Below are 110,978 nucleotides of genomic sequence, written 5' to 3'. Positions count from 1 at the left end.
ACTCGCCGATGGCTGAGAAGTAATCGTCGGTGCGACATTGATGGTTAGAACAGCCGTATTAGATGTAGCAGGCGATCCGGTTCCGCTAGCTATACACTGGTAAGTATAGCCAGTCATTCCTGCCGTAGCACCGGTAATAGAAAGTGTTTCAGTAGTAACCCCGCTGTAAACACCCCCATTACTAATATTTGTGAAGCCACTGCCAGTGTTTACCTGCCACTGGTAACCCGTAGCATTCGTTGCCGTTATAGAGAAAGTTGTAGTAGCTCCTGCACAGATCGCACTTGCTGATGGCTCTGCGGTAATGGATGGAGGAGCACTCGCTGTAAAGGCAGCAGTAGTAAATGTAACTGTTCCTGTAGTACCTACAGTAGTCCAGTTCGCAGGGTTTGCAATCAATGCTTTATACGCAGCCAAAGAAGATTGTCCACTTGTAGGGCCTGTATATTGTCCGGCAACAATATTCGGGCCCAAGAAAATCTTACTGTTTCCGGAAACATCTCCGGGAAGATAGGACGTTGATCCGTTAATAGCTCCGGTAGTAACCCAGGTGGTTGCGGTTCCTGTAGAACCTGAAAAACCCAGGCCAAAGATAATGGTACCGCTGAAAGTTGTAGAATTAGAACTGGGACCACCTGCACCTTGAAAAGCAAAAACCTGATCACCGGATGTGTTGGTTAATGACATGTTCGTTGCGACACTTCCATTAGAGGAATTGGTAACGGATGTGATTGTACCGATATTTGTTACTGATCCGGTTGGAGCTGTAGCAGAATTCGCCTGAATCGTAATAATAGTACCTGCAGCTATCGTGCTTCCCGTATTATTCGTCCATACAGTGTATTGTTCCTGCTCTCTGTATATACCAGCAGTATTACTGTTTGTGTTATTGCTGAACCCATTATCAGTAAACTTAATTACTGTATTCGGAGCCAGGTTTACCCAGTTAACAAATGCAAAACCATCCGGCGAATTGGCATTAACACCAATAATGGAAATGTCACCCTGTGCCAGGGTAGTTGGTGTTTGTGTTTTTGCGATTGAGAATGTTAAAGTCAGGAGAAAAAAGAGTAAGATTTTTTTCATTTAGGGGATGGTTAGCTTTAATTTAGATATGATTTTGAGATGATTTAGAAAAAGGCAGATGTTTTATCATAAAAGAATTTAAGAGGAATTTAGATGATCAGGCTTATACACGCTTTATGCGCAGCTAAACTATTCAATGGCTACATTAATGGTGCGAGTTTTCCCCGGATTTTTATACAGCGATTGAATAGTTAGAAAAAAATTAATAAGTAATCAGCTATTTTTATTGAAATACGAGGCAGTTTTCAATATCCTAAATAGAAGCGAAATGCGCTGGGGATTGTTTGTATTCGATCGAGTGCTTTGGAGAGATTTTACCATAATTTAGGATGATTAAAAACGTTTAAATAGAGATGAGTAAATGTAAAAAAAATTATTTAATAATAAATAGAAATCAACTATTTATAAAGTAGCATAAAGCACTGGCTTCGAATTCAATCAGCAAAAATCCATTACCATTTTACCGGTTTCGCAATCGATTTTATCCCCCATTCCGAACTAAATTCTGCAAATCCCAAAAAATTTAGTGTTTCGAGCTGATCTTTCCTAAATCGTTGGCAACGCATATTCCGTACTGTAGCTTTGCTGAATATAAACAGCAATAAATGTCAGAAGAAACCATTACTTTACAACAGAACCAACATCCAAAGGCCAGCCAAACCCCCAAACCAACTACTTACATTGATGCGTTTGTAGACTTCGCCTGGAAAAGGTTATTTGCCACTGAAGAAAGTAAACCAATTCTGATCGGGCTTTTGAACCATCTTTTCAAAGGCAGAAAATACATAACAGACATCGAGTATGGTCAGAATGAACATCACGGCGAAAATGCCGAAGAAGGAGGCGCTATATTTGATGTGTATTGCACAGATGCTGACGGAACTCATTTCATCATAGAAATACAGCGGGGCTACCAAAAATACTTTAAAGAAAGATCAATTTTTTACGCATCCAAAGCAATCAGTGAACAAGCCCCAAAAGGGGGGCGGAAAGAATGGGCTTACGATCTCAATGAGGTCTATGTAATCGCCTTTCTGGAAGATTTCAGGTTACCGGATGGCATGAAAGGCGAATATGTTCAAGACATCTGCCTGGCCAACAGGCACACTGGTAAAATATTCTATGATAAGCTGGGCTTTATATTCATTGAGATGCTTAACTTTGTTAAAGGCCCGGACGAACTGTATACCGAACTGGATAAATGGTTATATGCCTTGAAGCATTTAACAGAATTTACAAAACGTCCCGAATACTTATTCGGCCCGGAATTTGATCAGTTATTTAACCTGGCTAAATATGCCAATCTAACAAAAGAAGAGCGAGCTATGTACAATGCAAGTTTAAAGCGAAAGTGGGATAATAAGAATGTGTTGGATTACGCAGTTGAAACCGCTACGCAAAAGGCAGATCAGAGAGCTACAGAGCGGGAACGCGCCAAAGCGTTGGCAGAAAAGAAAGAATTAGCTCTTGATTTGGCTCGTGAAATGTTAGCCGATAACGAACCTATTGAAAAGATTGTCAAATACACAAAACTTTCAATAGAAGAAATCCAATCCCTTTGATATTCTTAGTCAAGCTTATACAGAATCCTGAAAATCCGATCAGCAGATCGAGAAACTAACTAAAGATAAAAATACTATGGGAATTACAGAAACTTTAAAAATGTCTTCTACCTTCGGAGGTTTTTCCCGGAAGATCTTCCGGCTGATCATTTGTTTACTTTCCAATACTCTCAGTTGAGTATGCAGTATCTTATCTGTGATGTGCGGAATCCTGCTCCTCAGGCCTCCATATCTTACCGGCCCATCTTCCAGACATAACAGAATGGGTATTTTCCAAGTACCTCCGATATGGGAAAAAGCAAATTCAACGGCGCTGTAATAAAGTTTTTTATTGTGTATAAAATCCTGCATGAATCAAATTTATCCAATTATAATTTAAAAGAAAGGCGGCTTATCCCGATTATGAAAGTGCAGATCAAAAGGCCTTAACTGAATTCGGGAAGTCAATTGCACTTGCGGTAAGATTAAGGGATTTTAAAGAAGATTACCCTGCTGCTTGCAGAACACTTGACAATGCCCTTAAAAAACCTGGAATTGAGGTTGAGAAAGACCGTATGGCTGAAGCCCTGATCATAGGGGCTGAACTTGCCAGACTATTAAAAGACCACAATAAAGAAATGCAATGTTATGAATTGCTGGCTGATCTCGATGTATCTGCCGACAAAATCCTCGAATTAAAATCGAAGCATAAATTTACCAGGTAAAGGCGACCACAACTTGCAGATTTCGCCAGTATTTGCAACCTTAGAAGAAAATTAAACCATTAAACCTAAACATCATGAGATCAATTAATCCCTGGATCAATTTTAACGGCAATGCCGAGGAAGCATTCATTTTTTACAGATCAGTTTTTGGCGGAGAGTTTACAAAGATCATTCGTTTCAAAGACCTTGCCAGCGAGGAGTTTCCGGTACCTGATCACGAGGCTGATAAGATCATGTACATCGCTTTGCCTATTGGCAAAAACAATACGTTGATCGCCAATGATGTCCCTGAGTTTATGGGCCGGGTAAGCGAAAATGAGAACAGATCCAAAATAGCCCTGAGTGCTGAAAGCCGCAAAGAGGCAGACAAAGTATTTAACGGACTATCCGCTGGCGCTGAGGTGGAGGGGCCTATTGGCGAAAGTCCATGGGGTACCTATGCCGGGATGTTCAGAGACAAATATGGTATTGAATGGATTGTGGAGTTTGATCCATCGTTAATTTAGGTACATAAACGTAAGCAAAACCGCAGCATTTAACAAGCAGCAATCTGGCGAAGGCAACATTAAGATGGTGATAAGATTTCCATTCATTTAGGTGTAACTTTGAAACCTCCTCTTCCCATCAAGGCCTTAAAAGTATTCACTTCCAGTCCCTGGGCTATGATCTCAAATTCTCCCATAATGTCTGAGGTAAAAAAACTAAATGTTGCCGTTCCGTTTGCATCGGTAACCAAATTAGGGTTCCAGTAAATGGTAGACCGGGGATCGAATTTTCCAAATGGTGCACTATCATAATCGGGCAAATAGAACTCCTCCGGAATGGTGATATTTTTGATATAACTGACATCCCTGTAGTTGTCGCAACCTATATTGGTGACTAGGTTCACTATGCCTTTAGACCTTTTAAAATAAGTTTTGCCCTTTACTGGTTTGGTACCTGTGGGATGTCTTGAACAATTAATGTTATTGTATCCACACACCCAATCTGCACATTTATCTTTTAGCCTCTTTCTGATTATCTCATCTTTACCCCCTACAGTAACTTCTGCTAATTGGTTTATCCCGTTCATTTTGAAATCAGATACCACAGGATTCTTGAGCCTCGAAAAAAAGTTTACAATTTCCGGCACGAATAGTGATCTTCCTTTTACTACAGTGTTATCATAATGGATATCATGATCCTTCCATTGCACCTCAAAATTGATATCGGGAGCAGGTTTTACCACTTTGTATATATCCAACATCCATTCTTTCCCTTTAAAAGACAACAGTTCAGAAGCCGGTATCATAAACATCTTATTTTTATCGAGTTTAATGGTAAATCGCCTGGTTTGGAGAATATTTTTCTTGTTTAACTCCGCTAGAGAGAAATTAACATCGGTGGATTTGATGTCAATCTCCTCTATCTCCTTCTTACCGGTCGGTATCACCATTCCAATTGCAGCATCTGTATTATCCAGGCGCAATGGAAGACCTGTGGGCTGGTAATCACTGATGGTCTTCCACTGGTTGTTGCCCCAGGTGTTTACCATCAGTAAACCGTCCGTCTCGTTTGCTGATTTGGCCGACAGCAACCTGTTCCTGCTGGCATGCTCAAAGTGATGGTAATACCAGGACTGTAAAATGGTCCGGTAACCCACGCTGTCGATCCGGTTCTTTTCCGTAGCTCCTACCGCAAGATTGGCCACCACAGGGTTTCCTGCTGTATCAGATATCTTTACAGTAACCGTCACTTTCTTTTGAAGGCCGTAATCTTTCCGGTCGGTGCTGATCCTTACCTTATAATCTTCCTGGGCTTTATTCAGAAACAGACGCTCTGCCTGCGGTTTATTCTGCCCGTCAAGTACCGCCAGGCTCAGGATATTCTTGGGGAAACCTGCTGCCGGTACAGGGACTTTTACCGAGTCGTCCGGTGGAATCTTTAAGGATTGACTCCACAGCACTTCTTTTGCTGAGCGTAGTACCAGTAAGGCATTGTCTGCTTTGTTTTTATTGTAGACCGTTACCTCTATCTCTTCTTTATTCATGTGCAGCTTTAGGCTGTAGCCTGCGGGTTTTATAATTTCTGGAAAGACAATTGTTTGCTTCATTTTGCCTGCTGTTTCTACAGTATAAGTGGCACCAAGCTCAGGCTTCAGGCTCAGGGTAGCGATTCCCTGCTTATTGGTTCTTAATTTGGCTATAAGCCGACCCGCATTTTTTACCAGCAGTTCGGTAGGTATCGGATTCTGATGGATATCCAGTACTTCGATGGCTACCTTGCCGCTGACACCAGCCAGTAGCTGTCCGCCTTCGGGATAAATACTTACTTTCAGCGGATTGCCTTCATGGGGCAGATTCAGCGACAGCTCGGCGTAATCATTATCCCGGCGAAAGAGCATATTGATTTTCAGCGACTGGTTGTCTTTTAGTTCCGGGTAAGTGAAATTTATAAAGGCTTCGCCAAACAAATTGGTACTCAGCCTGCCGTATTTAATGGCTTTTTCTCCTGCAAGCAGCTCGTATTCGCCTTTAACGTTTTTTGCCAGTTTGCCGCTTTCACGGATAATAGTGATCACTTGCACCTTACCGCCCCGGATGAGCCGGGTGGTATCTGCTACCGAGGCTTCGGCTTCCAGTTTCTTGCCGGTCATCTTTCTAATCTGAATGGGCTGAACAAACACGTTGGTATCTCCATAGCTGATCATTCGGTCGGTATAGGCATAAAGGGTGTATTTGCCCTCTTCCAGATTGCTGCGCAGCTGAATATTGCCATGCGAGCGGATATCGTACATGGGAAACTGGGCGTTATGTACTATCTCTTTAGCTTCATCGGTGATGCGCACATATAATACTTTGTTGGCTGTGGAGGTATCGGATAACAGGTAGGCTTTGAACCAGATATTTTCTTCGGGTGAATAGATGTTCTTATCCAGTTGCAGGTAGAGATTGCTGGATGGGTGATGGGTTAAATAAACCGACAGCTGCTTTTTTAATTGCTCAACGCCATGATCATTCTCTTGAGCTTTCGCAGATAGTGCTGTGACTACAAATAACAGAACGACGATAAGCTTTTTCATCATGTATTTTTTTAATTGAGCGTTCTCCATAAATTTTTAAGAGGGGTTAAAAGCGTTGCTATGGGCTCGATCGCTAGAATACAAATATGGATTTGTTGCGGAGCTACTCACAGAATGGGGTGCTAATTAACGACACGGGGATATATTTCAATTGATAAGATATTCGGTTATCTAAATATATAAAAAACAGATGATTGAAAGAACATGGGAGATAGACATCATAGAAATCGATAATTTTTATCTAAGCCGGCCCGGACGGATTTTCCCCGTACAAGTTGTCGGTTACAAATGTTTTCTCTTCGGCTCTCACGCCTGCTTTAGCATCCTGATGAGTGGTCAGCCAATTCTGACGGACGTTACATTTTTCCTGTGGCACACCACGTATAACAACTGCTGTTTGCGGGGCGTAGAAGGTATTGTTATAGATTTCAATCAGCGTGCCGGCAATGTTTGTATTGTCTTTGCGATCTCGGCCGCCGTGCATATCAAAACAGTGGCTTAATGAGATATCCCCATGGACATTATGACGCGCGGTGTAACTGCATCCGGTCCTTCCTGTTCCGGCTATAGAATGACGGTTTTCATTGAAGAGGTTATATTCGATCATGGCGTCAGCGTTATCGAGAGCTACACCATAGCCCAGGCCGCTGTACTGGCACTTGTGAATATAGTTATGGTGAACCTGATGTCCGTTCCCGTCAGACAGATTTACACCTGCGTGTGAAAATGCGGATATCTCACAATTGTCTATTTCCGCTTTTGGGAATTTAACGTTGATCCCGGTGGAAATTGGGAATTGGTAGTAGTAAGTATGACCAGGTCCCCCTTTCCCAAAGGCGCGTTTATGATGATCTAAATATCGTTTCGGGTTAGGTCCTTGCAAGCGTATGCCGGTTACCCTTACATTTGGTCCCATTATTTGTATGATCAAGGGAGTCTCGAGACTGTCACTCGTTATCTGAGCACCCGGAGAGCCATTGTAACCACGGTCGCTCGCCAGGGTAACACCCTCGGAAACATTTAAGGTGGTCTTATGAATATAGATGAACGTGGTCATATCAATAACGGCATTGCCCGGAATAAACACTACTTGCCCAGGTTTGGCCTTGCCCAAAGCCTCGATAAGTGTTTCTACATCTTCAGCAACAAAATCACCTTTTGTAACTATTCGTTTGTATCCCTGGCCACCTCCGATAGGGCCACTATCATCGGCTTTAGCTCCGTAAATAGTACTCCCTACCTTTTTCCAGGTTTGTTTACGTTCGGCAGATACAACAAGCTCTCCAGCAGATGGGTTTGCTGATGCAGGGCTTATAGTACCAAATGCAGCCAGCGAACCAGCAGCTGCCGCTGCGGTAACGAATTGCCTTCTGCTAAAATTCTTATCCATGTCTTATTTTAAAGGCCTTTAATGATGTATTTACCTCAACAGGCATAAAGTACGAAAAATCAATAAATGTTCAGTGAAAAATGAGCCATTCACAAAAGGCGGTAGTATGAAAACCTTATTTAAAACATTCGTTTAGCTCATCGGTTCAAGACTAATCGTAAATAGCCTGAAAAATAAAGAACGCGTTTAATAGGATATAGGCAGTCAGCAATGATAGAGAAGTCACCTTATCAAATCTATTGGAAGCAACCAATTTGTCTCGCTTGATGAGCCGTAAAGAATATGCCGTTGAGATGATTACAGTCAATATGAAAATCAATGTTATGCCGTGAAGGGTGTCCACTAAAGTAAAAGTGGTAGTTTCAGGAAGCGATGCATCCACAATATATTTGTTACCGATAACGGCGAATAGTGACCCTACACTCAATCCGAAACGTGAATCAATACTGTCTGAATGTATGTAAAAACACATAAATGCAATTAGGAAGGCTACATACATGCCTAGAAACATTTTCCAGAATATGCCCATGGCATCACGGCTGATGCCGACTCTTACCTTAAAATTACTGTACTCTGTATGGGGTTTAGCGATTGAAGTGTCTCCAAAAGCTGTCTCGTATAATTTTATGCCATTGGAAACTTTTAAACTGTCGATTTCCCAACCTCTTAAGGTAAACCTGGGGTCGAATTGCTTTCCCAGTGTATCTGGTTGAAATATTAAGGATTGGGAATCAAACTGGGAGTTTTCAATCGACAATCTCAGCGTTTGATGGTCAAATGGAAAATTATCAATTGCCCAGGAGTCCTTCATTACACATTGAATCTTCATTAAAAGATATACTTCAGTGCCAGATGAATCTAACGTCGAAAAGGATTTATTTACACTTTTTGCCTGGGGAATCTCCAGATTTTCTACAAAATTAAATTCCTTGTTTTTATATTTAAGCCAGAGCCAGAAGTCAATGGTATATTCCTTTTCCCTAAAATCTATGTCATGAATACTCGTGATGTAAATACCGGTTTTTACGGTATCAAGTCCCGGTTCCTGGGCAAATAAAGTAGCAGACAGACCAAATAGCTGGCCTAGTAGTAAAAGTATAAGCAGAGTTAGGTTCTTCAATGGATATGGTAGTTTATAGGGTAGGTTATAAAGATACACATACTTCAGAAAGATCTCAAAATCTCCATACTGTCATTTTGCTTTAATGATCTGGATATTTTGATAAAAGTTGGGGCATAGAGCCACTATTTAAGAGGGTTAAAAGAGTTGCTCCAGCTACTCACAGAATGGAGGGCTAAAGGAGGATTGAAACAACCACAAGGAGAAACAAAAAAAGCCGAATCAACGATGCGGCTCCTATGATCAAATGAAATTGTCTTAGTTGATGATTCTGGCGGCATCTCGCAACGCCTTAATCGCATCATGGGCAGCTTTGATGTCTTCTGCCTGACGGCTCACGGTAGACAAAGCCTCACCACTTAATTCACCTCTTTCCAGCGCAAGTTTATAAGCCGCTTTGGCCGCATCTTCACCACGTTCTGCTTCATTCAGGATGCTCTCACGGTCATCGCCGCCAAACAGGGATTTCACATCAATCCAGGCACGGTGCAAAGTACCTGCTACGCTGTTACCAGTTTCCGCTTCGCCCCCAAGACCAGCTACCAAAGCAACCAGCTCCTGGCTGAATTTGCGGCTCTGGGTACTGTACTCCTGGAAGATTCCTTTCAAATCGATATTTTCATCTTTAATATCGGCCAGTGCTTTTTGGAATCCATCCGCACGGTCATTGTTAATTTCAGTCAGTTCATTTAAAATTGTTGTCGTTTTCATAAGTCGGTATTTTTGAACAAGAATAACATTCCCGGCCTCAATTTGTTTTACAGAAAGCATTCCGAACCCTAACGAACTGCTCAGCAGCCTGCTGCACAAAGCCATCGCGGCCATTTTCTAAGGAATACCTAACTTAATTTACTGCAAGAGAAGTTCTTCATTGTAAAGGGATGTATTCATCAGTATTACCTAAGGCAAGATGGGATACGATTATTCCTACTTTTTATGAGGGGATTAAGCATAAGCCTGATACTACCTTTGGTAATATGAATGCAGATATATGCGCATGTATGGCGCCTGATTTTCACAGAAAGAATTTTTGCGATGCTATCCTGCATTCTCCATGGGCGGATTAAATCGAATCAATAGCGACCGGGTCGTCCGCAGCTCGCCATAGCGGCGATCGTTCGAAACCAACAACCTAGTCAGCATTTTATGGTTTAGTTTTTGTTACTTAGGAACAAAAACCACTATGAAAACAAACACTGCCCTTGCAAATTTATTTTTCGCACTCACCCTTACTGCTTCAATATCCAGCTGTGGATCTGGTGATCAAAAACAGGAAACTACCACCGACACGACTGCCACCACAACTGCAGTTACTCCAGATCAACCAGCTACCAGCACCGAAACATTTAAAGATTTTGACTGGAATACTGTTCCCCAATCGACTGCGACAATCGGGGCATTTCCATACCTCACCGCTCCTGACGGCTTTTACGTACAGGAAAAAGATGGATCCAGCGAATCAAAAACAGGATACTCACATTTCAAAGATTTTAATAAGCTGATCATATTCAATGGCCAGTCCTTTTACAACGCAGAAGGTAAAGTTGCAGAACTGAAATTCCAGATGAAGGGTGAGGAAACGGACTGGAACCAGTACAAGTTTGATAGCAGTGTGGACAAATACCTGAGCAGCATCGGCGCAAAGTTAATAGGAACGTTAAAACTTACTGATGAGCAGGAAAAATTTTTAAATAAGGATGATGACATGACGATCCATCACCACATTGTTGGTGATCCCTATAATGAGCCTGTCCGGATGTATGCCCTTAACCATCCGAAAGGCAAAATCATGTTCCAGGTCTATTCAAACTCCGCCACTGGCGAGATAGGTGTAGTAGAACTTGCTGCTTTTGAGCAGACTATCAAAGCGCCGACTGCTGTCCAGATGAAAAAAGACATAGACGCCAACGGCAAAACCATCCTGAACATCAACTTCGACACAGACAAGTCTACCCTCCAACCGGAAGGACAAAAAGTTGTCGATGAAATCCTGACTCTAATGAAAAACAACACGGTGCTAAAAATCTCGATTGAAGGACATACAGACAATACCGGATCGGCCGATCACAACAAAAAGCTTTCCGCAGACAGGGCGAATACCATCCTAAAATTCTTAACCAGTAATGGCATTCCCGCAAGCAGACTTACCGCCGCAGGATTTGGCGCAGAGCGTCCGTTAGTTGCAAACGACAGTGAAGCAAACATGGCAAAGAACCGAAGAGTAGAACTGGTAAAAAAATAACAAACGAATTGTTATGAAATTTAAAGAAACCCTGCTGGCAGCATCCATTCTGCTGCTCAGCCAGACAGCCTGTAACCAAAATCACTCCGGACGCAATAACCCGTTGGCAGAAAAAGAAAATGTCGCGCGCAAGGCGCAGGCAGATGAAACTGAAGCGGCAAAAGTTCCTTTTACCGAAGGTAAAATCGACTTGAAAATCACTACACCCGGCTCAGCTTTGGGAGAACTGCTCCAACAGGTAGACCCGACTAAGGGTAACGTATCCGCGCAGATCAAAAAACTCTCGGAGAAACTTTCGGTAAAAGATCGCGCTGAACTGGAAGCCCAAAATAAGAAAGCAGGAATGATGAACCTGGCGATATTGATGCTCCCGCTGAAATCGGTGATCTATATCAAAGGGGATCAGGCCACTGCCAAGTTTGACGCCCTAACTTTCCATGGCGAAAATACGGTAAACGACGCAAAGAAAGAAGGTATGATGTACGTCAAATCCCAAAACAGCAGCAAAGCCATGACCATCGCCTATACAGGCGACAGCTTTAAGGAAATGGCGCAGAACGAACTTAAGACAGCAGACTACAATATCAAAGAGACTGGGGAAACCAGTACCGTAGCAGGATATAACTGTAGCAAATGCATATACACTTTAAAAAAGCCTGCTCCGGCAAATAATACCCCGGGCGTCATTCCGGCCGCATCCGTTTACAAGCTTGAAGTCTGGACCTCGACTGAGATGCCCAAGTCGGTAAACTTTCTTCACCCGCTGTACATCAAAGAAGACGCCGGTATCATGAAAATTATGATCCAGTATCAAAAAGATAGCCCACTTAAATTCCTGTATGAATTTACAAAAGTTGAAAACAGGGTAGTAACAACTGAAGAAATGCAGATTCAGAAAACGGCAAAAATCCACGACTTTGGAAAAGACAAGATGACTGTAGGCATGCAGATGATGGGAATCGTGTTTGGGATGTAACATAATATATGCTTATCAACCTGGATGTTCAACACCTCGCTGGCAAACCAAGCAGAGTAATGCCGTAAGAATACTGAAACGCTTTTTCGCCCATTACTCCACTTGCGATAAACTGCAAAACCCGAGTAGGTGAAATACCGGAACCGAACCACGCATTGGCAAATGCAAGGAGAATGTCGAGGCTACCAAGGCATCGATTTTATAGTAAAAAAAATGGGGTTGATTAAATTAAGCCCTGCAGAATACAGGTTTTAACCAATTGTGCAGTGTTTTTGCATTCTGCCTTGGTTAAAATATTTTTCCGGTGCTGTTTCACTGTTGATTCAGCGATAAATAGTTTATTAGCTATCTCTCCACTGTTCAGACCTTCTGCAATATTTTTAATGATATCGATCTCCCTTTTCGAAAATGAAATGGGCACTTCCGTATTTTCGTCAATACTTAAATTCATAAATGAGGGTTCGCCATGTAAACCGATAAGCGAAACCTTATAGTTGGGTGTATGACCAAGATGGTCAATCCGGGTGTTAATAATTAACGACTTCCCATACCCCCCAGTTTCATCTAAAGTAAGCATCAGCGCCTGATGGTTAAATAAAACATAACTCCCGTTTTTTAACCTGACTCTATAATTGTAACTAATCTTATAGCTCATTAACTTATCTCTGCCAACCTTGTTTACAAAGAACGTGGTTAAAAATTCTTCTGCTTTTATAACAAAGTTAATATCGTCCGGATGGAGCAAACCCAATATGTCATTAATTGTGATGCTACCAGGATTCAGGTCATGAATTTCATAAACTGAGTCACTGACATGGGAAATAGACATATCATAGAAATCGATAATGAAAAAAGAAAACGGGCCGGTACTTACAATGGAATTAGTTAATTCATTAAAAGAGATCTGGTGACCGTCTGTTACATTTATTGATCTGTTAGCAGACCAGACATTGTGGAGTGTTTGTATTTCAGCGTTCATTTAGATGGAATTTGAACAAATAATTTCTGTTTTTCAAATGTAGCTAAATATGATTACTTATGTTATCCTTACCAACAAAGCTCATAGATAATCAGGTGATCATTTTAAAATGCTTCTCCAAGATTGAACAGCACTGCACTGTATCCTTTACTCAGGCCATAATCAATACCGATATTGGTATTGGAGGCCTTGTTAAACTTAATGCGCAGACCAGTTCCCGCTGCAGGTTTCCAGGAGGTAAACAATGAGCCAGAACCGCTGACTGTATTCATGTTTGCAAACACAACAAAGCCCAGCAATCCATTGGCAGTAAGGTCTCTGCGGTATTCACTCTCCAGGTAAAACAGTGTCCTTCCACGGTATCTGTTCTGATCTATACCCCTGGCTGATCTGTTATAAGGGTCCCATCCGGTGCTTGGCAGATCCAGGTAAGGCGTTTTATCATTCAGCACCGTCCAGAAGTATGACCATAGCGCCAGTGTATTCTGCTGGTGGGGTTTTCCAGGATTCATCGAAATGTATTTACGCACATCCAGGTAAATGGAGCTCCAGTTGTTGTCACTGCCTAAGAACGTTGGATTCACCCGGTAAACTAAATTTCCATACATTCCCGGCATAGGGTTTATGGAATTGCTCCTGCTATCATAAACCAGATTCAAGCTAATTCCCGAGGAGAAGGAGTTTTTGCCGGTGCCGTAGTGATAGCCGGAATACTGCTCCAGCTCTGGGGAGGGATCCTCGGTATTGATGTTAAAGCGGTAATCCAGGTTGTAACCAAGACCGGCGTACAAATAAGGTTTGATCCTTTTCAGGGCACTCTGATAGAACCTGATATATTTATAATTTACAAGTGCCTGCTCCTTGTCCCCTTTGGATTCGCCAAGCCCCCAGGTGAACTGGGGATAGACCAGAAACCGGGTGTCCCCCTGGATCAGCCAGGTGTTGTCAGGAAGCCAGATGTTGGTCCTGACTGGCAATCCAAAACGGCTTCCGAGATTCCAGTAAGGTGTAAAGGTGGCTGTTGAAAGGTTTGTTGTCCTTTTCGGACCAAGGTACATCGCAGCTGAAGTGCTGGTGATGAGCGCATTTCCGGTACCGCCGGGTACTGTACCCCCAATTGGAAGAATGGAAAAATAAAGCTTCTTGTCTTTTTCCTCCCTGATCTTCCCAGGGCGGATGCGAAATAGTGCTTTTCCGATATCGATCAGGTCTGTTTGCCTGGTCGTATCCTGACCCTTTTTGGTCTGAATGATCGCATCACCAGCATTTTGTCCAAAAGAAAAAGCCCAGCAACACATCAGCAGGTTGAACAGGCACAATCTCACTATCATCTTAAGTTGCATACGAGCATTTTAAGACATGTAATGTCAATAAGCCTGCCAGTTCAATGAAAATATCCGGAACTCGTTGTACTTTAAAAATAAAGCCCCTAAAAGGGCTTTATTATAGCATACTGTAAGCTGTTTAGTTGGATAAATAGTTTCTTAGTTCGCCACTGTTCTGCAGATAATTCCAGCGTATCTGGTCTGCTTTGCCCCCGGCATCACCATTGATATCGAAGAAGTAGAATCTGGTATCTGTGCTTTCGGAAATTCCTCTAAGCGTATAGACTGGCGTACCTTCAAAAGTATTTGCTGTTGTTGCGTAATAAACTTTCAACTTGCCAAGAAAGTTGGCAGGGTTCCAATATATTTTCTCAGCGCGACCGTCGCCATTTAGATCGGCAAAATAGAATTGAGTAGTGGATGCCAGTCCAACTGCCCCGGAATTGCTAAAAGAGCTTGAAGCGGTAAATGTTCCATCTCCATTAGAAAGATAAACCATTACTTTTCCGGAATTCAATGAAGGATGCCAAACCATTTTGTCGGCTTTATTGTCATTATTTACATCTGCATAGTAAAAACTGGTTCCAGCCGTTGTACTTGGCCCAACCGGATCAATAACGGTAGATCCATTAAAATTTCCAGCGGATGTAGCCAGGTTAATCCTGGTTTTGCCGGATTCGAAACTGGAGGTCCACCTGATTTTATCTACTTTGCCGTCGCCATTTACGTCTGCGAACCTGTAAATGGTAGTGGCTGTTGCACTTGAATTTTCTGGATTTTCTACCGCTGTGGTGCTAAAATTGCCAGCAGATGTGGCCAGGAAAACACGGGTGCGTCCGGAAAACTGAGTAGCATTCCACACAATCGCATCAGCTTTGCCATCACCATCCACATCGGCATAATTATAGCTGGTACCCGCCAGTGTTGAGGCGGCCCCTGTTATCTTTGCAGCATAGGTAAATGTGCCATTACCATTAGAAAGATAAACTGCAGGCTTGCCGCTATCAGCAGTATAATTCCAGTATATTTTATCGCACTTGCCATCCCCGTTAACATCTGCAAAATTAAAAACAGTCTTGTCACTTTGGCTGGTTCCATTAGGATCTGTGTTTGGCTCGCCAAATATCGCCGGGATAAACGTGGCCATTACTGGCCAGTGGTCTGATGGCCACTTGTCGTTGTAGCTTGTAGTAATTACCTGGGGAGAGTGATAGGCCATTTTAACATCACTCATCAGCCAGTCAATTTTTGATGTACCAGTAAGGCCCCATTTATGATAAGTAGGATCACCCTGATAATCTCCCAAAGCATCTTTTAAACCGAGATTAGTTTTTAAACTTTCAATTTCTGAGGCACCCGGGGCCGCATTGAAATCCCCAAAAACAATTTCGGGCAGATTTCCTGTATTGCTACTCTGGATAATAGTCTCCATGTGTTGTGAATTCTGGGCACGGAACGCCTGGCTGATAGATGACCAATGCGTGTTACATACAAAATATTGCGCTGTAGTAGCAATGTCTTGTAATATCGCCCATGACACATTCTGCGCCCTGTCTTGCACCCCCGGATCTAGTTCTTCCATATCATCATTGATGAGCGTAAACCTGCTGTTCTTAAAGAAGATGACTTTAGGACTGCCAAAATCTTCAAGAGATGTGCGGCCATATCCCAATGCCGTCATTTCTGCCAGAAACCAGGTTTTGAAAGGGCTATTGGAAAACTCTTGTAAACCAACAATATCAGGCGAGTTGTCTACAATAATCTGTTTAATCATTCCTTGTCGTTGTGCAAGAGTCTGAGGATCGCTAGGATCATCATGCCTGACATTAAATGACATCACTTTAAATTGATGGTCAGGCAGGGCCAGCATCATTAAATCATTAGTATTATTAACGTTATCAGATGGCGGTACTGCGAGATTATTGTCATCAAGCAATGCTTTCTGGCAGGACGCAAACATTAACGAGATGGAGAATACCAGCAATAAAGACCAATAGCTCCGGGCAATTTTAGTAATTGTGTTCATAATTTGGTTAGTAAAAGGTTTAAATTTATATGGTTTAATCGTTTAAACAAAAGTTTTGTAGCTATTAGCTATCTACAGTTTACGCAAGGGTTGTAGTTCTTATATTATGAGGTTATTTCGTTAAATGGTCAGGATGGATTGATGATATATATGATTGGTAACAATAATTAAAGTTATGTTTAATCGTTTAAACTTACAAACTTTATTTTTTCCGTAGCTATGATCACTGCCTGTTTAACGCCCAAATTAGCTGTTTCTTTAAAGTTTCCCGATCAATGGGCTTATTAACCAAGCCTGAAAAACCCTTCAAAATTAGTTGTGCACTACTATCCGGCTCCGATGTTCCGCTAACGGCGATCACTGGCAGTTTATCAAAAGGTTTACCTAAAGTTTTGATCGCTGACAGCAATTCATAGCCATTCATTTCGGGCATTTGGATGTCTGTTAACACAATATTGATTTCATTTTTTGAAAGGATATCCAGGGCCTGTTTGCCATTAGATGCTTCATGGAACTTCACATTCCATTCCCTTGTCATCATCTTTAAAAAACTAAGGTTAAGCTCACTATCGTCTACTGCAAGGATACGGAGACCCGACAGCAATATCGACTGGCTGTCAGCTAACTGTTTAACAGCAGGTTTATGTTCAGCTTTCCGGTAAGGAATATAGAAGTTAAAAATACTCCCCTGGCCTGGCAAGCTTTTTACACCAATCTTCCCACCCTGCAGTTCAACCAGCTGCTTACAAATAAATAGTCCTAAACCGGTACCTGTTTGCCCTTTAGCAGAACTGGTTTGATAATACTTAGAGAACAACGCCGCCTGCTGGTCCTCGCTGATCCCGGTGCCGGTATCCTCAACGGCTACATATAATCTATTGTCTTCGCTGTTCAGCCTGGCTGTAACCACAATTTCTCCTTCGCTGGTATATTTTATGGCATTGCTGAGCAGGTTAACCAATATCTGGTTAAGTCTGAAACTGTCACCTTCAACCATAGTTTCAGTATCCCCCTCGAAATAGTATTCCATTCCCAATCTCTTTTTAGCAGCACTATACTCCATACTTTCCATCACTTTTCGCAGGGTTAAATCAGGATTAAAGGGTTCATTGTTGAGCTGGAACTGACTATTTTCCATTTTAGCAGCGTCAAGGGTATCATCCAGCGTCTGAAGCAACATGTCTGACGACAATTTTATAGAATCAAGCATCCCTGACTGTCGCTTTGTAAGGCCGGTTTTGCCAAATACATAAAGAAAACTCCTGATGGCATTTAAAGGGTTACGAATTTCATGGCTCATTTGGTGGAGTAAGTCCATTTTTTGTTGGGCCATGGTAACAGACCGCTCGTTTTCCTTTCTTAAATGCTGCTCTGATTTATTAAGTTGAGTGATGAAGATGATCAGCAAAGTGGCAAATACCAACACAAGGACTAAAGCTGCCAGGTGAACCTTATTTAGCAATTCTGTTGTTTCACGATAATTCTTAAAAGCCATGGTCTTAAGCGCATCAGACATACTGAAATTAATTTCCTGAACACTGCTGTTGATGCGTTTAAGTTCGCTGCTGATATACGAATTAAGTGAAATCAGTTTCCCCTGCATGTTTAATACCTTTTCATTCTGTTCCTTAAGCTGTTGAAATCTTTTTCTGTAGGCATCTTTGTATACGTTTTCCGTTTTTTTTGAAGACAAAATGTTGGTTGGAAGATCCTTCGGACGAATTTCAATAACTTTAGTAGTGGTGGAGCTGCTTTTGTTTAAGACCGCTTCTTTTAATCTTTTAAAAAAATTTCTTTTTTCTGCAGGGATAATCTTTTGAACGGTATCAATTTGACCTATTTTGACAAGCGGTAAAGACAGGTCAGGCTCAGTCAGCGTAACACCGGATACATGACTATAATCAGCATAAACGGACAACAGGGAATCGAATTCATGCTTCAGCAAGAAAAATTCTTCCGAAAGTCCCTTCCTTTTTTGACGCCATTGTTTTATTTTATTAGTCTGCTCAACATCTACATACGTGTTGTTACTATCATTTATCAAAGCATCTACTTCGTCAAAAGCCTTTGACAGCTTAACACTATAAGCTGAATTATTTTTCTTGCCTGTATCTAAAAGAGATTGCTGAAAATCGTTTTCTGCTTGCTGTAACAACAATACAACCCGTTCGGGCTTTTTTTGCTCAAGTTCAATATTACTGGCTAAAGCTGAAATACCGATAAGTTTTTTACTGATATTATTGTACAGAAAAAGGGCGGCAACAGCAAAAACCAGCGTAAAGGCCAAAAAAGTAATCAATACGTTTCGTGCTAATACTCTGGTATAATTGACTGCCATGAATTACCAAATACAAGATTGAGTTAAGACCATATTTTAGTTACGTAATGTTTATCACTATAGTTTTCGTTTTAAAAACTATAGCGATTCCTTCAAAAACATTTGTTTGTTGTAAATGTTTTAGACGTAACCTTCAACACCGTAGCGTAGCAACAGCCCGGTCCTGGCTCCCTATTTTATTCGCCTGATCTTAATGTTTCTAAAATATGCTTTATCTCCATGGTCCTGCAGCAGGATATAACCGATGCCCGTTTCGCCATAATCTTGATATTCCTTAAATTTTGTACCGGCAACAAGTTTGCGCAATTCTTCTGAGCCACGTTCATAGCTTAATATCTTCTGCCCGTTAAGCCAATGTTCCACATGTTTCCCGGTTGCCACTATCCTGACCTGGTTCCATTTCCCGGGCTTATTTAAGGCCTTGTGCTGTGGGGCATATAAAAGATACAGTGATCCGGTGCTGGTTTCTGGGCTCTTATTGTCTTTTATAGTCTCATGTTTAAAATCATCAATCAACTGAAATTCAGGCCCATTAAGCTCAGTCCCTCCTTTCAGCTTTTTTAATGCTGAAACAAAATATTTTATTCCTGTATTGGCAGAATCAGCCAGTTTATAATCCATTACCAATTCAAAATCGCAAAACTGCTCCCGGGTAATGATATCCCGGCCTTTACGGCCTGGAAGCAAAACAAGCATTCCGTCCCGGACCTCCCAGCCTTCTTTAGGGAAGGTATCCTCATTTATGCTTCGCCATTTGATATCCGGATCTTTTCCATCAAACAACAATTCCCATCCCTTTTTCTTTTCCTGATCTGTAAGCTGATTAACCTTTCCTGCTGATTTAGGCTTAACCATTTTTGCGCCCTTGTGCTGCAGCAACAGCATTCCTTCAGCAAAACGCCTTCCATATGCGGACGCTGAAGGGCTGTCAAAGTGTGTTCCGTCTCCTTTATGCCATAAGCCTTCCGAAGAAACCACAGCGGTATAGGGTATTTTTGAGGAAAGCCTTGTAAACTCCTTATTTAGTTTCAGGTAGCTTTCTCTGTACCGCGCCAATTCTCCAACCACAAACGGCAATTGGGAATCAGTCACTTCCTTACGGATTTCTGCAATTAAGGTATCCAGCTTATCGAGATAAATTGCAGCCATCGATCCGCTGTCTCCTTCGCCCTGAAGCCACAATACACCCTTTATCACGCCCTTTTTCATCGCCTCCTTAATTCTTAAAACTGCATCATCATAAGGATGGCTTAAAGTAACTTTGTCATATCCGCCGGGAACCCATTTTCGGATCGAGGTTCCGCCTACGGCACAGGGAACAAGTCCAATGGTAACACCTGGATAGGCCTCTGCCATTTTTATGCCGAAAGACAAACCCGGGCCAACACCAGCTGCTTTAGGCTTATCAAAATGCAAAGGGTGTTTAGCCAGTACCCATTCCTTCTCTTTATTCAGCATCACTACCCGGGGATGTTCCTGTTTTTTATAAGGTTCGGTAATTTCACCCCTGCCTGCCATATTCGATTGGCCCATCAAAATATAGATGTGCATATTTTGATCGGGCTGCTGTGTAAAAGCGAGTGCTGACGAGAGAAAAAACAGGGTAAAGCAGGTAATCAGTATCGTATTTTTCATCAGGTGAATTTTGTCGCCGAATACTCCGGCTTCCACAACTGCATATTACCGGTATCGGCAGCAGCATTTCCCATATGCACAGCAATGGCAGCATCCCGGCCGGTAAACACATTAGATCCGGGCTTCTTGCCGTTTCTAATGCAATCGGCAAAAGACATAAATGCAGAAGCTGTAGGATCAGGATTATTTTTGTCTGCATTCTGATAAACCAAAGGGATGCCCTGTCCGGGTTTTACAGATTCAATTGTTGCCCCTGTAACCCCATCAACAGTACCCAGAACTTTAGTAACAGGCTCCCGATAGAGCAATGCACTGTCCCGCTTTACTTCCAGGGTAGCTTTCGACCCTAAAATCCGCATAGAATAGCTGTTGTATTGATTGCTCAGAATAGAAGTGACACTGGATTTTACCCCGTTTTTATACTCATAAATAGCGCGTACATTATCGTTTGTCTCCCTGCCGTCCTTCCAGAAATCAATTCCTCCCAGGCCCACAACTTTTAAAGGGTGGCCGCCCAGCATCCAGTTTACGATATCGATCTGGTGTGCAGCCAGCTCAGCCATTACCCCTCCCGAATATTTACGATACATTCTCCAGTTGATCTGCTCCTCCATCTTCGGATCAGCTACCGGCCTGCGCCAGTCTGAATTTCGGTTGTACTGACTTTCAATATGGGTAACCTTACCCAACCAATTGTCGTCAATAATTTCCTTAATTTTATGGTACATCGCATAGTAGCGGTACTGATGCCCTACCTGCAAAACCAGTTTGCTGTCTTTCATACGCTTTACCAGATCCAGTGCCTGCTCAATGTTGTAAGTCATGGTCTTCTCTATGTACACATGTTTCCCTGCATTCAGGGCATCAACTACCATCTGATAGTGTAAGTGTAAGGGTGTAGCGATGTACACTGCGTCAATTGCTTTATCATTTAACAGTTCATGGTAGTTTTTGTAAAACTTCGGATCAGCCGTTTTGGAATACTGTTTCATCGGCTTCAAATTGGCATCGACAAGATCGCAATAAGCAATAAGATCCATTCCGGGAAGCTTTTTAATGATGCTCGCCACACCCGATCCCCTCTGGCCGCAGCCAATAAGACCAAGTCTGACTTCCTGATCGTACCTGCCAAAAGCGAATGCCGGCATACCAGCTGTAGCTAGCCCTGACAATGCGATAGAACCTGTTGTGAGGAATCTTCTCCTGGAAATGTTAAAATGTGTCATGGTAATGATTATATAGTGTACGTAAACGAATATATAAATAAAAAAATAATTTAAACGTATACTAATCACCGTTTTATTCAGCCTTCAAGCTTTACAATGATCCCTTCGTCACCTGCCATACAAATGTTCTCCGTTACTTTTGTACCCTCCAGTTCCGGCGAAGTTGCGATTTCAATTATACCTCTTAAACGATTCGGCGATTTAAAATAGCAGGGCTGATGGCTTAAATTGAGTACGACCAAAAAAGCCTTTTCCCCTTCGGCATACCTCATGTAAGCCAGTATTTGCCGGTCTGCGGCTACCAGCTGATAATTTCCGGTTTGCAGGGAAGGCTCTTTTTGCCGGTATGCGATCAGTCTTTTGTAAAAAGAGAGCATAGCATACGGATCTGCTCTTTGCACTTTTACATTGTTCCTCCGGTACGCATGATCAAGTCTTAGCCAGGGCTCAATATCGCTAAAACCCGCATTTTCTTTATCATTCCATTGCATTGGGCTGCGGCAAGGATCCCGGCTTAAGTTTTTATCCGGCATGTTTAGTCCCTGGGGGTCCTGTATTTCTTCAAAAGGAATGGGTACATCCCGCATACCAATCTCCTCTCCGTAATAAATTGTCGGTGTTCCGCGCAGCGTCAGGAGCAGCATAGCCGCTACACCCGTCTGCTCGCGGCCTATCCGGCTGGCAAGCCTCGGCCGGTCGTGGTTACCCAATACCCAGTTGGGCCAGCTTCCTTCCGGAAGTGCGGATTCGTAGGCATCAATGGCTGCCGCAATCTGTTCCGCATCCCAGGGCAGGGAAAGCAGCATAAAATTAAATGGCAGATGTGCTTCGTCAAGATCAGCGCCATAATAGCTCATTAATTTTTCCACTGGTAAATAGATTTCCCCGATCATCACCCTTTCATGAAATTCATCCATCACCTTCCTCATCATTCTGGCCAGCTCATGTACCTCAGGCTGATCAGTGGAATAAACATCCAGTAACTGTTCGCTGGTAGGCCTGTGCTGCTGATAATCGGGATTTATAGGATTATCCCGCAGCTGCTGATCCTTGATCATGTACCACATGACATCTACCCGGAACCCGTCAACTCCCCGCATTAACCAAAAGCGCATTACATTTAGCATGGCTTCCTGCACTTCGGGGTTCCGCCAGTTTAAGTCGGGCTGTTCTTTTAAAAAGGCATGGTAATAATACTGCCCCCTCTTTTCGTCCCATTCCCAGGCGTTCCCGCCAAAAACGCTCAGCCAGTTGTTGGGCAGGGAACCGTCCGGTCGGGCGTCTTCCCAGATGTACCAGTCGCGTTTGGGATTAGTCCTTGACGAACGGGATTCCAGGAACCAGGGATGCTGGTCTGAAGTATGATTGGGAACGAGATCCAATATCAGCTTTAATCCGCGTCTATGGATTTCTGAAACGAGCTGGTCAAATTCCGATAAAGTGCCAAATAAAGGATGAATGTCTTCGTAATTGGAGATGTCATAACCAAAATCGGCCATTGGTGAGGGATATATCGGCGAGAGCCATATCACCTGTATGCCCAGCCACTTTAAATAATCAAGCCGGTTGATGATACCCTGGAGATCGCCAACCCCGTCTCCGTTACTATCCTGAAAAGATCTGGGATAGATCTGGTAAATGATTCCTTTATGCCACCAAAGCTGCTTTTCCATTAAGCTAACAACAGCCCCCTCCTGTTAATTGTTTGATGGGAGTATCAGGAAATCCATAAGCTTTACCAGCCAAAAATAATAGCAATAAAAAAAGTATACTAATTTGGTAGTTTTTATTTTGCAGAATAAATAAAATACCCTAATATTGTCGACAAATTTAGTAGACTTTATTTCAGCCATGATTTTTCACCAGTTAATGACAAGGGGGTTCCGATGATGCGATGTTACACGCAGTAATATAATAAAAGGGGAATACAATGTATCCCCCTAATAAACAATTCTAAAAACAGGATATCAATTGGAGTTGGCCCTGTTTTATCTGTCAAATCATTAATGTAAAAATATGCAAAATTTTGAAAAGGCCAGGCGCTTTTTTATTCCCCTGTCTTTGTTAAAAAAAATAAGATCAATCGCTCCCTCGCTCTTCTTTATATTCCCGATGTTTGCCATTGCGCAAACCCCAACCAAACCGCTGGTAAATGCCACACTTAGCGGACAGGTGATAGATTCCCGCACCAACGACCCCTTGCCCGGCGCTTTGGTACAACTGCAGGGCGTAACACATAGCGTTCAAACAGACCGGGAGGGTAAATTCAGTTTTGTAACCGGGCAAAAACTCCCTGTGACTTTAATTATCAGTTATCTGGGTTACGAGAAGGCCAGCCTTGTAGTTTCCAATACACCTGTAACCATTAAACTGAACCAGAACCAGAAACAATTGAATGAAATTGTTGTGGTGGGCTATGGTACCCAGAACAAAAGAGACGTTACCGGCTCAGTAGCCAAAATCAAAGCTTCGGAAGTGGTGCAGCAACCTGTGGCCAGCTTTGATGCACAGTTACAGGGAAAAGCCTCTGGGGTGCAGGTCATCACCAATTCAGGTGTTCCCGGTGAAGGTATATTCTTAAGGGTAAGGGGAACTACCTCCATCAATTCCAGCAGCGATCCGCTTTACATTGTAGATGGGGTATTTCTGAACAATTCGAGTTTACAGGCCACCAATCTCGGCGGAAGGGTTACCTCCCCGCTTGCGGATATCAATCCGGCCGATATCGAATCCATAGAAGTTTTAAAGGATGCATCGGCAACGGCGATTTATGGTTCAAGAGGAGCCAATGGAGTGGTACTGATCACCACAAAAAAAGGAAACTACAACAACAAATCTACTGTTAATTTCAGCGCATCAAATGGCTGGGTGGAGGCAGATAAAAGCACGGTACCCAGTCTTACTTCCGGGCCTGATGCAGCGTTGCTGGCCAATGAATGGTGGATCAACTCAGGAATTGACAACCCCGCTTTAAACCAGATCTTTCAGAACAGGCCTTTTCGTCCTGTATCGCAAGGTGGCCGTGGGCTTCCTGAGGAACAGCCGACCTTTGACAGGCTGGGTGACTTACTGAGAAAAGGCTATGTGCAAGACTATAGCCTGGCCATACAGGGTGGCACAAATGCATCCAGGTATTACATTGGCGGTGGATATACAGACCAGGAAGCACTGATCCATGTGATCAAATTTTCAAGGGCCAGTTTAAAATTCAATTTTGACCAGAAGCTTTCAGAAAAAGTAAGCATCGGATTAACCAACAGCTTTTCAAAAAGTGACCGGAACCAGGCACGTACCGGAGATGGACCCCAGGTAAGTTTATGGAACTCTGCTGTCTCTACAGCTACTTTTACCCCAAAATATGGGGAAGACGGACTGCCCAGCGGAGTAGACAATACCTATACCCTGATGGAAAATTACGACGTCAGGACACGCAGTTTACGATATGTGGGCAGTATTTTTGGGGAAGCGGAGCTGGCCAAGGGCCTGAAATTTAAAACCAGCTTTAGCCTGGACTATAACAATTACAACGAAGCGGCCTACTGGAATACCAATACCAGTATCGGCAAAGCGGTTGGTGGTCAGGCCAATTCAGACATTACCCAAAACAATACCTGGATAAACGAGCAAACCTTAACCTATCAGAAGCAATTTAACGACCACAGCTTAACACTCCTTGCCGGAAATTCATTCCAAAGCAATACCCTGGCTGTAAATTCGGGAGTTGGAACCGGCTTTGCCAACGACAATTACAAACTGATCTCTTCGGCATCAGTCCGCAGCGCATCTGAAGGCTGGACGGGATATAACCTGGCTTCCTTTTTCGGGCGTGCGGGATACAATTACCAGAGTAAGTATTTTGCCGAAGCAACCTTACGGGCCGATGGCTCTTCAAAATTTGGAAAAAATAACAAATGGGGATATTTCCCGGCATTTTCACTGGGATGGAGAATAAAAGACAATTTAAAATTAAGGGCTTCCTATGGGATAACCGGTAATCAATCTGGGATAGACAACTTCGCGGCCAGGGGGCTATGGTCTGGTGGCAGTGGCTACGCAGATGTGATCGGTTCTCCATTGCCTGGTATCGGGCCGGAACAACTGGGAAATGCTGATTTACGCTGGGAAAAGACCAAACAAACAGATATAGGGCTGGACGCTTCCTTTTTCAACAACAGGCTGAGCGTAACTTTAGATTTATACAACAAGTATACATCTGATTTGTTGCTGCAGCAGCCCATCCCTTCAGCCACAGGTTTTTCCGTATACTGGGCCAATGTAGGCGAGATCAGCAATAAGGGATATGAACTGACCATAAACTCCAGCAATATCAGGACAAAACATTTTACCTGGAACACCGATTTTAACATCTCTGGTAATAAAAATAAGATCGAAAAACTGCCCAGCCAGATTACACAATATACCAGGGATTGGGTGATTTTAAAAGAGGGCTATTCCATGAACTCCTTCTGGCTTTACAATCAGTTGTATGTAAATCCGGATACCGGGGCGCCTGTATTTGAAGGCCAGGATGCGAATGGAAACGTAACGGCTGAAGACCGGAAAATCATCCATAGTGCCTATCCAAAGTTTTATGGAGGCCTCACCAACAATTTCAAATACAAGAACTTTGACCTGGGTGTTGCCTTCAGCTTTCAGTACGGCAATTATACGTTAAACCTACAAAGGTACTTCAAGGAAAGGAATGCATCTGCCGGTAGTGTCGTTACCAATGTTTTAAACAGGTGGCAGAAAAAAGGGGACATCACAGCTATCCCGCGCCTTACCTCTGTAGGCAGCAATTACACGATTGATCAGAGCAGCCGGTACCTGGAAGATGCCTCCTTCTTAAGATTGAAACAAGTCACTTTAGGTTACAACCTGCCAGAATCGACGTTTTCGAAACTGGGCCTTTCTGGCGTAAGGGTATACTTTGTGGGCTCAAACCTGTTCCTATGGACCAAATACACCGGAGATCCGGAATCAGGCATCACTTCAAACCCAAATGCACAGGGACTTGGTGGTTTTGGGACCCCTCCTCAGCCCAGGGGATTTCAGTTTGGGCTTAATGTAAAACTATAAACAGATCAGCAAGCATATGAAAAAGAACATATTTTTAGTCACCTCATTCGCCGCCCTATCCTTATTTTTGGTATCCTGCGGTAAATTTTTAGATGTTGAACCCAAAAAATCTACTTCTGATGAAATCACGATAGTAGATGAAAACTCTGCAAAAACAGCAGTCAGGGGGATATACAACCAGTTGCAATCCGATGGGTATTACGGGTATTCCTTTCAGACCCTGGGTTTCTTCTCGGGCGATAATATCCGTTACACAGGTTCGCAAACTGTAAATAACCAGTTAACCAACCATGATGTAAAATCGGACCTGGCTGTGCTGGCTACTTCCTGGACAGCAATTTACAATACCATAAACAGGGCAAACAATGTGATTGCCAAAGTTCCCCAGCTCAGTACTACTGCGACATTTACGGAGGCTGTCAAAAACCAACTGATAGGCGAAGCCTATTTCATAAGAGCTTTGGCTTATTTCGACCTGACAAGAACCTGGGGTGGTGTACAGCTGATCCTCAACCCAACCACTTCACCCAATGACCGGCCGGCCACACCAAGGAATACCGTTGCAGAAAGTTATGCACAGGTATTAAAAGACCTGAACGCTGCCGAAGACCTGCTGCCGGAAACCACTAACAGGATAAGGGCTACCAAAAAAACGGTCTGGGCACTAAAGGCCAGGTTTTACCTATATCAGAACAACTGGCCGCAGGCAGAAAGCTATGCCGGTAAAATTATTGCAGATAAGGCCGGTTATACCCTGGTAAAACCCTACAATTCTTTTTATGCCAATAATGCTGCTGGTACTACAGAATCGGTATTGGAACTTTACTACAATATCAATGTAACCAATACACAGGCCTACCAATGGCAGCCTTCGTCCAAAGGTGGCGTGGGTTGGATCAGGCCAACGGATAAACTGGCAGAATTGCTGAACAACCCGGCTCTTGGCGGAGACCGGAAGGCCCTGGTAGAGAAACAGGTTATCAATGGCACAGACAACTGGTTTGGAAACCTGTATTACCGTACCAACGGCACGGATCCTGCATTTTTAATCAGGTTGGCGGAGTTGTACCTGATCCGTGCCGAAGCAAGGGCGCAGCAGGAAAACCTGGGCGATGCCCGCGATGACCTGAATGAGATCAGGAAAAGATCAAATGTGGGTATACTGACAGGCGGCACAAAAGCCGAGGTATTGCTGGCCATTGAAGATGAAAACAGACTGGAATTTGCGCTGGAGAACCACCGCTGGTATGACCTGATCAGAACAAACAGGGCAAAAGATGCACTGGCGATAACGGATGTCAACAAACTGCTGTTACCTATACCTTATTCACAGATCTTAATAGATCCAAATCTGATTCAAAACCCGGGTTATTCATCCAACTAAAATACCTGATCATGAGTTCTCCAGAAGAAAACAGCACATGGACAAAACCCGAAATATTTTTATTCCGGCTGTCATTTATCTTTTTTATTGTCCTTTCCATCCCTTTTAATACGCTCAGCTTTCAGCATATTGGTGCCAGGATATGGAGTTTTCAAAGTTTCTACCAGCTGGCAACTTTTCAAACTTCCTTTATTACAGAAAACCCTGTTACCGGCATCAATTTATCAGGCTATTACAATTGGCTCATTGCCTTTGTAATAGCCCTGATCGCGGCATTGATCTGGCAAAAGTTATCGCCTGCTAAAAAGGCTTATCTGCAGCTGTATTATTGGCTGCGGGTATTGTTGCGCTACCGTTTGGCACTTGCCATTATTGCTACTGGCATTGTTAAACTATTCCCTATTCAGCTACCCCTGCCTACCTTGAGCGACCTGCACACACCCTATGGCGATTTCCTGCCCTGGAAAATATATTTTCTGAGCACGGCTGTGTCTTCTGCCTATTATGTGGTTTCTTTAGGCCTGCTGGAAATTGCGGCGGGGCTGCTGCTGATCTACCACCGGACAACAGCCATAGGTGCCGGCCTGGCCATTGCACTATTGCTGAATATTGTGCTGGTAAATTTTGCCTACGGTATAGGAAACCAGGTATACAGTTCCTTTTTATTGCTGATCGCGATATTTATCCTTTCCTATGACCTACCCAGGATCTTCAACCTGTTTTTTCTGGAGGTCAGTAGTTTGGCGGATAATTTTGTGCCCCGCTATACCCCGCTCCTGAAAAAATCCAGGAAGTACCTGCAGCTGGCTTTTCTGCTGATCTTGTTTGGCTTTGGCCTGGCTACTTATGGAGCCTGGAAAAACACCAGATATCCTTATCCGGCAAACAGGGGCTTAGCCAATACAGAAGGGATCTATGATGTATCGAAATTCATTTTAAATAACGATACCATCCCCTATTCTTTAACCGATCCGGACCGCTGGCAAAATGTGGTATTTGAAAAATGGAACACGATCAGCATCCAGGACAATAAACCAGTTAAGATAGACCGCTTAAGGCCCGAAATAACTTATCAGGACAGCAAGGAGCGAAATTTTGAAGACCTGGGTAATGGTAGCCGTCACTTTTACAGGTACCAGGCCGATGCAGACAGTAACAAGATCATACTGGAAAACAAAACGGATGTGAATGACGGCTACACTTTCGCGCTATCCAGACGGGGTGACCAGGAAATTACCTTAAAAGGATTCAGCAAAAACGGGGATTCTTTATCAGTGGTATTAACGCGTTTCGCAAAAACTTATTTGCTGAGGGAAGGCCGTCGCAAACCAATTAAAATTTACTAAAAACAAAAAGACATGGGTACTATTAAAAAATCAGACGAAAATATCGTGCAGGACAAGGTTTCCTACTGGAGTCGTTTTGAAAAAATAAGCTTTAGGTTTGCATTTATTTTTATCGCTTTATTGATCATTCCTGTTAAACCAAGCTGGTATGCAGCATTGTTTCCAATAAAGTCCCTGTATGACCTGCTTTCAAAACTGGCTGGCTACCGGCCAAGTTTTATCGAAGTGGCCTCTGAGAGCGGAAGATGGGGCCTGGCTTCATTTTCTACCTGGGGCATTGCGGCTTTAACCGGTTTACTGGGTGCAGCCGTATGGACAATCCTGGTACGGAACAGGAAAATTGCGAATTATAACCTGCTGTATTATTGGCTAAGGGTAATTACCCGCTACCGGATTGCAATAGGCATTATTGCTTTCGGATTTTTAAAGCTTTATCCGATGCAGATGCCCTTTCCTTCGATTACGAATCTGAGTACCGATCTGGGGGACTATGCACAGTTCAAATTGTACTGGCAAGCTGTAGGCGTATCTTTATGGTACCAGATATTTCTCGGCTTACTGGAAATAGGTACCGGTGTACTGATGTTCTTCAGGGCAACCACCGCTTTAGGAGCCATTCTGAATGCGGGGGTGTTGTATAACATTGCACATGCCAACATCGCCTATGATGGAGGGGTGCATGTATACAGCGGATATTTCGTATTGTTGTCGGCTTTTTTACTGGTTTATTATGTTCCGGCGATCTGGAAGCTATTGATCAAAAAAGAAAATGTAAAACCCGCCTATTATTATCCCAAATTGAAAAGTGCCGGCCAGCGACTGGCCTTTTACGGTTCAAAATACCTCTTCGTCTTTCTTTTTGTTTTTGTATACGGGTATTACAGGTACGATCTGCATTACAACGGGGCCCGCTTAAAGGAGCCTGTTATCCCTGGCCTGCCGAATGCAGAGGGAAATTATGAGGTGAGTTCTTTTGCCTTGAATGGTGATACTATCCCTTATTCGCCTCAGGATTCCGTAAGATGGCATACGGCAATTTTTGAACGCTATTCTACCTTAGCCTACAAGGTGCATAAAGCTTTTAAAATTGACATCTCAAATGGGGTTCCTCAACCTCAGGATATCCTGAGAAAATATGAGCTGACCGGCAGGGCTGGCGGATGGCGGTACTTGTACTACGAAATCGATTCGGCAAATCACCAGATTTACCTGGTAGATAAAAACCAGGAATTCAGCAAAAAACTGTTCAAACGACAAAAAGAAGTTGCCGTAGGGTTAAAAAAACTATATAAAACGGCCATACGCGGCAGCATCGGCATCCTGAAGTGGGATTATAAAAGGCCGCTGAATGGCGAGATCGTCATCACCGGTCTGATCAACAAAAAGGATACTGTCCATATCGTACTCAACAAAATCAAAAAAGACTATCCTATAGGTCAGGGATGGTACACCAAAAATAACCTATATACTTATGCGAATAATTAACAGGATAAAAAAGATCGCAATGACAGCCCTTGCGGTGCTGCTTGCAAACGGTTTAATGGCTACACCTACCAGGGTTACCGTAAGGGTAAAAGCTAAAGATGCCAAATTTATCGGCACCGGGATAGGAGGCGCAGCCGTCCTGATCAAAAACCACCTTACTGCACAGCTTCTGGCAAATGGCGTCACTTCCGGGAGTTCAGGCGATACCAAACTCATCCTTCAAAGCCCGCTGATCCGCGGGCAAAGAATAACAGATGAAAAAACGGCCAGTTACGAGGCCATTGTAGACATCAATGAGCCTACCTTGGTAGATATTGAAGTAACTGCGCCTTTGAGCCGAAAGGCTGCAGCCATTAAAGGTAGCCTGCAGGTATGGCTGATTCCGGGTAAAGATATACTGGGTGAAGGGATCGTAATCGATTTACCGGGCTTGATACTGGATGTTTTGAGCCCTACCAGTCATCAGGCCATCACCTTATCGTCCTTAAATCAGGGCCTGCTCGAATTTAAGATCAGCCTGACCATGTTATGCGGATGTGCAATTTCCAAGGGCGGCGTCTGGAATTCGGACGAATTTGAGGTAAAAGCAACATTAAAAAAAGATGGAATTGAAAAAGGGGCATATAATTTGAAAAAGCTACCAGAAAACAATCTATTTGCAGGAGCATTAAACATTACAGCAAAAGGTAGCTACGAATTGCTTGTCTATGCTTTCAATCCGAAGGATGGAAATGCAGGGGTGGATAAGATCAATTTTGTAATCCAGTAGCACATAAAAGAAGACATGAAAAGGCGAAACTTCATTTTTAATAGTACCAAAGCCCTGGCGATAGGCCTTGTTGTACCCCGGCAATTATTAGGAAGCCATTCTTCCGGAGCGGCAGTATGGCACGTGGAACAATTTTCAGACAAAGGCCTGGCCCAGTTTTCATACGCCTTGCTGTACAATAACAAAATATTGCTGATCGATCCGGCAAGAGATGCTGCGCCCTTCTACGAATATGCCAGAAAGAACAATGCAGAAATTGTTGGTGTAATAGAAACACATCCCCATGCAGATTTTATCAGCGCACACGCGGAAATTCAGCGGAACAAAAATGTGCCGGTATACCTGGGCCGAAAGGTAGGGGCAAGTTTTAAACATCATGCCCTGGATGCCAATGACCGCATCCCTTTATACCAGGACCTGCATTTAAGGGTATTGGATACCCCCGGGCACTCTCCCGACAGCATTTCACTGGTTTTAGCCGATAAGGATAAAGATCTGGTGGTTTTTTCTGGTGATGCTTTATTATTCGGGGATGTAGGACGTCCGGATCTGCGGGAATATAAGGCCGGAAAGGAAACAGAGCGCATTGCCCTGGCAAAAGCGATGTACCATACCGTACATCAAAAATTTGCCAGACTGGCTGATGAAGTGATTCTTTACCCGGCACATGGGGCCGGTTCTTTATGTGGGGGTAACATCAGGGATGTAAGTTCCAGCACGATCGGCTATGAAAGACAACACAATTATGCATTTAAGAAATACCCGGAAGCTGAATTTGTGGCCTTGTTACTGAAAGACCTGCCTTTCATACCGAAGTATTTTCCTTATGATGTAGAGTTGAATAAAAAAGGTGCTGCTGACCTGAAGCAGGGTTTATCTGAGATTAAGCTACTGCCAGATAATTTTATAACGGAGGACGATGCAGTGATGGTAGACGGCCGTTCTAATGTGATATTTAATGCTTCATTTCTCGATAAAGCCATTCATATTCCTGATGGACTAAAATTTGAGACCTGGCTGGGCACCGTTATTGCCCCATCGCAAAAATTCTATATTGTTGGAGAAAATCCGGCACAATTAAATGCCCTGAGCTATAAAGCAGCCAAAATTGGCTACGAAAGTGCCATAAAAGGTGCTTTTGTTTTCAATAAAAAAAAGCCGTCACCTGCCATAGTTGATAAAGAAAAATTTGACAGGAACACCAATGATTACTATATACTGGACGTAAGGGAAGCTAAAGAGGTTAAAGACAAAAAGGTATTTGAAAAATCGGTAAACATCCCTTTGTCAGAACTATCGGGCCGACTGAAAGAAATCCCCTTGGATAAGCCGGTAGTAGTACATTGCGCTTCAGGTTATCGCTCAGCGATAGCCAGCAGCCTGTTGCGGTATAACCTAAACGGTTTATTGATCTTAGATTTAGGAGAAGCGGTACAGACCTATAAATAAATTTATGGCTAAAAATGAGTATGATGCGATTGTAGTAGGTTCTGGTCCCAATGGCCTCGCCGCTGCCATTACCTTGCAGCGGGCTGGGCAGGCTGTATTATTGATAGAGGCTAAGGAAACCATTGGTGGTGGAATGCGTACCCGGGAGCTTACGCTTCCGGGATTTAAACACGATGTGTGCAGCGCCATTCATCCTATGGCCATGGCATCCCCTTTTTTTGCAGATTTACCGCTGGCAAAATATGGATTGGACTTTATTCAGGCTCCCCTGCCGGCCGCCCATCCTTTTGACGATGGCAGCGCTGCTTTTTTATCCGGATCAATAGCAGAAACGGCAGCTGCTTTAGGCGAGGACGAAGAGGCCTATTTAAAATTGATCAGCCCCCTGGTAAACAACTGGGAAAAAATTGCCGGGGACATTATGGCCCCCCTACACTTTCCTGCACATCCCTTCTTGCTGGCTCAATTTGGGTGGAACGCGGTAAGGCCCGCCAACGCAATTGCAGCAAAATTTGCCACAAAAGCTGCTAAAGGATTATGGGGGGGGATGTCTGCCCATGCCATACAACCTTTTAGCAACCTGACATCTGCGGCTATTGGCCTGGTTCTGTCTGCTGTGGGGCATAAATATGGCTGGCCCATTCCAAAAGGCGGATCTCAGTCTATTGCCAATGCCCTGCTGGCCTATTTTTTGGATTTAGGTGGAAAAGTGGAAACCGGACGGATGGTAAGATCGGTAAAGGAACTTCCCACTCATCAGGTTGTATTGTTTGATGTAACCCCTAAACAGCTATTGCAAATTGCAGGGGAGGAATTGTCTGCATGTTACAAACGGCAGCTGGGAAGGTATAAACAGGGAATGGGTGTTTTTAAGGTAGACTGGGCTTTGGACGGGCCTGTGCCCTTTACGGCCTCCGAATGCAGCAAAGCAGCGACTGTACATCTGGGAAATACCTATGAGGAAATCGCATTATCGGAACAGCAAACTGCTGCGGGCATACAGCCGGAAAAGCCATTTGTATTATTTGCCCAGCAAAGTGTTTTTGACAACACCAGGGCCCCGGCTGGAAAACACACCGCATGGGCTTACTGTCATGTGTCAAATGGATCAGAGCAGGACATGACTGCTGCTATAGAAAACCAGGTAGAACGTTTTGCCCCTGGCTTTAAGGCGCTGATACTGGCCAAACATACCATGAATGCCCGGCAAATGGAAGCGTACAATCCAAATTACATTGGCGGAGACATCAATGGTGGGATTGTAGACTTCTCCCAATTGTACACCCGTCCAGTATTAAGGGCGTCTCCCTATAGAACCTCTGCTAAACGCATTTATATTTGCTCTTCTTCTACCCCTCCCGGACCTGGTGTACATGGCATGTGTGGGTTTCATGCCGCCAAAACCGTACTTAAAGATCTGTTTTCTTAGTTTATTTTTTAGCGATCCCCAGCGATTTAAGAATAAATCACCTAAGCCAAAAATGAATAAAAAAAACAAAAAATAATTTTTCCATTATTTTCTTGGTTTTTATACGCTAAAGGCACATTTTTACTATAAAACACTGATAATCAAAGGTGCAATAAAATATTATAGTACTATAGCGTTGTGATTTGTAAGGAAAAAATATATACTTTTGGCATGGATTGTGAAAGAGATTACCTATATTAACTTATCATATTACAAGAAATTGAACCCTATAAAATTACACTCTCACCAGGTTGTTAGCGAAGCGCTAAACCTAATGGGCAACGATAAGCCCCACTCTCTGCCAGTTTATGAAAACGGTCGTATTATTGGCAAGCTTCATTACGATGATCTTATTGCTTTTCTGGAGGATGAGGAAAAGGACAACAGCATTCGTGCGCATAAAATGCATTTCGACATCAAAAGTGCAATGCATGCCATCCATTCCATGAAACTTAAATATTACCACGCGGCCTTACCAGATGACAGCAAGAAAGCTCCTGCCTGGCAGTTTATCACTGCAGCGGCAGTTTTATGTATAATTGCGGGCCTGGCATGGTTATTTTTTAACCCCTCTGCATCAGCTCCTGTTGTTCAGGGCAGTCAGACCATCGCCGGTTTAAACAGGGTTGTCCTTACTTTAGAAAACGGAAAAAAAATTGCCCTTAACGAAGATAAAGGCGGGATCAGCATTACAGGGAACAAGTTAACTTATCACGATGGTACAACCTTGTCGATATCAGGCATTAGCGGAATGGCAAGTGTATCCACCTCCCGCGGAGGGATATACCAGGTACAACTGCCGGATGGGACAAAGGTTTGGTTAAATGCCGGCTCCAGGCTTAAGTTTCCTGCTACCTTTACCAATGGAGAAAAGCGCCGGGTTGAGCTGATCGGGGAAGCATATTTCGAAGTTGCCAGGCATAACTACGCCTCCGCACAAAGACTGAAACGATTGCCCTTTACCGTACTGAGCAGGGGCCAGGAGATTGCAGTGCTGGGTACGCATTTTAATGTGAAGGCTTATCCTGATGAAACGACCATTAAAACAACTTTGCTGGAAGGATTGGTCCGTGTTACCCCATTGCGCATACGTAAAGGCTTTAAAGGTGCCGATCCATCAGTAGCTGATCCACTGGCAATGATGAATGTGGCGCAGGGAGCGTTGCTTAAACCCAATGAAGAAGCGGTTTTAACAGGAAATGAAATTACCGTTAATAAGGTAAATGCCGCTGAGGCTATTGCCTGGAGAAAAGGTGATTATATATTCAGGAATGCACCTTTAGAGAACATTATGCTGGTTATTGCACGTTGGTACGATGTGGAGGTGATCTACCAGACAGAAGACCATAAAAAAAACGAATTATTGGGAGGCGTGCTGTCCAAATCACCTGACATGAAAGATATCCTGAAATCACTGGAGCTCACTGCCAATGTACGTTTTAAAGTAGAAGGCAAACGGGTAACTGTAATGCAGTAACAGATTTAGGACATTTTCCATAATACTTCTTAAAAGCTTTGCTAAAATAGTGCGGTTCCTTATAGCCCGCCAGCAATGCAATTTCCTTAACTGGTTTACCGGAAGTTGAAAGTAAACGCCGTGCATAATCCATCCTCAGCTTGATCACCTGTTCATGCAGGGGGATGCCAAATACATTTTTGGCCAAACGCGCCAGGTTTCGCTCCGATACCATAAACCTGTAAGCCAGCTTAGGCGCATCATCAGCCATTTCTGTAGTAAAATTTTCGTTTATAAAACTGGCAATAGCCTGTCCCTTGAGGTGATGTTCACGTGAGGTCGCATTTCTGCTTTTTATGCTGTTGAAGTACTTATTGATACAGCCATTGATAAAATTATAGCCCTCATCATCCGTATTTAAATTACCTGCCGCAACATCCATCTTTTGTACCGCCTTAAACAAGCTATATGCAATGCCAACCGACGAAAGGCTCATTGACGTATTTTCGGGGTTGCAAAAAGAAGTAGCAAAGAGTTTTAATTCCGGCAATTTCTGGCATTTATAAATGAACCAATCCGGATTGAAGGTAATGAGCATGATCTGCCCTTTTCCTGCCGGCACCGTTTTTCGGTACTTCCCCATTGGGCGGTAGCATAGGTAGCAGGAATTCTGCGCTAAGTCAACATGCATAAAATAGGATGGCTCAATTACCGAAAAATCGATAAATGCAGTTTGTTTAAAAGCATACTCGAACATTTCAATATGCCCAAAGTAATTGCTGCTGGATTGCAGGAGAATGTAGCCTTCCTTTAATGCCAGTTTTTTTGCAACCGCCGTTCTTAACGGGGTTGAACAATGCGCATTAATTTTGTCAGCAGCCACATCTTCTGGTTGCACAGCGTCCAAATGAAGTTTAATCTTTGATTGCATTGCCTTATATTTTTAAAAGATAAAGCTGTACAACAAATGGGACATTTTTCAGGAAAAAATATTTTCTGGAATGATTACTCCCGATACATTTCGTCCTTATTCAAATACTACCGTTTTATTGCGGTAAACAAATACCCTATCGTTCAGTACCAGCCTTAAAGCCTTTGCCAAAACTGCGGTTTCAATTTCCTGACCAGATTTTACCATATCGGCTACAGTAAATGAATGGTTCACCGGGATGATCTGCTGCGCAATAATGGGCCCCTCATCAAGGTCATCGGTTACAAAGTGTGCCGTTGCCCCAATTAACTTAACTCCTCTTTCATAAGCCTTTCTGTAAGGATTTGCTCCTGCAAAAGCTGGCAAAAAGGAATGATGAATATTGATTACCTTATTGGGAAAATTGGCCACAAATTCGGGCGAAAGAATGCGCATAAATTTGGCCAGCACAATATAGTCCGGATCATATGATTTGATCTTCCTGATCATTTCTCCCTCAGAAATGCCTTTATCTTCATGGTAAGCAATTAAAAAAAATGGAATGTCAAAGCGGTCACAGATCTTTTGCAGCACATCATGGTTTCCAATTACACAAAGCACCTGAGCACCAAGTGTACCAAAATTGTTGCGGATCAAAATATCAGCAAGGCAATGATATTCTTTAGTCACCATTACTACTATCTTTTTATCTGGTACCGGATTTACCTGAATAATGGCCCCTCCAGGCAAAACAGCTTTCATTTTTTTTTCCAGTAATATTTCGTCCGAGGTACCATCTACATCCAAACGCATAAAAAAACGATTGTCTGCTTTGTCAACATGCTCACGCATAGAAATAATGTTCAATTGCGCAGTTGATAATATTGCAGAAATATCCGCCACCAGCCCTACCTGGTCTTTGCATTGTATAATGATGATCATCCCTATTCAAAAATAAAAAAGCAAGATAGCAATATCTGGGCGGCATTCCCGGCCAAATTTGATTATTTGCGCAAACACATGCAAGCGGGCGTACAAAAGAATATAAATCAAAATAACAAAGTATAACAGAATAATATTCATAAAATTACTACATTTACCGAATGAGCACTGAAAATAACCTCAGTTTAGATAAAACAGACTTATCCATATTAAGGCTGATGCAGGAAAATTCAAGAATTTCCAATGTGCAGATGGCAAAGGAACTGGACATGGCACCTTCAGCAATACTGGAACGGGTAAAAAAACTGGAGCAAAAAAACGTCATCCTTCAGTATACTACAAGGATCAATCCTGCCAGGTTGAATTTAAAACTCCTGGCCTTTATCTCGATGAAGGCTTCAGATAGCATTGGCTGCAGTACTACAGCCCTGGAACTGGCCAAGATCCCTGAGGTACAGGAAGTACACCATATAGCCGGTGAGGATTGTTATCTGGTCAAAGTAAGGACCACCGATTCGGCTTCGTTAATGGCCCTGATGCGCGATCATTTCAGTAAGATCCCCAACATTTTATCCATCCGCAGCACCATTGTACTGGAAACCGTAAAAGAACAACAACAATTAGTCATTCCCGAAAAATAACGCATCATGCCTGAACAGTTAAACAAAAAAGCCTCGCCAATAATGGTTATCATTGCCTTTGCTATAGTTTATATCGTATGGGGCTCCACTTATTTTTTTATACAAAAAGCCCTGGCAGGCTTTCCTCCCTTTATACTCGGTGCCTTTAGGTTCCTTGCAGCAGGACTGCTGTTAATGACCTGGTGCAGCATAAAAGGAGAAAAGATCTTTGATAAAAAAAGCATCAGACACGCAGCTGTAGCAGGCATACTGATGCTTGGCGTAGGCAACGGACTGGTGATCTGGGTAGAACAATTTATCCCTAGCGGCCTGGTGGCCATCCTGGTGTCATCGGCTGCAATGTGGTTTGTAATTTTAGATAAACCGAAATGGAAAGAGAACCTGCGCAATACATCGACAGTACTGGGGCTCATTATCGGATTTATAGGGGTCATCCTGTTGTTCGCTGAACAGGTAATGCAGACCTTAAATAACAGCCAGGGCAGCACGCAGATCGTGGGCATTGTATTGTTGCTCCTTGCCCCTATTGGCTGGGCAGCAGGGTCTTTGTATTCAAAATACAATGGGACCACTACCGTATCCGTATCTGTAAGTACCTCATGGCAAATGCTGGCCGCAGGGGCTATCTTTATGCCAGGCATCCTCATCAATTCAGAATTGACAAGGTTCAACTGGCAGGAAGTATCTGCAGATGCTTGGTTTTCAGTAGGTTACTTGGTTATATTTGGTTCTATTGCCGCCTTTAGTGCCTATGTATGGCTGCTAAGCGTACGCCCGGCCACCCAGGTAAGCACCTATGCCTATGTCAATCCTGTGGTAGCAGTTTTATTGAGTGTACTTTTTACCAGTGAAAGGGTTACCCTCATCCAGATTGCAGGCTTAATCGTTATCCTTGGTAGTGTCTTACTGATCAACCTGGCCAAATACAGAAAAGAAAACAACCTTAAAAAGGAGATGGCCTACTCGAAATAGTTCAGGGTTTTAAATCCACCCTGTCTCAGGTATTCATCTTTTTTCATCAGGTGCAGATCTGACTGGATCATGTCTTCTACCAGCAGTGCCAAATTGTATTTGGGTTTCCAACCCAGTTTGGTGTTGGCCTTGGTTGGATCACCCAATAGCAAATCAACTTCTGTAGGGCGGAAATACTTTTCATCCACCTGTACCACAACGGCGCCAGGCTTCAGGTTTACATCGTTTAAACCCATTTTAAGCACCATTTCCTGATCTACGTCAATGATCACTCCCCGTTCATGCTGATCTTTACCGCTAAACTCGATCTCTATACCCAGTTCGGCAAAACTCATTTTTACAAAATCCCTTACAGTTGTGGTAATACCTGTGGCAATTACATAGTCTTCTGGTTTTTCCTGCTGAAGGATCAGCCACATGGCCTCAATATAATCTTTGGCATGTCCCCAGTCCCGCTGGGCGGAGAGGTTACCCAGAAACAGGCAAGACTGTAGCCCTAAAGCTATTTTGCAGGCTGCGCGGGTAATTTTACGCGTAACAAAGGTCTCGCCCCTTAAAGGACTCTCATGATTAAATAGTATACCGTTGCAAGCATACATATCATAAGCCTCTCTATAGTTAACAGTTATCCAATAGGCATACATTTTTGCAGCAGCATAAGGCGAACGTGGATAGAATGGCGTAGTTTCACTTTGGGGAACGGCCTGCACCAAACCATACAGTTCTGAAGTAGAAGCCTGGTAAATTTTAGTTTTCTTTTCCAAACCCAAAATACGTACGGCCTCCAGCAGCCTTAACGTACCGATCCCATCAGCATTGGCAGTATATTCAGGCATTTCAAAACTCACTTTTACGTGACTCATCGCGGCCAGGTTATAGATTTCATCCGGCTGGGTTTCCTGGATGATGCGGATCAGATTGGTAGAATCTGTTAAATCACCATAGTGCAATTTAAAATTTACCCCATTTTCATGCTGATCCTGGTATAAATGATCAATCCTGTCTGTATTAAATGAGGAAGCCCGTCTTTTTAAACCATGAACAAAATATCCTTTTTTAAGCAAAAACTCAGCTAAATATGCTCCATCTTGTCCGGTAACACCAGTTATTAACGCAACTTTCATCAATTTTCTATTTTAAATTACAGCCGTAAACATACGGAATAATTTGTTTTTTTACAGCTGCAGATTTACAAATCCTCCAGTCATTTGCGGTACCGATAATCAACGGCTATTCCATGAATGAGCATCCGCCTATTTTTTACCTGCAACTTAGCGCCTGCTGGTACACAGACCAGCACTACGGATTGCAGGGCAGGGATAAGCACCCTGGTAACGGTTGATACACTTCGCGCAACAAAGCGCTGGCTAACCAGGTCGTAGATATCTTTTTTACCTTTATGACCTGTTGGCAATTTAAACCCTATCGTCTTAGCCGTTTGATAAGGATTGTAAAACAAATAACTTGGGTATGCCTTTGCGGCATAAAAATCAGTAGCCAGCAAGTCCAGCCCAAGTATCCCTTTTACTTCCGTTTCTTTTACAATTCCTCCAAAAATGCCGGCATGCGCACTGCCGTACACGCTAAACTGGGATACCTCCGGATTTTTACCAGGCACCCATTTCGGCCCGTCACCCTGGGCAACGGGGCCTTTCAATGACTGGTATAAAGTATCAAATGTGGACGCCTTTGCAAAGCCCTCATAAGCAATTACACCATTGGTAACTGCAGCAAGCCCTGGTATGGTCTGGTGTTCAGCCGGCATGTACTGCGGATAAAACAACCGGGAAGCATTTACGGCATTCAGCATCCATTTACCTATCGCAGTAGCATATTCTGGCCGATACCTCACCAGGGGTACCAATGGCCATGCCGCATCAAAAGTATTCATTAAAAAGGCGTAGCCCCCGTGGTCAACCGTACTTCCAACAGTGCCCGAAATGTCGAAGCCATTCCAGTTACCCACTAAAAAACCCCAGCCCTCCCTGCATACAGCAGTTCCATCAAAGGTCCAGTCCAGCATTTTAGCCAGGTTAAAGGATGTGCCCTCTTCTGCATTCATCCTGGCCGCCAGGTAAGCGCCAAAGGGCATCAGCAATTCGTAGGTAGGATTAATTTCCTGGCTTTCCAGCGCCTTCATTGCGCTGATAGCACCTTTCAGGTAACGCGGGTCGCCAAATTTCTTATAGGCCGTATACAATACGTAAGCATGTCCTGCAGCCGCATCTGGCTGTGCACAGATCTGGGTAGACATGGGCTTCATCTTTCCATAATCAAAATAAGAATAATGGTAATTGCCATTCAATACAGAGTCCGCTTTATAAAACTGATCGGCAATGCGCCTCGCTAACCTTTCAAAATCCGGTTCCGCAGGATATTTATCATAAATGGCATAAAATAAAACGTTCGGGTATACATCGTACCACCAGTCGCGGCCATACCCGCCACCCAGTAAAGCCACTTCTGGTGCTGTATTGTTCATCATAATGTCCCAGCCGGTATCCTTATTAAAATAATTCTTCAGCATAGCCACATAATTCAAACCCTGCTGTTTGCGCTTGTCCAGACCCACCAGGCTGGCACCTAAAACAGCCCCCATATTGGCAAGTGCCTCATGGAACATGCCTTTATTGTGCTGCAGGCCCTGCCTGACATCACCAACAGCAGTATACATGCCCAGGACAGGCTGCTTAAAATTTTTACCGGTACTGTCCATCCAAACCATTGGCCAGTAATCTCCCTCGGCCTTAAAGTCATAAACCTTACGGTCAAAATCAAGTGCCATTTGCTTCCAGTCTATAATTTGAAGTGGCCGGGGCAGGTTGGCCATGGCATTCACGCGGTTAATGCCGACTTGTCTAACCTGAGCAAAGCAAAGCGTCGCAATAAATAAAGAAAGTAGTGTAAATGCTGCATTCAGTTTAAATTTCATCATGGTTTCGTCTAAATATATCAAAAATAGGAGATCACACTTTTATTCCGGTTCATGCAACCGAATGGCTGGGATTAGCGGTTTCAGCAAGGCTTTTCTCATCCAGTTCCAGTTCCCCGTTCATAATTTTACCTTTTTTAATGATACCCTTGGCTACCCAGTAAGAACTCAGCTGCAATACAGCCACAATGATGATCGCATAACGCAGGGCCACCTCGTTGGAAAAATAATAGGCCAGCAGTAAAAAGGTACCCGCACCGGTAAGCCTGCCAATATAAAGGCCAGCTTCATGGTTCAGGATATACGCAAATTCACTTCTTTTTTCCTTCTTCGTCAGGATGTCGATCACACTAAATTGAATCGGGAAGTAAGCCAGGTCTAATAAAGGCTTAGCCAGCAGCAAAAACAACATGAATAAGATCACTCCTGTTTCGTTAAACAGCACCCCATTGATCAGCGCTGCAACGGTAAATAAGACCAGGCCGGTTCCGAATACATAGATGCGGTGTTCGGGCCCCGTTTTACGGCCAATAATATACATCAGGATGGCGGCAAATATAGCCCCTACAGATTGCGCCGTTCCCAGCGCCCCTTCTTTTCCGAGGAGCAGCATGATGAGCATAGCCGGGGCAGTTACCAGGAAACCCTGTACCAGCCCCTTTAATACCGCCAGAAACATCAGCCTGTACCAGTATGGGTTAAATCTAAAGTAAATAAATTTCTTGCCGATGGGATTGCTGAACTTACCGGTAAAGCACATAACAGATGCCCCAATGGTTACCACAAATACAATTCCCGTAACAATTTTATAGGCCAGCTTTGCGTCGCCGGTGCCAGCCAGCCCCTCTATAAACCAGCCGATCATTACCGGGATCACTACTGCAATAATGGTATAAAAAAATGTCTCCAGACCATAATAATAATTGCGGTTGCTGTCATTTGTAGTAGCCAGGGCCAGGAAATCCCGGTTTGCCCAGTAAAAGCCAAAGGACATACCCATCACAATCCCCGCAACGGCAATGCCTGTAATGTCAAGTGTGGTCAGCGACATCATGATCATCATGGAAATGGCACTGAGCACCATACCCAGAGAATACAACACTTTAATGGGAAAACGGTTTAGCAGCCAGCCATTGATCAGAAAGGTCAAAGGTATGCCGGTATAAATCGTAAGCTGATATACCACCACCTTTACCGGATCATTAGAGCTGCGCATGACATAAGCCGCAACAAAAATATCAATCACAGGCAAAACAATGCTGTAGATCAGGTTGGTTAAGGTAAGAACCTTAAAGTTATGCGACTGCACTTTAAAATGTGCGATCTCAGATTTTAGTTTATGAATCATGATGATAGGTTAGGGAGGTTAATATTTCATGAATAGAGAATTTAGCCCCGCAAACAAATTCATCTGCAGCACCATAATAAATGGTCAGCTCGTCGCCATGAACTACATGACCGTTCGTAAATACCACATGCCCAAAAAAACCAGTCAGCTCATAAGTGGCCATTGGTTCCATGATGGGCTCCACACTGCGTGCCAGCACAATAGCAGGATCTTCCAGGTCCAGCAAAAAAGCACCGAGGCAGTACTTGTGCCCCGCATTGGCCCCATGATAAATTTCCAGCCAGCCTTTTTCTGTTTTGATGGGTGCTGCACCGGCACCAACCCGGGCACTATCCCAGTGGTTTTTCCTGGTGGTAATGATGCATTTATGTCCTCCCCAGTGTATGCCATCCGGCGATTCGGCAATCCAGATATAATTACCGCCAATATCAACGCTGCTTGGACGATGCAGGGCATAAAACTTCCCATTGATCTTTTCTTCAAAAATAGCGCAGTCTTTATTGTGCGGCGGAATGATCATTCCAATTGACTCAAAGTTTTTCCAATCTTTTGTTTTGCGCAGGCCCACCCCAACTCCCCGCTCAGAAACAGCTGTATAGGTCAGGTAATACATCCCCTCAATTAAAGCTACGCGGCAATCTTCCACACCAAAAGCCTCCTGCGGGGTTTCACCCTGCAAAAGTGGATAGCCCTCGGGCTCATAAAAATGCAGCCCGTCATCGCTGCAAAGCAAACGCAGATGTGAAAGCGTTGTCAGATAGTCCAGGCCCCTGTACCTGATCACCCTCGGATCATCTGTGTTGAGATCCGGATCATCAGCGGAGATGGCAATGATTTCAATCCCCGTACCTTTTAATACCGGAAAAGAGATGACCCCTTCCTGCTGCCGCGGCCTTTCAGCCACACGTACCAGCAACCAGGTTTTACCTTCAAAAGTAAAAACACCAGGATTTAACAGGCAGGTAATCTCCAGCCCCGGTCTGCTGGGTTTTAGATCTTTGGGCGAGAGCAAGGGGTTTTGTATAAATCTTTGCGCAATATCTTTCATATCTCTGGTTCTGAAAAGGGTACAAGCATCCCACAGGCTTTAAAAACCAGCCTGCCGGATTCGTACTGTAAATAAATTAATAACCGGTATTTTGTTTTAATGTTCCGGCAGAAGCATCAACTTCAGCCTGAGGTATGGGGTACAGATAGTGTTTATCCAGAAATTTCTTGCCATGTGCGGTTAAAACGGCTTTCGCTATTCCCCATCTTTTCAGGTCTAACATCCTTTGGGATTCAAAACCAAGCTCCACCCTTCTTTCAGAGATCAGCCAGTCTTTGACTACCGTTTTAACGGCAGACGCAGGTCTGTCAGGCAATGTACCTGCAGGCGGCACCGTTCCTGTAGCGCTAACCGTAGTTCTTGCCCGGGCCCTTATTCTGTTGATGATGGCAATTGCCTCAGGATAACTCCCCTTTTCATTGTAGGCTTCAGCTTTCCAAAGCAACACGTCAGCAAAACGGATGTATACCTTATTGGTCGGGGCATCATCATCTCCTTTATTTGCCCCGTTCAGGCTCCCCAGCATTTTATTTACATTTTGATTGGGAACGTCCACAGTGTACAGTTTCCTTGGGTCATTTGGTTCAAAAGCATTCAGAAAATCCGTACTTGGCGCAAAAAAACCCCAGCCAAGCGGCGCGCAGATCCCATTTCCTTTTCGGGGTATCTGGTTACTCTGATGATCGTAACAAAAAATCACCTCATCATCGATGAACTCTTTGGTTGTACTGAAACTGTCAAAATAATTCACATTTAAATTATAAAAGTGCAACCCCTCCAGTTCTGTTACCAGCGCAATCACATCGTCCCACTTCTCGGTATACAAAGCTGATTTTGCCTGCAAAGCAATGACGGCACCTTTTGAAACCCGCCATTTTTCGGTTGCAGAACTGAACTTGGCATTTGGCAGCATTGCTTTCGCCAAGGCAAGATCTGCTTTTATTTTATCCCAAACTATGGTCTTATTTGCTTTTACGGCTACTTCAAAAGCTTCCTGATAGGTTTTAACCGGTTGCGTGATCAATGGAACATCTCCAAAGTTGGTCACCAGCGAGAAGTAATAGTAAGACCTTAAGAAATAAGCTTCGGCCAGCAGCTGATTTTTCCTGGCTGTGGTGATACCGGTGATGGCCTCAATATCTGATTTTGTAAGTAGTTCTATAGCAATATTTAATCTTTTGATGCCCTCATAGTTATATTTCCATAAGCCATTCGGGCCACCGTTTGTTGCAGTAAATGTGAAGTTATTGATGTCGTCCATCCATGGCTGATCGCCATCGGGATTCCATTTTTTTTCCATGTCATCAGAAGCGATATCCTGCATGATATAGTCGTTCTGAAAAACCAAGCCGCCGTTCCAGTCCCATTCCGCCAGTATATTGAGGCGTTCCGAAAGCAGCTGATAGGAAGAATTGACAGAATTCTCTACCGTACTCATTGTAGGTGTAGAATTCGCCTGTTCTAATGTGGTTAACCCAATAGCTTCAGTGGTGAGTTGTTTTTTACAGCCGGCAAAAATAACCAGGGTAAAAAGTACACCTATTATTGATAAATTTTTCATAACAATACTTTTAAAATGCTTGTTTAAAGTTTAATTTTTAAGCCAACAATAAATGCTTTGGATTGCGGATAAGTTCCCTTATCTATCAAAGAAGTAGATTCAGGATCCAGACCTGTATAATCTGTAAAAGTGAGCAGGTTTTGGCCGGAAGCAAAAACGCGCAGGTTTTTCAGGTTTATTTTTGCAACATTAAAAGTATAGCCTACCTCAATATTCTTCAACCTCAAATACGATGCATCTTCCACAAATACACTGGAAACCTCTCCTCCTCCGTTATTGTTGAAGGTTACCCTAGGCGTAGTGTTACTACTCCCTTCTCCATTCCAACTATCCAGTACAGATACCATAGAATTAAAAGGACGACTGTCGTAGTTTAAAATCTGTTTCAGGTCGGTGTATCTGTCCACATCTTCAACCCCCTGGAACAAAAACGAGAAGTCAAAATTCTGATAGGAAGCAGAAAATGCAAGGCCATAGCTGATGTTAGGGATCGGGTTACCAATAAAGGTCCTGTCATCGGCATTGATTTGCCCATCCTGATTTAAATCTTTAAATCTGATGTCCCCTGGAAGCTTTCCATTAACATTGGTAAACAAATGGTTGCTAACTTCAGCAGCATTCTGATAAATACCTTCGAAGGCATAACCATAGTAAGAACTGATCGGTTGTCCAACTTCAGTTTTTGTATGCGAATAATCATCTGTAATGTTTTTGACAAATTCCTGAAGCTTATTTACCCTGTTGGTTAAGGTAGCCATGTTGGCATTTACATTGTATTTGAACTTATGATCATTGTTCTGAAAGTTCAGCCCAAATTCAAACCCCTTGTTGCTCACCTCTCCGGCATTCACATAAGTTCTGTTGATCACTCCTACAGAAACGGCGGGCAAGCCTACTGTAAGCAATATATCATCGGTTTTTTTAACAAAGTAGTCTGCAGTAAAAGACAATTTATTTTTTAAAATGCCCATGTCCAATCCGATATTGGTTTGTGTAGTGGTTTCCCATTTAATATCAGGGTTACCATATCTAATCACATTTACCACGCCTCCTGATTCAGATACAAGGGTCTCGTATGCATTATTTGGAATTTCCTGGTTCCCTAATTTACCCCAGCTTCCGCGAAGTTTTAAATTGCTGATCCAGCTCACATCCTTCATAAATGCTTCATTCGAGATTATCCAGCCGGCAGAAAGTGAGGGGAAGTAACCCCACTTATTATTTGGGCCAAACCTGGAAGAACCATCAGCCCTGAATGTTGCAGAAGCATAATAGCGGTTATCGTAACCATAAGTAGCCGATGCAAAGAAAGAGGCCAGGTTAAAACTGCTTTCAGTTCCCCCACTGCGGGCAGTGCCCTCATCACCATAATCAAGATACTGGAACGGGGAAGTTGTATTGCTAAAATTTTGCCTGCTTCCACCGATTCCTGATGTTTTGCTGCTGATGTTCTCCGTACCTAACAAAAGGTTAACGTTATGCTTTTCATTTAATATTTTTACATAATTCAAGGTATTGGTAAAAGTAAATGCCATTCCCTCTCCCCTGTTTTCGTCCAGATTGTTGGGCTTATTGTTGCGGCCTAAACCTGGATACAGCTCATCCGGATTGTTGTCATTATCATCGCCAAAATTCTGTGCAAAGTTTTTGTTATGCGAGAAACTGATGTCTACACCTACATTTGACCTGAACTTTAAGGATTTATCACTTAAAAAATCGTACTCGGCGTAAATATTTCCAAAAGTTTGAAAGGTTTTCCGCTTGTCGTTTGTAAAATGCACTATGGCAATGGGGTTTGAACTGAATTCGAAATTTTTATCCCACCCATTGTTATTATTCACATAAAATGGCAGATCGGTATACGGATTGTTAACGGAATATGTCGGGTCATTAACAGCTTTGTACACGGCTAAAACAGGAGGCCTGATTAGTGCGTGACGAATGATCCCCGGAACATCGCCACTGGAAGAAAGCTTATCTTGTTTGGCATAACTGAGCTGTACATTGGTTCCAACCCTAAAACGATCGGTTACCTCAGCATTGACATTTGTTCTGAAATTGAAACGTTCGTATTTGTCGTGATTTTCAACCACAATACCATCCTGATTGTAATAACCAGTGGAAATTAAATACTGTACTTTATCTGAGCCCCCATCGACAGAAAACTGAAGATTTTTAGATTTTCCGGTTTCAAAAAGCTCATCCAACCAATCTGTATTGGCCAGATCTGTCCTGCTCCTGGCCGCCTGGTACGGGCTCGTAGCCGAAGGCGCATTTCCTAAGGTATTGTGCCAGGCCTGATCTTTAACCGTTAAATATTGATCTGTATTTAACAGTCTGGGCAAATTAGTTGCCTGATGAAAACCTGAGAAAAACTCTGCGCTCACGTTTGACTGGCCTTTTTGCCCTTTGTTTGTCGTGATGATGATCACACCTCCAGCCGCTCTTGATCCGTAAATCGCACTCGCCGCAGCATCTTTCAACACTGTCATGGATTTTACATCAGACTGGTTCAAAAAAGAGATGTCGCGGGTAGGTGCGCCATCTACGATATAGAGTACCTCGTTATTCCCAAGTGTGCCCTCTCCCCTGATCCTGACTTTTATTCCATCGCCCGGCGCACCGGTATTGGCGGCCACAAAAACACCTGCTACCTGTCCCTGAAGGGCCTGGGCTACATCAGCAATTCTCGTTTTAGATAAATCGTTCATATCCACAGTAGCCACAGCACCAGAAATAGAATTTTTACGCTGCGAGGTATAGCCCACTACGATCACTTCATTCAAATCTGCTGAACTGGGTTTCATACCGGTATTCAATGTTGCATTCCCGGTATAAGCAACAGTTACAGGGGTATAACCAACATAATTAAATACCAGCGACTTTTCGCCTTCGGCGACCAGCGTAATCACATAGTTACCATTAACATCTGTGGCCGTTTTGTTTTGTGTATGGAGCTGCTGAACAACAACTCCGGGAAAAGGCTGATTGTTTTCATCAGTAACCTTTCCACTTAATTTTACCTGGGCCAGGGCAGTAAACCCCGACAGTACTATTAAAAGTACCAAAGCCAGAGCGAAATGTAGATTTCTTTTCATCTGTGATATATTTGGTTATAACAAAGCTATACAGGACGCCTCCGGAAGTGGTACACTATAGTTACATTTTAGTTCACTATAGTTACAAAGCGCTGGTATTTTCTGCGTACTGCTGCTGACGGTACTCATTTGGAGCACAATGGTAAATCTTTTTAAACTCTCTGAAAAAGTAAGATTTATTGTTAAAGCCCGTGCGGTAAAAAATTTCGGAAACGGTATACTGCGAAGCGACCAGCATATCTGCTGCATGTTTCAGCCTGATCCTTTTAATGAATTCGCCAGGAGTCATCCCTGCCAGGGATTTCAGCCTCCTGTAAAGTTGCATTTTGCTAATCGAAAGCGCACCCTCCAATGTCGCTGCGTTCAGTTCCGGCTCATTTAAATTCAGCTCGATCACTTTCAACAGTTCTTCCAAAAACTTCTTGTCTGTTTCAGCAATGTCTGCATCCATAAACTGATTGGTAATGTGCTGGTCCTTGATCAGGCTCTCCATCTTTGCCTGGTCCTCCAGCAGTCTCCGGATCCTGACATGCAGGTAATTGATCTGGAAAGGTTTTGGGATATAGGCATCCGCCCCCAGCTCATAACCTTCTGCCTTGTTGTCCTCCGAACCCCTGGCTGATAAAATCACAAATGGGATCTGCGCCAAAGCAGGTGTCTGTTTTACCGTCCGACACAATTCCAGGCCGTTCATATCGGGCATCATCACATCACTGATGATCAGGCTGGGAATGGTCTTATTCAAAAATGCAAGCGCTTCCACACCGGTACCCGCCTCATACACTATATAGTGTTCTTTCAGCACATTCCGGATCAGGTACCTCAGTTCCGGTTCATCTTCCACCAAAAGGATGCTTGGCTTCCCTGCCTGCAGATCATCAATCAGACTATTTTTATTTTCTTCTTCCGCAGAAACCATTTCCGGCTGCTCATATTCCTGTACCAGCGACAGGTACAATGAAGATGGCGCAGAAGTAATTACTTTCGCCTCCTTACCCTCTGCAGCCGATAGTTGTACGCAAACGCTGAAATCTATCCAGTCGTCCAGCAAATTCACCTGAATGTCCGCATCCATCAGGCTGACCAGCTCTTTGGTAAAAGCCAGGCCAATACCAGTGCTAAACTTTTCCGTCTGCTGTTCATTACTCACATAAAACTTATTGAAAATCTGCTCCAGGTGTTCCTGCTTTAAAGTACAGCCAGAGTTGGAAACACTGATTTCCAGCAGGCGTGTATCCGGATCGTAGGCGGCCTTAAATGCAACCGTTTCCTGTTTGCCCGAATGCTTAAATGCATTGGACAAAAGATTAAACAGGATTTTTTCAAATTTATCTTTATCAATAAAACCCGCAATACCACCTTGTATCGTTCTGATGTATTTCTGGCTGTTCTTATGGCTGGCAGGTACAAACAGTTCAGACAAACTTTCCAGCATCTTGCTGATGTCTACATAATCGTCATTTCTTTTCAGGTAACCCGCCTCAGCTTTTCTGAATTCCAGCAATTGCTGCACCAGGTAAGTTAGCCTTGCGGTATGCTGGTGTACAATAGAAATGAAATAATTGTGCTCCCTGTTTTTAAGCAGTTCCGTTTTTTTACTGCGCAAAAAATGCTCAACAGAACCCATGATCATTGTTAAAGGAGTCTGGATCTCATGTGCGATATTGGTAAAGAAATTCAGGCGCTGCTGGTGCTCCTCTTCATCCTTTTGTCTTAAAAGATGCTCCATCTGCAATTGATATTTCATTTGCAGTTTATTTTTCCTGTACAAGTGGAAGGCATAGCCGGAAGCCAGGAGCAACATAAAATAAGTAAACAAGGCCGGATAAGTTAACCAGAAATATTGCTCCACATGCAATTTAAAAACCCCCACACCATTCGTCCAGACCCCTTCACCATTACTCCACCTTACCCGCATGGTATAATTACCTGGTGGCACATTGTTGTATACAATATTGCCGAGCCCGCCCGAATAATTCCAGTTTTTGTCCAGGCCGTCCAGCTTATAAGCAAATTCATTCTTCGCCTCATTTAAGAAACTCATGGGTTTTAAACTTAACTGGAAGAAATTGCTTTTGCGGGGCACCGTATATTCCGGAATTGCCACTTGAACACTCTTCAATACCTGTAACCTGTTTTCGTCCAGATTTTTACCCCCAAGCTGGATTCCCGAAACCAATAAATTAGGCTGCAACTTGTTCCCGGTAATGCGTTCGGGTATAAAATAATTGAAGCCATAGATCCCACCAAAATAAAGTGTACCCGAAGCCGATTTCCAAACAGCTCCATCGCTAAACTCATTGCTCTGCAATCCATCACTTTCTCTGAAACTGGCTATGGCACCATCAGCAGGATTCAACCTGGCCAAGCCTTTATTGGTACTTACCCAAATATTTCCGGAATTTGCTGCTTCAATGGCATGGATGGTATTGTTCGGTAAGCCATCCTTCATGGTAAATTTCTTAAAAACAGGGTTTTCTTTCAGCGATTCTTCCTTGCTTAGCATGTTCAGCCCATAACTGGTACCAATCCACAGCCTTTTGCTGTCATCCTGATACAAAGAAAGTACATCATTATTGGAAAGGCCGTTGGGGGAAGAGAAAGCCTTAAAGGTCTTAAACCGTCCTGCTTTTTTATCCAGTACACTTAAGCCCCCATACCTGCAGGCGATCCAAAGCCGGTCATCATCATTACTTAAAGCGTAGATGATGTCATTGGCCGGGCCATTTTGCCTACCGGAAAGGTATTGCTTAAAATAAGCTACCCTTAACATACCTGAAGCATTTTTTGCAAGCTTGATATGGATCAATCCATTGCCGCTGGTGCCAAGCCATAAAGAATTATCTTTATCTTCCAGAATGGCATAAACGGAGCCAAAAGCTGGCAAGGGGGCAGTTCCGGCAACCTCAGGCCAGCCAATGATCCGCTTTTTACGCAAATCATAAATTCCAATGCCCTGCCCATCTGTACCAATATAGATATAAGGTTCCTTTCCACGCTTTAAAGCATACACAGAATTGTTGTCCAATCCATTTGCCGTACTTAATCCCTCCTTCAGATGCGGAGCAGAAAAACGTTTCAGAAAATCTTTCAAAATTACAATTCCTTTTCCTTTGGTACCTACCCATAAATTGCCCTCAGCTTCGGCAAAAGACCGTACAGGTTTATTAAGATCAGCAAAATCATTCCGGTTTACGAGCCCAAAATGGTTCACTTTTGGATAGATCTTGATCATCCCATTCCCATCAGTTCCAATCCAAAGCACCCCATCCTTTCCCGGTTCAAGGGCAGTAACCCGGCTACCCGCCAGTTGCTTCGCTTCCTGCTGCATAAAAGCCGATGGCCGGAAATTATCGTCAAAAACACCGATTCCCTGCCCATCCCAGGCCACAATGTAATGCGACTGGTAATGAACGACGGATTTGACGGCGCCCATGTTATTTAGTTTTCTCGGCTTAAACGTTGCGTCAACCGTCCAGAGGTTATTACCGGCATCCGTAAACAACAGGCTTTCATTTACCGGAAAGAAATTATTGATGGGGGCGGTGGCTTTGATTACGCGATACGGGCTTAGCCCTGTGCCAGTAACTTTACAGGCCAGCAATGTGCCATCATTTTTAAGAAGCCACATCAACTCAGCCATTCCACTTTCCATTTTTATCGCCTTTAAGCTTATTCCTGGAAAATTGATGGGTTTAAACTGGTTAAGTTGCAAGTTAAACCGGCTTAAACCATAGGTCTTGCTGTAACAAAAAACGGTTCCATTGGCTGCTATCGCCAATTCATACTCCTTCTCGGCAATACTTCTTTTTGTAGCCTGGTTATAAAAATACCGGTAAAATTTACCGCTCGGTTTTTCAAAACGCGTAATCCCGCCAATGGTACTGATCCAGATGTTACCAATCTTATCTTCCTTGATGTCTTGAATCACATTGTTGCCAATACTGCCGCCCTGGTTTTCACTGTTGTAATTAAATACCCTGAAGTCTGTGCCGTCATACATATTTAATCCATCCCAGGTCCCTATCCACAACAGCTGGTCCTTATCCTGAAATACCATATTTACGGCACTGTTCGACAAACCGTTGCGGTTGTCAAATTGCTGAAAATAAAATTGTACGGGGGCCTGTCCTGCCGCAAAAGAAGGGAATTTCGAAAAGCAGATTAAAACAACAGTGAAAAAAAACTTAAAAAGGCCTTTCATCGATAGGTAAAGGAATTGCTTAATCCTCATCCAATATACGATTAAAAGCGCAAAGATAGGTGTCGGTAATTGAACGGCTCTCCTACGGATGTTGGACGTATTATGGGTTCAATATCAAAGAAATAGTCCCTGGCTAAAGAAAGGCCAGGCGAATATGTTGCAAGCGAATAAATTCATAGCTTTGCTGTAAAACTGACTTATAAAAAAGCGATATGACCCATCAGGAAAAACTGACCGCAATACGTAACCAAATGAAGGCAGACAATGTACAGGCTTACATTATCCCATCTGCCGATCCACATATTAGTGAGTATTTACCAAAGCATTACAAATGCATCCCTTTTGCCTCAGGCTTTAGCGGTTCTGCAGGAACGCTGGTCATCACTCAGGAACATGCCGGCTTATGGACCGATTTCCGGTATTTCGAACAGGCTGCCGAGGAGTTAAAGGACACAGGCTTTGAGCTGATGAAACAAAAGGTACAGCATGCCCCCGAATACATCCAATGGCTGACTGAAAAACTAGGTAAGGATGCTACAGTTGCCGCTGATGATAAATTGTTATCCATATTGCTCGGAGAGCTGCTGGGCCAGAAACTCGCTGCAAAAGGAATTGCGCTGATCAGTAAGGATTACTTAAGCCCAATCTGGGAAAACAGGCCTGCATTACCGGCAGAAAAAGCCTATTTAATTGAAGATCAGCATACCGGCCAGTCTGTGAAGGCCAAACTTGAGCAGGTTAGGTTGGTTTTACAACAACAAGGTGCAAGCCAGCACCTCATTTCTTCACTGGACGACCTCGCCTGGTTATTCAATATCCGTGGCAAGGATGTAAATTATAACCCGGTGGTTTTGAGTTTTGCGCTCCTCAGCCAGGATCAGGCAGTGTTGTATATAGACGAAAACAAACTGAGCACATTAGAAAAGGAAACCCTGGCAAAAAGCGGGGTAATGGTTTTGCCTTATCAGGATATAGAGCAGGCCATCTCTGGCATCCCGGCGAACAACAGTATCCTGATCGATCCAAAACGCAATTGTTTTGCATTTTATAAGCTGATCCCCTCTACCGTAAAGATCATAAAGGACACTAACCCAAGCACCAATTTAAAGGCGGTAAAAAACGAAACGGAGCTTGCCAATACCAGGACGGCAATGCTTAAAGATGGTGTGGCCATCACCCGTTTCTTAAAATGGCTTTCAGAAAATATTGGCAAAAGCACCATCACTGAACTTTCAGCCGCGGCCCAACTGCGCAAATTCAGACAACAGCAGGAGGGCTTTATTGGCGATAGTTTTACCACCATCAGCGCTTATAAGGCCCATGGAGCCCTGCCACACTACAGTGCATCCGAGAAAAGCAACGTTGAGGTAAAAGCCGAAGGCCTATTCCTTGTGGATTCGGGAGGCCAGTATTTTTACGGTACTACAGACATTACCCGTACCATACCCATGGGAAACAATACTGAAGAAGAAAAAACAGATTATACCTTAGTCTTAAAAGGCATGATAGAAGGCTGCAAAATACGCTTTCCTAAAGGAACCTGTGGTTACCAGATCGATGCCATCACCCGCAAACCTTTATGGGATTATGCCATCAATTACGGGCATGGAACCGGCCACGGCGTTGGTTATTTCCTCAACGTCCATGAAGGGCCGCAGGTATTTAACCCGACCGCCAATCCTGTGCCAGTAGAATTGGGGATGATTACCTCCGTAGAACCAGGAGTTTACCGCCCTGGCAAACATGGCATCCGCATTGAAAACCTGGTCAACACCATTAAGGATACCAGCAACGATTTCAATGACTTTTACGCTTTTGAATGTTTAACCATTGCCCCTATCAGCACCAAAATCCTTAAAAAAGAATTGCTGGAACAGACACAGCTGGAATGGCTGAACAATTACAATACTGCTGTATTTGAGAAACTAAGCCCTTTATTGACTATTGATGAAGCGGCCTGGCTGAAAACAGAAACTAAAGCAATATAACTGAGGCTATGACGGACTAATAGATCTATCCAAATGCACATAACCTCCATCTACATACACCAACTGTCCTGTTGTATGACTGGAAGCACTGGAAAGCAAAAACACGGTAGCTTTGGCAATCTCCTCAGCAGTTGTCATTCTTTGACCAAAAGGGATCTTAGCCTTAATCGAAGCCAGTTTTTCCTCCGAATCTGGAATTGAATTGATCCAGGTCTGGTACAAAGGGGTATAACATTCCGCTACAATAACCGCATTTACACGAATTTCATAGGGCAGTAACTCCAGGGCCCATTCGCGCGTTAAAGCATTTCTTGCGCCGTTAGAGGCCGCATAAGCAGAAGTTCCGCCTTGTCCGGTATCCGCTACTTTTGAACCAATATTCACGATGGAACCTTTGGAAGCCTTTAATGCAGGCAAAGCATGATGGGCCATTAAATAATAATGGATCACATTCTTGTGCAGGCTGTCTACAAAACGTTCATAATTACCATTTTCCAGTCCGACACCATCATTCACCCCCGCATTATTGACCAGTCCATCAATCCGGCCAAATTCCTCCAAAACAAGTTTAATAGCTTGTGCCGCCGCAGTCGGGTTCGTAAGTTCAGCACCTACCTGGAAAACCTGCCCGCCATTTTCACTGATCTCGTTAGCAAGCTTCAGGTTATCCTGTTCGTTCCTTCCAACAATAACAGGAATAGCACCTTCATTGGCCAGCACCCTTACAATACCTTCTCCAATACCTTTTGCACCACCGGTAACAATTACCACTTTATCTTTTAATTGCAAATCCATAAATTGCTGTATTTTATAAATTATAGAATTTTATTGCGTTGCCACCCCAGAACATGTTTTGTTCATCGGCAGACAATTTTAAAGTATACTGCTCCGTTAAACTCACTACCTGCCGGTAAGACGCTGCAACCAGGCAAACCGGCCAGTCAGAACCATACATTAACCTTTCCGGCCCGAAAGCTTCAAAAACAACGTCCAGATAAGGCTCAAAATCCTCCGTCTTCCAATGTTGCCAGTTGGCTTCCGTTACCATTCCCGATACTTTGCAGTAAACATTTTCATGCTGCGCCAGCGCTATGATATCTCTTTTCCAATCGCCGGTATTTTTATTTTTGATATCAGGTTTTGCGATATGGTCCAGTACAAAGGGCTGATCCGGAAATTTCGAAACCAGTTCAGCAGCATATTTCAACTGATCCGGAAAAATCAGGACATCATAAGTGTAACCAAACTGTTTCAGCTTGCTTATGCCATTTAAAAACGCCGGCTTCAACATCAGCGCGCGGTCTTGCTCACCCTGTAAGATATGCCTGAAACCCTTTAACTTATCATATTCCTGTAAAGCCGACAGCTGCGCTTCAACATCCGGGGCCTGCAACTCAACCCAGCCGACAATACCTTTTACAAAATCATTGCCTGCGGCATTTTTAAGCTGAAATATATTCTCCGCTGAAGACTGATCCGACTGTACAACCACACTGCCGTCAAAATGCTCCTGCTGAAGTAAGGCCAGCAATTGCTCAGGCTTGAAATCAGCCCTCAGCACAGCCATATCGTCAGAGATCCAGCTGTCCCTTACCGCATCATATATCCAGAAATGCTGATGCGCATCAATTTTTAACATAATTCTTTAGCCGCTGTTTAGAAGTCCCCAGGCCATCAATCCCCAGCTCAACCACATCTCCATCCTTAAGGTATACCGGAGGATTAAAGCCCAGTCCTACCCCTGCAGGCGTTCCCGTCGAGATCACATCACCCGGTAATAGGGTCATAAACTGGCTTACATAAGCAACTACAAAAGGTACGTTGAATATAAAATTAGAGGTATTGCCGTCCTGCATTTTCTTACCATTAACGGTAAGCCACAGCCTGAGGTTGTCTACATCGGCAATTTCATCCCTGGTAGCCAAAAATGGACCAAGCGGTGCAAAAGTATCACAGCCTTTACCCTTATCCCATGTACCATTTCTTTCAATCTGAAACTCACGTTCCGATACATCATTATGTAAAACATAACCTGCAACATAATCCAGCGCTTCAGATTCCTCAACATAAGAAGCTTTCTTGCCAATAACCACGGCCAATTCTACTTCCCAGTCTGTTTTAACGGAGTTTTTAGGAATTACAATGTCATCAAATGGACCAATTAATGCAGTAGTCGACTTCATAAATATAACCGGTTCCGGTGGAATAGGGGCACCCGTTTCCTTTGCATGGTCTGCATAATTCAATCCGATACATACAATTTTTGACGGACGTGCGATTGGCGAGCCCAACCGGCTTCCCGCAGGAACAACCGGGAGCTTACCTTCGTTTTCCTTAACAAATCCGGCAAGTCTTTCCAGGCCATTATCGTTAAAAAACTTTTCATTGTAATCTTCGCCAAAAGCTGAAGTATCATACCAGGTATCGTTTAAAATTACGCCGGTTTTTTCCTGATCGGCAGCGCCCCATCTGATTAATTTCATCTGAATAAATTTTGTTTTTTATTTAATTTGTTTTTACCGCTGTAAAGTAATAAAACTCACCCTATTTATGAATAATATGCGCATGTATTTGCATCACAGCTCCTATAGGTTTCGTTAAGTGTTCAATTTAATAAAACCACCGTCCAGGGGATAATCATTTCCCGTTACAAAACCAGCTTCCTCTGAACATAAATAAAGGGCCAGTGACGCCACCTCTTCCGGTTTTCCCATTCGGCCTATAGGTTGGCTTTTAGACAGTTTTTCGAAAATTTCCGCTTCCTGCCCGGCATAGTTTTTGGCAATAAAACCATCTACAAAAGGCGTATGGATCCTTGCCGGAGAGATGCTGTTGCAGCGTATACCATCAGCCATATAATCTTTGGCTACAGAAAGTGTCATGGCATAAATAGCGCCTTTACTCATAGAATAGGCAAAACGGTCGGCCAGGCCCACCAGGGCGCCTATGGAAGCCATATTTAAAATGACACCTGAACCTTGCTGCTTCATTGCCGGGATTGCAGCATATAAACAGTTATAAGCACCCTTTACATTTACCTCAAATACCTTCATAAATTCCGCTTCACTGGTATTATCCGCCCTTCCGATATGAGCAATACCCGCATTATTTACCAGGATGTCAATCTTACCAATCGCATTAAACACTTCAACAACAGCCTGCTGCTGGCTGACATCACAACCATAAGCAGCAGCCTGGCCACCTGCGGCTGTTATTTCATTAACCGCCTGCAAGGCTGCCTCTGCATTTAACTCTACAATGTGCACATGTGCGCCTTGTTTTGCAAAAAGCACAGATATGGCTTTGCCTATTCCACTTCCTCCTCCGGTAACAATCGCTGATTTTCCTTTTAAACTAAACATTTTTAATAATTATAATGAAACTCCTCTTTTCCATGGAATAAAATCATCCTGGTTCAATTGAACGGCTTTAGGAATGACTTCCCCACTGGCCGCTTTAATGCAATACTCCAGAATCTCGGCCCCCATCTCTTCAATCGTCTTTTCTCCCCTGATGATGGGCCCTGTATCAATGTCAATGATATCGCCCATCCTTGTTGCAAGCGCAGTATTGGTTGCCACTTTTATCACCGGACAAACCGGGTTTCCGGTAGGCGTACCCAAACCAGTCGTAAATAAAATCAAGGTTGCCCCGCTTGCCGCTTTCCCTGTAGTTGCTTCCACATCATTACCAGGTGTACACACCAGGCTCAAGCCTGCTTTAGTTACCGGTTCTGTATAATCCAATACATCAACCACCGGCGATGTTCCTGCTTTTTTAGCTGCACCAGTACTTTTTATCGCATCCGTAATCAGCCCATCTTTGATGTTCCCCGGTGAAGGGTTCATATGAAAGCCCGAGCCCACCGCGTGTGCCTGCGCATCATACTCCTGCATCAATCTGATAAATTTCTCGGCCGTTGGTTCATTCACACACCGGTCAATTATATTTTGTTCCGCACCGCAAAGCTCCGGAAATTCTGCAAGCAAAACTTTAGCACCTAAAGCTACTAATAAATCCGAAGTATATCCAACTGCAGGATTGGCCGAAATGCCACTAAATCCATCGCTGCCCCCACACTTAACCCCCACACATAGCTTGCTGAGTGGAGCAGGTTTTCTCTCGTTTTTATCGATCTCTATTAGGCCCGCAAATGTTTTGAGAATGGCCTCCTTGATCAGTTGCTCCTCACTCTGACTTTGTTGCTGTTCAAATATTAAAACCGGTTTATCAAATAAAGGGTTTCTCTGTTTAATATCATCCAGCAGATCCTGTGTCTGCAGGTGCTGGCAACCCAGGCTCAAAACGGTTATTCCGGCAACATTCGGATGGTCCGCATAAGCGGCAAGCAATTTGCTGAGCAGCGCAGCATCCTGTCTGGTTCCACCACAACCACCCTGATGGTTTAGAAACTTAATTCCATCAACATGCTTAAAAACCCGCTTTTTAAGCGGCTCAACAGGAACAAGTGCATCCAGCTTAAAGGAAGTAAGATCTTGTCCCGACTGATGGGCCTCCAGCAATTGCTCCGTAAATTGCTTGTATTTATCTGTTACGGTATAACCCAGCGTATTGTATAAAGCCTCCTTGATCACATCTAGATTTCTGTTTTCACAAAATACGGTTGGCACAAAAAGCCAGTAATTGGCAGTACCAACCCTTCCGTCCGGGCGATGATACCCCATGAAACTACTGTCCTTAAATTTTGAAACATCCGGAACCTGCCATTCATAATTGAGCTCCCGGTATGCATAATCCTGTGAAGCATGGCTTACATTCGCCGTAGTCATTAAACCACCCTGAGGAATAAAGGCCGTAGCCTTTCCAACCAATACACCGTACATCAATACCGCTCCGCCAATTTCGAGATCTGTAATGAAGAACTTGTGTTTAGCATGTATATCATCCTGCAAAGTGATGACCTTTTCATTCCATTCTATAATTTGCCCTTTAGGCAAATCCTGTAAAGCCACCAGAACATTATCATCCGGGTGAATCTGTAAAAAACTTTTCACTGTATTCGTCGACATCAGGCGTTTAACTCAAATATTTTATCCATCATTATCCATTTCTCTCCAGGCCTGGCGCCAGGCACCGCCTGCTGGTACTTCCACATTAAAGTTTCCCAGGCCTGCACCTTTTCATTCCCGGCATCAGCCGCTGCTTTTTCATCAAAACTGAAATTTCCATTTACCTCCATAATCATAAACAGGCGGTTACCTGCACGGTAAATCTCCATATCTTCAATACCAGCAGTCCTGATGCTGGCTATAACTTCAGGCCATACCTTCCGGTGCATCTCTTCGTATTCCGCAATCAGCCCTTCATCCGGTATCAGGTCAAGCGTCAGGCAATGTCTTTTATTCATAACTTAAATTTTAATAACCTTATGGCCTTTTAAACCAAACATAAATACTACAGCAAAACAGATCAGGGGCACAATGTACCCAACCTGAATATCATGGGTTACGTCACTGATATAACCCATTGCCGGAGGCAGGATAGCCCCGCCAACGATAGACATAATAATCAGGCTGCTACCCAGCTTGGTATCACTCCCCAGATCTTTAATACCCAGTGAGAAAATGGTCGGAAACATGATCGACATAAAAAAGGCAATCCCGATCACTGTAAACAAGGCCAGGGTCCCGCCGGCAACCATTGCAAGCACACATAACAGCATGCTGATTATTGAATAAACCACCAGCAATAACTCTGCCTTTATAAATTTCATTAAAAAAGTGCCAATTATCCTGCCGGTCAGGAAAGCAAGCCCCAGACCACCCGCATAAACGCCAGCTTCGCGCTGACTAATTTCTGCCACATCTGTTGCATAAAGGAAGAAAAAGCTAAATACACACACTTGTGCACCTACATAAAAAAACTGTGCAGCTACAGCCCAGGACAAGTGTCTGTGGCGCAGTGTATGCCATATGCCTGTCTTTTCTTCATTTTGTTCCTCTTCTTTTATCTCAGGCAGTTTTAAAAAAAGAAACACTACTGCAATAACCAATATCATGCTACCCAAAATGAGATAAGGTGTTTTTACAGAAGAAGCCTCCGAAGCCAGGGCTAGCTGTTTGGCTGATGCGCTCATGGTTTTCAATTGCTCATCAGAAACGCCCTCGATCAAAATGACCCTTGCACCTATAACTGGGGCCATTGCAGCAGCAAGACCATTAAAAGTCTGTGCAAAATTTAAACGAAATGTCGCGGTTTCCGGCGGCCCCAATAATGAAGCATAAGGATTTGCCGCGGTTTCCAATATGGTAAGGCCACAGGCGATCACGAATAAAGCACCCAAAAAAAACACATACAATTGCGTATTGGCTGCCGGAATAAACAAAAAAGACCCTAAAGCAAAAAAAGCTAGCCCAATAATAATTCCCGTTTTATATCCATATTTTTTTAAAATAAAGCCGGCCGGCAAAGCCATCACAAAATAAGCAATAAACACCGCAGAATCTACCAGCGAAGCTTGCAAAGTACTCAAGCTAAAGGAACGCTTTAAATGCGGTATCAGTACAGGATCAAGGTTATGTACAAACCCCCACATAAAGAACAGCGAGGTGATCATGATAAATGGAAAGAGGTATTTATTTTTCGTCATCTGGTTTAACTATTTGGTTATCCAAAGGACGCGAATTCTGGCTTAATTTATTTTATGATATTATCATATCATTAAGTGATTTTAGCATATAAAGTGACCATTCTCTTCAAAGGCTGCGCAATTGCGCTGAAGGGTGCAAAGACGCTATGCCTTTTCTGAGAAGGTAACATTATTCTCAAACCAGGCTGCCAAACAAAAAAGCCCCGGTTTCCCGGAGCTTAAAAATCTATATATGAAGCTTAAAGGCTACAATCAGGAAACAAATCGCATAAAGCACAATGCATAAACTACCTATGAACCCAATTTACATCATCAATAAAATAAATGTGCGCTGAAACGGCATAGCGTCTTTCGCCTCTTCGGCGAATTATGCAGCCGATGAAGTGCACATTTATTTTATTATTTTAAGTAAATAAGCCCCATAGCCACTCTTCACTAATGGCTCCGCAATTTTCCTTAACTGCTCCTTATCAATAAATCCCATACGGTAAGCGACCTCTTCAATGCAACCGATCTTCAATCCCTGCCGCTCCTCGATCACCTGTACAAACTGGCCTGCCTGCATCAGCGACGCAAATGTTCCCGTATCCAGCCAGGCGGTACCCCTGCTCAATACACCAACTTTTAGTTTACCTTGTTCCAGGTATACCTTATTCACATCAGTGATCTCATATTCCCCCCTTGGAGATGGCTTGATATTCCGGGCAATATCTACTACACTATTGTCATAAAAATACAGGCCCGGTACCGCATAATCAGACTTTGGCTGAACTGGCTTCTCCTCAATAGAAACAGCGGTATTCTCCTCATCAAATTCCACCACCCCGTAACGTTCAGGATCAGACACCCTATAAGCAAATACCACACCGCCCTCAGGATCGGCACTGGCCTGCAGCAACCTCGACATCCCGTCGCCATAAAATATGTTGTCCCCCAGCACCAGGGCTACCTTGTCCTTGCCTATAAAATCAGCACCAATCACAAAGGCTTGTGCCAATCCATTGGGCTGTTCCTGTACCGCATAAGAAAATTTGCAGCCCAAACGCGAGCCGTCGCCCAATAATTTTTCAAAGTTGGGCAGGTCATGCGGCGTCGAAATGATCAGGATCTCTTTAATACCTGACAACATCAGGATAGATAGGGGGTAATAGATCATTGGTTTATCATAAACAGGCATCATCTGCTTGCTCATCACCAGGGTAAGCGGATGCAGTCTGGTACCACTGCCCCCTGCTAAAATTATTCCTTTCATTATAAATATTTGAGGTTAATATATGGTTTAAATAGAATCGTCTTTTTTCGAAGATACAGTATTTTCCAGTTCCTCAAACCATTCTGCACCGTATTTCCTGATCAGTGGCCCTTTCAAAAACTGGTATACCGGAACCTTAAGTTCCCTGCCAAACGAACAGGCATCATGGCAAATGTGCCACCTGTCATAATTCAGCACCTCAAACTCAGGATATTGGGTAACCCTGATCGGGTACAAGTGACAGGAAATGGGCTTTTGCCAATCTACCAGGCCTTGCTCATATCCCTTTTCTATTCCACATTTGGTGATGCCATTTTCAAAAGTCACATAAGCACATTCCTTATTTCCATCCACACAAGGTGTGGTCAGGTCTCCGTCCGCATCTGTTACCGAAGTGCCCTGCTGTTCGATTGCAGCAATCCCCTTGGGCTCCAGCAAGTGTTTGATCTTTGGATATACCTCGGCCAGGATTGCTGTTTCTGCAACATCCAGCGGCGCACCCGCATCCCCTTCTACACAACAAATACCTTTGCATTTATTGAGGTTACACACAAAGCTCTCCCTGATGACATCTTCATGTACCAGTGTATTTTGTACTTCTATCATGATCTGTTTCCTGCTGTAATTTCAGCAATTGTTTTACTTCACTATGGCCAAAGGGTATTTTAATCCCTCAGCCGATTTAATTTCCATCGTTACCGCGCCAACGATAATCTCTACCTGCGCTTTTACCGGCACTCTGTTCCCATCGTCAGTAATCCAAAGGTAAAGCTTACTATCTTTTCTAAAAACACGTCCAGGTTTGATAGAAGGACTAAACTTCAAACACCTGATCTTTCCCATCTTTGTCTTTACCACTTCCCTGCCTACAAACTGGATCTCCAGCTGACTGATCTCATCACCCAGAAAATAATTCAGTTTTACATAGTCCCCGATCTTCATTCTGGAAATGTCCAGGCTCCGTGCAAAATAATAAGCAGATACCAGGTCAAAAGTTTGTGTGTTCGGCGTATTAAATGTACCCTGTGTAGCCACCACTTTTTTACCCTCCTGGTTAAACCTGGCCTTGTCATGCCTCCTATATCCACCTTCACGTATGTTCTCCTGATAGAAGTACGGCTTTAAATTGTCCTTATCTATGTAGGAATCGTAATGGTCCCTTATTTTATAAAAGATATCAAAAGTTCCAGAGGTCTCCCCGTCAACAACCAGGTTAAAAGTGGGCTTCTCATCAAATTTAAGCGCGGACTCCTTTACCTGAAGTGTTCCTTCGGCGGCGGTGATAAAGCCATATTTCAGCTTATATTTCAATACTTCCCCAGCCTGAAAGACAGGTTCCTTTACAAAAGGCAGCTCCTGTGCAAATCCACTGAAGCTTAACCATGTAACAGCAATAAACAATAGCGATCTTTTCATAGTTAAGCTCAAAACAAAAAGCAATCCAAATTAATCCTTTCGCTTAAAAATAGGCACAGTAGAGCAGGGCTCACCATACATTATACTTTTCACCACTGGTGTCAGCAAATTGGTAATCTCCACATAAGCGGCCACAGTAACGTCAATATCCGCACAGCCTTTAATCACTACACGTTCACCCGCAAATGCATTTATATCTATTTTAGAAAGTGCCTTGGCAAATAACACAGCCTCCAGGGTTTCCAGACTCCCAAAAACTACCTCATTGGCATAAGGTTTCATTTTATTAGCCAGCAACATATAAGCCCAGGTAGGCACAATGGCATCTGCACTGCAGATGACCGCAACATTCTTGCCTGCATAGGCCGGCCAGTCATGCGTTTTGATAAACTCCCTGAAATCCTTTTCCCTTAACATCAACCCATGAAAAAGGTTATCCTTGATGTCGTAAACAACCCTTTCCCCCGGATGAAAATAATCTTCCAGGTTAAATGTGATCAAACCACTTGCCGCTACTTTATTGACGAAATTTTCCTGAATATCCATTTTTATGTCGATTATAGTTCGGGCCCTGATCAATAAGGTGAGCAGGCCCCAAATAAAAAAACCGGAAACCTAAAGCTTCCGGTTACAAAATTACGTAAAATAAGATTAATAGAATTTCACCCTATTGTCTTTTATCTTGCTTTTATCCTGTAGGGCCTGGAATGCCGCACCTAAAGCGCGTTGTCCATTTGCCTGCATCATCGCTTCCTTTTGCTTATAAGTATTGGCCAAAGGTGCTGGTTTACTAAATCCGTCAACAGTAAAGGCATATACGCCCTGAACACCATCAACAGCTTTTGAAAGCCTTCCTGGCTGGGCACCAAAAACAGATCCCACCAGCTTATTTTCCTGGGCTGCACCCGGGATAATAGGGTTTGCAAAGACAATATTCTCTACCGGGTTTACTGTTTTACCTAATTTTTGAGCTACCTGGGTCAGGTTAGCAGCCCCTTCCAGTGCCTTGTTCATTTTTTCAGTCAGCATTTTAGCTTTAACTGCAGTACGAACCATGGGCTCAATTTCTTTCTTCACCGCTTCCAGCGAAAGTGTTCCTTTTGGCTTAATATCAGTTACACGGGCCACTACATAAGCATTGTCCATTTGATAGACCTCCTTAAGCACCTCACCCTTATCCGTATCGTAAGCATCGCGGATTAGCTGACGAGGGTTGTCTAAACCAGGCGCAAAACCTTGTGTAGGGGTTACCCTGTCGGCAAAACCAACAGTATATCCTTTTTTCTGGGCCAGTTCAGCAAAATTACTGCCCTTAACCTCATTCAGGAAACTGCTTGCTTTTTTATACGCTGCGTCCCTGGTTTTATTACTGGAAACCAATCCTTTTTCTATATAGGCAAGCTTGGCTACTTTTGAAGAACCGATCTGCTGCTCAATTTTAATCAGGTGTACACCAAACTGAGAGGCAACCACTTTCAGGTCTCCTGCTTTACCATTAAATGCTGCATCCTCAAAAGCAGGCACCATTTGTCCGCGGCTAAATGTACCCAGCTCTCCGCCTTTATCTTTAGATCCATCAATGCTGTACTGTTTAGCCAGTGCAGCAAAGCTGGCACCGTTCTGAACAAGTGATTTTAAAGAATCTGCCAGCTTTTTAGCTTTATCTACCCCACCCAGTTTAGATGGGTCAATTAAAATATGGCTGGCTTTCACTGAATCCGGAGAAAAACGGGTATCAATTACTTTAACCAGTTTATAGGAATTACCAGAAAATCTAGGCCCGTAATAACTGCCTGCCGGAAGGTTAAACACCACCGAATCAAGCGCCGGGTCCAGCTTTCCTTTGGACATATACGCATATGGAACTTTCACATCAGAGTTCACCGCAGCAAACAAAGAATCGTTGGCCGCAGTTCTGAAATCAGCAGCAATTTTATCTACCTGTGCTTTTACCGCAGCCGAATCAGCAGCAGTAGGGTTTACACTGAAAGCTACGTATTCAAATGAACGGGTCTCAGAAGGATTTTCAAAACGTTTTTTATTTTCGTTATAATAATCAGCATAATCAGATTCCGCAGGCTTTACAGTAGCATCAGGTACGGAAGTATAATCCAGTACAGTATATTTGAAGCTTGCCAGTTTATTTCGGTTCTGGTAATCATCATTCGCCTCCAGCGTAGTCACATAAATAGAATTGCTGATCAGGTTCGCATATTTCTTCTGAAGTGCCTGCTTTTCGATCTCATTTTGCAATAGATCCCACTGTTGTTTTAACTGCGGATTTTTGTCCTGCTGCTTCAACGAAGCCAGTACTTCAGCGCGGTTCACTTCACCAGTCTGAGGATTGCCAAAATACTGCACAATCAGCGGACTTGGATTTTTACCCTGCAGCAAGTCAAATAACTCATCACTGGACACCGTTAAACCCAGGCGGCTATATTCTTTACCCAACAGGATCGAAGCAATTTCACCCTGCCATACGTTATCAACGGCCATTGCCTGCATTTGCGCATTGCCAGAGCCACCATATTGCTGTTTAAACTGTGCTAAACTCTGGTCTACTTTAGGACCAAACTGATCTATGCTAATTTCTTCACCATCAACTGACCCTACAACTTTTTGAGATTCAGCCCAAAAAGGCTTACCTACGTTAATTGCATCACCAACTAAAAATGCAACAATTGCAAAACCGATAGCCCCTATCAGGATATAGCCTGCGCGGTTCCGCAAAAATGTCATTAATCCCATAATATTCTTATTTATAAATCTTTTTAAGAGGGCGCAAGATACAACTTTTGCGAAAAAAAGAAAATATTAAATTATTCCCCAAAATTTTCCTTCACATAAGTCTCCCCATAGCCACTTCCGGTCTTGTAATAGCTAAAATCCTGAGGGGCACTAAAATTTTCAGCATTGGCAAAAGAACCGTCCGGCTGCGTAACAACCCCCCTGGGTGAAAAAAACATCTGCTTATTCTGGTCCCAGGTCAGTTCCTCTGTATTAAAGGTCATGTTCTGGTTTACCACTATCACGTTTTTTTTAAAGATGGTCAGTTTTTCTACTTCCTTCATAATGGCATAATCGGAAGTGATTGAACCTGTAATTTTCAGCGAATCATCCAGGAACTCGATCTTTACCCCTTTTGGCATTTCCTGCAAAATGGCGCCACTTGATGGCGTGATCTTATCCAATACCGGGGCAAAGCCCTTTGCCTTCACTTTTGCAGAGTCACTGTATATGATTTCTACTGCGGTAGTGCGGGTCGTATCTAAACTGATCTTTTTAGAAAGTTTGGCGGCCTTTTTCAGGTCATCCTCGCCACATGAGCTCAGGGAAAGCTGAACCACAAAAAGCATAACCACACTTAAAATTATACCTTTGCCTTTCATCAGTATAGCGCTGTTTTTTATTAGTCAAACTTAAATCTCCTGAACCAGGTATCGTTAAGTGTAAACCCTAAATGGAAGTTGATATAGTTTTCCTGCACCAGGCCGCTGTTGAGCGTACCCCTTCTGCCAAGTTCTGTTGTAAAATTAAGTTTATGGAAGGCAAACCTATTGAAAGCCAGCGGCAGGCCCAGGCCAAAAGTAACTGCCATTTGCTTTACATCCTGATCTGCAACCTTGATATAAGTTTTGTCATAGGTAAAGCCGACCCTGTAATCCACCCGGTTAAAGTAACTGCCTATAGAGGTCATATCCGGCGTAAGCTGCGCCCCGCCCGAAAATCCCCAGCTGTCTTCCAGTCCTTTATTTTCACCATCAATACTCAATTTAGACCAGTTCCCCATCCTGTAATCAGCACCGATCAGCCATTTATTGTCTTTCTGTATCGAAATACCAAAATTATGCACCAGCGGAAGTTTCAGCTTTGCAGAGCTGTTTTGCTGGAACACGGGGGTATCGAGCGCAGTACCTTCATCTCCTGTACTCTCTCTGAAATAGCGGGTAACCACAAAAGTTTTCTTTGAATTGATGCTCGAAGGAGAAGAACCTGAATATCCGATGGTAATGCGGCTTTTTAAGCTCAACGGAATCTCGTATTGTGCACCATAAGAAAAACCGATACCACCTACACTATTTTTATCCTGTTGCTTGGTATTTACAGATGGCACACTCTGAAGTTCTAAAGCGCGGTTTTCAACCAGATTTCCAAAAACATACTCCACATTTGCCCCAATCCTGAAATGGTCACCGAACTGCTGTCCCAAACCAAAATAAGCTTTTGTTAAGCCCCCTTCGCCCGAATACAATTTATTCACGGTGTTGGTATCCAGTTTATCGGTATTACTAAATTCATAACCAAGTTCGGTATAAGGCATTAAGCCAAAACTCAAGCCCGTACGGCCGGCCTTTATCGGAAAGGCAAGTGCCACATGGCCCAAAGTTGCATTAAAACTGCCTTCAGTAAGGCTGCCTTTCTTTAATTCTTTAAATCCTCCGCTCATCCCAATATCCACGGTTGTCATGGTAATGCCCGAATAAGAGGCCGGATTTTGCATATTGATATTACTGTAATAAGCATTAGGCTTATAAATCGCAGTGGATATACCTCCCATTGCCCTAAACTGCGGCAGCAGCAAGCCTTTCATGTTTCCAAGACCATACCTGGAATATGGAGATTGCGAAGTTACCTGTGCTTTAACGCTAACACTGGCCAGTAAGATCATTACCGCTACTATATAATTAATTTTTTTGTACATATTCAAATGCAATAACTTCATTTAATCCTTTTAATACCAAATACGGATCGTGTATAATTTGAGGCGCAAAGATGCTGTTTTTTAATTGTTCTAGCAAAAAAGCTGCATCACCACCTGTTAACAATACCGTCAGGCCCTTATTTTCTTCATTATAGCTGGATATAAAACCTTCCACTTCATGAATTATCCCTTGTAAAACACCATTTTTAATCGCCGAAACAGTATCCGTTCCAGCGGGAATTTCTATATTTTCCCGGTCCCAGGCTACCTGTGGCAGGCGCCCGGTAAAGTGATGCAGTGCCTTAAACCGCATCGCGACTCCCAGGCTGATGCTCCCTCCAGAATACTCACTTTCACTGTTCAGCAAATCATAGGTAATGCAGGTCCCTGCATCGATCATCAAACAATTTTTCCCCGTATAGCAGGTATTTGCTGCAATAACTTTAGCCCATCTGTCCAAACCAAGCGTAGAAAGGCTTTGGTAGTTGTTCTTAATTCCGGTGTTTATCTTCGTAGAGAAAGGAATGTAATTGGTGTTTGACTTTATAACGCTGATTACTTCCTGCAAATCTTCGCCAACACTGGAAATTGTAGCATTAAGTATGGGGTATGCCTTTATTAATTTAAGCAGATCAGCCGGAACAATCTGTTTAAGAACCTGGTAGTCCACTAACGTTTTTTCCTTAAAAACAGCCAGTTTACTATTTGTATTCCCAATATCTATAACCAGGTTATGCATTAACTACTCCAGACTTCATTGCACAAAGCTATCAATCTTTAGCAAGTTTCAAGGTCTCAAATTGTTAAAAAAAGTTAAACAAACAAAAAGTACTGGATGGCAAAAACCAGGATCAGGAACAAGCTCTCATAAAACCAGCGCTTCCTGGCATTTGAAAAATAATAGGCCAGCAAAACCGCACCTGGCGGCACACATAAAAGGAAATGGTATAAACGGAAATCCGGTTTTGTATAAAAACTGATGATGCTGACAATAAACATGAAGAACAGCATCTGAAAGGCTTTCCTGGTGCTGATAAAGCTCCTGAAAAAGTTCTCTCTCAATTGCAGTATGGCCAATACCATCATCACCAGAACTGGCACCAATACCAGGTAGTCGTTGTAATTGATCTTGAAAACAGAGGGGAACCTGTTGCCAAGCGGCAACCAGATCTTATAAAACATAGACAAGCTGTCGTTCCAATAGTAAAACACGCCGACAAAAAAGAAAAGGGTTAAAAAACCAACCAGGCCCGATACCCATTCCCGCCAGTCAAAACTCCGGTACAGCAACAAAGTAAGCCAGATCATCACCAGCATTACAATAAACGGAAAATAGATCAGCGTACCCAGCGCAATGATCATCCCGATATCAAACATGATCATGATCGCATTGGGAGATTTTCCGATCTTCAGGAATTTGTCCATCATCCAGATCAGCAGAAAATTGCAGATCAGTGTTGGGCTCAACACCAAAAAAGGCATAAATAAACTCGCCCCTGTCACATACATCAGCGCAGGTAAAAATCCTGGTTTATTGAGCAAACCATGATTATTGATCACCCGGTTGAATAAAATTGCCTGAACATAAACAATAATCCCCGCAAAAAAAATATTGGCAGCCGGAGAAAAGAAACCCTGTACCGGTATAGGAATAAAAAACTTTGTATACGACTCTAAAAACTCAAAATTAAGCTGAACAGGAAGGTCCGCAAATATAGCCATCCGCAAAAAAAAAGTATATGCGAACAGGATGAGCAGGTTTATAGGATTTAAATTTCTAAATTGATTGATCATGCCTTAGGCAAAGTAAAGCAAATTATCTGGCAAACTGCTTCACAACTTTATCAATTACTGCAGCCGTTTCGTCAGGAAAATGAAAGCGGTGCTCCTGTGGCCGTTCTACCCAGTCTGTAATGACAGGCACCCAGTTCCTGTTGCTACCCCAAACCACCGGCAATCCAAACTGTTTCAGTGCAAATGCATTGCATTGCTGCTCGTATTGAAACTTCATAGGTGCCACCAATAGCTTTTTACCCAGGTAAAGTGCCTCTGCCGGCCCTTCAAAACCTCCGCCGGTAAACAGACCTTCGCACGAAGCCAGGCTTTCGTTAAACTGTTCATTATTAATCGCCCTTACCCATACATTTCCATCCGTATAGCTTTGCCGGCTATGTTTAGAAAACACTTCCCATTTTACCTGAGGTACCTGTTTAAGCAAAGGCAGCAGGTACTGGTCGTCTATTGCAGGCAGGTATACGGTATAATGACCAAGATTGCTGGTTTGCATGTTCCTGATCTCGCTACGAATCACCGGCGTATAAATAAAATCATCATAGCGGTCAAAATGAAAGCCTACATAATGTGTGGCTGGCGCATAATATTTCAGTACAAGCTGTGCCCAGTCAATGCTTTTAGGCTTGGGTACCTTTGCAGACTGGAAGGAAGCCTGATGACTCAAACCAACACTTTCAATCCCCTTCATTTTACAGGCCCAGGCCGACACCGGCTCAAAATCATTCAGGATCAGATTGTAATCTTTCAGCGGAATATGCCGCATATCTTTTACAAAGCGTGGCAGGTCCATTGATCTCCAGGTCTGGTAATGGTTCACCCCACCTTTCTTTCCAAAAATAAAGCTAAAACCATGCAGCTGATATTTTACCTCCTGTGCCAGTTTCACATCCGCCTGTGTACCACTGATCAGCAGATCAACAGCTCCGTATCGTTGCAGTAAGGGTACAATCTCCCTGGCACGGCTGATGTGCCCGTTGCCGGTACCCTGTATCGCGTAAAGTATCTTCATCCGCACCTAATATCTGTAATTTTCATTAAAATCAGACAATTTCCAATTTAATCTTTTGCAGCAGTGCGTTGATATCGAGTTTACTGTGCAGGTCTTCCCCATCCGATAATTCTCCTTCTTCAATTTCATCTTTTTGAAAGTCTTTCTGTTCATATTTAAACACTTTCCAGGATTTATCGTAGTATTCCAGCGCCGTCAGGTTTTCCACCCAGTCGCCACTGTTTAAATAAGTTACCGACCCATGCTCCGTGCAAATCGTTCTCATCTCCGGTTGATGGATATGCCCGCAAACCACATATTCATAGCCCTTCTCAACAGCAAGTTCCGCTGCTGTACTTTCAAAACCATTGATAAACTTTACCGCATCTTTAAACTTTGCCTTGATCCGCTTAGAAAAACTCATTTTATCCTGGCCGATAAGTGCCAGGAACCAGTTCACAAAGCTATTGATCAGGATCAAGGTATCATAACCTACCGCCCCCAGCTTGGCCAGCCATTTGGAGTGCTGCATCGTCACATCAAATACATCGCCATGAAAAAACCAGGCCTTCTTTCCATCCAGCTCAATCACCAGTTTATTCTGAAGGTGAAACGCGCCCAGATGCATATCGGCAAATTTCCGCAGCAGCTCATCATGATTTCCGGTCAGATAATAAACAGGAACACCCTCTACTACAAATTTCATCAGCTTTCTTACTACTTTCATGTGGGTTTCAGGCCAGTACCGCTTACTAAACTGCCAGACATCTATGATATCTCCGTTCAGTACCAGCACTTTAGGCTTTATGCTTTTCAGGTATTTCAACAATTCTTTCGCATGGCAACCATAAGTTCCCAGGTGCACATCCGAAATGACCGCAATTTCAACTTCTCTTTTAGACATAAAAAAAAGAATCCTGCATAAGGAGATTAGTTTATTCCACAAATGTGGAATACTCAGATGAACAAAAAGTTAAGCCTGTGTTATCAATAACAAAACCCCTGGCTGCTTAGCCAGGGGTTTTCAGCTCTTTACAAGAAAAAATCAATGTGCTGCGAAGACATGCAAATCGTTGCCCTTCAGCGGCGATTTGGCGATGAGCAACATCATTGTTTTTTTCCCTTCTTTTCAGAATAGAACGCAAACCCTAATCCTGCAAGCAGCAAAATTGAGCCTGCCAATGAAATCTTTTCACCTGCATAATAGGATACCGGCTCAAATTTAAATTCTACCTTATGGTTACCTGCCTCCAGCTGGGCTGCACGTAAAACATAATTGGCCCTGAAATAAGGTTTTTCAACCCCATCCACATACATGTTCCAGCCTTTGTCATAATAGATCTCAGAGAACACCGCAATGACATCTGTTGGCGCACTATACGAATACACCAGGTGATCCGGGTGATAGCTATCCAGCGTAATTAAGGCACCCGTTCCCTGACCCAGGCGTTTTTCATCAATCAGGTTTTTATACATTACATCAACAATAGCCTCCTTTTTCGGATCAAAACTATTGATGGCCTTCATTTCTTCATCCGCATTTTTTGCAAACTGAACCTGCGGTACAATCCAGGCATGCCCGGCAGCAGTTGCGTTCCGTTGCATTTTATACGAACCATTCTGCTGGTCCTGCGTAATGATGTATTTGGTATTCAGCATATCCAGTACGTCCTGGTTGATACTTTTGGAGAACTGTTTATCTATCAGTTCCTGGTAACGCTTCAGTTTGGCGGCATGGTAACCACCTATGGTTTTATGGAAAGCTGAAGCACTGGCATCCTGGAAAGTAGGAATGCTCAGGTCGAGTACACGATAATCTGGGTCTTTATCGGCCAGTATCAGCCCATCTATTTCCCTCGCCTGAAAGTGATTTTTCAGGTCCGACTTACTTACAAAATTATTGTTGTTTAAATAACGACGGTCTACCTGCCACATGTCAATCAGTACAGCAAGGCCCAGTAAAACCATTACTGTTTTTAAAGCCATTTTTTTATTGATCAATGCCCAGATCAGCGCGTAACCTATGGCTATAAACAACAGTGACCGAAGTGCATCCGCCCGGGCAATACCAATACGGTCTTCAATCAAAGCATTGGCAATACTTTGTGCAACACCCGCATTGTTCTGTAACATCTGCGTCAGTACCTGCAGCATTTGCGGATGAGTTGAGGTTGTAAAACTGAAAAAAGCACCCGGCATTACTACAACCAGCAAAGTAAAGCCGCCAGTTATGGCACCTGCAATGGTCAGTTTTTTACCCAATGTTTTCTGGTCTAAAGTACCTTCCTGGACTTCTTTTACCGCAAGAAAAGCCAACACAGGCACCATTAAACCTACCAGGGCCAGAATAGACTCCACTGCCCGGAACTTATTGTACATTGGGAAATATTCAAAGAACAGGTCGGAAACCAGCGGGAAATTCCGGCCAAAAGAAAGCAGCATAAACAAAATTGTCGTACCCAGTATCCACCACTTTAACCTGCTCTTTACGATCAGCAGGCCAAATACAAAAAGTAGACACACAATCGCCCCGAAATAATAAGGTCCGGAAGTAAAAGGCTTTTCACCCCAGTATTGCTGCAATCCAATCTGTCCGGCCAGCTGTTGTATGGCCTGGGTAGGATCTCCGCCAGTAACATTCTGTAAAGCTTTATAAGTATGGCTTTCCGGTTTCACCAGCTCCTCTATTCCCGTAGCGCCTCCATATAAATTAGGGATCAGGAAGGTAAAACTCTCTCCCACACCCTGGCTCCAACCATAAGCATATTCTTTAGACAAGCCATTCTTTTCTTCCATGCTGTCTGTTGTCAGGTTAGATTTTCCCCTGTTCGATTCCTTACCATATTCGTAAGTCGTCCATAACTTGCCGGCATTTACCATCAGCGACAAAACCAGGGCGATGGCCAAAAAGCTCATTGATTTCCCAAAAGCAGCTACTTTTTTACTCTTTACTGCATGATAAAGCTCAATACCTATAAAAATAAACAGGGCGATCATGAGGTAATAAGTCATCTGGATATGGTTTGCCCTGATTTCCAACGCAAGAAATAAGGCGGTTAAACTTGCACCCAGCCAGTATTTACCCCTGATCGTCAAAATGATGCCGGCTACAATTGGCGCCAGAAAAGAAATGGCCAGGGCCTTATTGCTATGCCCTGCAGCAATGATCTGGAAATTATAGGAAGTGAAAGCGAATGCAATGGCGCCAGCAGCAGCCAGCAGCGGATTAACCTTCAGTACACAAAACAACAGATATGCGCCCAGCAAGTACATCAAAACCACATCCACCGGATCCGGAAATACCGTTTTCATGAAATCGATCACATAGGTGGCGACATTGTTGGGGTGCTGCACCCAGATCTGATAAGTGGGCATGCCACCAAACATCTGGTTGGTCCACAAGGGGCCCTTGCCGTCCTTCTCTTTGTAGTCCATGATCTCTTTGGCGGTAGCCTTAGCCTGCAATACGTCACTTTGCTGAGGACCTTTACCTTGTAAAACCGGACTGAAATAGACAAAACAGATGATTACAAAAAATCCAATGATGGCCAGATGAATGCCATTCGCTTTTAACCAATTATTCATTAAGGGTTGTTTAAGATTAAACCAACCTCAAAAATATAAAATTGAAACAGATTAAGAAGTAAATTTATCGATAAGTATAAAATACCTACTTTACATCCTCGTAATCCACAAAATCACCAAGTTTATCTGCATTCCCAGCCTTTGGCTGTGGGGGCATATAATCTATTGAAATAGAGCCTTCAGGCTTTTTTTGTTGTCTTTGCTGGTTTTCGGCCTGCTGCTGTACCTTACTGAACATACTTTTCAGTACATAAGGGAATACCAAACGCAGGATGATCCGGATGATGTACAGGATCAGCAGGGTAACCAATATGAATTTTATAACGCCCATTTTATGCTTAACATTTTCAAATATAGATTGTTTTCGATTCCTGTTATTACAAAACCCTTCAGATTATTGCATATCAATTACATTTGCTACTCTCCCCACTTGTCCGTCTTCCAGCCTGACCTTAATCCCACGGGAATGAAAAGCGGAAGAAGTAAGCAGATTTGCAACAATACCCCTTGTCAGTTTTCCTGTCCTCTGGTCCTTTTTAAGGATAATATCTACTTCCAGCCCCGGGTATATATCTTTTCTGCTTTTTCCATCCATCCTGCAAACTTACTATTTACTAAATCTTTCATCAAATAATTTCTCCATAGCAAACATTTCATCCCGCAGTCTGGCCGCCAGCAAAAAGTCCATATCCTTCGCCGCCTTACTCATTTCCTTACGGGTTTTGTCTATAGATTTCTGCATTTCTGATTTGGTCATGTATTGTACAATAGGATCCGCAGCAATGCTTAGCTCGTCTACCTCCACATATGGTTTCGCCCGTTTGCGCTCGCCCGATGAAAAATCCAGTACTGAGGTCTGCTCCAGTATGGCTTCCCTGCTCTTACCCACCGTTTTTGGCACAATTCCATTTTCCAGGTTATAGGCCACCTGTTTTTCCCGGCGCCTGTTGGTTTCCTCAATCGTGCGCTCCATAGATTCCGTCATCTTATCGGCATACATGATCACCCGGCCCCTGTCATTCCTTGCCGCCCTGCCAATGGTCTGGATCAAAGCCCGGTCCGACCGCAAAAACCCTTCTTTATCTGCATCCAGGATAGCCACCAGTGATACTTCCGGTAAGTCAAGTCCCTCCCGCAGCAGGTTAATCCCGATCAGCACATCAAATTCACCCAGGCGCAGGCCCCGTAAAATCTCCACCCTTTCCAGCGTTTTAACTTCGGAGTGAATGTAGCGGCATTTGATGTTCAGCCTGTCCATATATTTGGTCAGCTCCTCTGCCATCCTTTTGGTCAATGTGGTTACCAGCACCCGGTCACCCAGCTTAATGGTCTTGTCAATTTCATCCAGCAGGTCATCCACCTGGTTAATCGCCGGGCGTACATCAATCAAAGGATCCAGCAATCCTGTTGGCCTGATCACCTGTTCCACCACAATACCATCCGATTTCTGTAATTCGTAGTCGGCCGGGGTAGCACTTACATAAATGGTCTGCGGTGCCAGGCGTTCAAACTCATCAAAGTTCAATGGCCGGTTATCCAGTGCAGACGGCAAGCGGAAGCCATACTCCACCAATGACATTTTCCTCGACCTGTCGCCCCCGTACATCGCCCTGATCTGGGGCACGGTTACATGGCTTTCATCAATTACCATTAAATAATCATCCGGGAAATAGTCCAGCAAACAAAAAGGCCGCATTCCCGGGGCCCTTCCATCAAAAAAGCGGGAGTAGTTTTCTATACCCGAACAATAGCCCAGCTCCTTCATCATCTCTATATCAAAATTCACCCGCTCTTCCAGTCTTTTCGCTTCCAGCAAATGCCGGTCGCCGATCAGCTGGTTCTTCCTGATCTCCAGCTCTTCCTGTATCCCCCATATAGACGAGTTGAACCTGTCCTTAGGCGTTACAAACAAATTCGCCGGATATATGGCCATATCTTCCAGCTTTTCCAGTGTCTTTCCCGTTACCGGATCGATCACGCTCAGCGCTTCAATGTCATCCCCAAAAAAAGAAACCCGGTAAGCACTGTCCAGATACGCAGGAAAAATATCTACCGTATCCCCTTTTACCCTAAACGTTCCACGTTTAAAATCATTGGTCGTACGGGCATATAAGATCTCTACCAGGCTGTGCAGAAAAGAATTTCTCGAAATCCGCAAGCCTACCGAAAAGCGGAATACAGACCTGGAAAAGTCCTCCGGGTTACCCATTCCATAAATGCAGGAAATGGAGGAAACTACAATCACATCCCTACGTCCCGACATCAGGGCCGACGTTGTGCGCAGACGCAGCTTCTCTATTTCTTCGTTGATGCTTAAATCCTTCTCTATATAAGTATTGCTGCTCGCGATGAACGCCTCAGGCTGATAATAATCATAATAGGAAACAAAATAATTCACCGCATTTTCCGGAAAAAACTGTTTAAATTCACCGTAAAGCTGTGCAGCCAAGGTTTTATTGTGACTCAGGATCAGTGTAGGTTTCTGCGTTTGCTGGATCACATTTGCAATCGTAAAGGTCTTACCCGAACCGGTTACCCCTAATAAAGTCTGATAATGATCTTCGTTATTTACGCCTTCAACCAGTTGTTTAATCGCAGTGGGTTGATCTCCTGTCGGTTTGTAATCTGAAACGATTTTAAATTTCATTCCTAAAAGTATCTTGTTTTAATGAGGCCAGATGAACATCAAATATAACGAATAATATGCTAAATTTATTCCCCGTGAACCCGACATAATTAAATAGACACATGAAACTTTTGGCTTACGTACCACTGCTTACCCCCCGCATAAAGTATATTTTCAGCTTTATATTCAATGACGTTTTAAAAACTGAGATCGGTTTTACGGTTAACATCAGGGAGTTTGTGGATTCCGGCCTGCCTAAGTTCTGCTATGCTGCCCAGCCCATCGGCGGCGAGCTGTTTTTTAAAAGCACGAACCTGCTGCTGGAACATAAGATCAGTGATCAGGACATTAAAACCAGTATTTTTGGCGAACTGAAAGTCCCTTTTGCGGTACAAAAAAGCACACTGCCCTTCGATGTTTTTGCGGCATCTTTTTATTTCCTGAGCCGCTATGAAGAATACTTATCCCAGGGAAGCCAGAAAGACCAGCCCTACGCTGCCGAAAATAGCCTGCAGTATCAGCTTGGGCTCTTAAAACTGCCCGTTATTGACGAATGGGCACTCATTCTCAAAAACATACTGCTCAAACAATTCCCTGCCCTCACTTTTGGTCAAAAGTATTTTTCATTTGAGCCTTTACATGCTGCCTATCCTGCTGCAAGGAACAACAGCCGGAACCTGCTCGCCAATGCCCTGGACTACTTCAGGTCAATATTGCAGGACAAAACCTCAAAACATGCTGAAAAGATGGCTGGCATCCAACAGGTCAGCAGCAGCCTTCAATCCGGCAGTCTCCTGGAAAATCCAATACGCTTCATTCCTTCTCCAGACCATCAGCATCATTTTGACACCGTCATGCTGATGCCCAAAAGCTATGTTAAACTAACAAAGAACAATACCATTAACGACTATAGCATGTACTATAAAGACAAGCCCGGGTTCAGGGCAGGCACCTGCAGTCCCTTTCCCTGGTACGACCTGCAACTGGATAAAAAGACCCAGCTTACCGTCCATCCCATTGCTGCCACAGACCAGGTGCTGCTGCGCAACAAAAGCACAGAAGCCCTGTTGGTACAGCTCCACGAACTTTTAGATCATGTAAAACTGGTTAATGGCCATTTTTATTTGTTATCTTTAGGTAATGATATTCGACCTCAGTAAAACCAGCTCCATTGCCAATGTTTTTATCTCGGAGATCAGGGATGAACACATTCAAAAAGATGCCATGCGGTTCCGCACCAATATGGAGCGGCTTGGAGAATTTTTTGCGCTTGAAATCAGTAAAACCCTTAGCTACAGCCCAGCAGAAACACAAACGCCGCTGGGCGTGGCCAAAACCCTCAGCCTTACCGAACAGCCTGTGCTCGCTACCATTACCCGTGCTGGCATTCCGATGCACAGTGGCATGCTCCGAATTTTTGACCGGGCCGAGTGTGCCTTCCTGGCGGCCTACAGGAAAGCACATAAGAGCGGCAGCCTGGAAATTGCACTGGAGTATGTCTCTACACCAGATTTAACAGATAAAATCGTCATCATGGCCGATCCCATGCTGGCAACCGGTATGAGCATGGTACTCTGCTGTAAAGAACTGATGGGCAGGTATAAAATTAAGGCCCTGCACATTGTATCTGCCATTGCCAGCACAGAAGGCCTGCGACATGTAAGGGCAAATTTGCCCAAAGCAAAATTATGGCTGGGTGCAATTGATGAGGAAATGACCAGTAAATCGTACATTGTGCCCGGATTGGGCGATGCAGGAGATCTGGCCTACGGAACTAAGATCTGAGTTGCCACCCTTTTAAAATTGTAAAAATGATCAGGCATATATTTTTTGATTTAGACCATACCATCTGGGATTTTGACAGGAACGCGCAGGAAACCCTGATGGAATTGTATGATTTGTATCAGCTGGAAAAGCTTGGCCTCAGATCCTGCCAGGACTTTATTGCTACCTATACCGAGAACAACCACCAGCTCTGGGCAGAATACCATGTGGGCAGAATTACCAAAGAGCAGCTCAGGACCCAAAGGTTCAACAAAACCTTCAGGCAGCTCGGTGTAAAACCGGATCAGATCCCGGCCCAGTTTGAAGAAGACTATGTACGCATCAGCCCTACAAAAACCAATCTTTTCCTGGGCTCCGAAAAAGTACTGGCTTATCTGCAAAAAAAATACAGCCTCCATATCATTTCTAATGGTTTTAAAGAAACCACCCTGACCAAAATGAATGTATCCGGTCTGAACCCTTATTTCCAGAATGTCATCATTTCTGAAGATGTAGGTGTCAATAAACCGCACAAGGCGATTTTTGATTATGCCTTAAATAAAGCAGCGGCGCAAAAGCACGAAAGCATTATGGTTGGTGACAGCCTCGAGGCCGACATCAGGGGTGCACAGGATTACGGCATCAGGGCCATTTATTTTAACCCCCTGCATAAGGAAAAGCCTCAGGATGTAGAATGGCAGATCAATAACCTCGAAGAACTGCTGCTCCATTTTTAATGTAAGGGAAACGCATTTAATTTTACATCTTTGTGCCAATGAAGATACCCTTTGTTAAAGGTTTTGATGAAGCTGCGCTAGACAAGTATTTAAGAAATACGGGCTGGCTTATGTTCGGCAAAGCATTGGCTCTTGTTGTGGCCTTGGTCATCGTACACCACCTGGGGCCTCATGCTTTTGGCGACCTCAGCTTTGCCGATGCTTTAACCGCAATTGTTGCCGCAGTGGGTACACTCGGGCTGGATACCTTCATCATCCGGGAAATCATCAACAACCCCTTAAAAAAAGACGAGATCCTGGGCACTTCCCTGGCTTTGCGCATGGGGGTTAACCTGTTCCTAATTCCTTTAACAATAGGCATATACCTCCTGCTTCATAGCCTCTCGGATAAGCCTGGCAATCCCTTAACCTGGATCGTTTTGCTGCTATCTTTTGTCTCATTTTTCAAATCATTTAACATCATAGATTCTTACTACCAGTCGCAGGTGCAATCTAAATACGTGGTTCATGTGCAAAATAGCTGCCTGATTCTTTCTTCGCTGGTAAAAATTTTGCTGCTCTGGTTAAAAACACCCCTCATCTGGTTTGCTGCGGCCTTAACCTTTGACAGCCTGATTCTTGCCCTAGGTCTGGTTTTCCTATATCAGAGCCAGGGCCAGAACATCAGGAACTGGACCTTTAGCCGCAGCAGGGCCATATCCCTGCTCAAACAATCTTTTCCGCTCATCTTATCCGGCGTCATGGTACTGCTTTATATGAAAATAGACATCCTGATGCTCAAAAAAAACGGCAGCACAGAGGTCGGTATTTATAGTGCCGCTGCAAGGATCAGCGAAGCCTGGTACTTTATCCCTTCCGCCATCATCAGCTCCGTTTTTCCTGCCATCATCAATGCCAGGAAAACAGACATGGACCGCTACAACAAAAGGTTAAAGAACCTGTACGACCTGTTGGTCTTCATCAGCCTGCCCGTAGCAATCTTCGTTGGTATCTTCGGCAATGAAATCATTCATCTCCTCTGGGACATGGAATATGAGGGTGCCGGCCCTATGCTTTCCATACACATCTGGTCGGGCATATTTGTATTTCTGGGTAGTGCCAGTTCCCAATACCTGCTGGCCGAAGGTTATACCATCATCGCCTTTCAACGCACTGCTGCGGGCGCCGTGATCAACATTCTGCTCAACCTCTGGCTCATCCCGTTATATGGAGGTGTAGGTGCGTCCGTTGCTACCTTGATTGCCTGCATCACCACCACTTTCTGGATCATCTTTATCCCAAAAACCAGGCAGCAGGGCCTGCTCATGCTCAAATCCCTGTTCATGGTCAGCCTTTTTCAAAAGTTCATCCTGCTTGCCCGCAGCACCAAATAAACAATAGCCCTAATAATTATACACTTATATTAGTTTTTTGCGTTTAACATTTTAACTTTGATCATTAAAATCAACAACCAGATGAAGTCCTTAAAAGAGGTAGCAAAGTCAATCCTGTTAAAGCCCGTACATATGCTTGATGAGATCCAGCTAAAGTCCAAGATCAGGAAAACTGGGGACGAACTGAACATCATCATCGGTGCACACAACACCAATTACGAGAACTGGCTGCCCACCAATATAGAAAATCTCAACCTGTTGAACCAGGCCGCTTTTCAAAACCTTTTTGAAGAAAAAAAAGTAAGCAGGTTTTTAGCCGAGCATGTATTTGAGCACATTACTTACGATGATGCCCTTATTGCGCTAAAAAACTGCTACCAGTATATGAAAAAAGGCGGGACCATCCGTATCGCAGTTCCTGATGGCTTCCATCCCAACCCCGATTACATCAATATGGTTAAGCCAGGAGGAATAGGTGAGGGCGCACATGACCATAAGCTGCTGTACGATTATAAAAAATTAAGCAAAGTACTGGAGAATGCAGGTTTCAAAGCCGTTCCGCTTGAATACTACGATGAACAAGGGCATTTCCATTTTACCGAGTGGGACAGCAAAGACGGCCATGTACATCGTTCCAAAAGATACGACAAACGATTTAATGAGCCAATCGGTTATTCTTCGCTGATTGTTGACGGCATAAAAGATTAGCATTCCCCGATTTACGTAAATGACAGTAATAACCGACAATATCGCCGAAGCCTATCAGGACTTCTACACCGGGGCCGAAACAGAATGGCGCATGCTGGGGGCAAAAGCGAAAGCACAAAACCTCGCAGAAGTTTGCAAAGGGATCCATCCTAAAAAGATACTCGAAGTAGGTGCTGGTGATGGAAGCATCCTTCACTATCTGAATGAAATGGGCTTTGCCGAATCGCTTTATGCCCTGGAAATTTCAGAAAGTGGTGTATCGTTAATTGAAAAAAGGAAGCTTTCCAGGCTAAAGGCCGTTAGCAGCTTTGATGGTTATGCCATCCCTTATGAAGACAATGCTTTTGATCTTGTCATTTTAGCCCATGTACTGGAACATGTAGAACATGAGCGGGTTTTAATCAGAGAGCTGAAAAGGGTTGCCAAATACCTGGTGATAGAGGTTCCGCTGGATTATCGTTTTGGAGTAGACCGGCGCATGAAACATTTCCTGGATTACGGGCATATCAATATGTATACCCCTACCCTCATCCGTTTCCTTTTGCAGAGCGAAGGCCTGGAAATTGTAGCCGACAAAACCACGCTTACCTCCATCGAAACGACTAAATTCTGTGAGTTTGTGGTCCGTAAAATCCCTAAAAGCCTGATGAAGACCCTGAAGATAACACTGGAATACAGGGTTAAGCAGTTACTGGGTAACTTGCTCGGAAAAAATAAAAAAGAACAATTTGGCAATGCTTATACCGTTCTTACCAAAAAATCAACCCAAAGCCTGGAAATATTCTAAACATGGAAGCTAAATTATCTGCATTAAGCCTGTTCAATCCCTCAAAGCTCAAAGTACTGCTTTCCCTTGGCATCAAAGGCTATTTAGCCGATAAGGGCTGGTTTGATGCTTACCGTACCAAATCGGCAATAGACCAGAATGGAAAACCCATCGCCTGGGTAACCTATTCCTTTATCGATTTCATTAAAGAACGGATCAGCAAACAGCACGATATCTTTGAATTTGGCTCCGGAAATTCCACCATTTTTTATGCTTCCATGGCAGGCTCAGTCTATTCCGTAGAGCACGACAGGGACTGGTTTGAAAAGAGTTCCAAAATTAACCTGCCCAATGTAAATATGATCCTGTGTAACCTGGTCCCTGGTGCTGATTATTGTAAAAGCGCCCTTACTACAGGCAAAAAGTTCCATATGATCATTGTAGATGGCAGGGACCGCGTAAACTGCTGCAAGCAGGCAGTACAGGCATTAACCGAAAACGGGGTAATCGTGCTGGACGATTCCGAAAGGCCGGAATATGCAGAAGCCCATACTTTCCTGAAACAACAGGGGTTCAGATACCTTCCTTTTTCCGGCATGGCACCAGGCGTAATCATCGCTAAATATACCTCCGTGTTTTACAAACCAAACAATTGTTTGAATGTTTAAAGCTTAACATCACCTGCAAATCTTCTAAAAACATGCAAACCTTTGCGCCCATTGCCTTATTTGTCTATAACCGTCCGCAGCATACTGCCCGTACGCTGAAATTTTTGGCACAAAACGAACTGGCTTCCGAAAGCAGGTTATTTGTGTTTTCAGATGGGCCAAAATCCAATGCAGATGAAGACAAAGTAACAGCAGTAAGGGAACTTCTTAAAAACATCAGCGGTTTTAAATCGGTTGAGATTATCGAACGTAAGGAAAACATGGGCCTGGCCAATTCCGTGATTACCGGCGTTAGCCGTCTGGTCAGTGATTACAAACAGGTCATTGTTTTTGAAGATGACCTGATCAGTTCGCCTTATACCCTGACCTATTTTAACGAAGCCCTGGAACGTTACAGGGATGAAGAAAAAGTGATGCACATCGGCGCATATATGTTCAACGTGAATGACGCACAATTGCCCGAAACTTTTTTTTACCGCGTAGCCACCAGTTGGGGATGGGCAACCTGGGAAAGGGCCTGGCAGCATTTTGAACCAAATATAGACACCCTGATCGCGCGATTCGATCAATCCAAAAAAAGCGCATTTTCTATAGAACATACCATGAACTTCTGGAAACAGGTGCGGGATTTCAAAAGGGGCAAAAACAATTCCTGGGCTATCCGCTGGTATGCCTCTATATTCTTAAAAGGGGGTTTAACCTTAAACCCGGCCCATTCGCTGGTCAACAACATCGGGCACGACGGTACCGGGGTACATTCTGGCATCAACGACATTTACAATGTCATCATCAATCCTAAACCCATCAGCTATTTTCCGGAACAGATCAGCGAAAACCACGAGGCTTATATCGCTATAAAAAGCTTCCTGTCTACCCGGAAAGGCTCCCTTTGGCAGCGGCTGAAACGCTATATTGAACAGCGTTTTAAATAGCGGTCCATCAACGTTTAAGGTTTTCTGGCTTCTAAAATGATATAAGGCGAAAGCTGCCTGGAATTGAAGGGAAATATTTTCGTCAGGATTTTACCAGTCAGCCATAACGACTTTTTTAATAACCTCAGCATCAAAGGCTTTTGTTCCTCCTCGTGCAGCCATAAGCTAAAGTTTCCAAAAAACCGGGACTGCAATACCTGAAGCCCGGCCTGTTCACAAATCCCTGCCAGCAATTTAGGGTCCATGCATTCAATATTGTGTTTGTCGTAATTATCCGGGTCAAACCTTTTTTGGAACCAGCCATTCAAAGCCCTGAAATTAGGCAGGGTAATGAACAAAGTGCCTCCCGGTTTTACAAACTGAATGTGTCTGTTGATGATATCTGCAGTATCCTTAAAATGTTCGATCAGGCCAAAAGAAAGCACCAGATCGTACTGCTGTTCCGGCACATAATTAAACAGGTCGGTTTCAACAATTTGGATATCCTTTTCTTCCAGGCCGTTGGTTTGCAGCAGTTTATTGGTAATGGGCTGGTGTACAAAATAGTCCAGAAGGGTTACCTCCAGGTCAAAGTACTTCTTTAAAAATACAGCATAATAACCTGGAAAGCCCCCCAGCTCAATGGCCGTTTTCACCTTTTGCGTATTGATGATCTTTGCCAGCTGCTCATGGAACATATAGTTTGCAGGGATATTAACCGACAGGTCGGGTTTCTGCTCCCAATAATTCACCCAAAATGCTCTGTCTGTTAAAAGGTTTTCCATATCTGGCCTCAAAGAAAAGAAAAATCTGTTAAATCTGAGTGGTCTCGTTCTTCTTTTCCAGGATTCTGGCGGGGTTGCCCACCACAATGCAATTTGCAGGGATGCTTTTGGTTACTACAGCTCCCGCGCCGATCACCACGTGATCGCCGATCTCCAGATCACCAATGATACAGACATTCGCACCGATGTCCACATGGTTGCCAATGCGGGGGCATCTGCTGAAACTACCATCTGTCAGCTTTTTATGCCCGATCGTTACCGAATTGCGCAGGGTACAACCTTCGCCTATCACAACACCCTGGTTTACCACCAGGGCCTGCCCATGATACAGCATCATGCCCTTGCCCACTTTCAGTTTACGTGGCAGTTCAATACCCAGTACCCATTCTACATAATAATGATAAAAGGCCAGGTATAAAATGAAAACGATCTTCAATACCGTGTACCTGCTGATCACCTGCACCAGCCGGAACAGGAACAGCACAAAGCGTCCCTTGATGTTCCCGGGATTTGCAGTCCAATCCTGGAATAAGTAACTAAATAAATTCATCCAGTGTAAAATAAAGTAATTTTCCTCAGTATATCTATTTCGCAATCCATTTATGGGCATTAATTTAGTATTTTTGTTTATATCGCGCCAATACTAATTTTATTCATGAAGGTAACTCTGATCAATACATCCGATGCAGGCGGGGGAGCACCCGTAGCCAGTATGCGCCTGTTAAAAGCGCTGACATCAGAAAATATTGACGCAAACTTCCTGGCTGGACAAAAACAAACCAACGAAATCCGCGTTCAGGCTGTTGAAAACAATTGGTGGCGCAGGTTAAAAGCCCGCTTCAACTTCCTGTATGAACGCCTGCCTTTCCTCTTTTTTTACGAAAAAGATAAATCTGTACGTTTCGCCTTTTCAACCGCCAATGCCGGAACAAGTATTGCCAGTCATCAACTGGTAAAAGACGCAGATATTTTACACCTGCACTGGACCAATTCCGGCTTTTTGTCCATTCAGGACCTGAAAGAACTGATGCAGCTGGGCAAACCGATAGTATGGACGCTGCACGATATGTGGTCTTTCACAGGCGGCTGTCACTATGCAGGCACCTGTGATCATTTTACCAGGCAATGCGGCAATTGTTATTTTTTAAGAAATCCGGCCCCGCGCGACATCTCGCATGCCGGCTGGCTGCATAAAGAAAATCTGTATACTGCTGCGCAGCAACTCAGTTTTGTCACCTGTAGTCAGTGGCTGGCTTCAGTTGCCCGCCAAAGCTCCCTGATCAAAGCTTTCCCTATACAAGCCATCCCTAACCCCATTGACACCGAGGTATATAGCCCTCAGGATCCGGCAGTTGCACGTGCCAAATGGAACATCAGCCCGGACGTTAAAATCATTTTGTTTGGCGCTGCCAACATCGGCGACAGGCGCAAAGGGATTAGCTACCTGGTAGAAGGCCTGCAATACCTCAGGCAAAATTACGACCTGCCTGTCTCTGTTGAGATTGTCATTTTCGGCAAAAATAAACACTTTAAGGCAAGCCAGCTACCTTTTCCGGTACATGAACTGAACACGATCCGTTCACAACAGGACCTGACAGAACTTTACAGCCTGGCCGATGTGTTTGTGATGCCCTCCATAGAAGACAACCTGCCTAATACGGTAATGGAGTCCATGGCCTGCGGAACACCGGTAGTAGCTTTTAACACAGGTGGTCTTCCCGAAATGATCGACCATCAGCAAAATGGCTACCTGGCCAAATTCAAATCAGCAAGTGATCTTGCCCATGGCATCCAGAAAATGCTTTGCAGTGATCAGGCGGCAGAAATAGCTTTGCAGGCCCGCAACAAAGTGCTGCACAATTACACCCATCAACACATCGCCCGGCAATATATACAAGTCTATCAATCCTTAGTAAACACATGACAGCAGCCAAACCCAGTTTATCCGTAATTACAGTAGTTTATAATAATGAAAAAGATATTGAGCGCACGATGCTTTCTGTTTTGAACCAAACCTACCCGAATATTGAATACATCCTGATCGACGGGGATTCTACTGACGGCACCAAAGACCTCATTTATAAATACAAATCCAGGTTGGCACAGTTCATTTCCGAACCGGACAAGGGCATTTATGACGCCATGAACAAGGGGCTGGCGCTGGCTACCGGTAATTACGTGCTGTTCATGAATTCAGGCGACGAAATTTATGCTCCAGAAACAGTAGCAGAAGTATTTGAGACCGCTGCATCAGCCGATATTTATTATGGCGAAACAGAAATGTACAACGAAAAATGGGAAAGCCTGGGTCAGCGCAGACATTGCACACCTGAGCATTTCAACTGGAAAAGCTTCCGGTATGGTATGAGCATCAGTCACCAGGCCATTTACCTTAAACGAAGCCTGGCGGCCCCCTTCGACCTGAAATACAAATACAGCGCAGACATTGACTGGATCATCAAGGCAGCTAAAAAAGCGTCGAGCATAGTAAATACACGAATGTTTGTAGCCAAGTACCTGGTTGGCGGCCTGTCCAAGAAAAAACACCTGGCCAGTTTAAAGGAAAGATTCCGGATATTTACCAAATATTATGGACTGGTACCCAACCTGATCAACCACATCTTCATCAGCATCAACCTGGCACAATACTATTTCAGGCACGGAAAAACAAACGATTAAGAAAAAAGGATTTATAAAAGAAAAGCCCCTGAAGATGATCTTCAGGGGCTTTAAAATATGGACAATTCTAAAAATTATACGATTTTATTGACTTTACGTGCAGCTTCAGTTAAGTGAATCTTACGTAAGCGCATGCTTAACGGAGTTACCTCAATGTACTCATCAGCCTGGATGTATTCCATAGCCTCTTCCAGAGAGAACTTAATGGCCGGTGCGATACGCTGACTATCATCTGTACCAGAGGCACGCATATTGGTCAACGCTTTACCTTTCACAATATTAACCACCAGGTCATTGTCACGGATGTGCTCTCCTAAGATCTGTCCTTCGTAAATATCTACTCCCGGATCAACAAAGAAACGGCCACGATCCTGCAATTTGTCAATCGAATAAGCAGTTGTACTTCCTTTTTCCATAGAAACCAATACTCCGTTCAATCTTCCGGGGATCGTTCCTTTCCAGGGCTCATAAGCTTTGAAACGGTGTGCCATAATCGCCTCACCACCAGTAGCGGTTAATACATTATTTCTTAATCCGATGATACCACGCGCAGGAATATCAAATTCCAGGTGTTGCAGATCGCCTTTTGGCTCCATGATCAGCAACTCACCTTTACGTTGCGTTACCAACTCAATTACTTTACCTGCAACCTCACCCGGTACGTCAACAATTAAAGTCTCGATAGGCTCGCATTTTTTACCATCAATTTCTTTGATGATTACCTGTGGCTGGCCAACCTGAATTTCGTAGCCTTCGCGACGCATGGTCTCGATCAATACAGATAAATGGAGAATACCCCTTCCGTATACCAGGTAAGCATCCGGCGATTCTGTTTCTATCACTTTAAGGGCAAGGTTTTTCTCAATCTCTTTATACAAACGCTCTTTCAAACGCTGAGAAGTTACAAACTTACCTTCTTTACCAAAAAATGGTGAATTGTTGATCGTGAACAACATGTTCATCGTAGGCTCATCAATTTTGATAACCGGCAATTGCTCCGGAGCTTCGAAATCAGCAATGGTATCACCGATATCGAAACCATCGATACCAACAACAGCACAGATATCACCTGATTTTACTTCAGTAGCACGGATTTTACCTAATCCTTCGAAAGTATACAATTCCTTTACTCTTGATTTTACAATTTTTCCATCCCGCTTGATCAAAGTAACCGGTTGGTTCTCTTTAATTACACCCCGGTGTACACGACCAATCGCAATACGACCTACGAAAGAGGAATAATCTAATGAAGTGATCTGCATTTGTAAAGTACCATCGTTAGTTGGTGCAGCAGGAATATTAGCAACAACCGCATCTAACAGGGCGAAAATATCAGTAGTTGGCACTTTCCAGTCTGTACTCATCCATCCCTGTTTGGACGAACCGTAAATTACAGGAAAATCCAACTGGTCTTCTGTCGCTTCAAGGTTAAAGAACAATTCAAAGATCTGCTCATAAACTTCTTCCGGACGGCAGTTTTCTTTATCTACCTTGTTTACCACTACAATTGGCTTTAAGCCTAATGCCAATGCTTTTTGTGTTACGAAACGCGTTTGAGGCATTGCACCTTCAAAAGCATCGCATAATAACAATACACCGTCAGCCATTTTCAATACACGCTCCACCTCACCACCGAAATCGGCGTGACCAGGGGTATCAATGATGTTGATTTTTACATCTTTGTACTGAACTGAAACGTTTTTGGAAACGATCGTGATCCCACGTTCACGCTCCAAATCATTATTATCAAGTATTAAATCTCCTGATTGTTCGTTATCACGGAAGATTGAACAGGCGTGTAAGATCTTATCAACCAGTGTAGTTTTACCGTGGTCAACGTGGGCAATGATTGCTATATTTCTAATTTTTTGCATAAAATGCGTATGATTTTTGGCGCAAAGATAGGGTTTATTATCGACATATCAAGCAATTAGCTTAACCCGTATGTTAAGTTTCGCTGAGTTTCTTTGATTTCAGGCAGATTCCTGCAGTATGCTGAACTTAAAGCGATGCGATCGTTTTCCGGCCAAAGGCCCAAAGTAAAAAGGCAGGCAGGGCTCTGCCCCAGCTAACTACATCATGCCGGCCACCTACCATTTCATAATAAGTAATGTCCTCCGGACGACGGTAGCCCTTTTTCAGCAGTTCCTTAATGACATCAACAGTATCGTCGATGGAATCAATAATGAAGTTCCTGTTCCGGTCGGCCAGTTCGTCTTCCGTACCTGTCATTAACCAGAATTTCAGTTCAGGTTTTGTTTTTGTAAGGGCAATACACCGGTGTAAAATGCGGTCATCATCTGTATAGCCATCCCTAAGGTCTTTTTTACGCCACCAGAAAGAACCTGAAAATACACCCACTGCATCAAAATAATTGTCGTTGTTCCAGGCCAGGTCAAATGCCATAAGCCCGCCCAGAGAAAAGCCTGCAATGGCCCTTTTTCCTTTTATGGGCGTTTCCACTTCTGCCTGTATAAAGGGCAGGAGCTCTTTAAGGATAAAACTGGTATAAGCTGCTGCTTGGCCACCACGGCCCAAAAAATCAGGATGACCAGCTACGCCATATTCCTGCAGACGTTCTGTACCTGCCTTTATGGCCACCACCACCAGTGGCTCAATTTTAAAGTTCCGGTAAAGATGGTTCATGCTTTGCTGTACATCCAATGCAGCGGTATCCTGTCCGTCATTCAGCAGCAAAAGGTTCAGTTGTTCATTCCCCATCAGGCTTTCAGGAACAAAAAAATCCAGTTCTACTTCCCGTTTCAAATGAGCAGATTTTAAAACACGTTCGGTTTTTACAATTTCCGGAAGCAACATCGTGGTATACATAATTCAGCAATTTCCCTTTCTCACAATAATCCGCAAAGTTAATATTCTGCCAAAGGAATACTTAAGCTGGCCTGCTTTTTTACAAAAAACACAGATTCATCCGAATTAATGTAAGCATTGTTTGTTGTTTAACAAATTGTTTACCTAACTTAAAGCAGCTAATTGGCATGCCTTTAACCCCGTACCTTATGAAGAAGATTGGAATTTTATTTGGGAAAGAACGGTCTTTCCCTGAGGCATTTGTGAAACGTGTAAACCTGCTGGGCGGCACTGCATATAAAGCTGAATTTGTCAGCATAGATAAAATATTCCAGGCCCGGGCACTGGATTATGCCGTGATCATCGACCGGATTTCCCAGGATGTGCCTTTTTATCGTGCGGCCATGAAAAATGCAGCCATTACCGGAACTGCCGTGATCAACAACCCCTTCTGGTGGAGCGCCGATGAAAAATTTTTCAACAATGCCCTGGCAGAAAAGCTGAACGTACCCGTACCTAAAACAGCGCTGCTCCCCTCTTATGATCGGCCCGATGACACTTCAGATGCCTCGTTCAGGAACCTGGTCTATCCCCTCGATTGGGAAGCCATTTTTGAGTATACAGGTTTCCCGGCCTATATGAAACCTTTTGACGGCGGGGGCTGGAAAGAAGTGTATAAACTAAATGACAAAGAAGATTTTTTTGAAAAGCACAGCCGCAGCCGGCAAACGGTGATGATGCTGCAGGAGGAAATTATTTTCGAGGAATATTTCAGGTGTTACTGCATCGGCGGAAAATATGTACGCATCATGCCCTATGAACCCCGAAACCCATTTCACCTGCGTTATGTAGTAAATGGCCCTGCTACCAACAAAAAGCTATTGCAAACTATGGAATCCCATGTATTGAAACTGAACCAGTACCTGGGATATGATTTCAACACGGTTGAATTTGCGGTGCGCGATGGCATACCTTATGCCATAGATTTTTGTAATCCGGCCCCGGATGCCGATATCGCCAGTGTTGGCGGGGAAAATTTTGAATGGGTAGTGGAAACCAGTGCAAGGTATGCCATAGAAAGGGCACAGGCGCAGGTGCAGGGACAGGACAACCTGACCTGGGGCGAATACCTCAAAACGGCAGCTTCGGGCATCCCTCTGACGGAAAAACCCATCTCCATAAAAGAGCCGGCCACAAAAAACAAAGAAAAACCTGCAGCAAAAAAATAACAGGAGATCAATTATAGTAAGGAAAGGATATGATGAACGACTTTACACTTGGAATAGAGGAAGAATATATGGTAGTAGACCCTGTCACCAGGGAACTGACCTCTCACGATCAGAAAATAGTTGAGGCCGCACAAAAAATCCATAAAGACCAGGTGAAAGCTGAAATGCACCAGGCCGTGGTAGAAGTAGGAACCGGCATTTGCAGGAACACCGAACAGGCCAGACAGGAAATTTCTCAGTTAAGGTATACGGTTTCACAGCTGGCAGGCGAACTGGGCTTAAGGATCGGCGCTGCCGGTACCCATCCTTTTTCACACTGGGAAAAACAGCTGATCACGGAACATCCGCGTTACAGTGACATTGTGAACGAGTTGCAGGAGGCTGCACGCTCCAACCTGATCTTTGGCCTGCATGTGCATGTAGGTTTTCAATCGCGGGAGCTGGCCATACACATCGCCAACCAGGTACGCTATTTTTTGCCGCATGTATTTGCCCTTTCTACCAACTCCCCTTTTTGGGAAGGCAGGAATACGGGCTATAAATCATTTCGCACCAAGATTTTTGATAAATTTCCGCGTACCGGGATCCCGGATATGTTTAACAGCATCGAGGATTATGACAACTATGTAAAGCTGCTGATCAAGACCAACAGCATTGACAATGCCAAAAAGATCTGGTGGGACATCAGGGTACACCCCTTTTTTGAAACGATTGAGTTCAGGATCTGTGATTGCCCGATGCTGGTAGATGAAACAATGGCTTTTGTGGCCCTTTTCCAGGCATTGTGCGCCAAACTGTATAAGCTGCGTCTGCAGAACATGAGCTTTATAGGCTATTCAAGGGCCTTAATTAACGAAAACAAATGGCGGGCCGCACGCTATGGGATTGACGGCAACCTGATCGATTTTGGCAAGGAAATGGAAGTAAATTGCCGCAACCTGGTTTTGGAACTGCTGGATTTCGTGGATGATGTGGTAGATGGCCTGGGCTGCCGCGAGGAGATCAGCTATGTGCACCAGATATTGGCAAATGGCACTGGAGCTGACCGGCAATTGGCTGTTTACGAACAATTTGGTAACTTTGAGTCGGTGGTAGACTACATTACCACCCAAACTTTAATTGGGGCGAAATAGCGAATGAGCGATAGAAATAAGATAAGTGTTGCGGTTATTGACATGAATAACGGGGTAATCAACCAGGGGATGCGCGGGATACAGGAGATCTTAACACGCTACCGGGAGGAGATGGATATTGATCTGCATTTTGAGGTATTTGATTTAAGGCAAAAAGGCGAAATACCAGACCTGGACCATGACATTTACATTTCAAGCGGGGGGCCTGGCAGCCCTTACGATGGAGAAGGGCAGCCTTGGGAAAATGACTTTTTTAGCCTCCTGGATAAGATTTTAGCTTTTAATGCGCTGCAGGAACTGAACAAAAAACATGTTTTTTTAATCTGCCATTCTTTTCAGATGGCCTGCAGGAAATTCGGACTTGGCCAGGTGGTCAAAAGACGATCCACGGCTTTTGGTATTTTCCCTGTTTTTTTAACCGAAGCCGGTGAAGATGATGTATTGTTTAGTGGGCTGACCAATCCCTTTTTTACGGTAGATAGCAGGGACTGGCAGGTCACCAACCCGGAGGACGCACTGTTTGCGGTTGCGGATACCCAGGTCCTGGCACTCGAAAAAGAGCGTCCGCACGTCGACCTGGACCGCTGTGTGATGGCCATCCGCTTTACCAACGAGATTGTAGGCACACAGTTTCATCCGGAGGCCGACCCCCTTGGCATGAAACGTTACCTGTTACAGGAAGACAAGAAGGCGGGCATTATTGCCAACCATGGGGAAGAGAAATATATGGACATGCTGAACAGCCTGGAAGATCCGGCACGCATTCAACTTACCCAGCGGATCGTGCTGCCCAATTTTTTAAACCGGGCCATCAACGCTTTACAGGAGGCATAACATGATTGAAGGATACAGGAAAGCATTTAACGAATCCTTTTCGGTTGAAAAATATGAGGAGTTGATCCTGTCGCTGCAAAAGAGTTTGACTACCATTCCCTTCAGGGTTGCCGAAACACCGGTATTTATCCCCACTGATTTAAAAGATCAACTGGTTGCTGCCGGAGCAGAAATTATTGCACTGATCAGACGGCCTGATTTTAAATCCCTCAGCGCAGCTGCCATTCCAGCAGAATGGAATGTTGCCGGGGAGAATGACCATCCCCACTTCCTGACATTCGATTTCGGCATTTGCAAAGATGAGCAGGGCAGGCTGGTACCCAAACTGATTGAAATGCAGGGCTTCCCCTCCTTATATGGTTTCCAACCTGTACTGGCCAAAACTTATAAAGAAGTGTTTGATTTACCAGATGGTTTAACTCCATATTTTGAAGGTTTAAAAGAGGATGAATACATCGCAATGCTTAAAAAAGTGATCTTAGGGCCATATCAGCCTTATGAAGTTGCCCTGATGGATATCGACGCTCCGGCACAAAAAACACTAATCGACTTTTTGATTACCCATGAATTCCTGGGGATAAAAATACTGAGCCTGACCGATATTTTTAAAGAGGGTCAAAACCTGTATTATTATGAACAGGGGCAAAAAATCCAGTTAAAAAGGATATACAACCGATTGATCTTCGATGAGATTGCAGGGCAGACCGGGCTGTTTAGCCAAAGTTTTGACCCAAGGGAAGCGCTGAACATAGAATGGATCACCCATCCGAACTGGTTTTACCGGATCAGCAAATACACCATGCCTTTCCTCAAAAGCAATTTTATACCAGAAACCTGGTTTTTAGACCAGCTGAAAAACATCCCTGCCGACCTGGAAAATTACGTATTGAAACCTTTATTTTCTTTTGCCGGAATGGGGGTAATTATTGAGGTAACGGCAGCAGATATTAAAGCGATTACAGATCCTCAGAACTGGATATTACAGCGGAAAGTGGAATATGCACCGGTAGTGCAGGCCCCGGATGCCCGGGTAAAAGCCGAGATCAGGCTGATGTATTTATGGGCAGATGGAGAAGACCCGAAGCTTTGCATTTCACTGGTCAGGTTAAGCCGGGGCAAAATGATCGGTGTGAGGTACAATAAAGATTTTGACTGGGTAGGCGGAACAATCGGCCTGATGGAACAGTAAATTTACATTTAACAGACCCCCTTTGCAGCAGGGCTTATTATTTTTGTACTATGGATAGTCAAACCATTTTAGTCGCTATACTTTTTGCAGCCGCCTTATTTTACCTGGGCCGCATCATTTATCGTGCACTAACTCCTAAAAGCGGGGGTTGTGCCTCCAATTGCGGTAAATGCAGCGTGGATTTCTCCAATATTGAACCTGACAAAAATAGATCTTAGCGATATCACCTATGCTGGAGCAGTTTAAAGCCTATTTACAAAACAAAGTAGCCCTTACAGATGAGCAGTTCACGCTCATTTCCGACAAGCTGAAAATAAAGAATTTTGAAAGAAACGAGATGATCCTGATGAAAGGAGAAGTTTCTGCACATGGCTATTTTGTAATGAGCGGACTGTTGCGCAGTTATTCCATAGACAGCAAGGGCAAAACCCATATCATCCAGTTCGCACCCGAACAATGGTGGCTATCTGACCGCAACGGCATGTTGTTTAACGAGGCTTCTGAATTCTTTATAGATGCCATTGAACATACACAGGCAGTGGTCATCCCGAAGGATTATATCAATGAGGCGGCAAAGATTGTACCCTGTATGCATGATCTGAACCATACCATACTGAACAATTCCATCAGGTTTATGCAAAAAAGGATCAATATGCTGCTCAGTGCAACTGCAGAGGAGCGCTACCTGAATTTCATCAAACTCTATCCCAACCTCACTTTGAGGGTACCGCAGTGGATGATCGCCTCTTACCTGGGCATTACTCCTGAATCGCTGAGCAGGGTCCGCAAAGACCTGGCCCATAAGCACTTTAAACCTTAACGATTTCTTATCATACATCAATGCCTGGCTAAACATAGTGCTGTAACTTTGTGTTGTTAATTAAGAAAAACTAAAAACAACAATACTATGGCAACTACAAACTGGGCATTAGATCCTACACACAGTGAACTTCAATTTAAAGTAAAACACCTGATGATTACTACAGTAACCGGTAGTCTGAATGCATTAACTGCATCCTTAACTGCTGAAGCTGATGATTTCGAAAATGCACAGGTAAAATTTGAAGCAGAAACCGCTTCTATAAATACCGGAAATAGTGACCGGGACAATCACCTGAAAAGCGGAGATTTCTTCAATGCCGATGAATTCCCTAAAGTAACTTTTGAATCTACTGCTTTTACCAAAGACGGTGATGACTATACCTTAACAGGTGATTTAACCATTAAAGGAGTAACAAAACCTGTAAAATTAGCTGTCGAATTTGGGGGCATTGCAACAGATCCATGGGGCAACACCAAGGCTGGGTTTACGATCAGTGGAAAAATCAACAGAACTGATTTCGGTTTAACCTGGAACGCGGCCCTGGAAACCGGTGGTGTGATGGTGAGTGAAGAAGTTAAAATTTTAGGTGAATTACAGTTCGTAAAACAAGCCTGATCAAAATACAATAAGCATCCAGGTCAATAAAATAAGAAAGGAGACAAATTGGAAGCGAATATTAAAGAGGTTGCCGGGGTTTTGAATGCTCCGGCACCACACATGGTTGGTGATGGGTTCAGGGTACATAACTTTTTCCCAAGTGGGTACCGGCTTAAAATGAGCCCCTTCTTTTTGCTCGATTACAATGCCAAAATCGCATTCTCGGCAAGAAATGAACCCCGGGGCGTTGGAGTACACCCACACAGGGGCTTTGAAACGGTAACCATCGCCTATCATGGTGCGGTGGCACATCACGACAGCGCAGGCAACAGTGGTGTGATCTACCCGGGTGATGTACAGTGGATGAGTGCTGCCGGCGGCATCTTGCACAAAGAGTACCATGAAGCGGAATACAGCAAAAAAGGTGGTGATTTTCAGATGGTGCAGCTTTGGGTTAACCTGCCTGCAAAGGATAAAATGAGCAAACCTAAATACCAGGGTATCAAACATGAGGACCTTGCGAAATTTGAATTGCCAGCCAATGCCGGTGAAGTTGAAGTGATCGCCGGAGCATACAATGGGCTAAAAGGTTCTGCCAGTACTTTTTCTCCGATGCAGGTATTTAATGCAAGGCTGAACAAAGGCGGAAAAGCAACATTTGATTTTCCGGCAAACTACAATACCGGTTTTGTAATTGTGGAGGGGCAGATTAAAGTGAACGGCTCAGAAATTGCTGAAGCCGATCAGTTTGTACATTTTAAAAATGAGGGTACAACAATTGAAGTCGAAGCTTTGGAAAACAGCGTGGTCCTGATACTTAGTGGCGAACCCATCAATGAACCGATTGCCCAGTACGGCCCGTTTTTGATGAATACCGCAGAGGAGATCCAGCAGGCGATCAGTGATTATAACCAGGGGAAATTCGGATACCTAGAATAGAAAAATAACCGTTCTCTTCAAAGGCTGGAAAAAGTTGCGCTGAAGAAGCGCAAATTATTCCTATGCCTTCTCAGAGAAGGTAATTTTTCTGTTAACTGGGCGCATAAGCAGGGTATTTAATGAAAATCTCCCCAAACTGTATGCAGAAAATCCGGATGACATGTTATAATTAATTCAGCGTCATGCTAAAGCACCCTGCTAAGCGCAAAAAATTACCTTTTCTGAAGCGGCATAGCATCTTTCGCCCCTTCGGCGAATTATGCAGCCGATGAAGAAAACGGTTATTTTTTGCGCTAAATTATTTTTTTCTCAATCAAACACACCGCATACGCAACCACCCCCTCTTCTCTGCCTATAAATCCCATTTGTTCATTGGTCGTGGCTTTGATAGAAATGTCATCTGTTGAAATTCCAGCTGCTTCGGCAATATTTTTTTGCATAGCCGGGATATGTGGGTTTATTTTTGGTGCCTCAATACAAAGCATCGCATCGATATTACCAATTTCATAGTTCCTTTCGTTGAGCAGTTTCACCGTTTCTTTCAATAAAATCAAACTGCTGATCCCTTTCCATTGGGGGTCAGTATTTTTAAAATGGAAGCCAATATCCCTTAAATTGGCCGCACCAAGTAAGGCATCGCATATCGCATGCAACAGTACATCAGCATCCGAATGCCCAAAAGCTCCACTGTGGTGTTCCAGGTTAACCCCCCCTATGATAAACGGATGATTTTCTTTTAACTGGTGTACATCAAACCCAAAACCTACTTTAATCTTCATGATATGCTATATTGTTATTTCAATTGTGTGGTCTGCCCGATCAAAACCCAACTGCCCTTTCGGCTTAAAACTGACTATTGCCAAAATTAAACAGCAGCGTAAACCTTAAAGTATTGGCCAAGGGGCTTTTTTCCGCATTGGCCAGCAGATAGGCGATATCTATATTAAATACATTGTATTTTAATCCTGCACCAAGCGTTGCGTAACGCCGGTTCCCTTTATTGGGATTTTCATAAAAATAACCGGCCCTGAGGGCAAACTGCTGGTTATACCAGTATTCCATGCCCAGGGCAATATTTACCTCTTTCAATTCCTCACTAAAACCTCCAGGTGCATCTGTAAATGACCCAAAGATTCCGGCAGGAACCGAGCGGTCAGGATCTTTTCCTGCAATGATCTTTCCATTTGCATCATAAACAGGCTGCGTAGGCACCAGCAACTTGTTAAAGTCTAAAGCAAAAGTGAACTGGCTGTAGTCATCAATAAGGAAAGTTGAAGCCCCTCCTATTTTCATATTTGTCGGTAAAAAGCCCTTGGTTCCACTATCCGAATAGCTGACTTTGGTGCCGATATTGGAAAGGTTAAGACCCGCGGAAAGAATGGCATCCTTTCCTAGAAATACGGTAGGCTTTTTAAAATAAGCCGATACATCCACAGCGATCGCCGTGCCCCCATGTGTTTGCTGCCCTGCAGCAAACTGTCCTGAAGTCAGGTTAGAATAAATATACCTCAAAGAACTGCCCAAAGCAAAAGATTCGCCCATCTGCCTGGCATAGGTCACATCAAAAGCAAGTTCACTCGGGGAATAAACACCAAGGTCATTTTGATTGATGTCTGTTAACTGGATCTCGCCCAGGTTAAAATACCGCAGGGAACTGCCAATTGTAGTCCGTGCATCCGGTTTATAAAAACCCGCCAGGTAAGTTAAGTTTACATCCGGGACCAGACTTTTTAGCCATGGGCTATACGAAACCGAAAAGCCATATTTCTTATCTAAAAACGCAAGTTTGGAAGGATTTATACCCATTGCATTGGCATCGGGCTGAACCGCCACCCCTGCATCGCCCATACTTCCGGCCCGGGCATCCGGCATGATCAGTAAAAAAGGAACAGCGGTGATGATACTATTGCGCTCACTGCCATTAGTTTGCGTACCAGGCAATACCTCCTGGGCAAATGCCTCATTGCAGACAGCAACCAGAACGAAGCAGCTCAAAGCAGTTTCAACAAGGCATTTCAAATTCATCCGCTAGGCTATAACTAAACAACTATTGTTTCGCAAGTTAACATAGTGTTCCATAATTTCAAAGTATTGCCAGACTTGTTAATAGTATTATTATGTTATTTTTTGATACAATATTGCATCCTATTCTAACTTTATTAACAATGTTCTTGTTACATAAACCTTTTTTTGTGTAATTTTAACTCTTAGTAGAAAAAGAAGCATTATATCATTCCCATATGAAGAAAATATACTTATACTTACTCCTGTCCTTTGTGGTGACAAGCGGGCTGGTTTCCTGTAAATCTAAATCAGGCAAATCAGACAAAACCGGCATGGATTACAACAAACAGGAATACGGCGGTTTTGTGGTAAACAATAAGTACAGACGTGGTCCGGGGCCAGGGCTGGTAGAAATAGAAGGTGGAGTTTTTGTGATGAGCGGCAGCGCGATCAATGTGCCCGGACAGGAACTGAGTTCTTATAACCACAAACGGGAAACCACTGTTTCTTCGTTTTACATGGATGAAACAGAAGTTTCCAACACCAACTGGCTGGAATACCTGAACTGGATAAGCACCAATTTCCCTAAAGATTACGAGTACTATTATAATGAAATGCCCGATACACTGGTTTGGCGCAGACCGCTTTCTTATAATGAGCCTTATGTAGACAATTATTTAAGACACCCCGCTTACCAGGATTATCCTGTAGTAGGTGTTTCCTGGGAACAGGCCGGCAGGTATTGTGAGTGGCGGACAGACCGGGTGAATGAATATTTGTTACGCCAGCGTGGTTATATGACCACTTTTAAAGAGCTGAATGGCGGTGCAAAGGGTAATGCTACAGCTGCTGCTACGCCAAGGCCTACAGGCCCATTTAATACGGATACTTACCTGAGCGGACAATATGACGATAAAGGTAAAAATGCCATGAAAGACCTGAACCCTGCCAATGCAGCGGCTGGCACAGCTACCGCTGGTGGCCGGAATGCACCTAAAAGAAATGTACGGTTGGAAGATGGTATTTTGAAACAGCCTTACCGCCTGCCTACAGAAGCAGAATGGGAATACGCCGCATTAGGACTGATCGGCAACACCCAATATGAAAACATCAGCAGCAATAAAATTTACCCATGGAGTGGTTTGGGTATGAGCTCTGCAAAGAAAAGCACCAGGGGTTTAATCCTGGCCAATTTCAAAAGGACCAAGGGCGATTATATGGGTGTTGGTGGGTCCCTGAACGATAAAGGAAGTATCACAGTTGCAGTCAGGTCATACACACCAAATGATTTTGGCCTGTACAACATGGCTGGAAACGTAAATGAATGGGTTGCAGATGTATACCGCTCCAACACTTTTGAGGCTGCGGATGCTTTTAATCCATACCGGGGTAACTATTATCAGGACAAAAAGATTGCCGATCCTGCTACCGGAAAGATTGCAATTGACAAGTACAACAAACCAGTCATGACCGATGCGCTTTATGCAAAAAAGCAAACCTGGGCTGAAAAACAGGCTGCAGCAGCGAAACCTGCAGATTCGGTAAAAAATACTTATGCCGACCAGAGGGGCTACAGAGATCCTCAAAATGAGCTTTATGGCGAAATTACCCTGATCAATGACAAATCCAGGGTATACAAAGGTGGTTCATGGAATGACCAGGCGCTCTGGTTAAATCCTGCGAGCAGAAGATACATGCAACAGGATGAAGCTACAGCAGACATTGGCTTCAGGTGTGCCATGACCATGCTGGGTGCGCCAGAGATCAGGTCATCAGGTAAACCTCAGTTTAAGTCAAAACCGGCAAGACCATTTAAAAGCAGATAAGAATTTCGTTTTTTTCTACTTTATGCCCTTTACGGATCAGGATTTTCTTAATGGTACCGGTGGCAGGTGATTTGATGATATTTTCCATCTTCATGGCTTCGAGTACAAGCAGGTTGTCACCTTTGTTCACCTCTTGTCCTTCTTCCACCAATACGCTTAACACCAGGCCCGGCATTGGCGCTTTTATTTCCTGAACCTTACTGGCCATGGCCGTATCCAGGCCAAGCTGCTTCAGCAAAAGGTCGTACTGGTCTTGAATGGTAACATGGTATACCGTACCATTTACCTTAATGACACTGCTTTTTTCAGCCTTCTCTTCTGAAACCAGCTCAATCTGGTAAGACCTGTTCTGATAAATGAGGTGCATATTTTTTTCGGACAATATAGCGGAATCAACCGAGATGGACTGCCCGTCTACCCTAAGCACCTTATTGGCAACCTCTATATCGAAATCGTAATGATCATTTACTTTTACTTTCATATATCATTGTGTTAGCGCATACTGAACCAGATTTGCGCCCATTTTAAGTGCCATGTTGCGCTTATCCTGGGTATCCTCAGGGTAAGTCCCGAAATCCTCCCAGCCATTCCCCAGGTCGCATTCATAAGTGTAAAAACAAACTATCCTGCCCTGCCATACCAGCGCATATCCTTTCGCAGCTTTACCATCATGTTCATGGATCTTTGGCAATCCATTTGGAAACTTAAATTTCTGATTATACAACATATGGTTGGGTGGCAGTTCAACAAAAGACAATTCCGGAAAGACCTTTTTCATCTCTGTACGGATAAACTTGTCCAGTCCGTAATTGTCGTCGATGTGCAGAAAACCACCGCCAGCCAAATACCTGCGCAGGTTGCTGGCTTCAGCAGTACTAAAAACCACATTGCCATGGCCAGTAAGGTAAACAAAAGGATAGTTAAACAGTTCAGCACTGCCCACCTCTACAATGGCTTCCTGTTGGGCAAAATTGGTTTTCAGGTTTTTATTGCAAAAATCGATGAGGTTAGGAAGCGCCGTACGATTGGCATACCAGTCGCCCCCACCATTGTATTTCAATTTGGCCATTTTATAGGTAGGCACCCGAAAACTGCTCTGCAGTACCAATAAGCATAAAAGTCCAATTAACCTGATCTTCATCTGTTTAAATAATTCACTTCAAAACAGGCGGCCAGCGCGGCTGTCTCTGTACGTAACCGCGTATCACCTAAAGTTAGGGGTTTATAGCCACTTTGCAAAGCCCTTTCAATTTCATTACCCGTAAAATCACCTTCCGGTCCGATCAGTATGGTGTATCTGCCGGCAGGTTTGATCACATCGCTGATGAATTGCCTGGCTTCGCCAGCTACACAATGCGCGATCATTTTAACGCTGTCCTGCTCCGAATTTAAAAAAGCGGATAAACTGGTTTGCGGATTTAAAATAGGGTGATAAGCTTGCAGGGACTGTTTTACAGCAGCCGTGATCACCTTGGCCAAACGGTCTTCCTTGACCACTTTACGCTCAGACCGCTCACAGATCACGGGCGTAATCTCTTCAATACCTATCTCCGTGGCCTTTTCCAGGAACCACTCCAGGCGGTCTATGTTCTTGGTAGGCGCTACCGCAATATGAAGGTGGTGCTGGCGTTTATGGTACTCCTTTTGAACCTCCAGGATTTTCAGGCTTACCTGCTTCCTGGATTCACCGGTAATCTCCGCCTTGTACAAGCCCCCCAGGCCATCAATCAGGTATACCTGGGCACCAATGCCCAGTCTCAGTACTTTCGTACAATGCCTGCTCTCCTCCTCATTCAGTACATACACATCCGAGCTGATGTCAGGCGTATAAAAAACATGCATGGCTTTGATTTTAGTGTAGGTCCACCATATCGCTCTTACTGATCACCAGTTCCAGCTTTATGGTCTCTATATTCTGTTCCGTTTTCTTTAAAATGGTAAACAAATAACCATAACACTCTTCACTATCGCCCACCTCTGGTATTTTACCAAAAGCATGCGAAACCAATCCGCCAACCGTATCAAAATCCTCGTCCTCAGGCAGGTCATGCGGCAGGTGCTCGTTTACGTCGTAAACAGTGGCATAAGCATTGATGATAAATTCCGTATCCGATATTTTCTCTACCGTAGGTTTTTCTTCGTCATACTCGTCCTGTATCTCCCCAACAATCTCTTCCACGATATCCTCCAGGGTAACCATACCAGCGGTACCGCCAAACTCATCGATCACGATGGCGATCTGTATGCGCTTTTGCTGAAGCTCGCTCAGCAGGTCGTTAATTTTCTTGGTCTCAGGAACAAAATAAGGCTTCCTGATGATGTCGGCTAATACCCAGTCCTTATTATCAGCCAATAAAGGAAGGAGATCCTTCGCATGTACAATACCGATGATCTTGTCAATGATATCATCATATACCGGCAAGCGGGAATATCCTTCCGCAATGATTTTCTCTACAACTTCTCTTTTGGGTGTAGAAAGCTCTACGCCCATAATTTTGGTTCGGGGAACCATGATATTTTTTACCACGCGCTCATTAAAATCAAAAACGTTTTTAATCAGCTCATGTTCATTGGTGTCCAGTGCCCCGCTTTCCTTACCCTGATCCAGTAAATAATAAAGCTCTTCAGTGCTGTGAACGGCGTCATGTCCGCCAACACTCGAAATGCCAAACAATTTAAGTACCACATTGGCAAATCCGTTCAACACCCAGATAAATGGCCTGAATATCAAATAAAAGCCTTGTAGCGGCAGTGCGATAAAAAGCGTGGTGGCCACAGGTCTTTGGATGGCCACAGATTTTGGTGCCAGCTCTCCGAAAACAATGTGCATTACAGTAATGAACAGGAAGGCTAGTCCGGTAGAAATAGAGGTAATATAGATCTCCGAAAGGGAGAAATTGATCAGCAGGTCATGTACGATACTGTGCATGACCGACTCACCTACCCAACCTAAACCCAATGAGGCCAAAGTGATCCCCAGTTGTGTTGCGGCCAGATAACCATCCAAATGCTGGGTAATGTGTTTTGCGATATTCGCAACCCGGCTACCAGATTTAGCTTTTATCTCAATCTGAGATGCCCGTACCTTTACAATTGCAAACTCTGCAGCAACGAAAAAGCCATTTAGGGCAACCAGAAAAAAGGTAAAAAATATTTTAAATGCTTCCATTTAAGATTTATTTCTAAACTTCTCGTCGTAAAGCGCTATGCTTTCCTGTATTACTTTGTGGGCATAACGTACACCCAATAAATGTTCAATCGTTACCTTCTTTTCTTCCAATGCCTTATAATCCTGAAAAAACTTCACGATCTCTTTCATGGCGTGTGGCGGCAGTTCGGCCAGGTCGTTGATGTAATTCACCGACATGTCGTTCTTGGCTACCGCAATGATCTTGTCATCCTGTTCGCCATTGTCAACCATATGCATGACGCCAATTACCTTGGCCTCGATAATGGTCATCGGGTATACATCCACAGAACACAGTACCAGGATGTCCAATGGGTCATTGTCATCGCAATACGTTTGCGGGATAAAACCATAGTTTGCAGGATACATTACTGAAGAAAACAGCACACGGTCTAATTTGATCAGGTTCGAATCCTTATCAATTTCGTACTTCGCTTTTGATCCTTTAGGAATTTCAATAATGGCATTCACAATCTCCGGCAGGTTATCGCCCGGAGAAACACTGTGCCATGGGTGATGGTCGTCTTTACTCATTTTTATTGTTCAGTATTTGATAATTCGTCACTGTTATCCTTCACTACTTTCTTTCTCACAAATGTAACGATGAGCGGAATAGTGGTAATAACAATAAAACCTATAATTATGTATAATAAATAGTCGTTAATTTCTTTTTCAAATCTTCTGCCCAGAAAATAACCAAGCAAAGTTAAGGATGCTATCCAAATTATTGCACCCGAAATGTTATATAAAGCAAATCTTTTAAAATCCAGTTTTACAACCCCTGCAAAAATCGGCGCAAATGTTCTTACAATTGGCACAAACCGGCCCATGATCAGGGCAAAGGCGCCCTGCTTGTGGTAATATTCTTCCGCTGCCTTTAAATAACGTCTCTTAAAGAAGAAAGACTCTTTCCGGTGATAGAGCACCGGGCCGGTCTTTCGGCCGAACCAGTAGCCAACAAAATTGCCTGAAACTGCAGAAACGACCAGCCCAAAAATCAGGACATATATGTTCACATCTAATTTACCCGTGGCAACAAACATCCCGGCAAGAAACAAAAGGTAATCCCCGGGAAGAAAAAACCCAAAGAACAAGCCCGTCTCGGCAAAGATCACAAACATTACAACGTAAAAACCACCTTCTCTAAGTAATTTTTCGGGATCAATGAAGTGCTGTAATGAATTCCAGAAATCTTGCATATTTCAATTATTCGTAAAACTACAAATAATTATCAATGAAATCCATTATATCAGATTTAAAATTACTGATGGATATACCCCCAGAATTATAGTGATCACAACAGATAAAACCAATACCAGCTGATACTGAAAAGGAGTTTGCAGTTCCGTGTCATGCCCTTCTTTGAAGTACATGGCCACAATCACTTTAAAGTAATAATAGAAGCCTACCAGCGCATTTAAAATGGCAAAAGCCACCAGATATACCTGGTATTCGCTCATCACATTCACAAACATCAGGTATTTTCCGATAAAACCAGCAGTAAGTGGTATACCAGCCAAAGACAACATGGCAACAGTAAGCATCAGTGCCGTGAAAGGATTGCGTTTGGCCAAACCATTAAAGCTCTCAAAATTATCATTACCTGTACGCTGTTTAACCAGGATCAATACCGCAAAGGCGATAATGGTAGCAAAGGTATAGGCCGAAGCATAAACCAGTACATTGCTGGCCGAACTTGCTGTTAGCGTGATCAGCGAGAACAACAGGTAACCCGCATGTGAAACACTGGAATAGGTCAGCATTCTTTTAAAGTTTTTCTGGAACAGGGCCGTAACATTACCGATCAGCAAAGTAAGGCAGACGATTCCCATCAAAGGGGGCAGCCAGAAATCATGCAATGGTGCAAAGGTACCCGCAAATAAACGTAGAAATGCCGCAAAGCCGGCAGTTTTCACCACAGTAGCCATAAATGTAGTGATCAACGTAGGCGACCCCTCATACACATCGGGTACCCAGAAATGAAACGGTGCCGCGCCAATCTTGAAACACAGACCGATGATCAGCAGGATCACACCCGGATAAAACATCGGAGAAATGGCCTGGTAGTTACCCACCAGGTATTTATTGATGACCTCCAGATCGAAAGACCCTGTTGCCCCATAGATCAGTGTAATGCCAAACAGCAAAAAGCCGGTTGAAAAGGCACCCATCAGGAAATACTTTAAAGCCGCCTCATTAGAAGCAAAATTACTTTTCCGGATACCGGCAAGGATGTATAAACTAACCGACATGATCTCCAGGCCGATGAACAGCATCGACATGTTCTGATAAGAAACCATGATCACTATACCTGCCAGCGCAAAAAGTATAAGGGTAAAATATTCAGCAATATTTTCACTGTTTGCAGCAAAATAGTTTTGGGTAAGCATAAATATAAGGAAAGTCCCTGCAATGGTCAATCCGGTAAAGGCCAGTGCAAAATTGTCCATTTGCATCATCCCATAATACGTTTGGTCCGTGTTCCATGCGGTCACTACAAATGCCAGCGAAGTCAGCAAACCAAGTAAGGTAAGGGGTAATAACGCTTTTTTAGCTTTAAACAAACCTGCATAAAGCACCACTAAAGCTGTAACAGTTATTGTTATGATGATATTCATTTCCTGAGTTTACCGAATTAATTTTTGAGTTACCTGTTCTATTAAATGTTGTACCGACGCTTCCGACAATTGTAAAATTGGTTTCGGATACACACCCAAAACAATAATCAGTGCACAGATGATATACAATACCACCTGTTCTGAGCCCTTAATGTCCGTAAAGCCAATGGTCAGCTCATTGGTTTTGCCAAGCATGATATTCTGGTACATCCTGAACATATATACCGCACCAAAAATGATGGTCAGGCCTGCAAATACCGCAGCCCAAAGACTGTACTGATAAATGCCGATCAACAGCAGGAACTCGCCGATAAAGCCGTTCGTTCCTGGCAGGGCCACTGTTCCCAGAACAATGATCAGGAATACGATGGCCAGTTTAGGGGCTTGTTTCGCAATTCCACCCAAATCAGCTATTTTATTGGTATGCAAACGACTGGCGATGATGTCCAGCACAAAGAACAGACCAACCACATTGATTCCATGGCTCAGCATCTGGATCATTGCCCCCTGCATCCCCTGTACATTCAAAGCAAAGATGCCTGCAGCGATCAGACCTACGTGCCCGATAGAGGAATAAGCCACCAGACGTTTGGCGTCCTTCTGCGTAAAAGCAATCAGTGAGGCGTATACCACACCGGTAATAGACAAGATGATGGCCAGTTGCCCCCAGTCCTGCACGCCCGCTGGTACAATAGGCAATAACCATCTGATTACCCCATAAATACCCATTTTAAGCATAATACCCGAAAGCAGCATCGTTCCGGCCGCAGGAGCCTCTGTATAGGTATCCGGCTGCCAGGTATGGAAAGGGAACACCGGCATTTTAATGGCAAAGGCCACAAAGAAAGCCCAGAATATCCAGGTCTGCTGGCTTGAATCTAAATTCAGGCCATAAAAAGCCTGTATGTCAAAATTATTGGCCGGGTTCTGCAAATACAGATAAATGATACCCAGCAGCATAAACAAAGAACCGGCAATGGTATACACAAAGAATTTCATGTTTACCTTAATGCGGTTTTTACCTCCCCAAACGGCACAGATAAAGTAGATCGGAATCAGCGCAGCCTCCCATCCGATATAGAACAGAAAAGCATCCATCGCCGTAAATACAACCAGCAAGCCAGTCTGCATAAACAGGATCAGCGCAAAAAAAGCATGCGCACTTTTATAGGAGTGCTGGTATGCCGAAAGAATGATCAATGGTACCAATACATTGGTCAGCAGTATGGTGATCATACTGATCCCATCTACACCTGCATGAAAACTGATGCCAAGGTCCTTTATCCAGGGGCAGTTTACCACAAACTGCGTACTGGCATCTGGTATAAAATTACATACCATAACCAGGGCCAAGGCCAAAGAAGCGATTGCCGAAGCCAGTGCAACATGCTTTGCCGCATTTCCGGAAAATGCGGTAACCAGGGCGCCAACCAGTGGTAAAAATAGGAGAAGTAGTAAAAGTTGTTCCATTATCTTTTCTTGAACGATCTTTTATAGAGATAAATAAGTATACAATAACAACGAGACGATGCCAAGCACCATCATTAAAATATAAAAACCGACATTTCCGGATTGCAGCAGGCGCAAGCCTTTACTGGCCTCTGAAGCGCTCCAGCCCAAACCATTTACAATACCGTCCACAATCTTATTGTCCACAATTTTATAGAAGAATCCGGAAATCACATCCAAAGGCTTCCTGATCACCGCATCATAAATTTCATCTACATAAAACTTGTGATAGGACAAGCTGGCCAATGCCGGCCGTTTAGCTTCATCAGGTACAGGAATGTGGTTTTGTTTCACATATTTGCCATAAGCAATGGCAATAGAGATCAAAACCCCAAGTACAGAAACCGCCATCAGGATATACTCCGTAGCATGGTCAGGCGATTCACCAGCATGTTTAATCACCGGCGACAGCCAATGCGACAACCAGTGGCTTCCACCCAAAGCTTCCGGAATACCAATTACACCACCTACAGCCGATAGGACAGCCAGTACGATCAAAGGAACTGTCATCGATTTTGGCGATTCATGAATTTTTTCTTCCGCATGGTGCGTACCACGATATTTTCCGTAAAAAGTAAGGAACAACATCCTGAACATATAAAACGCTGTTAAGAAAGCGGTAAATACTGCCAGTCCCCACATTACTTTATCGTGCATATAAACATGTGCCAGAATCTCGTCTTTAGAGAAGAACCCGGAGAACGGAAATATACCGGAAATAGCGATGGTACCAATTAACATGGTAACAAAAGTGACCGGCAATTTCTTACGTAAACCACCCATATGGCGCATGTCCTGTTCATGGTGCAAGGCATGGATCACAGAACCCGCACATAAGAATAACAATGCTTTAAAGAAAGCATGGGTAATGACATGAAAGAACGCACCGTTATAAGCACCTACACCTAAACCCAGGAACATATATCCCAGTTGGGAAACCGTTGAATAAGCCAGTACTTTTTTAATGTCATTCTGGGTTAAAGCGATGATTGCACCGAGAACTGCCGTTGCTAAACCAACAATCGCAATCACATGCTGAATGATTGGAGCGAGGTCAAACAACAGGTTTGAGCGCGCAATCATATAAATACCAGCGGTAACCATCGTAGCCGCATGGATCAGGGCAGAAACCGGAGTTGGGCCTGCCATTGCATCCGGCAACCAGGTA

At 43.7% G+C, this 110,978-nt stretch carries 93 protein-coding genes and 1 pseudogene (1 of these 94 only partly in view); 35 read left to right on the top strand and 59 right to left on the bottom strand.

What is annotated here, in order from left to right:
• Nucleotides 1–1,086: pseudogene (locus R2Q85_RS19875) on the bottom strand (immunoglobulin domain-containing protein); the annotation flags it as partial.
• Nucleotides 1,087–1,691: 605 nt separating this feature from the next.
• Here R2Q85_RS19875 and R2Q85_RS19870 point away from each other — a divergent pair.
• Nucleotides 1,692–2,648, top strand: a complete 957-nt coding sequence (locus tag R2Q85_RS19870; RefSeq protein WP_316813542.1) for an Rpn family recombination-promoting nuclease/putative transposase — start codon at nucleotides 1,692–1,694, stop codon at nucleotides 2,646–2,648.
• Between the two features lie 39 nt (nucleotides 2,649–2,687).
• On the opposite strand, the gene R2Q85_RS19865 is transcribed toward R2Q85_RS19870, so the two are convergent.
• Nucleotides 2,688–2,999 carry a helix-turn-helix domain-containing protein gene (locus tag R2Q85_RS19865; protein ID WP_316813541.1) on the bottom strand — a complete coding sequence of 104 codons (312 nt, stop codon included), beginning with the start codon at nucleotides 2,997–2,999 and terminating at the stop codon, nucleotides 2,688–2,690.
• Nucleotides 3,000–3,202: 203 nt separating this feature from the next.
• On the opposite strand from R2Q85_RS19865, the gene R2Q85_RS19860 reads away from it, so the two are divergent.
• Nucleotides 3,203–3,352, top strand: coding sequence for a hypothetical protein (locus tag R2Q85_RS19860; protein ID WP_316813540.1), 150 nt, complete (start codon nucleotides 3,203–3,205; stop codon nucleotides 3,350–3,352).
• A gap of 74 nt (nucleotides 3,353–3,426) precedes the next feature.
• The gene (locus R2Q85_RS19855) at nucleotides 3,427–3,858 is read left to right on the top strand and encodes a VOC family protein (protein WP_316813539.1); all 432 of its coding nucleotides are present in this window, start codon (nucleotides 3,427–3,429) and stop codon (nucleotides 3,856–3,858) included.
• 83 nt (nucleotides 3,859–3,941) lie between these two features.
• Here R2Q85_RS19855 and R2Q85_RS19850 read toward each other — a convergent pair whose 3' ends face one another.
• The 4 genes from R2Q85_RS19850 to R2Q85_RS19835 all read right to left on the bottom strand — a co-directional run bounded on the left by R2Q85_RS19850 (nucleotide 3,942) and on the right by R2Q85_RS19835 (nucleotide 9,634).
• On the bottom strand, nucleotides 3,942–6,416 hold the full coding sequence (locus R2Q85_RS19850; protein WP_316813538.1) for a hypothetical protein: 2,475 nt from the start codon (nucleotides 6,414–6,416) through the stop codon (nucleotides 3,942–3,944).
• Between the two features lie 238 nt (nucleotides 6,417–6,654).
• Entirely contained in the window at nucleotides 6,655–7,803 is a 1,149-nt protein-coding gene (locus tag R2Q85_RS19845; protein ID WP_316813537.1) for a right-handed parallel beta-helix repeat-containing protein, read from the bottom strand.
• Nucleotides 7,804–7,954: 151 nt separating this feature from the next.
• Complete coding sequence (locus tag R2Q85_RS19840) at nucleotides 7,955–8,923, bottom strand: hypothetical protein (protein ID WP_316813536.1); 969 nt, start codon at nucleotides 8,921–8,923, stop codon at nucleotides 7,955–7,957.
• 258 nt (nucleotides 8,924–9,181) lie between these two features.
• Nucleotides 9,182–9,634 carry a PA2169 family four-helix-bundle protein gene (locus R2Q85_RS19835; RefSeq protein ID WP_316813535.1) on the bottom strand — a complete coding sequence of 151 codons (453 nt, stop codon included), beginning with the start codon at nucleotides 9,632–9,634 and terminating at the stop codon, nucleotides 9,182–9,184.
• A gap of 472 nt (nucleotides 9,635–10,106) precedes the next feature.
• On the opposite strand from R2Q85_RS19835, the gene R2Q85_RS19830 reads away from it, so the two are divergent.
• Together R2Q85_RS19830 and R2Q85_RS19825 are read left to right on the top strand one after the other, a co-directional pair.
• Nucleotides 10,107–11,165 carry an OmpA family protein gene (locus R2Q85_RS19830; protein ID WP_316813534.1) on the top strand — a complete coding sequence of 353 codons (1,059 nt, stop codon included), beginning with the start codon at nucleotides 10,107–10,109 and terminating at the stop codon, nucleotides 11,163–11,165.
• Between the two features lie 13 nt (nucleotides 11,166–11,178).
• On the top strand, nucleotides 11,179–12,141 hold the full coding sequence (locus R2Q85_RS19825; protein ID WP_316813533.1) for a hypothetical protein: 963 nt from the start codon (nucleotides 11,179–11,181) through the stop codon (nucleotides 12,139–12,141).
• Nucleotides 12,142–12,364: 223 nt separating this feature from the next.
• Here R2Q85_RS19825 and R2Q85_RS19820 read toward each other — a convergent pair whose 3' ends face one another.
• From R2Q85_RS19820 to R2Q85_RS19790, 7 genes are all read right to left on the bottom strand, one after another.
• Entirely contained in the window at nucleotides 12,365–13,120 is a 756-nt protein-coding gene (locus tag R2Q85_RS19820) for a LuxR C-terminal-related transcriptional regulator (protein ID WP_316813532.1), read from the bottom strand.
• Nucleotides 13,121–13,224: 104 nt separating this feature from the next.
• Complete coding sequence (locus tag R2Q85_RS19815; RefSeq protein ID WP_316813531.1) at nucleotides 13,225–14,463, bottom strand: BamA/TamA family outer membrane protein; 1,239 nt, start codon at nucleotides 14,461–14,463, stop codon at nucleotides 13,225–13,227.
• Nucleotides 14,464–14,584: 121 nt separating this feature from the next.
• The gene (locus R2Q85_RS19810) at nucleotides 14,585–16,471 is read right to left on the bottom strand and encodes an FG-GAP-like repeat-containing protein (RefSeq protein ID WP_316813530.1); all 1,887 of its coding nucleotides are present in this window, start codon (nucleotides 16,469–16,471) and stop codon (nucleotides 14,585–14,587) included.
• Between the two features lie 223 nt (nucleotides 16,472–16,694).
• Entirely contained in the window at nucleotides 16,695–18,809 is a 2,115-nt protein-coding gene (locus R2Q85_RS19805) for a hybrid sensor histidine kinase/response regulator (protein WP_316813529.1), read from the bottom strand.
• Nucleotides 18,810–18,980: 171 nt separating this feature from the next.
• Nucleotides 18,981–20,444, bottom strand: coding sequence for a sialate O-acetylesterase (locus R2Q85_RS19800; protein WP_316813528.1), 1,464 nt, complete (start codon nucleotides 20,442–20,444; stop codon nucleotides 18,981–18,983).
• Nucleotides 20,444–21,670: a Gfo/Idh/MocA family oxidoreductase gene (locus R2Q85_RS19795; protein WP_316813527.1), complete on the bottom strand. Its 1,227-nt coding sequence runs from the start codon at nucleotides 21,668–21,670 to the stop codon at nucleotides 20,444–20,446. The genes R2Q85_RS19800 and R2Q85_RS19795 overlap by 1 nt, the downstream gene beginning before the upstream one ends.
• Nucleotides 21,671–21,747: 77 nt before the next feature.
• Nucleotides 21,748–23,343 carry an alpha-amylase family glycosyl hydrolase gene (locus R2Q85_RS19790; protein ID WP_316813526.1) on the bottom strand — a complete coding sequence of 532 codons (1,596 nt, stop codon included), beginning with the start codon at nucleotides 23,341–23,343 and terminating at the stop codon, nucleotides 21,748–21,750.
• A gap of 343 nt (nucleotides 23,344–23,686) precedes the next feature.
• Between R2Q85_RS19790 and R2Q85_RS19785 the strand changes: the two genes are divergently transcribed.
• The 8 genes from R2Q85_RS19785 (at nucleotide 23,687) to R2Q85_RS19750 (ending at nucleotide 36,127) form a co-directional block, all read left to right on the top strand.
• A complete protein-coding gene (locus R2Q85_RS19785) occupies nucleotides 23,687–26,749 on the top strand; it encodes a TonB-dependent receptor (protein WP_316813525.1) in 3,063 nt (1,020 codons plus the stop codon).
• A 16-nt stretch (nucleotides 26,750–26,765) separates the two neighbouring features.
• Nucleotides 26,766–28,133, top strand: coding sequence for a RagB/SusD family nutrient uptake outer membrane protein (locus R2Q85_RS19780; protein WP_316813524.1), 1,368 nt, complete (start codon nucleotides 26,766–26,768; stop codon nucleotides 28,131–28,133).
• Nucleotides 28,134–28,144: 11 nt separating this feature from the next.
• Nucleotides 28,145–29,479, top strand: a complete 1,335-nt coding sequence (locus R2Q85_RS19775; RefSeq protein ID WP_316813523.1) for a beta-carotene 15,15'-monooxygenase — start codon at nucleotides 28,145–28,147, stop codon at nucleotides 29,477–29,479.
• 12 nt (nucleotides 29,480–29,491) lie between these two features.
• Nucleotides 29,492–30,964: a hypothetical protein gene (locus R2Q85_RS19770; RefSeq protein WP_316813522.1), complete on the top strand. Its 1,473-nt coding sequence runs from the start codon at nucleotides 29,492–29,494 to the stop codon at nucleotides 30,962–30,964.
• Entirely contained in the window at nucleotides 30,951–31,733 is a 783-nt protein-coding gene (locus R2Q85_RS19765; protein WP_316813521.1) for a hypothetical protein, read from the top strand. Before R2Q85_RS19770 ends, R2Q85_RS19765 begins: the two co-directional genes overlap by 14 nt.
• A gap of 15 nt (nucleotides 31,734–31,748) precedes the next feature.
• Nucleotides 31,749–33,182, top strand: a complete 1,434-nt coding sequence (locus tag R2Q85_RS19760) for an MBL fold metallo-hydrolase (RefSeq protein ID WP_316813520.1) — start codon at nucleotides 31,749–31,751, stop codon at nucleotides 33,180–33,182.
• A gap of 4 nt (nucleotides 33,183–33,186) precedes the next feature.
• Complete coding sequence (locus R2Q85_RS19755) at nucleotides 33,187–34,611, top strand: NAD(P)/FAD-dependent oxidoreductase (protein ID WP_316813519.1); 1,425 nt, start codon at nucleotides 33,187–33,189, stop codon at nucleotides 34,609–34,611.
• Between the two features lie 217 nt (nucleotides 34,612–34,828).
• Nucleotides 34,829–36,127: a FecR domain-containing protein gene (locus R2Q85_RS19750; RefSeq protein WP_316813544.1), complete on the top strand. Its 1,299-nt coding sequence runs from the start codon at nucleotides 34,829–34,831 to the stop codon at nucleotides 36,125–36,127.
• On the opposite strand, the gene R2Q85_RS19745 is transcribed toward R2Q85_RS19750, so the two are convergent.
• On the bottom strand, nucleotides 36,090–37,037 hold the full coding sequence (locus R2Q85_RS19745) for a helix-turn-helix transcriptional regulator (protein ID WP_316813518.1): 948 nt from the start codon (nucleotides 37,035–37,037) through the stop codon (nucleotides 36,090–36,092). The two genes, R2Q85_RS19750 and R2Q85_RS19745, sit on opposite strands and share 38 nt — an antisense overlap.
• A 96-nt stretch (nucleotides 37,038–37,133) precedes the next feature.
• The gene (gene purU / locus R2Q85_RS19740; protein WP_316813517.1) at nucleotides 37,134–37,958 is read right to left on the bottom strand and encodes a formyltetrahydrofolate deformylase; all 825 of its coding nucleotides are present in this window, start codon (nucleotides 37,956–37,958) and stop codon (nucleotides 37,134–37,136) included.
• Nucleotides 37,959–38,119: 161 nt separating this feature from the next.
• Between purU and R2Q85_RS19735 the strand changes: the two genes are divergently transcribed.
• A complete protein-coding gene (locus tag R2Q85_RS19735) occupies nucleotides 38,120–38,599 on the top strand; it encodes an Lrp/AsnC family transcriptional regulator (protein ID WP_316813516.1) in 480 nt (159 codons plus the stop codon).
• A 6-nt stretch (nucleotides 38,600–38,605) separates the two neighbouring features.
• Nucleotides 38,606–39,571 carry an EamA family transporter gene (locus R2Q85_RS19730; protein WP_316813515.1) on the top strand — a complete coding sequence of 322 codons (966 nt, stop codon included), beginning with the start codon at nucleotides 38,606–38,608 and terminating at the stop codon, nucleotides 39,569–39,571.
• On the opposite strand, the gene gmd is transcribed toward R2Q85_RS19730, so the two are convergent.
• From gmd to R2Q85_RS19695, 7 genes are all read right to left on the bottom strand, one after another.
• Entirely contained in the window at nucleotides 39,559–40,695 is a 1,137-nt protein-coding gene (gene gmd / locus R2Q85_RS19725; protein WP_316813514.1) for a GDP-mannose 4,6-dehydratase, read from the bottom strand. The genes R2Q85_RS19730 and gmd overlap by 13 nt on opposite strands.
• 80 nt (nucleotides 40,696–40,775) lie before the next feature.
• Entirely contained in the window at nucleotides 40,776–42,506 is a 1,731-nt protein-coding gene (locus R2Q85_RS19720; protein WP_316813513.1) for a hypothetical protein, read from the bottom strand.
• A gap of 49 nt (nucleotides 42,507–42,555) precedes the next feature.
• Nucleotides 42,556–43,851: an MFS transporter gene (locus R2Q85_RS19715; protein WP_316813512.1), complete on the bottom strand. Its 1,296-nt coding sequence runs from the start codon at nucleotides 43,849–43,851 to the stop codon at nucleotides 42,556–42,558.
• Nucleotides 43,841–44,899, bottom strand: a complete 1,059-nt coding sequence (locus R2Q85_RS19710; protein ID WP_316813511.1) for a glycoside hydrolase family 130 protein — start codon at nucleotides 44,897–44,899, stop codon at nucleotides 43,841–43,843. Before R2Q85_RS19710 ends, R2Q85_RS19715 begins: the two co-directional genes overlap by 11 nt.
• A 76-nt stretch (nucleotides 44,900–44,975) precedes the next feature.
• Nucleotides 44,976–46,460 carry a RagB/SusD family nutrient uptake outer membrane protein gene (locus R2Q85_RS19705; RefSeq protein WP_316813510.1) on the bottom strand — a complete coding sequence of 495 codons (1,485 nt, stop codon included), beginning with the start codon at nucleotides 46,458–46,460 and terminating at the stop codon, nucleotides 44,976–44,978.
• A gap of 23 nt (nucleotides 46,461–46,483) precedes the next feature.
• Entirely contained in the window at nucleotides 46,484–49,558 is a 3,075-nt protein-coding gene (locus R2Q85_RS19700; RefSeq protein WP_316813509.1) for a TonB-dependent receptor, read from the bottom strand.
• Between the two features lie 82 nt (nucleotides 49,559–49,640).
• Nucleotides 49,641–53,792: a two-component regulator propeller domain-containing protein gene (locus R2Q85_RS19695; RefSeq protein WP_316813508.1), complete on the bottom strand. Its 4,152-nt coding sequence runs from the start codon at nucleotides 53,790–53,792 to the stop codon at nucleotides 49,641–49,643.
• A 182-nt stretch (nucleotides 53,793–53,974) separates the two neighbouring features.
• On the opposite strand from R2Q85_RS19695, the gene R2Q85_RS19690 reads away from it, so the two are divergent.
• Nucleotides 53,975–55,750: an aminopeptidase P family protein gene (locus R2Q85_RS19690; RefSeq protein WP_316813507.1), complete on the top strand. Its 1,776-nt coding sequence runs from the start codon at nucleotides 53,975–53,977 to the stop codon at nucleotides 55,748–55,750.
• Between the two features lie 6 nt (nucleotides 55,751–55,756).
• Here R2Q85_RS19690 and R2Q85_RS19685 read toward each other — a convergent pair whose 3' ends face one another.
• The 22 genes from R2Q85_RS19685 to uvrB all read right to left on the bottom strand — a co-directional run bounded on the left by R2Q85_RS19685 (nucleotide 55,757) and on the right by uvrB (nucleotide 78,744).
• Nucleotides 55,757–56,545, bottom strand: a complete 789-nt coding sequence (locus R2Q85_RS19685; protein ID WP_316813506.1) for an SDR family oxidoreductase — start codon at nucleotides 56,543–56,545, stop codon at nucleotides 55,757–55,759.
• A 13-nt stretch (nucleotides 56,546–56,558) separates the two neighbouring features.
• Nucleotides 56,559–57,389, bottom strand: coding sequence for an amidohydrolase family protein (locus tag R2Q85_RS19680; protein WP_316813505.1), 831 nt, complete (start codon nucleotides 57,387–57,389; stop codon nucleotides 56,559–56,561).
• Nucleotides 57,376–58,233 (bottom strand): fumarylacetoacetate hydrolase family protein, encoded by an 858-nt coding sequence (locus R2Q85_RS19675; protein WP_316813504.1) that lies wholly within the window; start codon nucleotides 58,231–58,233, stop codon nucleotides 57,376–57,378. The genes R2Q85_RS19680 and R2Q85_RS19675 overlap by 14 nt, the downstream gene beginning before the upstream one ends.
• 114 nt (nucleotides 58,234–58,347) lie before the next feature.
• A complete protein-coding gene (locus R2Q85_RS19670) occupies nucleotides 58,348–59,112 on the bottom strand; it encodes a glucose 1-dehydrogenase (RefSeq protein ID WP_316813503.1) in 765 nt (254 codons plus the stop codon).
• 9 nt (nucleotides 59,113–59,121) lie between these two features.
• Nucleotides 59,122–60,780: an altronate dehydratase family protein gene (locus tag R2Q85_RS19665; RefSeq protein ID WP_316813502.1), complete on the bottom strand. Its 1,659-nt coding sequence runs from the start codon at nucleotides 60,778–60,780 to the stop codon at nucleotides 59,122–59,124.
• Entirely contained in the window at nucleotides 60,780–61,118 is a 339-nt protein-coding gene (locus R2Q85_RS19660; RefSeq protein WP_316813501.1) for an L-rhamnose mutarotase, read from the bottom strand. The genes R2Q85_RS19665 and R2Q85_RS19660 overlap by 1 nt, the downstream gene beginning before the upstream one ends.
• A 3-nt stretch (nucleotides 61,119–61,121) precedes the next feature.
• Nucleotides 61,122–62,360, bottom strand: coding sequence for an L-fucose:H+ symporter permease (gene fucP, locus R2Q85_RS19655; protein WP_316813500.1), 1,239 nt, complete (start codon nucleotides 62,358–62,360; stop codon nucleotides 61,122–61,124).
• A gap of 391 nt (nucleotides 62,361–62,751) precedes the next feature.
• A complete protein-coding gene (gene rfbA / locus R2Q85_RS19650; RefSeq protein ID WP_316813499.1) occupies nucleotides 62,752–63,612 on the bottom strand; it encodes a glucose-1-phosphate thymidylyltransferase RfbA in 861 nt (286 codons plus the stop codon).
• 27 nt (nucleotides 63,613–63,639) lie between these two features.
• A complete protein-coding gene (locus tag R2Q85_RS19645) occupies nucleotides 63,640–64,218 on the bottom strand; it encodes a DUF3109 family protein (protein WP_316813498.1) in 579 nt (192 codons plus the stop codon).
• A gap of 33 nt (nucleotides 64,219–64,251) precedes the next feature.
• Nucleotides 64,252–65,028, bottom strand: a complete 777-nt coding sequence (locus R2Q85_RS19640; protein WP_316813497.1) for a DUF3108 domain-containing protein — start codon at nucleotides 65,026–65,028, stop codon at nucleotides 64,252–64,254.
• A gap of 30 nt (nucleotides 65,029–65,058) precedes the next feature.
• On the bottom strand, nucleotides 65,059–65,574 hold the full coding sequence (locus R2Q85_RS19635; RefSeq protein ID WP_316813496.1) for a DUF2480 family protein: 516 nt from the start codon (nucleotides 65,572–65,574) through the stop codon (nucleotides 65,059–65,061).
• A 105-nt stretch (nucleotides 65,575–65,679) separates the two neighbouring features.
• The gene (locus R2Q85_RS19630; RefSeq protein WP_316813495.1) at nucleotides 65,680–67,776 is read right to left on the bottom strand and encodes a peptidylprolyl isomerase; all 2,097 of its coding nucleotides are present in this window, start codon (nucleotides 67,774–67,776) and stop codon (nucleotides 65,680–65,682) included.
• A 71-nt stretch (nucleotides 67,777–67,847) separates the two neighbouring features.
• On the bottom strand, nucleotides 67,848–68,417 hold the full coding sequence (locus R2Q85_RS19625; RefSeq protein ID WP_316813494.1) for a hypothetical protein: 570 nt from the start codon (nucleotides 68,415–68,417) through the stop codon (nucleotides 67,848–67,850).
• A gap of 20 nt (nucleotides 68,418–68,437) precedes the next feature.
• Nucleotides 68,438–69,751, bottom strand: coding sequence for a hypothetical protein (locus R2Q85_RS19620; RefSeq protein WP_316813493.1), 1,314 nt, complete (start codon nucleotides 69,749–69,751; stop codon nucleotides 68,438–68,440).
• A complete protein-coding gene (locus tag R2Q85_RS19615; RefSeq protein ID WP_316813492.1) occupies nucleotides 69,714–70,469 on the bottom strand; it encodes a type III pantothenate kinase in 756 nt (251 codons plus the stop codon). Before R2Q85_RS19615 ends, R2Q85_RS19620 begins: the two co-directional genes overlap by 38 nt.
• Before the next feature lie 74 nt (nucleotides 70,470–70,543).
• Entirely contained in the window at nucleotides 70,544–71,524 is a 981-nt protein-coding gene (locus R2Q85_RS19610) for a DUF6427 family protein (protein WP_316813491.1), read from the bottom strand.
• Nucleotides 71,525–71,546: 22 nt separating this feature from the next.
• On the bottom strand, nucleotides 71,547–72,533 hold the full coding sequence (locus R2Q85_RS19605; protein WP_316813490.1) for a glycosyltransferase family protein: 987 nt from the start codon (nucleotides 72,531–72,533) through the stop codon (nucleotides 71,547–71,549).
• Between the two features lie 31 nt (nucleotides 72,534–72,564).
• Nucleotides 72,565–73,416, bottom strand: a complete 852-nt coding sequence (locus R2Q85_RS19600) for a UDP-2,3-diacylglucosamine diphosphatase (protein WP_316813489.1) — start codon at nucleotides 73,414–73,416, stop codon at nucleotides 72,565–72,567.
• Between the two features lie 203 nt (nucleotides 73,417–73,619).
• Nucleotides 73,620–76,097: a hypothetical protein gene (locus R2Q85_RS19595; RefSeq protein ID WP_316813488.1), complete on the bottom strand. Its 2,478-nt coding sequence runs from the start codon at nucleotides 76,095–76,097 to the stop codon at nucleotides 73,620–73,622.
• Between the two features lie 85 nt (nucleotides 76,098–76,182).
• On the bottom strand, nucleotides 76,183–76,428 hold the full coding sequence (locus tag R2Q85_RS19590; protein ID WP_316813487.1) for a DUF4834 domain-containing protein: 246 nt from the start codon (nucleotides 76,426–76,428) through the stop codon (nucleotides 76,183–76,185).
• Nucleotides 76,429–76,491: 63 nt separating this feature from the next.
• On the bottom strand, nucleotides 76,492–76,692 hold the full coding sequence (locus R2Q85_RS19585; RefSeq protein ID WP_316813486.1) for a YwbE family protein: 201 nt from the start codon (nucleotides 76,690–76,692) through the stop codon (nucleotides 76,492–76,494).
• 12 nt (nucleotides 76,693–76,704) lie between these two features.
• The gene (gene uvrB / locus R2Q85_RS19580; RefSeq protein WP_316813485.1) at nucleotides 76,705–78,744 is read right to left on the bottom strand and encodes an excinuclease ABC subunit UvrB; all 2,040 of its coding nucleotides are present in this window, start codon (nucleotides 78,742–78,744) and stop codon (nucleotides 76,705–76,707) included.
• Nucleotides 78,745–78,845: 101 nt separating this feature from the next.
• Between uvrB and R2Q85_RS19575 the strand changes: the two genes are divergently transcribed.
• The 8 genes from R2Q85_RS19575 to R2Q85_RS19540 all read left to right on the top strand — a co-directional run bounded on the left by R2Q85_RS19575 (nucleotide 78,846) and on the right by R2Q85_RS19540 (nucleotide 85,671).
• Complete coding sequence (locus R2Q85_RS19575; RefSeq protein WP_316813484.1) at nucleotides 78,846–79,883, top strand: DUF7033 domain-containing protein; 1,038 nt, start codon at nucleotides 78,846–78,848, stop codon at nucleotides 79,881–79,883.
• The gene (upp, locus tag R2Q85_RS19570; protein ID WP_316813483.1) at nucleotides 79,864–80,508 is read left to right on the top strand and encodes a uracil phosphoribosyltransferase; all 645 of its coding nucleotides are present in this window, start codon (nucleotides 79,864–79,866) and stop codon (nucleotides 80,506–80,508) included. The genes R2Q85_RS19575 and upp overlap by 20 nt, the downstream gene beginning before the upstream one ends.
• 26 nt (nucleotides 80,509–80,534) lie before the next feature.
• The gene (locus tag R2Q85_RS19565) at nucleotides 80,535–81,224 is read left to right on the top strand and encodes a YjjG family noncanonical pyrimidine nucleotidase (protein WP_316813482.1); all 690 of its coding nucleotides are present in this window, start codon (nucleotides 80,535–80,537) and stop codon (nucleotides 81,222–81,224) included.
• A 38-nt stretch (nucleotides 81,225–81,262) separates the two neighbouring features.
• Entirely contained in the window at nucleotides 81,263–82,597 is a 1,335-nt protein-coding gene (locus R2Q85_RS19560) for a flippase (protein WP_316813481.1), read from the top strand.
• Between the two features lie 81 nt (nucleotides 82,598–82,678).
• A complete protein-coding gene (locus tag R2Q85_RS19555; RefSeq protein WP_316813480.1) occupies nucleotides 82,679–83,305 on the top strand; it encodes a hypothetical protein in 627 nt (208 codons plus the stop codon).
• A gap of 19 nt (nucleotides 83,306–83,324) precedes the next feature.
• On the top strand, nucleotides 83,325–84,092 hold the full coding sequence (locus tag R2Q85_RS19550) for a class I SAM-dependent methyltransferase (protein WP_316813479.1): 768 nt from the start codon (nucleotides 83,325–83,327) through the stop codon (nucleotides 84,090–84,092).
• A gap of 2 nt (nucleotides 84,093–84,094) precedes the next feature.
• Nucleotides 84,095–84,739, top strand: a complete 645-nt coding sequence (locus tag R2Q85_RS19545; protein ID WP_316813478.1) for an FkbM family methyltransferase — start codon at nucleotides 84,095–84,097, stop codon at nucleotides 84,737–84,739.
• A gap of 32 nt (nucleotides 84,740–84,771) precedes the next feature.
• Nucleotides 84,772–85,671, top strand: coding sequence for a glycosyltransferase (locus R2Q85_RS19540; RefSeq protein WP_316813477.1), 900 nt, complete (start codon nucleotides 84,772–84,774; stop codon nucleotides 85,669–85,671).
• A gap of 14 nt (nucleotides 85,672–85,685) precedes the next feature.
• Here the strand turns inward: R2Q85_RS19540 and R2Q85_RS19535 are convergent, their stop codons facing one another.
• Together R2Q85_RS19535 and R2Q85_RS19530 are read right to left on the bottom strand one after the other, a co-directional pair.
• Complete coding sequence (locus R2Q85_RS19535; protein ID WP_316813476.1) at nucleotides 85,686–86,435, bottom strand: class I SAM-dependent methyltransferase; 750 nt, start codon at nucleotides 86,433–86,435, stop codon at nucleotides 85,686–85,688.
• 28 nt (nucleotides 86,436–86,463) lie between these two features.
• A complete protein-coding gene (locus R2Q85_RS19530; RefSeq protein ID WP_316813475.1) occupies nucleotides 86,464–86,985 on the bottom strand; it encodes a serine acetyltransferase in 522 nt (173 codons plus the stop codon).
• Nucleotides 86,986–87,090: 105 nt separating this feature from the next.
• On the opposite strand from R2Q85_RS19530, the gene R2Q85_RS19525 reads away from it, so the two are divergent.
• Complete coding sequence (locus R2Q85_RS19525) at nucleotides 87,091–88,359, top strand: glycosyltransferase family 4 protein (RefSeq protein ID WP_316813474.1); 1,269 nt, start codon at nucleotides 87,091–87,093, stop codon at nucleotides 88,357–88,359.
• A complete protein-coding gene (locus tag R2Q85_RS19520) occupies nucleotides 88,356–89,114 on the top strand; it encodes a glycosyltransferase family 2 protein (RefSeq protein ID WP_316813473.1) in 759 nt (252 codons plus the stop codon). The genes R2Q85_RS19525 and R2Q85_RS19520 overlap by 4 nt, the downstream gene beginning before the upstream one ends.
• A gap of 74 nt (nucleotides 89,115–89,188) precedes the next feature.
• Here the strand turns inward: R2Q85_RS19520 and typA are convergent, their stop codons facing one another.
• A complete protein-coding gene (gene typA, locus R2Q85_RS19515) occupies nucleotides 89,189–90,988 on the bottom strand; it encodes a translational GTPase TypA (RefSeq protein ID WP_316813472.1) in 1,800 nt (599 codons plus the stop codon).
• A 127-nt stretch (nucleotides 90,989–91,115) separates the two neighbouring features.
• Nucleotides 91,116–91,943, bottom strand: a complete 828-nt coding sequence (locus R2Q85_RS19510; protein WP_316813471.1) for an alpha/beta hydrolase — start codon at nucleotides 91,941–91,943, stop codon at nucleotides 91,116–91,118.
• 188 nt (nucleotides 91,944–92,131) lie between these two features.
• Between R2Q85_RS19510 and R2Q85_RS19505 the strand changes: the two genes are divergently transcribed.
• From R2Q85_RS19505 to R2Q85_RS19470, 8 genes are all read left to right on the top strand, one after another.
• Nucleotides 92,132–93,151: a hypothetical protein gene (locus R2Q85_RS19505; protein WP_316813470.1), complete on the top strand. Its 1,020-nt coding sequence runs from the start codon at nucleotides 92,132–92,134 to the stop codon at nucleotides 93,149–93,151.
• 29 nt (nucleotides 93,152–93,180) lie between these two features.
• On the top strand, nucleotides 93,181–94,284 hold the full coding sequence (locus R2Q85_RS19500) for a carboxylate-amine ligase (protein ID WP_316813469.1): 1,104 nt from the start codon (nucleotides 93,181–93,183) through the stop codon (nucleotides 94,282–94,284).
• 3 nt (nucleotides 94,285–94,287) lie between these two features.
• Nucleotides 94,288–95,118, top strand: coding sequence for a glutamine amidotransferase-related protein (locus R2Q85_RS19495; protein ID WP_316813468.1), 831 nt, complete (start codon nucleotides 94,288–94,290; stop codon nucleotides 95,116–95,118).
• 1 nt (nucleotide 95,119) lies between these two features.
• Nucleotides 95,120–96,307 (top strand): hypothetical protein, encoded by a 1,188-nt coding sequence (locus R2Q85_RS19490; protein ID WP_316813467.1) that lies wholly within the window; start codon nucleotides 95,120–95,122, stop codon nucleotides 96,305–96,307.
• 50 nt (nucleotides 96,308–96,357) lie between these two features.
• A complete protein-coding gene (locus R2Q85_RS19485; protein ID WP_316813466.1) occupies nucleotides 96,358–96,525 on the top strand; it encodes a FeoB-associated Cys-rich membrane protein in 168 nt (55 codons plus the stop codon).
• 11 nt (nucleotides 96,526–96,536) lie between these two features.
• Nucleotides 96,537–97,127 carry a Crp/Fnr family transcriptional regulator gene (locus R2Q85_RS19480; RefSeq protein WP_316813465.1) on the top strand — a complete coding sequence of 197 codons (591 nt, stop codon included), beginning with the start codon at nucleotides 96,537–96,539 and terminating at the stop codon, nucleotides 97,125–97,127.
• Nucleotides 97,128–97,214: 87 nt separating this feature from the next.
• Nucleotides 97,215–97,745 carry a YceI family protein gene (locus tag R2Q85_RS19475; protein ID WP_316813464.1) on the top strand — a complete coding sequence of 177 codons (531 nt, stop codon included), beginning with the start codon at nucleotides 97,215–97,217 and terminating at the stop codon, nucleotides 97,743–97,745.
• A 48-nt stretch (nucleotides 97,746–97,793) separates the two neighbouring features.
• Nucleotides 97,794–98,666 carry a pirin family protein gene (locus R2Q85_RS19470; RefSeq protein ID WP_316813463.1) on the top strand — a complete coding sequence of 291 codons (873 nt, stop codon included), beginning with the start codon at nucleotides 97,794–97,796 and terminating at the stop codon, nucleotides 98,664–98,666.
• 293 nt (nucleotides 98,667–98,959) lie between these two features.
• Here R2Q85_RS19470 and ispF read toward each other — a convergent pair whose 3' ends face one another.
• Nucleotides 98,960–99,445 carry a 2-C-methyl-D-erythritol 2,4-cyclodiphosphate synthase gene (ispF, locus tag R2Q85_RS19465; protein ID WP_316813462.1) on the bottom strand — a complete coding sequence of 162 codons (486 nt, stop codon included), beginning with the start codon at nucleotides 99,443–99,445 and terminating at the stop codon, nucleotides 98,960–98,962.
• A 64-nt stretch (nucleotides 99,446–99,509) separates the two neighbouring features.
• The gene (gene porV / locus R2Q85_RS19460; RefSeq protein ID WP_316813461.1) at nucleotides 99,510–100,691 is read right to left on the bottom strand and encodes a type IX secretion system outer membrane channel protein PorV; all 1,182 of its coding nucleotides are present in this window, start codon (nucleotides 100,689–100,691) and stop codon (nucleotides 99,510–99,512) included.
• Nucleotides 100,692–100,906: 215 nt separating this feature from the next.
• Here porV and R2Q85_RS19455 point away from each other — a divergent pair, with 215 nt between their 5' ends.
• Nucleotides 100,907–102,496 carry an SUMF1/EgtB/PvdO family nonheme iron enzyme gene (locus tag R2Q85_RS19455; protein ID WP_316813460.1) on the top strand — a complete coding sequence of 530 codons (1,590 nt, stop codon included), beginning with the start codon at nucleotides 100,907–100,909 and terminating at the stop codon, nucleotides 102,494–102,496.
• Here R2Q85_RS19455 and R2Q85_RS19450 read toward each other — a convergent pair.
• The 9 genes in view from R2Q85_RS19450 to nuoL are tightly spaced (at most 45 nt apart) and all read right to left on the bottom strand, a layout consistent with a single transcriptional unit that may run on beyond the window.
• Nucleotides 102,483–102,977 (bottom strand): acetyl-CoA carboxylase biotin carboxyl carrier protein subunit, encoded by a 495-nt coding sequence (locus tag R2Q85_RS19450; RefSeq protein ID WP_316813459.1) that lies wholly within the window; start codon nucleotides 102,975–102,977, stop codon nucleotides 102,483–102,485. The genes R2Q85_RS19455 and R2Q85_RS19450 overlap by 14 nt on opposite strands.
• Nucleotides 102,978–102,980: 3 nt before the next feature.
• Entirely contained in the window at nucleotides 102,981–103,637 is a 657-nt protein-coding gene (locus tag R2Q85_RS19445) for a DUF4159 domain-containing protein (protein WP_316813458.1), read from the bottom strand.
• Complete coding sequence (locus R2Q85_RS19440) at nucleotides 103,634–104,338, bottom strand: 16S rRNA (uracil(1498)-N(3))-methyltransferase (protein ID WP_316813457.1); 705 nt, start codon at nucleotides 104,336–104,338, stop codon at nucleotides 103,634–103,636. Before R2Q85_RS19440 ends, R2Q85_RS19445 begins: the two co-directional genes overlap by 4 nt.
• Before the next feature lie 10 nt (nucleotides 104,339–104,348).
• Complete coding sequence (locus tag R2Q85_RS19435; protein ID WP_316813456.1) at nucleotides 104,349–105,665, bottom strand: hemolysin family protein; 1,317 nt, start codon at nucleotides 105,663–105,665, stop codon at nucleotides 104,349–104,351.
• Nucleotides 105,666–106,217, bottom strand: coding sequence for an inorganic diphosphatase (locus R2Q85_RS19430; protein WP_316813455.1), 552 nt, complete (start codon nucleotides 106,215–106,217; stop codon nucleotides 105,666–105,668). It lies immediately after the preceding gene.
• A 2-nt stretch (nucleotides 106,218–106,219) separates the two neighbouring features.
• Nucleotides 106,220–106,882, bottom strand: a complete 663-nt coding sequence (locus R2Q85_RS19425) for a DedA family protein (protein WP_316813454.1) — start codon at nucleotides 106,880–106,882, stop codon at nucleotides 106,220–106,222.
• Nucleotides 106,883–106,927: 45 nt separating this feature from the next.
• A complete protein-coding gene (locus R2Q85_RS19420; protein WP_316813453.1) occupies nucleotides 106,928–108,301 on the bottom strand; it encodes an NADH-quinone oxidoreductase subunit N in 1,374 nt (457 codons plus the stop codon).
• A gap of 9 nt (nucleotides 108,302–108,310) precedes the next feature.
• Nucleotides 108,311–109,771 (bottom strand): NADH-quinone oxidoreductase subunit M, encoded by a 1,461-nt coding sequence (locus tag R2Q85_RS19415; RefSeq protein WP_316813452.1) that lies wholly within the window; start codon nucleotides 109,769–109,771, stop codon nucleotides 108,311–108,313.
• Between the two features lie 21 nt (nucleotides 109,772–109,792).
• Nucleotides 109,793–110,978 carry the 3' portion of an NADH-quinone oxidoreductase subunit L gene (nuoL, locus tag R2Q85_RS19410; protein WP_316813451.1) on the bottom strand. It continues 707 nt past the right edge of the window, so only the last 1,186 of its 1,893 coding nucleotides appear in the window; its start codon lies off the right edge, out of view; the stop codon is at nucleotides 109,793–109,795.

Source organism: Pedobacter heparinus (assembly GCF_032678725.1).
Taxonomy (GTDB): Bacteria; Bacteroidota; Bacteroidia; order Sphingobacteriales; family Sphingobacteriaceae; genus Pedobacter; species Pedobacter heparinus_A.
This window is presented reverse-complemented; position numbering and strand designations above follow the sequence as displayed.

Coding starts and splice junctions, on each gene's coding strand:
- R2Q85_RS19635 (WP_316813496.1), bottom strand. CDS start 65,574: ATGGATATTCAGGAAAATTTCGTCAATAAAGTAGCGGCAAGTGGTTTG.
- R2Q85_RS19520 (WP_316813473.1), top strand. CDS start 88,356: ATGACAGCAGCCAAACCCAGTTTATCCGTAATTACAGTAGTTTATAAT.
- ispF (WP_316813462.1), bottom strand. CDS start 99,445: ATGAAGATTAAAGTAGGTTTTGGGTTTGATGTACACCAGTTAAAAGAA.
- R2Q85_RS19810 (WP_316813530.1), bottom strand. CDS start 16,471: ATGAACACAATTACTAAAATTGCCCGGAGCTATTGGTCTTTATTGCTG.
- R2Q85_RS19715 (WP_316813512.1), bottom strand. CDS start 43,851: ATGATTCATAAACTAAAATCTGAGATCGCACATTTTAAAGTGCAGTCG.
- upp (WP_316813483.1), top strand. CDS start 79,864: ATGATATTCGACCTCAGTAAAACCAGCTCCATTGCCAATGTTTTTATC.
- R2Q85_RS19865 (WP_316813541.1), bottom strand. CDS start 2,999: ATGCAGGATTTTATACACAATAAAAAACTTTATTACAGCGCCGTTGAA.
- R2Q85_RS19815 (WP_316813531.1), bottom strand. CDS start 14,463: ATGCAACTTAAGATGATAGTGAGATTGTGCCTGTTCAACCTGCTGATG.
- R2Q85_RS19450 (WP_316813459.1), bottom strand. CDS start 102,977: ATGAAAGTAAAAGTAAATGATCATTACGATTTCGATATAGAGGTTGCC.
- R2Q85_RS19850 (WP_316813538.1), bottom strand. CDS start 6,416: ATGATGAAAAAGCTTATCGTCGTTCTGTTATTTGTAGTCACAGCACTA.
- R2Q85_RS19420 (WP_316813453.1), bottom strand. CDS start 108,301: ATGAATATCATCATAACAATAACTGTTACAGCTTTAGTGGTGCTTTAT.
- R2Q85_RS19695 (WP_316813508.1), bottom strand. CDS start 53,792: ATGAGGATTAAGCAATTCCTTTACCTATCGATGAAAGGCCTTTTTAAG.
- R2Q85_RS19565 (WP_316813482.1), top strand. CDS start 80,535: ATGATCAGGCATATATTTTTTGATTTAGACCATACCATCTGGGATTTT.
- R2Q85_RS19800 (WP_316813528.1), bottom strand. CDS start 20,444: ATGAAAAATACGATACTGATTACCTGCTTTACCCTGTTTTTTCTCTCG.
- R2Q85_RS19870 (WP_316813542.1), top strand. CDS start 1,692: ATGTCAGAAGAAACCATTACTTTACAACAGAACCAACATCCAAAGGCC.
- R2Q85_RS19560 (WP_316813481.1), top strand. CDS start 81,263: ATGAAGATACCCTTTGTTAAAGGTTTTGATGAAGCTGCGCTAGACAAG.
- R2Q85_RS19675 (WP_316813504.1), bottom strand. CDS start 58,233: ATGAAATTAATCAGATGGGGCGCTGCCGATCAGGAAAAAACCGGCGTA.
- R2Q85_RS19845 (WP_316813537.1), bottom strand. CDS start 7,803: ATGGATAAGAATTTTAGCAGAAGGCAATTCGTTACCGCAGCGGCAGCT.
- R2Q85_RS19485 (WP_316813466.1), top strand. CDS start 96,358: ATGGATAGTCAAACCATTTTAGTCGCTATACTTTTTGCAGCCGCCTTA.
- R2Q85_RS19690 (WP_316813507.1), top strand. CDS start 53,975: ATGACCCATCAGGAAAAACTGACCGCAATACGTAACCAAATGAAGGCA.
- R2Q85_RS19510 (WP_316813471.1), bottom strand. CDS start 91,943: ATGTATACCACGATGTTGCTTCCGGAAATTGTAAAAACCGAACGTGTT.
- R2Q85_RS19445 (WP_316813458.1), bottom strand. CDS start 103,637: ATGAAGATCAGGTTAATTGGACTTTTATGCTTATTGGTACTGCAGAGC.
- R2Q85_RS19855 (WP_316813539.1), top strand. CDS start 3,427: ATGAGATCAATTAATCCCTGGATCAATTTTAACGGCAATGCCGAGGAA.
- R2Q85_RS19550 (WP_316813479.1), top strand. CDS start 83,325: ATGACAGTAATAACCGACAATATCGCCGAAGCCTATCAGGACTTCTAC.
- R2Q85_RS19435 (WP_316813456.1), bottom strand. CDS start 105,665: ATGGAAGCATTTAAAATATTTTTTACCTTTTTTCTGGTTGCCCTAAAT.
- R2Q85_RS19825 (WP_316813533.1), top strand. CDS start 11,179: ATGAAATTTAAAGAAACCCTGCTGGCAGCATCCATTCTGCTGCTCAGC.
- R2Q85_RS19755 (WP_316813519.1), top strand. CDS start 33,187: ATGGCTAAAAATGAGTATGATGCGATTGTAGTAGGTTCTGGTCCCAAT.
- R2Q85_RS19765 (WP_316813521.1), top strand. CDS start 30,951: ATGCGAATAATTAACAGGATAAAAAAGATCGCAATGACAGCCCTTGCG.
- R2Q85_RS19500 (WP_316813469.1), top strand. CDS start 93,181: ATGATGAACGACTTTACACTTGGAATAGAGGAAGAATATATGGTAGTA.
- R2Q85_RS19555 (WP_316813480.1), top strand. CDS start 82,679: ATGAAGTCCTTAAAAGAGGTAGCAAAGTCAATCCTGTTAAAGCCCGTA.
- R2Q85_RS19860 (WP_316813540.1), top strand. CDS start 3,203: ATGGCTGAAGCCCTGATCATAGGGGCTGAACTTGCCAGACTATTAAAA.
- uvrB (WP_316813485.1), bottom strand. CDS start 78,744: ATGAAATTTAAAATCGTTTCAGATTACAAACCGACAGGAGATCAACCC.
- R2Q85_RS19830 (WP_316813534.1), top strand. CDS start 10,107: ATGAAAACAAACACTGCCCTTGCAAATTTATTTTTCGCACTCACCCTT.
- R2Q85_RS19505 (WP_316813470.1), top strand. CDS start 92,132: ATGAAGAAGATTGGAATTTTATTTGGGAAAGAACGGTCTTTCCCTGAG.
- R2Q85_RS19660 (WP_316813501.1), bottom strand. CDS start 61,118: ATGAATAAAAGACATTGCCTGACGCTTGACCTGATACCGGATGAAGGG.
- R2Q85_RS19665 (WP_316813502.1), bottom strand. CDS start 60,780: ATGTCGACGAATACAGTGAAAAGTTTTTTACAGATTCACCCGGATGAT.
- R2Q85_RS19685 (WP_316813506.1), bottom strand. CDS start 56,545: ATGGATTTGCAATTAAAAGATAAAGTGGTAATTGTTACCGGTGGTGCA.
- R2Q85_RS19710 (WP_316813511.1), bottom strand. CDS start 44,899: ATGAAAGATATTGCGCAAAGATTTATACAAAACCCCTTGCTCTCGCCC.
- R2Q85_RS19700 (WP_316813509.1), bottom strand. CDS start 49,558: ATGAAAAGAAATCTACATTTCGCTCTGGCTTTGGTACTTTTAATAGTA.
- R2Q85_RS19805 (WP_316813529.1), bottom strand. CDS start 18,809: ATGGCAGTCAATTATACCAGAGTATTAGCACGAAACGTATTGATTACT.
- R2Q85_RS19610 (WP_316813491.1), bottom strand. CDS start 71,524: ATGATCAATCAATTTAGAAATTTAAATCCTATAAACCTGCTCATCCTG.
- R2Q85_RS19670 (WP_316813503.1), bottom strand. CDS start 59,112: ATGTTTAGTTTAAAAGGAAAATCAGCGATTGTTACCGGAGGAGGAAGT.
- R2Q85_RS19615 (WP_316813492.1), bottom strand. CDS start 70,469: ATGCATAACCTGGTTATAGATATTGGGAATACAAATAGTAAACTGGCT.
- R2Q85_RS19545 (WP_316813478.1), top strand. CDS start 84,095: ATGGAAGCTAAATTATCTGCATTAAGCCTGTTCAATCCCTCAAAGCTC.
- R2Q85_RS19820 (WP_316813532.1), bottom strand. CDS start 13,120: ATGAACGCTGAAATACAAACACTCCACAATGTCTGGTCTGCTAACAGA.
- R2Q85_RS19540 (WP_316813477.1), top strand. CDS start 84,772: ATGCAAACCTTTGCGCCCATTGCCTTATTTGTCTATAACCGTCCGCAG.
- fucP (WP_316813500.1), bottom strand. CDS start 62,360: ATGACGAAAAATAAATACCTCTTTCCATTTATCATGATCACCTCGCTG.
- R2Q85_RS19775 (WP_316813523.1), top strand. CDS start 28,145: ATGAGTTCTCCAGAAGAAAACAGCACATGGACAAAACCCGAAATATTT.
- R2Q85_RS19620 (WP_316813493.1), bottom strand. CDS start 69,751: ATGAAGTTATTGCATTTGAATATGTACAAAAAAATTAATTATATAGTA.
- R2Q85_RS19490 (WP_316813467.1), top strand. CDS start 95,120: ATGATTGAAGGATACAGGAAAGCATTTAACGAATCCTTTTCGGTTGAA.
- rfbA (WP_316813499.1), bottom strand. CDS start 63,612: ATGAAAGGAATAATTTTAGCAGGGGGCAGTGGTACCAGACTGCATCCG.
- R2Q85_RS19415 (WP_316813452.1), bottom strand. CDS start 109,771: ATGGAACAACTTTTACTACTTCTCCTATTTTTACCACTGGTTGGCGCC.
- R2Q85_RS19590 (WP_316813487.1), bottom strand. CDS start 76,428: ATGGGCGTTATAAAATTCATATTGGTTACCCTGCTGATCCTGTACATC.
- R2Q85_RS19425 (WP_316813454.1), bottom strand. CDS start 106,882: ATGCAAGATTTCTGGAATTCATTACAGCACTTCATTGATCCCGAAAAA.
- R2Q85_RS19645 (WP_316813498.1), bottom strand. CDS start 64,218: ATGATAGAAGTACAAAATACACTGGTACATGAAGATGTCATCAGGGAG.
- R2Q85_RS19720 (WP_316813513.1), bottom strand. CDS start 42,506: ATGATGAAATTTAAACTGAATGCAGCATTTACACTACTTTCTTTATTT.
- gmd (WP_316813514.1), bottom strand. CDS start 40,695: ATGAAAGTTGCGTTAATAACTGGTGTTACCGGACAAGATGGAGCATAT.
- R2Q85_RS19605 (WP_316813490.1), bottom strand. CDS start 72,533: ATGAAGATACTTTACGCGATACAGGGTACCGGCAACGGGCACATCAGC.
- R2Q85_RS19585 (WP_316813486.1), bottom strand. CDS start 76,692: ATGGATGGAAAAAGCAGAAAAGATATATACCCGGGGCTGGAAGTAGAT.
- R2Q85_RS19440 (WP_316813457.1), bottom strand. CDS start 104,338: ATGCATGTTTTTTATACGCCTGACATCAGCTCGGATGTGTATGTACTG.
- porV (WP_316813461.1), bottom strand. CDS start 100,691: ATGAATTTGAAATGCCTTGTTGAAACTGCTTTGAGCTGCTTCGTTCTG.
- R2Q85_RS19430 (WP_316813455.1), bottom strand. CDS start 106,217: ATGAGTAAAGACGACCATCACCCATGGCACAGTGTTTCTCCGGGCGAT.
- R2Q85_RS19630 (WP_316813495.1), bottom strand. CDS start 67,776: ATGGGATTAATGACATTTTTGCGGAACCGCGCAGGCTATATCCTGATA.
- R2Q85_RS19455 (WP_316813460.1), top strand. CDS start 100,907: ATGAAGAAAATATACTTATACTTACTCCTGTCCTTTGTGGTGACAAGC.
- R2Q85_RS19785 (WP_316813525.1), top strand. CDS start 23,687: ATGCAAAATTTTGAAAAGGCCAGGCGCTTTTTTATTCCCCTGTCTTTG.
- R2Q85_RS19640 (WP_316813497.1), bottom strand. CDS start 65,028: ATGAAAAGATCGCTATTGTTTATTGCTGTTACATGGTTAAGCTTCAGT.
- R2Q85_RS19595 (WP_316813488.1), bottom strand. CDS start 76,097: ATGAATAATTGGTTAAAAGCGAATGGCATTCATCTGGCCATCATTGGA.
- R2Q85_RS19770 (WP_316813522.1), top strand. CDS start 29,492: ATGGGTACTATTAAAAAATCAGACGAAAATATCGTGCAGGACAAGGTT.
- R2Q85_RS19625 (WP_316813494.1), bottom strand. CDS start 68,417: ATGAAAGGCAAAGGTATAATTTTAAGTGTGGTTATGCTTTTTGTGGTT.
- R2Q85_RS19735 (WP_316813516.1), top strand. CDS start 38,120: ATGAGCACTGAAAATAACCTCAGTTTAGATAAAACAGACTTATCCATA.
- R2Q85_RS19600 (WP_316813489.1), bottom strand. CDS start 73,416: ATGTCTAAAAGAGAAGTTGAAATTGCGGTCATTTCGGATGTGCACCTG.
- R2Q85_RS19835 (WP_316813535.1), bottom strand. CDS start 9,634: ATGAAAACGACAACAATTTTAAATGAACTGACTGAAATTAACAATGAC.
- R2Q85_RS19790 (WP_316813526.1), bottom strand. CDS start 23,343: ATGGAAAAGCAGCTTTGGTGGCATAAAGGAATCATTTACCAGATCTAT.
- typA (WP_316813472.1), bottom strand. CDS start 90,988: ATGCAAAAAATTAGAAATATAGCAATCATTGCCCACGTTGACCACGGT.
- R2Q85_RS19730 (WP_316813515.1), top strand. CDS start 38,606: ATGCCTGAACAGTTAAACAAAAAAGCCTCGCCAATAATGGTTATCATT.
- R2Q85_RS19535 (WP_316813476.1), bottom strand. CDS start 86,435: ATGGAAAACCTTTTAACAGACAGAGCATTTTGGGTGAATTATTGGGAG.
- R2Q85_RS19475 (WP_316813464.1), top strand. CDS start 97,215: ATGGCAACTACAAACTGGGCATTAGATCCTACACACAGTGAACTTCAA.
- R2Q85_RS19780 (WP_316813524.1), top strand. CDS start 26,766: ATGAAAAAGAACATATTTTTAGTCACCTCATTCGCCGCCCTATCCTTA.
- R2Q85_RS19795 (WP_316813527.1), bottom strand. CDS start 21,670: ATGACACATTTTAACATTTCCAGGAGAAGATTCCTCACAACAGGTTCT.
- R2Q85_RS19530 (WP_316813475.1), bottom strand. CDS start 86,985: ATGAATTTATTTAGTTACTTATTCCAGGATTGGACTGCAAATCCCGGG.
- R2Q85_RS19525 (WP_316813474.1), top strand. CDS start 87,091: ATGAAGGTAACTCTGATCAATACATCCGATGCAGGCGGGGGAGCACCC.
- R2Q85_RS19760 (WP_316813520.1), top strand. CDS start 31,749: ATGAAAAGGCGAAACTTCATTTTTAATAGTACCAAAGCCCTGGCGATA.
- R2Q85_RS19705 (WP_316813510.1), bottom strand. CDS start 46,460: ATGAAAAATTTATCAATAATAGGTGTACTTTTTACCCTGGTTATTTTT.
- R2Q85_RS19575 (WP_316813484.1), top strand. CDS start 78,846: ATGAAACTTTTGGCTTACGTACCACTGCTTACCCCCCGCATAAAGTAT.
- R2Q85_RS19745 (WP_316813518.1), bottom strand. CDS start 37,037: ATGCAATCAAAGATTAAACTTCATTTGGACGCTGTGCAACCAGAAGAT.
- R2Q85_RS19495 (WP_316813468.1), top strand. CDS start 94,288: ATGAGCGATAGAAATAAGATAAGTGTTGCGGTTATTGACATGAATAAC.
- purU (WP_316813517.1), bottom strand. CDS start 37,958: ATGATCATCATTATACAATGCAAAGACCAGGTAGGGCTGGTGGCGGAT.
- R2Q85_RS19680 (WP_316813505.1), bottom strand. CDS start 57,389: ATGTTAAAAATTGATGCGCATCAGCATTTCTGGATATATGATGCGGTA.
- R2Q85_RS19480 (WP_316813465.1), top strand. CDS start 96,537: ATGCTGGAGCAGTTTAAAGCCTATTTACAAAACAAAGTAGCCCTTACA.